Annotated in this window: 105 protein-coding genes and 2 tRNA genes (2 of these 107 running past the window's edge); 44 read left to right on the top strand and 63 right to left on the bottom strand. The window is 62.7% G+C overall.

Going from position 1 to position 115,343, the window contains the following annotated elements:
- The 9 genes from CLU93_RS10825 to CLU93_RS10860 all read right to left on the bottom strand — a co-directional run.
- On the bottom strand, positions 1–684 hold the start of the coding sequence (locus CLU93_RS10825; protein WP_099761068.1) for an IlvD/Edd family dehydratase. The gene continues 1,059 nt to the left of window position 1, outside the view; the window shows 684 of its 1,743 coding nt (coding positions 1–684); it begins with the start codon at positions 682–684; its stop codon lies beyond the left edge, outside the window.
- 246 nt (positions 685–930) lie between these two features.
- Positions 931–1,815: an IS3 family transposase gene (locus tag CLU93_RS10830; RefSeq protein ID WP_243420400.1), complete on the bottom strand. Its 885-nt coding sequence runs from the start codon at positions 1,813–1,815 to the stop codon at positions 931–933.
- A 17-nt stretch (positions 1,816–1,832) separates the two neighbouring features.
- Positions 1,833–2,183 carry a transposase gene (locus tag CLU93_RS10835; protein WP_099759988.1) on the bottom strand — a complete coding sequence of 117 codons (351 nt, stop codon included), beginning with the start codon at positions 2,181–2,183 and terminating at the stop codon, positions 1,833–1,835.
- 100 nt (positions 2,184–2,283) lie between these two features.
- Positions 2,284–3,354, bottom strand: coding sequence for an aldose epimerase family protein (locus tag CLU93_RS10840; RefSeq protein WP_099761069.1), 1,071 nt, complete (start codon positions 3,352–3,354; stop codon positions 2,284–2,286).
- 17 nt (positions 3,355–3,371) lie between these two features.
- A complete protein-coding gene (locus CLU93_RS10845) occupies positions 3,372–4,319 on the bottom strand; it encodes a glycoside hydrolase family 43 protein (RefSeq protein WP_099761070.1) in 948 nt (315 codons plus the stop codon).
- Positions 4,320–4,343: 24 nt separating this feature from the next.
- On the bottom strand, positions 4,344–5,696 hold the full coding sequence (locus tag CLU93_RS10850; protein ID WP_099761071.1) for an MFS transporter: 1,353 nt from the start codon (positions 5,694–5,696) through the stop codon (positions 4,344–4,346).
- Positions 5,697–5,809: 113 nt separating this feature from the next.
- Positions 5,810–8,467, bottom strand: coding sequence for a TonB-dependent receptor (locus CLU93_RS10855; RefSeq protein WP_099761072.1), 2,658 nt, complete (start codon positions 8,465–8,467; stop codon positions 5,810–5,812).
- A 62-nt stretch (positions 8,468–8,529) separates the two neighbouring features.
- A complete protein-coding gene (locus CLU93_RS27860; RefSeq protein ID WP_143451729.1) occupies positions 8,530–8,829 on the bottom strand; it encodes a hypothetical protein in 300 nt (99 codons plus the stop codon).
- A tRNA-Arg gene (locus tag CLU93_RS10860) sits at positions 8,802–8,877 on the bottom strand. The genes CLU93_RS27860 and CLU93_RS10860 overlap by 28 nt, the downstream gene beginning before the upstream one ends.
- 199 nt (positions 8,878–9,076) lie before the next feature.
- On the opposite strand from CLU93_RS10860, the gene CLU93_RS10865 reads away from it, so the two are divergent.
- Entirely contained in the window at positions 9,077–9,640 is a 564-nt protein-coding gene (locus tag CLU93_RS10865; protein ID WP_099761073.1) for a c-type cytochrome, read from the top strand.
- A 115-nt stretch (positions 9,641–9,755) separates the two neighbouring features.
- Here the strand turns inward: CLU93_RS10865 and CLU93_RS10870 are convergent, their stop codons facing one another.
- From CLU93_RS10870 to CLU93_RS10885, 4 genes are all read right to left on the bottom strand, one after another.
- On the bottom strand, positions 9,756–11,660 hold the full coding sequence (locus CLU93_RS10870; protein WP_099764337.1) for a methyl-accepting chemotaxis protein: 1,905 nt from the start codon (positions 11,658–11,660) through the stop codon (positions 9,756–9,758).
- A 228-nt stretch (positions 11,661–11,888) separates the two neighbouring features.
- Positions 11,889–13,964 (bottom strand): M13 family metallopeptidase, encoded by a 2,076-nt coding sequence (locus CLU93_RS10875; protein WP_099761074.1) that lies wholly within the window; start codon positions 13,962–13,964, stop codon positions 11,889–11,891.
- Between the two features lie 282 nt (positions 13,965–14,246).
- Positions 14,247–16,331, bottom strand: a complete 2,085-nt coding sequence (locus CLU93_RS10880) for a M13 family metallopeptidase (RefSeq protein ID WP_099761075.1) — start codon at positions 16,329–16,331, stop codon at positions 14,247–14,249.
- A 120-nt stretch (positions 16,332–16,451) separates the two neighbouring features.
- Positions 16,452–17,036: a hypothetical protein gene (locus CLU93_RS10885; protein WP_099761076.1), complete on the bottom strand. Its 585-nt coding sequence runs from the start codon at positions 17,034–17,036 to the stop codon at positions 16,452–16,454.
- Positions 17,037–17,360: 324 nt separating this feature from the next.
- On the opposite strand from CLU93_RS10885, the gene CLU93_RS10890 reads away from it, so the two are divergent.
- From CLU93_RS10890 to ybaL, 3 genes are all read left to right on the top strand, one after another.
- Entirely contained in the window at positions 17,361–18,803 is a 1,443-nt protein-coding gene (locus CLU93_RS10890; protein ID WP_099761077.1) for a S41 family peptidase, read from the top strand.
- Positions 18,804–18,980: 177 nt separating this feature from the next.
- A complete protein-coding gene (locus tag CLU93_RS10895; RefSeq protein ID WP_099761078.1) occupies positions 18,981–20,102 on the top strand; it encodes a beta-ketoacyl-ACP synthase III in 1,122 nt (373 codons plus the stop codon).
- 210 nt (positions 20,103–20,312) lie between these two features.
- Entirely contained in the window at positions 20,313–22,022 is a 1,710-nt protein-coding gene (ybaL, locus tag CLU93_RS10900) for a YbaL family putative K(+) efflux transporter (protein WP_099761079.1), read from the top strand.
- Positions 22,023–22,102: 80 nt separating this feature from the next.
- On the opposite strand, the gene CLU93_RS10905 is transcribed toward ybaL, so the two are convergent.
- Entirely contained in the window at positions 22,103–24,148 is a 2,046-nt protein-coding gene (locus CLU93_RS10905; protein WP_099761080.1) for an NADPH-dependent 2,4-dienoyl-CoA reductase, read from the bottom strand.
- A 159-nt stretch (positions 24,149–24,307) separates the two neighbouring features.
- Between CLU93_RS10905 and CLU93_RS10910 the strand changes: the two genes are divergently transcribed.
- Entirely contained in the window at positions 24,308–24,889 is a 582-nt protein-coding gene (locus CLU93_RS10910; protein WP_257224931.1) for an SRPBCC family protein, read from the top strand.
- 1 nt (position 24,890) lies between these two features.
- Here the strand turns inward: CLU93_RS10910 and CLU93_RS10915 are convergent, their stop codons facing one another.
- The 4 genes from CLU93_RS10915 to CLU93_RS10930 all read right to left on the bottom strand — a co-directional run bounded on the left by CLU93_RS10915 (position 24,891) and on the right by CLU93_RS10930 (position 27,462).
- Positions 24,891–25,346: a hypothetical protein gene (locus CLU93_RS10915; protein WP_096233096.1), complete on the bottom strand. Its 456-nt coding sequence runs from the start codon at positions 25,344–25,346 to the stop codon at positions 24,891–24,893.
- Between the two features lie 45 nt (positions 25,347–25,391).
- Positions 25,392–25,832, bottom strand: a complete 441-nt coding sequence (locus CLU93_RS10920; RefSeq protein ID WP_071079926.1) for a DUF2721 domain-containing protein — start codon at positions 25,830–25,832, stop codon at positions 25,392–25,394.
- 112 nt (positions 25,833–25,944) lie between these two features.
- Positions 25,945–26,901, bottom strand: coding sequence for a prolyl aminopeptidase (gene pip / locus CLU93_RS10925; protein ID WP_099761082.1), 957 nt, complete (start codon positions 26,899–26,901; stop codon positions 25,945–25,947).
- A gap of 78 nt (positions 26,902–26,979) precedes the next feature.
- The gene (locus CLU93_RS10930) at positions 26,980–27,462 is read right to left on the bottom strand and encodes an Lrp/AsnC family transcriptional regulator (protein ID WP_034752896.1); all 483 of its coding nucleotides are present in this window, start codon (positions 27,460–27,462) and stop codon (positions 26,980–26,982) included.
- A gap of 165 nt (positions 27,463–27,627) precedes the next feature.
- Here CLU93_RS10930 and CLU93_RS10935 point away from each other — a divergent pair, with 165 nt between their 5' ends.
- Positions 27,628–28,248 (top strand): LysE family translocator, encoded by a 621-nt coding sequence (locus CLU93_RS10935; RefSeq protein WP_243420088.1) that lies wholly within the window; start codon positions 27,628–27,630, stop codon positions 28,246–28,248.
- Here the strand turns inward: CLU93_RS10935 and CLU93_RS10940 are convergent.
- The 5 genes from CLU93_RS10940 to CLU93_RS10960 form a co-directional block, all read right to left on the bottom strand.
- Complete coding sequence (locus CLU93_RS10940; RefSeq protein ID WP_133250684.1) at positions 28,185–29,621, bottom strand: hypothetical protein; 1,437 nt, start codon at positions 29,619–29,621, stop codon at positions 28,185–28,187. The genes CLU93_RS10935 and CLU93_RS10940 overlap by 64 nt on opposite strands.
- 118 nt (positions 29,622–29,739) lie before the next feature.
- On the bottom strand, positions 29,740–30,480 hold the full coding sequence (gene phbB / locus CLU93_RS10945; RefSeq protein ID WP_096233088.1) for an acetoacetyl-CoA reductase: 741 nt from the start codon (positions 30,478–30,480) through the stop codon (positions 29,740–29,742).
- Positions 30,481–30,692: 212 nt separating this feature from the next.
- Positions 30,693–31,871 carry an acetyl-CoA C-acetyltransferase gene (locus tag CLU93_RS10950; RefSeq protein ID WP_099761085.1) on the bottom strand — a complete coding sequence of 393 codons (1,179 nt, stop codon included), beginning with the start codon at positions 31,869–31,871 and terminating at the stop codon, positions 30,693–30,695.
- A gap of 212 nt (positions 31,872–32,083) precedes the next feature.
- Positions 32,084–32,569, bottom strand: coding sequence for a phasin family protein (locus CLU93_RS10955; protein ID WP_099761086.1), 486 nt, complete (start codon positions 32,567–32,569; stop codon positions 32,084–32,086).
- A gap of 129 nt (positions 32,570–32,698) precedes the next feature.
- Positions 32,699–33,607: a LysR family transcriptional regulator gene (locus CLU93_RS10960; protein ID WP_099761087.1), complete on the bottom strand. Its 909-nt coding sequence runs from the start codon at positions 33,605–33,607 to the stop codon at positions 32,699–32,701.
- A 118-nt stretch (positions 33,608–33,725) separates the two neighbouring features.
- On the opposite strand from CLU93_RS10960, the gene metE reads away from it, so the two are divergent.
- The 4 genes from metE (at position 33,726) to minE (ending at position 38,119) form a co-directional block, all read left to right on the top strand.
- Positions 33,726–36,047, top strand: a complete 2,322-nt coding sequence (gene metE, locus CLU93_RS10965) for a 5-methyltetrahydropteroyltriglutamate--homocysteine S-methyltransferase (protein ID WP_099761088.1) — start codon at positions 33,726–33,728, stop codon at positions 36,045–36,047.
- A gap of 228 nt (positions 36,048–36,275) precedes the next feature.
- Positions 36,276–37,013: a septum site-determining protein MinC gene (gene minC, locus CLU93_RS10970; RefSeq protein ID WP_099761089.1), complete on the top strand. Its 738-nt coding sequence runs from the start codon at positions 36,276–36,278 to the stop codon at positions 37,011–37,013.
- Positions 37,014–37,050: 37 nt separating this feature from the next.
- Positions 37,051–37,866, top strand: coding sequence for a septum site-determining protein MinD (gene minD / locus CLU93_RS10975; protein WP_071079934.1), 816 nt, complete (start codon positions 37,051–37,053; stop codon positions 37,864–37,866).
- A gap of 1 nt (position 37,867) precedes the next feature.
- The gene (minE, locus tag CLU93_RS10980) at positions 37,868–38,119 is read left to right on the top strand and encodes a cell division topological specificity factor MinE (protein ID WP_071079935.1); all 252 of its coding nucleotides are present in this window, start codon (positions 37,868–37,870) and stop codon (positions 38,117–38,119) included.
- A 5-nt stretch (positions 38,120–38,124) separates the two neighbouring features.
- On the opposite strand, the gene CLU93_RS10985 is transcribed toward minE, so the two are convergent.
- Positions 38,125–38,628, bottom strand: a complete 504-nt coding sequence (locus tag CLU93_RS10985) for a hypothetical protein (protein WP_099761090.1) — start codon at positions 38,626–38,628, stop codon at positions 38,125–38,127.
- A gap of 167 nt (positions 38,629–38,795) precedes the next feature.
- Here CLU93_RS10985 and CLU93_RS10990 point away from each other — a divergent pair, with 167 nt between their 5' ends.
- From CLU93_RS10990 to CLU93_RS11020, 7 genes are all read left to right on the top strand, one after another.
- The gene (locus CLU93_RS10990) at positions 38,796–39,485 is read left to right on the top strand and encodes a response regulator transcription factor (protein WP_099761091.1); all 690 of its coding nucleotides are present in this window, start codon (positions 38,796–38,798) and stop codon (positions 39,483–39,485) included.
- Positions 39,486–39,577: 92 nt separating this feature from the next.
- Complete coding sequence (hemA, locus tag CLU93_RS10995; protein ID WP_099761092.1) at positions 39,578–40,852, top strand: glutamyl-tRNA reductase; 1,275 nt, start codon at positions 39,578–39,580, stop codon at positions 40,850–40,852.
- A gap of 96 nt (positions 40,853–40,948) precedes the next feature.
- Entirely contained in the window at positions 40,949–42,025 is a 1,077-nt protein-coding gene (gene prfA / locus CLU93_RS11000) for a peptide chain release factor 1 (RefSeq protein WP_099761093.1), read from the top strand.
- A gap of 184 nt (positions 42,026–42,209) precedes the next feature.
- Complete coding sequence (locus CLU93_RS11005) at positions 42,210–42,680, top strand: disulfide bond formation protein B (protein WP_099764338.1); 471 nt, start codon at positions 42,210–42,212, stop codon at positions 42,678–42,680.
- Between the two features lie 11 nt (positions 42,681–42,691).
- Positions 42,692–43,522, top strand: coding sequence for a peptide chain release factor N(5)-glutamine methyltransferase (gene prmC / locus CLU93_RS11010; RefSeq protein WP_099761094.1), 831 nt, complete (start codon positions 42,692–42,694; stop codon positions 43,520–43,522).
- 213 nt (positions 43,523–43,735) lie between these two features.
- Entirely contained in the window at positions 43,736–45,337 is a 1,602-nt protein-coding gene (gene gshA, locus CLU93_RS11015) for a glutamate--cysteine ligase (protein ID WP_099761095.1), read from the top strand.
- Positions 45,338–45,356: 19 nt separating this feature from the next.
- Complete coding sequence (locus tag CLU93_RS11020; RefSeq protein WP_099761096.1) at positions 45,357–46,400, top strand: histone deacetylase family protein; 1,044 nt, start codon at positions 45,357–45,359, stop codon at positions 46,398–46,400.
- An 81-nt stretch (positions 46,401–46,481) separates the two neighbouring features.
- On the opposite strand, the gene CLU93_RS11025 is transcribed toward CLU93_RS11020, so the two are convergent.
- Positions 46,482–47,270, bottom strand: a complete 789-nt coding sequence (locus CLU93_RS11025) for a LytR/AlgR family response regulator transcription factor (RefSeq protein WP_243420087.1) — start codon at positions 47,268–47,270, stop codon at positions 46,482–46,484.
- A complete protein-coding gene (locus CLU93_RS11030; RefSeq protein ID WP_099761097.1) occupies positions 47,263–48,522 on the bottom strand; it encodes a histidine kinase in 1,260 nt (419 codons plus the stop codon). The genes CLU93_RS11025 and CLU93_RS11030 overlap by 8 nt, the downstream gene beginning before the upstream one ends.
- A gap of 285 nt (positions 48,523–48,807) precedes the next feature.
- On the opposite strand from CLU93_RS11030, the gene CLU93_RS11035 reads away from it, so the two are divergent.
- From CLU93_RS11035 to CLU93_RS11045, 3 genes are all read left to right on the top strand, one after another.
- Positions 48,808–49,233, top strand: a complete 426-nt coding sequence (locus CLU93_RS11035) for an organic hydroperoxide resistance protein (RefSeq protein WP_035823589.1) — start codon at positions 48,808–48,810, stop codon at positions 49,231–49,233.
- 229 nt (positions 49,234–49,462) lie between these two features.
- A complete protein-coding gene (locus tag CLU93_RS11040) occupies positions 49,463–49,933 on the top strand; it encodes a GNAT family N-acetyltransferase (protein WP_099761098.1) in 471 nt (156 codons plus the stop codon).
- Positions 49,930–50,601, top strand: coding sequence for a diphthine--ammonia ligase (locus tag CLU93_RS11045; protein WP_099761099.1), 672 nt, complete (start codon positions 49,930–49,932; stop codon positions 50,599–50,601). Before CLU93_RS11040 ends, CLU93_RS11045 begins: the two co-directional genes overlap by 4 nt.
- Positions 50,602–50,674: 73 nt before the next feature.
- On the opposite strand, the gene CLU93_RS11050 is transcribed toward CLU93_RS11045, so the two are convergent.
- Positions 50,675–51,136 carry an FKBP-type peptidyl-prolyl cis-trans isomerase gene (locus CLU93_RS11050; protein ID WP_099761100.1) on the bottom strand — a complete coding sequence of 154 codons (462 nt, stop codon included), beginning with the start codon at positions 51,134–51,136 and terminating at the stop codon, positions 50,675–50,677.
- A 147-nt stretch (positions 51,137–51,283) separates the two neighbouring features.
- Positions 51,284–53,161, bottom strand: a complete 1,878-nt coding sequence (locus tag CLU93_RS11055; protein WP_099761101.1) for a potassium transporter Kup — start codon at positions 53,159–53,161, stop codon at positions 51,284–51,286.
- Positions 53,162–53,399: 238 nt separating this feature from the next.
- Here CLU93_RS11055 and rarD point away from each other — a divergent pair, with 238 nt between their 5' ends.
- Positions 53,400–54,284 (top strand): EamA family transporter RarD, encoded by an 885-nt coding sequence (rarD, locus tag CLU93_RS11060; RefSeq protein ID WP_099761102.1) that lies wholly within the window; start codon positions 53,400–53,402, stop codon positions 54,282–54,284.
- 87 nt (positions 54,285–54,371) lie between these two features.
- Entirely contained in the window at positions 54,372–56,042 is a 1,671-nt protein-coding gene (gene ettA / locus CLU93_RS11065; protein WP_099761103.1) for an energy-dependent translational throttle protein EttA, read from the top strand.
- 72 nt (positions 56,043–56,114) lie between these two features.
- Here ettA and CLU93_RS11070 read toward each other — a convergent pair whose 3' ends face one another.
- A complete protein-coding gene (locus tag CLU93_RS11070) occupies positions 56,115–56,696 on the bottom strand; it encodes a porin family protein (protein ID WP_099761104.1) in 582 nt (193 codons plus the stop codon).
- 225 nt (positions 56,697–56,921) lie between these two features.
- On the opposite strand from CLU93_RS11070, the gene CLU93_RS11075 reads away from it, so the two are divergent.
- Positions 56,922–57,503 carry a molybdopterin-dependent oxidoreductase gene (locus tag CLU93_RS11075; protein WP_099761105.1) on the top strand — a complete coding sequence of 194 codons (582 nt, stop codon included), beginning with the start codon at positions 56,922–56,924 and terminating at the stop codon, positions 57,501–57,503.
- Positions 57,504–57,646: 143 nt separating this feature from the next.
- Here CLU93_RS11075 and CLU93_RS11080 read toward each other — a convergent pair whose 3' ends face one another.
- Complete coding sequence (locus CLU93_RS11080) at positions 57,647–58,009, bottom strand: hypothetical protein (RefSeq protein WP_099761106.1); 363 nt, start codon at positions 58,007–58,009, stop codon at positions 57,647–57,649.
- 266 nt (positions 58,010–58,275) lie between these two features.
- On the opposite strand from CLU93_RS11080, the gene CLU93_RS11085 reads away from it, so the two are divergent.
- A complete protein-coding gene (locus CLU93_RS11085) occupies positions 58,276–59,730 on the top strand; it encodes a sensor domain-containing diguanylate cyclase (RefSeq protein ID WP_099761107.1) in 1,455 nt (484 codons plus the stop codon).
- Between the two features lies 1 nt (position 59,731).
- Here CLU93_RS11085 and CLU93_RS11090 read toward each other — a convergent pair whose 3' ends face one another.
- The 7 genes from CLU93_RS11090 to CLU93_RS11120 are packed head-to-tail and all read right to left on the bottom strand — an operon-like array spanning position 59,732 to position 65,397.
- The gene (locus tag CLU93_RS11090; RefSeq protein ID WP_099761108.1) at positions 59,732–60,559 is read right to left on the bottom strand and encodes a Rossmann-like and DUF2520 domain-containing protein; all 828 of its coding nucleotides are present in this window, start codon (positions 60,557–60,559) and stop codon (positions 59,732–59,734) included.
- Between the two features lie 9 nt (positions 60,560–60,568).
- Entirely contained in the window at positions 60,569–61,156 is a 588-nt protein-coding gene (locus tag CLU93_RS11095; RefSeq protein WP_099761109.1) for a DUF924 family protein, read from the bottom strand.
- A 5-nt stretch (positions 61,157–61,161) separates the two neighbouring features.
- Positions 61,162–61,902 carry an MgtC/SapB family protein gene (locus CLU93_RS11100; RefSeq protein ID WP_071079956.1) on the bottom strand — a complete coding sequence of 247 codons (741 nt, stop codon included), beginning with the start codon at positions 61,900–61,902 and terminating at the stop codon, positions 61,162–61,164.
- Positions 61,903–62,151 (bottom strand): hypothetical protein, encoded by a 249-nt coding sequence (locus CLU93_RS11105; protein WP_071079957.1) that lies wholly within the window; start codon positions 62,149–62,151, stop codon positions 61,903–61,905.
- A complete protein-coding gene (locus tag CLU93_RS11110; protein WP_099761110.1) occupies positions 62,151–63,962 on the bottom strand; it encodes an aminopeptidase P family protein in 1,812 nt (603 codons plus the stop codon). The genes CLU93_RS11105 and CLU93_RS11110 overlap by 1 nt, the downstream gene beginning before the upstream one ends.
- Positions 63,963–63,992: 30 nt before the next feature.
- Positions 63,993–64,712: a hypothetical protein gene (locus CLU93_RS11115; RefSeq protein ID WP_099761111.1), complete on the bottom strand. Its 720-nt coding sequence runs from the start codon at positions 64,710–64,712 to the stop codon at positions 63,993–63,995.
- Entirely contained in the window at positions 64,699–65,397 is a 699-nt protein-coding gene (locus tag CLU93_RS11120) for a Crp/Fnr family transcriptional regulator (protein WP_071079960.1), read from the bottom strand. Before CLU93_RS11120 ends, CLU93_RS11115 begins: the two co-directional genes overlap by 14 nt.
- 179 nt (positions 65,398–65,576) lie before the next feature.
- On the opposite strand from CLU93_RS11120, the gene CLU93_RS11125 reads away from it, so the two are divergent.
- The 9 genes from CLU93_RS11125 to CLU93_RS11165 all read left to right on the top strand — a co-directional run bounded on the left by CLU93_RS11125 (position 65,577) and on the right by CLU93_RS11165 (position 75,030).
- Positions 65,577–67,508: an AMP-binding protein gene (locus CLU93_RS11125; protein WP_099761112.1), complete on the top strand. Its 1,932-nt coding sequence runs from the start codon at positions 65,577–65,579 to the stop codon at positions 67,506–67,508.
- Positions 67,509–67,522: 14 nt separating this feature from the next.
- Complete coding sequence (locus CLU93_RS11130; protein ID WP_029496076.1) at positions 67,523–68,338, top strand: ABC transporter ATP-binding protein; 816 nt, start codon at positions 67,523–67,525, stop codon at positions 68,336–68,338.
- Positions 68,339–68,361: 23 nt separating this feature from the next.
- On the top strand, positions 68,362–69,258 hold the full coding sequence (locus CLU93_RS11135; RefSeq protein WP_180287991.1) for a branched-chain amino acid ABC transporter permease: 897 nt from the start codon (positions 68,362–68,364) through the stop codon (positions 69,256–69,258).
- 78 nt (positions 69,259–69,336) lie between these two features.
- Positions 69,337–70,395: a branched-chain amino acid ABC transporter permease gene (locus CLU93_RS11140; protein ID WP_070218970.1), complete on the top strand. Its 1,059-nt coding sequence runs from the start codon at positions 69,337–69,339 to the stop codon at positions 70,393–70,395.
- A gap of 65 nt (positions 70,396–70,460) precedes the next feature.
- The gene (locus CLU93_RS11145; RefSeq protein WP_099761113.1) at positions 70,461–71,780 is read left to right on the top strand and encodes an ABC transporter substrate-binding protein; all 1,320 of its coding nucleotides are present in this window, start codon (positions 70,461–70,463) and stop codon (positions 71,778–71,780) included.
- A gap of 126 nt (positions 71,781–71,906) precedes the next feature.
- Positions 71,907–72,743 carry an ABC transporter ATP-binding protein gene (locus tag CLU93_RS11150; protein ID WP_096233030.1) on the top strand — a complete coding sequence of 279 codons (837 nt, stop codon included), beginning with the start codon at positions 71,907–71,909 and terminating at the stop codon, positions 72,741–72,743.
- 16 nt (positions 72,744–72,759) lie between these two features.
- Positions 72,760–73,119, top strand: coding sequence for an MmcQ/YjbR family DNA-binding protein (locus CLU93_RS11155; protein ID WP_099761114.1), 360 nt, complete (start codon positions 72,760–72,762; stop codon positions 73,117–73,119).
- Complete coding sequence (locus tag CLU93_RS11160) at positions 73,116–74,372, top strand: phenylacetate--CoA ligase family protein (protein WP_099761115.1); 1,257 nt, start codon at positions 73,116–73,118, stop codon at positions 74,370–74,372. Before CLU93_RS11155 ends, CLU93_RS11160 begins: the two co-directional genes overlap by 4 nt.
- 76 nt (positions 74,373–74,448) lie before the next feature.
- The gene (locus tag CLU93_RS11165) at positions 74,449–75,030 is read left to right on the top strand and encodes a hypoxanthine-guanine phosphoribosyltransferase (protein ID WP_035823544.1); all 582 of its coding nucleotides are present in this window, start codon (positions 74,449–74,451) and stop codon (positions 75,028–75,030) included.
- Between the two features lie 105 nt (positions 75,031–75,135).
- On the opposite strand, the gene CLU93_RS11170 is transcribed toward CLU93_RS11165, so the two are convergent.
- The 3 genes from CLU93_RS11170 to CLU93_RS28760 all read right to left on the bottom strand — a co-directional run bounded on the left by CLU93_RS11170 (position 75,136) and on the right by CLU93_RS28760 (position 77,269).
- A complete protein-coding gene (locus CLU93_RS11170) occupies positions 75,136–76,089 on the bottom strand; it encodes an NAD(P)H-dependent flavin oxidoreductase (protein WP_099761116.1) in 954 nt (317 codons plus the stop codon).
- Between the two features lie 98 nt (positions 76,090–76,187).
- Positions 76,188–77,111, bottom strand: a complete 924-nt coding sequence (locus CLU93_RS11175; protein WP_099761117.1) for an MBL fold metallo-hydrolase — start codon at positions 77,109–77,111, stop codon at positions 76,188–76,190.
- An 8-nt stretch (positions 77,112–77,119) separates the two neighbouring features.
- On the bottom strand, positions 77,120–77,269 hold the full coding sequence (locus CLU93_RS28760; RefSeq protein ID WP_298403622.1) for a DUF1289 domain-containing protein: 150 nt from the start codon (positions 77,267–77,269) through the stop codon (positions 77,120–77,122).
- A gap of 370 nt (positions 77,270–77,639) precedes the next feature.
- Here CLU93_RS28760 and CLU93_RS11185 point away from each other — a divergent pair, with 370 nt between their 5' ends.
- Complete coding sequence (locus CLU93_RS11185) at positions 77,640–78,053, top strand: CopG family transcriptional regulator (RefSeq protein WP_034783786.1); 414 nt, start codon at positions 77,640–77,642, stop codon at positions 78,051–78,053.
- Positions 78,054–78,107: 54 nt separating this feature from the next.
- Positions 78,108–79,385, top strand: a complete 1,278-nt coding sequence (locus tag CLU93_RS11190) for an extracellular catalytic domain type 1 short-chain-length polyhydroxyalkanoate depolymerase (RefSeq protein WP_257224932.1) — start codon at positions 78,108–78,110, stop codon at positions 79,383–79,385.
- A 4-nt stretch (positions 79,386–79,389) separates the two neighbouring features.
- Here CLU93_RS11190 and CLU93_RS11195 read toward each other — a convergent pair whose 3' ends face one another.
- The 3 genes from CLU93_RS11195 to CLU93_RS11205 all read right to left on the bottom strand — a co-directional run bounded on the left by CLU93_RS11195 (position 79,390) and on the right by CLU93_RS11205 (position 83,904).
- Positions 79,390–80,541 (bottom strand): response regulator, encoded by a 1,152-nt coding sequence (locus tag CLU93_RS11195; protein WP_099761120.1) that lies wholly within the window; start codon positions 80,539–80,541, stop codon positions 79,390–79,392.
- A gap of 31 nt (positions 80,542–80,572) precedes the next feature.
- Positions 80,573–83,611, bottom strand: coding sequence for a response regulator (locus CLU93_RS11200; RefSeq protein WP_099761121.1), 3,039 nt, complete (start codon positions 83,609–83,611; stop codon positions 80,573–80,575).
- A 95-nt stretch (positions 83,612–83,706) separates the two neighbouring features.
- Complete coding sequence (locus CLU93_RS11205; protein ID WP_099761122.1) at positions 83,707–83,904, bottom strand: cysteine-rich CWC family protein; 198 nt, start codon at positions 83,902–83,904, stop codon at positions 83,707–83,709.
- A 231-nt stretch (positions 83,905–84,135) separates the two neighbouring features.
- Here CLU93_RS11205 and argB point away from each other — a divergent pair, with 231 nt between their 5' ends.
- Positions 84,136–85,029 carry an acetylglutamate kinase gene (gene argB, locus CLU93_RS11210; protein ID WP_010393729.1) on the top strand — a complete coding sequence of 298 codons (894 nt, stop codon included), beginning with the start codon at positions 84,136–84,138 and terminating at the stop codon, positions 85,027–85,029.
- A gap of 65 nt (positions 85,030–85,094) precedes the next feature.
- Positions 85,095–85,169 (top strand) — tRNA-Thr (locus tag CLU93_RS11215).
- A gap of 143 nt (positions 85,170–85,312) precedes the next feature.
- Here the strand turns inward: CLU93_RS11215 and CLU93_RS11220 are convergent.
- Complete coding sequence (locus tag CLU93_RS11220) at positions 85,313–86,182, bottom strand: TraB/GumN family protein (protein WP_306594721.1); 870 nt, start codon at positions 86,180–86,182, stop codon at positions 85,313–85,315.
- A gap of 95 nt (positions 86,183–86,277) precedes the next feature.
- Here CLU93_RS11220 and CLU93_RS11225 point away from each other — a divergent pair, with 95 nt between their 5' ends.
- The 3 genes from CLU93_RS11225 (at position 86,278) to pabB (ending at position 89,543) form a co-directional block, all read left to right on the top strand.
- Positions 86,278–87,012, top strand: coding sequence for a pyrimidine 5'-nucleotidase (locus CLU93_RS11225; protein ID WP_099761124.1), 735 nt, complete (start codon positions 86,278–86,280; stop codon positions 87,010–87,012).
- Between the two features lie 101 nt (positions 87,013–87,113).
- Positions 87,114–87,689: a nucleoid occlusion factor SlmA gene (slmA, locus tag CLU93_RS11230; RefSeq protein WP_071079975.1), complete on the top strand. Its 576-nt coding sequence runs from the start codon at positions 87,114–87,116 to the stop codon at positions 87,687–87,689.
- 21 nt (positions 87,690–87,710) lie between these two features.
- Positions 87,711–89,543, top strand: coding sequence for an aminodeoxychorismate synthase component I (gene pabB, locus CLU93_RS11235; RefSeq protein ID WP_099761125.1), 1,833 nt, complete (start codon positions 87,711–87,713; stop codon positions 89,541–89,543).
- On the opposite strand, the gene CLU93_RS11240 is transcribed toward pabB, so the two are convergent.
- Both CLU93_RS11240 and CLU93_RS11245 read right to left on the bottom strand, forming a co-directional pair.
- Positions 89,540–89,899, bottom strand: coding sequence for a DUF1428 domain-containing protein (locus tag CLU93_RS11240; RefSeq protein ID WP_099761126.1), 360 nt, complete (start codon positions 89,897–89,899; stop codon positions 89,540–89,542). The two genes, pabB and CLU93_RS11240, sit on opposite strands and share 4 nt — an antisense overlap.
- Positions 89,900–90,014: 115 nt before the next feature.
- On the bottom strand, positions 90,015–90,608 hold the full coding sequence (locus CLU93_RS11245) for a glutathione peroxidase (protein ID WP_099764340.1): 594 nt from the start codon (positions 90,606–90,608) through the stop codon (positions 90,015–90,017).
- Positions 90,609–90,783: 175 nt separating this feature from the next.
- Here CLU93_RS11245 and CLU93_RS11250 point away from each other — a divergent pair, with 175 nt between their 5' ends.
- Complete coding sequence (locus CLU93_RS11250; protein WP_099761127.1) at positions 90,784–91,923, top strand: extracellular catalytic domain type 2 short-chain-length polyhydroxyalkanoate depolymerase; 1,140 nt, start codon at positions 90,784–90,786, stop codon at positions 91,921–91,923.
- Between the two features lie 176 nt (positions 91,924–92,099).
- Here CLU93_RS11250 and gabD read toward each other — a convergent pair whose 3' ends face one another.
- The 15 genes from gabD to CLU93_RS11325 form a co-directional block, all read right to left on the bottom strand.
- Complete coding sequence (gene gabD / locus CLU93_RS11255; RefSeq protein ID WP_099761128.1) at positions 92,100–93,554, bottom strand: NADP-dependent succinate-semialdehyde dehydrogenase; 1,455 nt, start codon at positions 93,552–93,554, stop codon at positions 92,100–92,102.
- A 92-nt stretch (positions 93,555–93,646) separates the two neighbouring features.
- On the bottom strand, positions 93,647–94,489 hold the full coding sequence (locus tag CLU93_RS11260; protein WP_099761129.1) for a PPK2 family polyphosphate kinase: 843 nt from the start codon (positions 94,487–94,489) through the stop codon (positions 93,647–93,649).
- Positions 94,486–94,908, bottom strand: a complete 423-nt coding sequence (locus CLU93_RS11265) for a CoA-binding protein (RefSeq protein ID WP_099761130.1) — start codon at positions 94,906–94,908, stop codon at positions 94,486–94,488. Before CLU93_RS11265 ends, CLU93_RS11260 begins: the two co-directional genes overlap by 4 nt.
- A 66-nt stretch (positions 94,909–94,974) precedes the next feature.
- A complete protein-coding gene (locus CLU93_RS11270) occupies positions 94,975–95,628 on the bottom strand; it encodes a bifunctional 2-keto-4-hydroxyglutarate aldolase/2-keto-3-deoxy-6-phosphogluconate aldolase (protein ID WP_099761131.1) in 654 nt (217 codons plus the stop codon).
- A 13-nt stretch (positions 95,629–95,641) separates the two neighbouring features.
- A complete protein-coding gene (locus CLU93_RS11275; RefSeq protein ID WP_257224933.1) occupies positions 95,642–96,538 on the bottom strand; it encodes an SMP-30/gluconolactonase/LRE family protein in 897 nt (298 codons plus the stop codon).
- A 10-nt stretch (positions 96,539–96,548) separates the two neighbouring features.
- On the bottom strand, positions 96,549–98,279 hold the full coding sequence (gene araD / locus CLU93_RS11280) for an L-arabinonate dehydratase (protein WP_099761133.1): 1,731 nt from the start codon (positions 98,277–98,279) through the stop codon (positions 96,549–96,551).
- Positions 98,276–99,289: a 2-dehydro-3-deoxygalactonokinase gene (locus CLU93_RS11285; protein WP_099761134.1), complete on the bottom strand. Its 1,014-nt coding sequence runs from the start codon at positions 99,287–99,289 to the stop codon at positions 98,276–98,278. The genes araD and CLU93_RS11285 overlap by 4 nt, the downstream gene beginning before the upstream one ends.
- An 84-nt stretch (positions 99,290–99,373) precedes the next feature.
- Complete coding sequence (locus CLU93_RS11290; protein WP_099761135.1) at positions 99,374–100,150, bottom strand: aldose epimerase family protein; 777 nt, start codon at positions 100,148–100,150, stop codon at positions 99,374–99,376.
- Positions 100,147–101,328 carry a XylR family transcriptional regulator gene (locus CLU93_RS11295; protein WP_099761136.1) on the bottom strand — a complete coding sequence of 394 codons (1,182 nt, stop codon included), beginning with the start codon at positions 101,326–101,328 and terminating at the stop codon, positions 100,147–100,149. The genes CLU93_RS11290 and CLU93_RS11295 overlap by 4 nt, the downstream gene beginning before the upstream one ends.
- 32 nt (positions 101,329–101,360) lie before the next feature.
- On the bottom strand, positions 101,361–102,503 hold the full coding sequence (locus CLU93_RS11300) for a sugar ABC transporter permease (RefSeq protein WP_099761137.1): 1,143 nt from the start codon (positions 102,501–102,503) through the stop codon (positions 101,361–101,363).
- Positions 102,500–104,071: a D-xylose ABC transporter ATP-binding protein gene (xylG, locus tag CLU93_RS11305; RefSeq protein WP_099761138.1), complete on the bottom strand. Its 1,572-nt coding sequence runs from the start codon at positions 104,069–104,071 to the stop codon at positions 102,500–102,502. Before xylG ends, CLU93_RS11300 begins: the two co-directional genes overlap by 4 nt.
- 134 nt (positions 104,072–104,205) lie before the next feature.
- Positions 104,206–105,180 (bottom strand): D-xylose ABC transporter substrate-binding protein, encoded by a 975-nt coding sequence (gene xylF / locus CLU93_RS11310; protein ID WP_099764341.1) that lies wholly within the window; start codon positions 105,178–105,180, stop codon positions 104,206–104,208.
- Positions 105,181–105,321: 141 nt separating this feature from the next.
- Positions 105,322–107,109: an IlvD/Edd family dehydratase gene (locus CLU93_RS11315; RefSeq protein WP_099761139.1), complete on the bottom strand. Its 1,788-nt coding sequence runs from the start codon at positions 107,107–107,109 to the stop codon at positions 105,322–105,324.
- On the bottom strand, positions 107,106–107,873 hold the full coding sequence (locus CLU93_RS11320) for an SDR family NAD(P)-dependent oxidoreductase (RefSeq protein ID WP_099761140.1): 768 nt from the start codon (positions 107,871–107,873) through the stop codon (positions 107,106–107,108). The genes CLU93_RS11315 and CLU93_RS11320 overlap by 4 nt, the downstream gene beginning before the upstream one ends.
- A gap of 27 nt (positions 107,874–107,900) precedes the next feature.
- A complete protein-coding gene (locus CLU93_RS11325) occupies positions 107,901–109,061 on the bottom strand; it encodes a fumarylacetoacetate hydrolase family protein (RefSeq protein ID WP_099761141.1) in 1,161 nt (386 codons plus the stop codon).
- A 430-nt stretch (positions 109,062–109,491) separates the two neighbouring features.
- On the opposite strand from CLU93_RS11325, the gene chvE reads away from it, so the two are divergent.
- The 3 genes from chvE to mmsB all read left to right on the top strand — a co-directional run bounded on the left by chvE (position 109,492) and on the right by mmsB (position 113,376).
- Entirely contained in the window at positions 109,492–110,514 is a 1,023-nt protein-coding gene (gene chvE, locus CLU93_RS11330; protein ID WP_225243237.1) for a multiple monosaccharide ABC transporter substrate-binding protein, read from the top strand.
- A 113-nt stretch (positions 110,515–110,627) separates the two neighbouring features.
- A complete protein-coding gene (gene mmsA / locus CLU93_RS11335) occupies positions 110,628–112,169 on the top strand; it encodes a multiple monosaccharide ABC transporter ATP-binding protein (RefSeq protein ID WP_099761142.1) in 1,542 nt (513 codons plus the stop codon).
- Positions 112,159–113,376 (top strand): multiple monosaccharide ABC transporter permease, encoded by a 1,218-nt coding sequence (gene mmsB / locus CLU93_RS11340; protein ID WP_099761143.1) that lies wholly within the window; start codon positions 112,159–112,161, stop codon positions 113,374–113,376. Before mmsA ends, mmsB begins: the two co-directional genes overlap by 11 nt.
- Positions 113,377–113,429: 53 nt before the next feature.
- Here the strand turns inward: mmsB and CLU93_RS11345 are convergent, their stop codons facing one another.
- Positions 113,430–115,061 (bottom strand): NAD(P)/FAD-dependent oxidoreductase, encoded by a 1,632-nt coding sequence (locus tag CLU93_RS11345; protein ID WP_099761144.1) that lies wholly within the window; start codon positions 115,059–115,061, stop codon positions 113,430–113,432.
- On the bottom strand, positions 115,061–115,343 hold the final stretch of the coding sequence (locus tag CLU93_RS11350) for a polyamine aminopropyltransferase (RefSeq protein WP_099761145.1). Its footprint extends 1,229 nt past the window's final position; 283 of the gene's 1,512 nt are visible here — the last part of the coding sequence; the start codon falls outside the window, past its right edge; the stop codon is at positions 115,061–115,063. The genes CLU93_RS11345 and CLU93_RS11350 overlap by 1 nt, the downstream gene beginning before the upstream one ends.

The raw sequence follows: 115,343 nt of genomic DNA on the forward strand, positions 1-115,343 counted from the left end.
GACGGCAGGGATGGCCGCGTTGTGCGGCAGGGACGTGCCCAGCGCTTCAGCCATGCTGGCCATGGTCGAAGCCGTGCCCATGGTGTTGCAGGTGCCGGCCGAGCGCGACATGCCCGATTCGGCCGACATGAACTGGTGCAAGGTGATCGATCCGGCCTTCATCTGCTCGTGCAACTGCCACACGGCCGTGCCGGAACCGATGTCCTTGCCGTTGAGTTTGCCGTTCAGCATGGGGCCGCCGCTGACGACGATGGTGGGAATGTCGACGCTGGCCGCACCCATCAGCAGCGCTGGCGTGGTCTTGTCGCAGCCGACCAGCAGCACGACGGCGTCCATCGGGTTGCCGCGGATCGATTCTTCCACGTCCATCGACGCCAGGTTGCGCGTCAGCATGGCGGTCGGGCGCAGATTCGATTCGCCGTTCGAGAAGACGGGGAATTCCACGGGGAAACCGCCCGCTTCCAGGATACCGCGCTTGACGTGTTCGGCCAGCTGGCGGAAATGCGCATTGCAGGGGGTCAGTTCGGACCAGGTATTGCAGATGCCGATGATGGGCTTGCCATGAAATTCGTGGTCAGGTATGCCCTGGTTTTTCATCCAGCTGCGGTACATGAAGCCATTCTTGTCCTGCGAGCCGAACCACTCGGCCGAGCGCAGGGCCACCTTCTTTTTTGTCTCAGACATGCCATTCTCCTGGTTGTGCCATGCCGGATCTAAGGTCGTCGGCCCGGGCAGCGATGTTGGAATACTAAAGAATCCTGCCATGCCTTTCCAATCAATTTTTAATGCGTTCCGATATCGAAAACGGTATCAGCATGCGCCAATGAAAACGCCCTGCGGGCGCATGGCGGCAGGGCGTGGAAGGTTTTCAGTCCGCGTTACCCCAGCAAAGGCTGGGGTCGTACCCTGAGGGTATGAGGTGTCCCGGTTTTAATGGAGAGTCACTCCCTCGCGGTGCGGGGGATTTTTAATCGATGCGTAATGCACCTCAACCTCGATTGGGGTGCGGTATTTCAAGCTTTGATGCAAGCGCATCCGATTGTAATACACCTCGATGTAATCGACGATAGCAGCCTTGGCCTCTTCGCGTGTGGCATACGTCGTATTGTGCGTGATTTCGTTTTTCAGCTGCGAGAAGAAGCTCTCGGCCACGGCGTTATCGTGGCAGTTACCACGCCGGCTCATGCTGGGCCGCAACTGATGTTCCTGCAGCACGCTGCGATAGGCCGCCGATCCGTACACACTGCCCTGATCGGTATGACAGATCAGATTGGCAGGCGGCTTGCGCTGCGCAATGGCCATCCTCAAGGCCGCGATGGGTAGCATGGCAGGCTGCGACGTATCCATCGACCATCCCACCACCCGGCGTGCAAACAGGTCGAGCACGATGGCCAGATGCAGCCATCCTTCACGCGTACGTATCGACGTGATATCGCCCACCCAGGCCGTATTGGGCGCGGCAACATTGAACTTCCGTTGCAACAAATCAGGCGCTGGAGGCTCGGTGTGTTGATGTGTCTGCATGACACGAAAGCGCTGCCGGCGCATCGACGTAATGCCATCGAGCTTGCGCAGGCGTGCCACGCGGTGCTTGCCGCAGATGATTCCCTGCGCATGCAACAGCCGCCAGGTCTTGACCGCGCCCGGCGCACAGCGATGTTCTGCATGGAGGCGCTTGATGTCCTCGCGCAGCGCCAGATCGACAGTGTCATGCAAGCTGGGCAACCGTTTCGCGGCCGCATAATAACTGCTGGGACTGACCTGCAGTACCCGGCACATCGCGGCGAGCCGAAACTCGGCTTGGTGCGCGGTAATGAAAGCGTACTTGTGCTTTAACGCCGCGTTAAGTACGCATCGAGCTTTTTTAAGATGGCGTTCTCCTCCAGCGAAGCCTGCAGTGCACGCTTTAAACGGACATTCTCTTTGGCCAGATCCGTGGTCGAGACAGGCGTTACCACTTTCGGCGCCGGCAGTTCGCCAGCTTGCTTGAGCGCGGCAGCCCACTTGTACAGCTGATTGCGGCGGATGCCCAGTTCCAGCGCCAAGGCGGCCGGGCTGCAGCCAGGTTCCTGCATGCGCTCTACAGCAGTGAGTTTGAACTGCCTGGAGAAAACGGTGCGTTCCCGCCGCACTTGCGTAGCGGGAACAGCGTCTGATACGGCAAGCGATGGCTTCTTGGTCATGATGGATTCCTTTGGATGTCACTATTTTCTCAAATTAGTGACCCTCCATCAAATCCGGGCTAGCTCAGTACGACCCCAGATTTCGTTTGGGGTTAAACGATTATTCTGCGGAAAACCGATATACCGTTTCCGTCTGATACACCTGACCCGGACGCAAGATGGTGCTGGGGAAGTGGGACTGGTTCGGCGAATCCGGGAAATGCTGGGTTTCCAGGCACAGCGCGCCGCGATAACTGTGGGCGCGCAGCTTGCCGTGCTGGCTGCCGTCGAGGAAATTGCCCGAATAAAACTGCACACCGGGCTCCTGCGTGTACACCTGCATCACCCGCCCCGAAACGGGCTCGCGCACCATGGCGGCCAGCTTCAGCCTTTGCTCCGGCTGTTGATTGAGCACAAAGTTATGGTCGTAACCGCGCCCGATGCGCAGCTGTTCATGCGGCACATCGATGCTGTCGCCAATGACGGTACTCTGGCGCAAGTCGAACGGCGTGCCGGACACGTCCGCCAGTTCGCCCGTGGGTATCGATCCCGCATCGACGGGCAGGTAGCGGTCCGCGTTGATCGTCACCTCATGGCCAAGGATACTGCCCTGCCCCGCCAGGTTGAAATAGCTGTGGTTGGTCAGGTTGATCGGCGTGGCCTGGTCCGTCACGGCGTGGTAGCGCAGGCTCAGGGCGTTGTCGTCATCCAGTTCATAGGTCAGCGTCACGTCGAGCTTGCCCGGATAGCCATCTTCGCCGTGCGGGCTGCTGCGCGTGAACGTGATGCCCACGGCGTCATCGTTCGTGAACGGCGCGGCTTGCCACATCACCTGGTGAAAGCCCTGGTTGCCGCCATGCAAGTGATTCGGCGCATTGTTGACGGCCAGCTGGTAATCCTTGCCATCGAGACTGAAACGTCCCTGCGCGATGCGGTTGCCGTAGCGGCCGATGACGGCGCCCAGGAAAGCGCCGTTGTGCAGATACGGCTCGATGCGCTCGAATCCCAGCACCACGTCGGCAAAGTGGCCGTCGCGGTCAGGCACATGGATTGCGCTGATGATGGCGCCAAAGTCGAGCACTTTGACTTGCATGCCCTGGCGGTTCCTCAGGGTAAATACGCTGACGGGCTGGCCATCGGGCAGGATGCCGAACGGCGCTTGCGTCACTGAAACAGAATCAACTGGGGTCATGGCGTCGGATCCAGGTTTTACAGGGTCGATGAACGGCCAAACACGGGCATGCCTTGCGCATCCCAGCGCAGCGGTTTGACAAACGTGTGGCGGTCCGGGTTCCACAGGGGGTCGCCGACGATTTCCGTGTAGGTGCGGGCATGGTACACCAGCAACACGCCGTCGCCATCCTCGGCCGTGGTAAAACTGTTGTGGCCAGGGCCGTAGATGCCGTGCTCGTAGCAGGTGGCAAACACGGGCTCGGGCGACTTCGTCCACGCCGCCGGATCGAGCAGGTCGGCCGTGTCATCGGCCCAGAGCAAGCCCATGGCGTAGTTTTCATCGGTGGCGCTGGCCGAATAGCTGATGAAAATCTTGCCGTTGCGTTTCAGCACGGACGGCCCCTCGTTGACCCAGAAGCCGCGGATTTCCCAGTCGAATTCCGGTTTGCTCAGCATCACGGGCGGACCGGCCAGCTGCCACGGCGTGGCCATCGGCGCGATATACAGGTTCGAATTGCCCTCGATGGCCACATCTTTCTGCGCCCACAGGTAATACAGCACGCCGTCGTGCGTAAAAGTGGTGGCGTCCAGGCAGAAGGTGTCGATGCCCGTGTCGATCGATCCCATGAATTCCCACTCGCCTTCCAGTGGATTGGCGTTGGCATTGCGGATCGCATACATGCGGTGCTGGAACAATTTATCTTTGATTTCGCGGCTCGGTGCGGCGGCAAAATACACATACCAGGCGCCCTGGTTGAAATGCAGCTCGGGCGCCCACACCAGCTCGCTGTACGGGCCCGTGTCCGGCTTGTGCCACACGTCGACCGCTGGTGCGCCGGCCAGGCCGGCGATGCTGTCGGCGCGGCGCAGCTCGATGCGGTCGTACTGGGGCACGGAGGCCGTAAAGTAATAATAGCCATCGCTGTGGCGGTAGATATGCGGGTCGGCGCGTTGTTCGATCAGCGGTTTCAAGATGTCTGCCATGTTGCTTGCTCCATTCAGTTATTCTTACGCGGCGACAAAACCGCGCTTGTGCATTTCCACTTTTACGCCACGATAATAGTCATCGCTGATGCGGTACTTGAACATCAGCAAGCCCATCAGCAGGTGGAAGAAGCCGGGGATGATCGACAGCATCAGGGCGATGCCGTTCAGGGCGAATTGCGTTTGTTCATGGTTGGGCTGGTAGTCGAAATAGGACAGCAGCATGCCGACCAAAAAGCCCGCCACGGCCATGCCGGCTTTCTGGCACACCGAGATGCCGCCAAAGGCGAAACCGGAGACGCGCTTGCCCGTCTTGACTTGACCATAATCGATGGTTTCGGCGATGGCCGACCAGAACACGGGCGCGTGCAAATCCACCACAAAGGACAGCAGGAAATACAGGGCGAAGGCCAGCACGGTGTCGCTCGGCGTTACAAAAAAGTAGATCGCCAGGCTGATCAGCGCGACGCCGATTTGCGAGTAGCGGAACAGCTTGACCTTGCAATAAAACTTGGTGATCCAGGTCGAGGCGATCATCGCCAGGATGGCCGCCACCACGCCCGTGGTCAGGAAGGCGGCCACCGTTTCCGTGCTGCCACCCAGATAGTATTTCGCATAATAAATAGCGACGGAGCCGCGCACCACGTAGCCGACCGTGCCCGTGACGCACACGCCGCACAGCACCAGCCACTGGTCGTTCTGCAGCAGCACCTTCAATTGTTCCAGCAACGATTGTTTTTCCACCACGTGCACGACGCGCTCGGTGGTGGTGAAATAGCAGAACAGGAACAGGGCCACGCCCATCACCGCCATCACGGCCATGGCCGCCTGGTAGCCGACGGCCGGGTTGCCGCCGCCCCAGCGCTGCGACAGAATCGGCACGACGATGGTCACCATGAAGGCGCCGATCTTGGCGAAGAACAGGCGGTAGCCATTGGCCGACAGGCGCTCATGCGGGTCGCTGGTCAGGCCGCTGATCAGCGAGATATAGGGAATGCCCACGCCGGCCGTCATGATGGTCATCAGGATATACGTGGAATATGCCCAGATCAGCTTGGCGTCATAGCCCCATTCCGGCGTGGTGAACACAAAAAACACGCTGACGCCGAAGGGCACGGCCAGCCACAGCAGGTACGGGCGGTAGCGGCCCGAGGCAAAGCTGTAGCGGTCGGTAATCTGCCCCATGACGAGGTCGGCGATGGCGCCCACCACTTTGACGGCCACGAACAGCAGGGCCAGGTCCGTGGTTTTCAAGCCATAGATATCGGTATAGAAAAAGGTGATGATCAGCATCATCGACGAGATGACGACATTGAGCGCCATGTCGCCCGCGCCGAAGCCGACCTTTTCAACGGTGGATAATTTTTGCGTCTCCATGCTTTCCGTCCATTCTTTTGATGATGAGTCGTGTCTGACTGCCTAACTGCAACGCAAGGGGCGCTGCCGGCCGAAACCTTGGCAACGCCCTTGATGTTTACTGTGCGACTAACTTACATTTTCCAGCGCAGGGATAAGCCTACCGTCCGGTCATAACGGCGCGTATCGCGCGGATACACGCCTGCCTCGTTCCAGTAATCCTTGAATTTGGTATCGAGCAAGTTATTCCCGTCCAGGGTCACGGTGAACTGCTCGTTGATCTTGTATGACAGCGATCCGTCAAGCTGGGCCGTCGGCGCCACTTTCAAGTCCAGGCCGGGGCCGCCCTGGTTGTAGCTGTCGATGAATTTCGAGCGCCAGTTGTAGGCCAGGCGGCCCGACCACGCATCTTTTTCGTACAACAGCACCAGGTTGTAGGCATAGCGCGACACGCCCGTGATGGCATGGCTGCCCGTCTCGTCGTTGGTCTTGCCGCTCATATAGGTGCCGTTCGCTTGCAAGCCCAGGCCGCTCAACAGGCCCGGCAAGCCGTCATAAAATTGCTGGTAGCCAATTTCCAGGCCTTGCAGCTTGCCGGCGGCCGTGTTGTACGGGCGGTCCACATCATAGGTCTTGCCGGCGATGGTTTCGCTGGCAATGCGTTGCTGGATATAGCCGTCGAACTTGTGGTGGAACACGGTTGCCGTCACGGAACCGGCCGGCGCGAAATACCATTCCAGCGCCGCGTCGACATTGTCGCCCGTCACCGGTTTCAAGTTCGGATTGCCACCCGCGCCCGTCGCCTTCACCGTTTCCGTCGAGTTGACCAGGGCCACGCCCGGGTTCAGCTGTGCAAAGCCGGGGCGGCTGATGGTGCGGCCCGCGGCGAAGCGGCCCACCAGGTCGGCGCGCAGCTTGATTTTCAGGGCCACGCTGGGCAGCACGTCGGTGCTGGCCGTGTCGCTGATGACGGGCGTGTAGACGCCATCTTGCGAACTATTGCCTTGCAGGCTTTGCTCGGTGCGCACGACGCGCACGCCCAGAGTGCCGTCGACGGGGTAGGCGCCCAGCTTGAAGGCGATCTTCGCCTTGGTATAGATGGAATACGTCTTTTCCGTATCCTTGAAGAAGGAGCCAGGGTCCATGGCGCGCGCCGCGCTGCTGCCCGTGACGGCTTGGCGGATCGTGCCCGTGTTATTGAGCAGGAAGCTGGCGCACGGCGTGTACCACTGCTTCAAGCCATAGTCGGGGCCGCCGCTGGACATCGGTTCCGACAGGCAATTGAGGCCGGGAATCGAGGTCACGCTCTGGCGATTGAACGGAAACGCTGCGCCGGACACGTCCGGTGCTTCCGCATTGCCCTCGAAGCTCTTGATCGATTCGGCTTCGCGTTTGACGCCGCGCAAGCCGACGCTGATTTCCTTGAAGATGCCGCCGGCACTCGGCGTGTAGGCCAGGTCCGCGCGTACATCGTTCGAGCTACCCTGGTCCCGGCCGTAGCGGTCGAAAAAGCCCTTCAGATAGTAATTCGACGGATCTTGCACATCGATGCCCGTGTAGTCGACGTGCAAAGTGCCGTTCCGGTTGGTATTGATGCTGGCGTTCGGCACGACGGTAATGGCATCGAGAATCGGGTTGCGCCAGGCATAGCTGCTTTTGGTGCTGGCCACTTCCGACGTGAAACGCCATTCCGGGTTGATATCCCACAAACCGCCGACGGCAAACTGATGCGTCTTCGTCTGGTTCTTGTTCGCCTGCGTCGACATGATGGTGTTGACGTTGGTGGAAGTGAGCGTTTGCAGCTGGTTAGTGCCGGGAATCTTCGTGGCCGACACGGGCGTGCCCCACCATGGCAAGCCGACGAAGTAATCGGATTCGGCATCGAGCAGAAAACGCGTGGCCATGCCTTCGGCGTACAGTTCGACGTCGGCGTTCGGACGCCATTGCAGCACGGCATTGGCGGTCGTGCGGCGGCGGTCGCCCTTGATCGGCAACAAGCCCACCTGGTCCGGCCCCGTCAACCCCGGCGACAGGAAACTTTTGTCCACGGGCGCCGTACTGAACGCGCGTTCTTCATGGTAGAGGTGTTGCTGCTGCGACAAGCCCAGCAGCGCGCCCACTTCGCCGATGCCCGTCTTCCAGCGATTCGACAGCATGCCGCTGATATTCGGGTCGGTGGCTTTCGACTTGTCGCTATAGACGGCGCGTGTGTTGACGCTGGCGGTAAACTCCCTGAAGTCGAAGGGACGATTCGTGCGCACGTCGATGATGCCGGCCACGCCGCCTTCGACCTGGTCGGCGCCCTGCGATTTGTACACATCCACGCGCTGCAGCATGGTGGCGGGAATGTCGGCCAGGTTGACGTAGCGGCCCGTGGTGGTGAACAGTTCGCGGCCATTGAGCAAGGTCGTGACATCGCGCAAGCCACGGATCATGACGGCGCTCGCCTCGCCCGAATCGCGGCGGATCTGGATGCCGGAAATGCGCGCCAGGGTCTCGGCCACGTTGTTGTCAGGGAATTTGCCGATGTCGTCGGCCACGATGGAATCGATGACCTGGTCCGAGCGCATCTTGATCTGCTGGGAATTCTGCGCCGAGCGGCGCACGCCGCTGACGGTCACCACCGACACTTCCGCCGCAGGCTCGGCACTGGCATCGGCCACCACCGCCTCCTGCGCCCAGACCGAAGCCGTGCTCAGCAGGCCGATACCGGCCAATGCCGCAACGGCTGCCTTCAAAATGAATGGACGAGGGGAAGTGGCCGCGAGCGGGCCGGTGGCGTGGCGCATCATGAATCTCCAGATATTGTATTGATATTGTTGTACCGCTTGCATGTCGTGCGCATGCTCGGCGTTTATCTTAGGGGCTGGACGATAATCTCTCCAATCAATTTTTCCACTGTTTCGATATCAATTTTGATATCGGTGGCTGGAGGACTTTGGAGGTTGTAAACAGACAACGGCAGGGGCTTCAGGGGCATTTTCGGGTGTGCGACGCACATGGCATCCCCCTCAAGCTGGCAAGCAGCGATACAGACCTTGTCAGGCTTGCTGAAGGAATAGTGGGGATACAGCCTGCAGCCGCATGGCAATGCCGGCTGGATAAAACGAGGGGTCTTGATTTGTCTGGTGCGGCTGGCGGGGATCGAACCCACGACCCTTGGCTTCGGAGGCCAATACTCTATCCACTGAGCTACAGCCGCGTAGGGGGAATTTCTGAAGTGATGCGAAGGATACCGTTTTTCTTTACCTACGTCTACGGAAACTGTCGTATCGCTGGCAATTGCATGTCGCTGCTCAATTTTTGTGCCTATAATTGTGGGTTTCACAAAGGTTTACATCCAAGCATGTAAAAATGCTACCTTACACGGCCATCAGTTTCAAATCTGGACTAAGGACATCATGAGCGACGCACATAACGAACAACAATCAGCGATCAAAACGCCTAAACAATTGCTTGCCGCCGTAGCTGGCTTCTTCCTCGTCACCGTCATCGGCATCATCTTGCTGGTGCAGTTCGTCACGGCGCAAAAACTGACGGGCGCAGGGACGGACAGCCAGGCGCCGGAAGCCATTGCCGAGCGCCTGAGCCCCGTCGCCAACGCCGGCTTTACCTTCAAGGATGCCAGCGGTCCGAAAGTGCTGCAAAGCGGCGAAGCCGTCTACACGGCGACCTGCGTGGCTTGCCATGGCGCCGGCGTGGCCGGTGCACCGAAGTTTGGCGATGCGGGCGGCTGGTCGGCCCGTCTGGCCCAGGGCTACGATACGGTCCTGAAACACGCCATCGAAGGCTTGCGCGCGATGCCGGCCAAGGGCGGCAATCCTGACCTCGACGATGTAGAAGTGGCGCGCGCCGTCGTCTACATTGCCAACGCTTCGGGCGGCAAGTTCAAGGAACCGGAAGTGCCGGCACCGGCCGCAGCCGCTGACAGCGCTGGCGCACCAGCGCAAGAAGCCACGAAATAATCACGCTGCCGCGTCAAGCGGCACGTTGCAGCGGCTCCAGGGTTGCTTCGGATGTGAAAAAGCCGCCCGGTTCAACTTGAACCGGGCGGCTTTTTTAATGTCCGTGCGCGGCGCGCTACAGCTTGAATGCGCCGATGATCTGTTCGAGCTTGGCCGTCTGCTCCTGCATCGAATGGGCTGCCGCTGCCGCCTGCTCCACCAGCGCCGCATTTTGCTGGGTGGTGTCGTCGAGCTGAACGATGGCCTGGTTGACCTGGCCGATGCCCGTTTCCTGCTCCTGGCTGGCCAGCAGGATCTCGCCGATGATGTTGGCAACCTTGTCGGTGCCGGCGACGATCTCGTGCATGGTGGCGCCAGCCTGGTCGACCAGCTTGGTGCCGGCGTTGACGTTGTGCACCGATTCAACGATCAGCGCGCCGATCTCCTTGGCCGCCGTGGCCGAGCGGTGCGCCAGGTTGCGCACCTCGGACGCCACCACGGCAAAGCCGCGGCCCTGTTCGCCGGCCCGGGCCGCCTCGACGGCCGCGTTCAACGCCAGGATGTTGGTCTGGAACGCGATCCCGTCGATGACGCTGATAATATCGGCGATTTTCTTCGACGAGTGTTCGATCGCGCCCATCGTCTCGACCACCTGCGTCACCACCGCGCCGCCCCGCGCCGCCACCTTCGAGGCGTCCAGCGCCAGCCGGTTGGCCTCCTGGCCGCTGCTGACGTTCTGCCTGACGGTGCCGGTCAACTCCTCCATCGACGCGGCGGTCTGCTCGAGCGCGCTGGCCTGGCTTTCGGTACGGGCCGACAGATCCTGGTTGCCGCTGGCAATTTCACGCGAAGCGAGCGCGATCGACGCCGTGCTGGTGCCGATTTCGCGCATCATCTGCTGCAGCCGCTCGATGAAGGCGTTGAAGCTGCCGGCCACATCGTTGAACTCGCTGCCACCGCCGCCCGGCAGGCGCCGCGTCAGGTCGGCGTCGCCAGCCGACAGCGCGTCGATATTGCTCTTGAGTACGCCCAGGCGTCCCATGAACAGGCGGATGCTGCCGATGAACATGGCCAGCAGCAGCAGGGCGATGGGGATCTGCACCATGCCCAGCTTGCTCAAGATGCGGTCGCTTTGCTCGGTCAGCTGGCTGGTCGGCAAACCGGTCGCCAGCACCCACGGACTGCCCGGTATCGCCTTCAGAAACAGCGTGTGAGGCGTGCCGTCGCTGCGATACTCCGATTCGGCCACGCCCTGCGCATCGAGCTTGGGTAGCAGGCGGCCGATGGCCGCCACCATCGGCGAACTGGACGCCAGATCCTCGACTTTCTTGAGTACGATCTCGTCCTTGATATACGTACTGTTGCTGATGATCTTGCCGTCGCGTTCGACGATCAGGATCTGGCCGTGGATCGTTTTCTCCATGTCGGCCACCAGGCGGTTGAAAAAGCCCAGCGTGACATCGATGGTCGATACGCCGTACAACTCGTTGTCCTTGTAGATCGGCATGGCGCAGTTGGTGCGCGGCTGCGCACTGGCATCGTCCTTGTAAGCCTTGGCCCAGTCGCAATGGCCCTTGGCAGACTTGAGCCCGCCCAGATACCAGCTCTGCTCGAAGTACTTCAACGACTCCGGCGAGTTCCAGTGGGTGTTGACGACCAGTTTGTTGGAGGCGTCGCGGGCGAAAAAGGTGCTGAACTTGTCGCGCTCGGGATCGCGCTTTTTCGGCAGCGGCCAGATGCCGCCGCCAAACACATTCGGGTCGGAATACTGGTCGACCAGTCCCGGCAGCAGGACGTCGATCGCCGCGCTGTCCATCAGCGCCACCGTCTGGGTGATGCTGCGCTGCTGCGCCTCCACCTGTCGCAACTGCTCGGTAATCCTGGTGGAAATTTTGCTGACGTCAAAACCGACCACCATGCCCTCGGTGCGTTTCAAATCCGGCGTGACGAAGAAATGGATGACGGCCAGGGTCATGACCAGCAGCACCACAAAAACAAGACTGAACAGGGTGATAAAACGGGCTTGGCTGGTACGGAATATGTCTCTCACAATGTTTCCTTTTTGATGACACACGGGGCGTTATACAGGTTTATTCTTGTTTTCATCCAGATATAGGCGCTTCAAACTTCGTTGTCAACGAGCAAGGAAAATCACCGGCGACGCACGCAACACTTCGCTGTGTACGGCTGGCACGCAAGCAAAAAAAATGCCGCCCGGCGCGAACCGGGCGGCATTGCTACCGTATTTCTGTCCAGCCGAAAAAATGGCTTACCACATGATGACGCGGTCTTTCGGTGGCAGATACATCTTGTCGCCCGGTTTCACGTCGAAGGCCTGGTAGAAGCCGGGCTGGTTGCGCATGGTGCCGTTGGCGCGGAACTGGCCCGGCGAGTGCGGGTCCGTTTTCAGCAAGACCAGTTGCTGCGCTTCACGCATCTTCATGCGCCAGACCTGGGCAAAGCCCGCATAGAAACGCTGTTCGCCCGTGAAACCGTCGATGACGGGGGCTTGCTTGCCATTCAGCGACAATTTGTACGCCTTATAGGCAATCGCCACGCCGGAATTGTCGGCAATGTTCTCGCCCAGGGTCAGTTCGCCGTTGACGAAGTGGCCAGGGATGGGGCTGAAGCTGTTGTACTGCGCCACCAGCTGCTTGGTTTTCTTGGCGAAGTTTTTATGGTCGGCCTTGGTCCACCAGTCGCGCAGGTTGCCGTCGCCGTCGTACTGGGCGCCCTGGTCATCGAAACCGTGGCTGATTTCATGGCCGATCACGCCGCCGATGGCGCCATAGTTGACGGCGTCGTCCGCCTTGGCGTCGAAGAACGGCGCTTGCAGGATGGCGGCCGGGAAGACGATCTCGTTCAGTTCCGGGTTGTAATAGGCGTTCACGGTCTGCGGCGTCATGCCCCACTCGTCGCGGTCGATAGGCTGGCCCAGCTTGTTCAATTCGCGGTTGTAGTTGAGCAGGTGCGAACGCTGGATATTGCCGATCAAGTCGTCTGGTGCCACCGTCAGGCCCGAGTAATCGCGCCATTTGTTCGGGTAGCCGATCTTGGTGGTGAACTTGGCCAGTTTAATTTGTGCCTGTTTCTTGGTGACGGGGCTCATCCAGTCGAGCTTGTCGATGCTTTGCTGGTAAGCCGTCATCAGGTTTTTTACCAGCGCTTCCATGCGCACCTTGCGCTCGGCCGGGAAATATTGCTCCACGTACAACTGGCCTACGGCTTCGCCCAGCGCGCCTTCGACGGCGCCCACGCCACGCTTCCAGCGCGGACGCATTTCCGTCACGCCCGTCAGGGTGGTGCCATAGAAGGCAAAGTTTTCATCGACATACGCTTTCGGCAGGTAGCCGGCGTTGGCGTGCAGCAAGTGCCACTGGAAGTACGCTTTCCACGTCGCCAGCGGCGTCTTGTTGGCGATCTCGGCAAAGCCCTTCAGGTAGCTGGGCTGGCTGACGATCACGTAATTGACCTTGCCGGCGATGCCCGTGTCCTTCAGATAGCGGGCCCAGTCGTAGCCTGGCGCCATGGCGGCCAGTTTCGCCAGCTCCACCTTGTTGTAGGTCTTGACGGGGTCGCGGTTCTGCACATTGCTCCATTGCGCCTTGGCCAGATCCGTTTCCAGCGCGAGGATAGCCTTGGCGTTGGCGGCAGCATTCGCATCGCCGGACAAGCTGAGCATTTTTTCCACGTGGGCCAGGTATTTGGCGCGCGTATCGGCCTTGCCCGCTTCCAGGTAGTAATCGCGGTCAGGCAAGCCCAGGCCGCTTTGCACGATGTCGGCCACGTATTTGGTGGAATCCTTGGCGTCCTGGTGGATACCGAAATCGTACGGCGAGGTCACGCCCAGCTTGCTGAAGTGGGCGATGACGGCCGGCAACTCCGCCTTGTCCTGCAGCGCGGCGATCTTCGCCAGCTCCGCGTTCAACGGTGTCAGGCCCAGGCTTTCCAGCTTGGCTTCATCCATGAAGCTGTTATAAAAATCACCGATTTTCTGGGCATTCGAGCCGGCCGCGCGGGCCTTGTCGGCACTGGCGCCTTCGACGATGCCACGCAGCTGCGTTTGCGTATCGTCAGCCAGCTTGGCAAAGCTGCCCCAGCTCGACTTGTCGGCAGGAATGACGGTTTCCGCCAGCCATTTGCCATTCAGGTGCTGGAACAGGTCGTCCTGCGCGCGCACGGCTGGATCGACGTATTCGACGGCGATGCCGGACGTCAGCCCGGCGCCGGCGACGGCCGTGGCGGGAGCCGCAGCGGCTTTCTTGGCAGAATCAGCGGCGCCAGCCATGCCGGATACGCCGGCCAGCAAACTCAGGGTCAATGCACTTAACAAATAACGATTCACGGTTGTCCTCTATATTATATTGTGTGGAATATAAGGGTCAGAAGGCCCAGGGCTTCTGGCCCGGTTTTTGACTGTAGCATACCGACTGAAATGACAGAAAGAACTTTGGCCAGAATGTAAAAAAGACCACGCGAGGTGGTCTTTTTTGTTGTGACAAGATAACGTTTACATGACGTAGGTCGGCTTAGCCCGGAGGGCGTAAGCCGACAACATTGTTGGCACAGGCTGTATCGTCGGATTACGCGCTTGCGCGCTAATCCGACCTACCCGGCTAAATGACGTTTACCAGATGATGACGCGGTTTTCCGGCGCCACATACATCTTGTCGCCCGGTTTCACGCCAAACGCTTCATAAAAACCTGGCTGGTTGACCATGGTGCCATTCGCGCGGTACTGGCCCGGCGAATGCGGGTCGGTCTTGATTTGCACGATTTGCTGCGCTTCGCGCATCTTGCTGCGCCAGACCTGGCCAAAGCCCATGTAGAAGCGCTGGTCGCCCGTCAAGCCATCGAGCACGGGCGCCGGCTTGCCGCCCAGCGAAATCTTGTAGGCCTTGTACGCGATCGCCACGCCCGAGTTGTCGGCGATATTTTCGCCCAGGGTCAGCGCGCCGTTGACGTTGTAGCCCGGCAATGGGCTGTAGCCGTCATATTGCTTGGTCAGCGCATCGGCCTTGGCGGCGAAGTTCTTGCGGTCGGCCGGGGTCCACCAGTCGCGCAGGTTGCCGTCGCCATCGGACTGGCTGCCCTTGTCGTCGAAACCGTGGCTGATTTCATGGCCGATGACGGCGCCGATGGCGCCATAGTTGACGGCGTCGTCCGCGTTGGCGTCGAAGAACGGCGGCTGCAGGATGGACGCGGGGAAGACGATTTCATTCATCGTCGAGCTGTAATAGGCGTTCACCGTCTGCGGCGTCATGCCCCACTCTTCGCGGTCGATCGGTTTGCCCAGCTTGGCCACTTGGCGCGCCGAAGCGAAATTGGCCGCGCGCATGATGTTGCCCACCAGGTCGCCCTGGACGATTTGCAGCTTCGTGTAATCGCGCCATTTGTTCGGATACGCGATCTTCGGCGTGAACTTGGCCAGCTTGGCTTGCGCTTCTTTCTTGGTCTCCGGGCTCATCCAGTCCAGGGTATCGATGCTGTCCTTGTAGGCGGCCAGCACGTTTTTCACCAGTTCCTGCATGTGCGCCTTGCGCTCCGCCGGGAAATATTGCGCGACATACAGCTTGCCCACGGCTTCGCCCAGCACGCCTTCGACCGCGCCCACGCCACGCTTCCAGCGCGGCTGGTTTTCCTTCACGCCACTGAGTACCGTGCCATAGAAGGCAAAGCTTTCATCGACGAAGTTTTTCGACAGGTAGCTGGCATAGCTGCGCAGCAACTGCCATTCGAAATACGCTTTCACGGTGTCCAGGTCGCTTGATGCCAGCACCTTGTTGTAGCCGGCCAGGTAGCTTGGCTGGTTGACGATGACGTAATCGACCTTGTTGGCGATGCCCAGGGCGGCCAGGCCCGACTTCAGGTCGTAGCCCGGGGTCAGGTCGTTCAGTTTATTGATGTCGGTCTTGTTGTAGCGTTTGACGGGGTCGCGGTTCTCAACCTTGGTCCATTGCACTTCGGCCAGGGCCGTTTCCAGCGCAACGACCGCCTTGGCGCGCGCGGCGGCGTTCTTGTCGCCGGCCATGGCCAGCATTTTTTCCACGTGCGCCTGGTATTTTTCCTTGACGCCAGCCTGCTTGGCTTCCAGGTAGTAATCGCGGTCGGGCATGCCCAGGCCGCTTTGGCTTACATATGCCGCATATTTCGTCGAGGCACGCGCATCCTGGCCCACGTAGACGGCGTAGGGAGTCGACACGCCCGTCTGGCTCAGGTGGGCGATCAGGGCCGGCACGCCCTTCTTGTCGCGCAGCGAGCGGATGCGGTTCAGTTCGCCGGCCAGCGGCTTCGTGCCCAGCGCATCGAGCTTGGCTTCATCCATGTAGCTGGCGTACAGGTCGCCGATTTTCTGCGCTTCGGAACCGGCCTTCTTGTTTTTGTCCTGTTGCGTGGCTTCGATGATGCCGCGCAACTGTGGCGTCGTGTCATCGCGCAGCTTGGCGAATGAACCCCAGCTCGACTTGTCGGCAGGGATCTCGGCCGTCGCCAGCCACTTGCCGTTCAAATGGGTAAAGAAATCGTCCTGCACGCGCACGGCGGGGTCGATGTACTGCACGTCGATACCGGAAACGACGCCAGCGGCGGCAGGCGCGGAAGGTGCGACACTGGGCGCCACGGTCGGGGCGGCCACGGCGGATGCGGGTTCGGCGGCATGGGCAAACGCAGCCAACAGGGTCAGGGTCAGACTGCTCAAGAGATAGCGATTCACGGATTGTCCTTATGGGGCATATCAAAAAAGACCGGGCAGATAGCTGCGGGCGGATAGCCCGCCGCGCCAGGCGCTGCAGGAATGTAGCACGCGAGCATGCCATTTGGCCATCCTTGCCCCTCAGTTGCCGGGCAACGTCATGCCGGCGCCGCCGCTACCCATGCTCACGCCCGCGCCGCCCATGCCTCCCTTGCCGCCCTTGCGCGCGCTGCGTTCGCCAGCGGGCGCGCCGCGCGATTCACTGCGGGGCGCGGCGGCATCCATCACGCGCGCCATCTGGCCGGCGATGAACTGGGCCACCGCCTGGCGCTGCTGTTCGTCCAGGGCATCGTTGACGCTGAGCCACCATTCGCGCAGCTGCTTTTCTTCGGCCAGGCTCTGCGTGCTTTCCGTGTCCAGGCCCGCGAGCATGTCGCGCAACTCCAGCCGGGGCGTTTGCAAGCCCTGCGTCACAGCCGCTTGCAAGCGTTCACGGCGCACCTTGCGTTCGCGCAAGAGTTGACGGGTTTTTCCTTCCACCTGCTGCCACAAGGTGGTTTGATTCGCATTGAGTTTCAATTCCATCCTGAAATCGGGGGCCATCGGCAGCAAGTCTTCCAGGCGCATCTCGGCAATCGGCACGGCCGAAACGGTCAAGGCGGTGGTGCCCAGCAGGAAAGCCAGGCTGAGGCGGCGCACGGCGGGGAAAAAGGTCAGCGATGTCATGGGGGCTCCGGATAAAAAAAAGCCTGCGTCCGCAGACGCAGGCAAAACCACTTTGGGTCGAGAATGCGAGTCTACTATAGGGCCGCCGCACACGCTTTTTTTCGACTCTTACAAATGCTTACTCCCCTCAAGAGTAACTATACATCGCATACAAAACCGCAACATATGGCAAGCTGACAGCCCCGCTTTCGCGCGTAGCCTGGACCCAGGCACGCTTTTTCCACGGCCGGCCCACGCCGGCAGAGATTCAGGTCTATACTTTCAACAAAGCGCCGCTCCACGGGGACTGGCGCTTGTGCAAGACACGCTAGCTGCAAAGGTGCAATGATGGGCAAACTCAAAAATACCGGCTTGATTGGCCTGGGCGTGGTGGCCGGCGTCGCCGTGTCGCTGCAATTTTCAGCCATGGCGCAAAAGACCGTCGAGCCGCCCCTGCCGCTGGAAGAGTTGCGCCAATTGGCCGATGTGTTTGGCCTGATCAAGTCCGATTACGTCGAGCCGGTGGAAGACAAGAAACTGCTGGAAGACGCCATTTCCGGCATGGTCGCCTCGCTCGACCCCCATTCCGCCTACCTCGACAAGAAAGCCTACGCCGAGCTGCGCGAAGGCTCCGAAGGCAAGTTCGTCGGCCTGGGCATTGAAATTGGCCTGAGCGAAGACGGCTACATCAAGATCGTCTCGCCCATCGAGGATTCACCCGCCTACCGCGCCGGCATCAAGGCCGGAGACCTCATCACACGCCTGGATGGCCAGCCCGTGAAAGGCGTCAGCCTGGACGACAGCGTCAAGCGCATGCGCGGCGAACCGGGCACCAAGGTGACGCTGACCATTGCCCGCAAGGATGAACCGCAGCCACTGGCCTTCACCATCACGCGCGAGGAAATCCATCAAAAGAGCGTCAAGGCGAAGATGGTCGAGCCGGGCTACGCCTGGCTGCGCGTATCGCAATTCCAGGAACCGACCGTCGACGACATGGCCGCACAGATCACGGCACTATATCAACAAGATCCGAACATCAAGGGCATGGTGCTGGACCTGCGCAACGATCCGGGCGGCGTGCTGCAAGGTGCCATCGGCGTCTCGGCCGCCTTCCTGCCGAAGGACGCTGCCATTGTGTCGACCAACGGCCAGTTGCCGGACTCGAAACAGGTGTTCTATGGCCGCGCCGAATACTATACCTTCCGCGCGGAAGGCGATGCGCTGGCGAAATTGCCGGCCGCTATCAAGAAAGTGCCGCTGGTGGTGCTGGTCAACACGGGGTCGGCCTCGGCGTCGGAAATCGTCGCCGGTGCCCTGCAGGATTACCAGCGCGCCACCATCATCGGCACGCCAACCTTCGGCAAGGGTTCCGTGCAAACCATCCGCCAGTTGACGGCCGACACGGCCGTCAAACTGACGACGGCCCGCTACTACACGCCGAACGGCCGCTCGATCCAGGCCAAGGGCATCGTGCCCGACCTGCTGGTCGATGAAAATGCGGACGGCGACGGCCTGAACGGCTTGCGCATCCGCGAAGCTGACCTGACCAAGCACCTGAGCAACGACCGCGACCAGGAAAGTACCAAGGCGGCCCCCGTCAACGACGAGATGGAAGAGCAATTGCGCATCATCGCCCTGGAAAAGACCCGCAAGCCGCTGGAATTTGGCAGCAAGGACGATTTCCAATTGCACCAGGCGCTCAATCACCTGAAGGGTTTGCCGGTGCAACTGGCCAAGGCCGAACCGGTGGTGGTGCAAGCCGATGTCAAGAAAGAACAGAAGAAGTAAACAGCACAGCCAGGGGGGCGCCATGCCCCCCGATAACAGGTCCACGCGACAAAAATCAATCTTCCGCCACACTTCCCCGTCTCGCGCAACACGAAACTCTCTACAGTCGAGCCCGTTTGTGTAAAATTTGCTTCACTTATCGGCAACGCGCCGATTGCCAAATTTGAAAGTTTAACCATGAAACAAGTCGTCATCAGCGGTACCGGACTGTACACGCCGCCATTTTCGATCTCCAACGAAGAGCTGGTCACCTGCTTCAATGCTTACGCGGAAAAGTTCAATGCCGACAACGCCGACGCGATCGCCGCAGGCACGGTGACGGCGCTGGAGCTGTCGAGCGTGGCCTTCATCGAAAAGGCATCCGGCATCAAGTCGCGCTTCGTGATGGAAAAGGAAGGCATCCTCGATCCGGCGCGCATGGTCTCGCGCATCCCGGAACGGGGCGATGACGAACTGTCCTTGCAGGCGGAAATGGCGGTCGCCGCCGCGCGCGATGCGCTGGCGCGCGCCGGCCGCACACCGGCCGACATCGACATGGTGCTCGTGGCGTGCAGCAATATGCAGCGCGCCTATCCCGCCATGGCCGTGGAAGTGCAGGATGCGCTGGGCATCGACGGGTATGGTTTTGACATGAACGTGGCGTGTTCGTCCGCCACCTTCGGCATCCAGCAAGCCGTGGCCGCCGTGCAAAGCGGCCAGGCGCGCGCCGTGCTGGTGTTGAATCCCGAAATCACCAGCGGCCACCTGAACTGGCGCGACCGCGACAGCCATTTCATTTTCGGCGACGCCTGCACCGCCATCATCGTCGAAGCCAAGGACACGGCCGTCTCTACGCACCAGTTCGAGATCATCGGCACGGAACTCAAAACGCGCTTCTCTAACGCCATCCGCAACAATTTCGGCTTCCTCAACCGTTTTGACGAGTCCGGCGTGGGCAAGGTCGACAAATTGTTCCGCCAGCAAGGCCGCAAAGTCTTCAAGGAAGTGTGCCCGATGGCGGCCGAGATGATCAAGGCGACCCTGGCCAAGGCCGGCGTGGAAGTGGCGCAAGTCTCCCGCTACTGGCTGCACCAGGCCAACCTGAACATGAACCTGCTGATCGCGCGCCTGATCCTGGGCCGCGACGCCGAGGCCAACGAAGCGCCCGTGATCCTCGACACCTACGCCAACACCTCGTCGGCCGGTTCCATCATCGCCTTCCATACCTATCAGGATGACATGGCGGCGGGCGCCATGGGCGTCATCTGCTCGTTCGGCGCCGGCTATTCCATCGGCTGCGTGGTCGTGCGCAAGGTGTAAGCATTGGGAGCGATCTGCGCCTGATTGCCACAATTAGGCGCAGATCGCAGTCGATGGCATGCGTTCAGTGCCAGCTGGTCGAAGATATAGCGCAAATTTTTTGTAAAAAAAGCGGCAGGAACATTCCAGCCGCAGCTTTGTTGCGTTTATACTCGATCGCTGAACACCCTCTTTTTCCATCCGCACGTCCCCATAAGGAACCCACCACGCATGCCCCATGACATCAGTCTGATCACCACCATCGCCGCCGCCCTCGGGTTCGGCCTCATCTTCGGCTTCATCGCCGCGCGCCTGAAACTGCCGGCATTGGTCGGCTATCTGGCCGCCGGCATCATCATCGGACCGGCCACACCCGGTTTTGTGGCGAATGCGGAAATTGCGGGGCAATTGGCGGAGATCGGGGTGATGCTGATGATGTTTGGTGTCGGCCTGCACTTTTCCATCGACGATTTGTGGGACGTGCGCAAGATTGCGCTACCCGGCGCCGTCCTGCAGATCGGCGTCGCCACGGCGATGGGCATGGGCCTGGCCCACTGGTGGGGCTGGACCCTCGGTGGCGGACTGGTCTTTGGCTTGGCCCTGTCCGTGGCCAGTACCGTGGTGCTGCTGCGCGCACTGGAAGAGCGGGGCATCCTCGACTCGCTCAATGGCCGCATCGCCGTCGGCTGGCTGGTGGTGGAAGACCTCGTCACGGTATTGGTGCTGGTGCTGCTGCCGGCGTTCGCCGGTGTGCTCGGCGGCAAGGTCGCGCCGGATGCCGAGGCCACCAGCCTGTGGCAAACCCTGGCCGTGACCTTGGGGCAAGTAGCCGGTTTCATCGTCTTCATGCTGGTGGTGGGCCGCAAGCTGTTCCCATGGATTTTGTGGCAAGTGGCGCGCACCGGTTCGCGCGAACTGTTTACCCTGTGCGTGATCGCCGCCGCCGTCGGCATCGCCTACGCTTCCACCAAGCTGTTCGGCGTGTCGTTCGCGCTGGGCGCCTTCTTCGCTGGCATGGTGCTGCGCGAGTCCGAACTCAGTCATCGCGCCGCGGAAGAGTCCTTGCCCCTGCGCGACGCGTTTGCCGTGCTGTTCTTCGTTTCCGTCGGCATGCTGTTCGAGCCGAATATCCTCATCGACAAGCCGCTGCAAGTGCTGGCCGTGTGCGCCATCATTATCTTCGGCAAGTCCATCGCCGCCTTCTTGCTGGTGATGGCCCTGCGCTATCCGCCGAAAACCGCCATCATCGTCTCGGCCAGCCTGGCGCAGATCGGTGAATTCTCGTTCATCCTGGCGGCCCTGGGCCTGTCCCTGGGCCTGATGCCGCAGGAAGGGCAAAGCCTGATCCTGGCCGGCGCCATCCTGTCGATCGCCCTCAACCCGCTGGTGTTCAGCATGGCCAAGCCGCTGCTGCGCGTGATCGGCAACAGCGATTTCGCGCGCAAGTTCGAACGCACGACGGACCCGCTGGCCGAGCTGCCGATGACGGTGCCGCAGGAAAAGCTGTCGGGCCAGATCGTGCTGGTCGGCTACGGCCGCGTGGGCCGGCGCATCGCCGCCGCCCTGATGGAACGGGGCATTCATTTTGTCGTCGCCGAAGAAAACCGCGAAATCGTCGACCAGCTGCGCAAGCAGGGCATTCCGGCCGTGGCCGGCAATGCGGGTGAACCGGCCGTATTGATCCAGGCGCACATCACGCACGCCACCATGCTCGTCATCGCCACGCCCGATACCTTCCACGTGCGCGCCATGATCGAGACGGCGCGCGCGCTGAACCCCGCCATCCTGACGGTGGTGCGCACGCACAGCGAGGAAGAGGCGGAATTGCTGCGCGCGGAAAACGCGGGCAAGGTGTTTATCGGCGAGCACGAACTGGCCAATGGCATGGCCGAGCACGTGCTGCAGAGTTTTGAGACGGCGAAGAAGGGGCATGGCCATTAAGGTTCTTTGAGGCCGAACCTCCAGCCCATGCAAATGCCGGGGTCGGTCCCTGAGGGTCCGACCCCAGTTTTTTTCAGGGTTTACAAACGCGCCGCCAGCTCCGCGCCTTCCCGTATGGCCCGCTTGGCGTCGAGTTCCGCCGCCAGCGCGGCGCCACCGATTTTATGGAAGCGCGGGCCGCCCGCCTGTAAGGGCTTGCCATCCTTGTCGACCGGCGGCATGAGTTCCGTCAAGCTGTCCTGGCCCGCGCAGATGACCACGTTGTCCACCGCCAGCAGGCGCTGCTCGCCGCCCACGGTGATGTGCAAACCCTGCGCGTCGATCTTGTCGTAGCTCACGCCGGCCAGCATGGCCACGCCGTTTCTCGCCAGGGCCGCGCGGTGCACCCAGCCCGAGGTCTTGCCCAGGCCCGCGCCCACTTTCGACGTCTTGCGCTGCAACAGGAAAATCTGCCGCACGGGTGCAGGCGCCACCGGCGGCACCAGACCGCCGCCGCTCGCTGCATTCAAGTCCACGCCCCACTCGCCCGCCCACGTCGCCACGGATTGCGGCAGCGGGTGCGCCGGGTCGTGCAGCAAATACTCGCCCACATCGAAGCCGATGCCGCCCGCGCCGATGATGGCCACGCGCGCGCCCACGGGCTTCTTGGCTTGCAGCACATCCAGATACGACAGCACTTTCGGATGCTCGATACCGGGAATGGCCGGCAGGCGCACCTTGATGCCGGTAGCGACGATGACGTCGTCATAGCCGCCGGCCAGCAATTGCTCGCGCGTCACGCGCTGGCCCAGGCGCACCTTGACTTCCAGCAGCGCCAGCCGACGGGCAAAGTAGCGGATGGTTTCCGTAAATTCTTCCTTGCCCGGTATCTGCATGGCCACCTTGAACTGGCCGCCCACGCTGTCGCTGCTGTCGAACAGGGTCACCTCGTGCCCGCATTCGGCGGCCACGCAGGCGGCCGACAGGCCGGCCGGCCCGGCGCCGACGACGGCCACCCGGCGCGGCACGGCCTTTTTCGCGTAAACAAGTTCCGTTTCATGGCAGGCGCGCGGGTTGACCAGACAGCTGGCGCGCTTGTTGGCAAAGGTGTGGTCGAGACACGCCTGGTTGCAGCCGATGCAGGTGTTGATTTCGTCGGCGCGGCCTGCAGCGGCCTTGGCGACAAAGTCAGGGTCGGCCAGGAACGGTCGCGCCATCGACACCAGGTCGCAGTCGCCGCGTTCCAGGATGGCGTTGGCTTCATGCGGCATATTGATGCGGTTCGAGGCCACCACGGGAATGCTCACTTCGCGGCGCAAGCGGCCCGCCACACTGGCGAAGGCGGCGCGCGGCACCGAGGTGACGATGGTGGGCACCCTTGCCTCATGCCAGCCGAAGCCCGTATTGAGAATGGTCACGCCGGCCTGCTCCAGCGCCTTGGCGACCGTCACCACATCGTCCCAGGTATTGCCGCCCTCGACCAGGTCGAGCAGGGAATGGCGGTACATGATGATGAAGTTGGGGCCGACGGCGGCGCGGATGCGGCGCACGATCTCCACGGGCAGGCGCATGCGGTTCTCGATCGTGCCGCCCCAGCGGTCCTGGCGAAGATTCGTGCGCGCGCACAGAAACTGGTTCAGCAGATAACCCTCGCTGCCCATCACTTCGATGCCATCGTAGCCGGCCTTTTGCGCCAGGCGCGCGCAGCGCACGTAGTCGCAGATGGTGCGCTCGATGCCCCGCTCGCTCAAGGGACGCGGGCGGAACGGCGAGATCGGCGATTTTTTCGCCGATGCCGAGACGACGAACGGCTGATAGCCATAGCGGCCCGCATGCAGGATCTGCATGACGATCTTGCCGCCCTCCTCGTGCACGGCGCGCGTCACCTTGCGGTGATTCGGCACGTCGCCGAGGAAATTGAGGGTACCGCCGAACGGCAGCAGCCAGCCCTGGCGGTTCGGCGAGATGCCGCCCGTGACGATCAGCCCGACGCCACCGCGTGCCCGTTCGCGGTAAAAGGCGGCCAGCTTGCCATAATGATAGAACCGGTCTTCCAGGCCCGTATGCATGGATCCCATGATGACGCGGTTGCGCAAAGAGGTAAAACCCAGGTCGAGCGGGGCCAGCAGATGGGGATAGGCAGTCATGGTCGGTCCGATAGATGGTGGTATGCAGGCCGTACGGTAACAAGCATTGCTGGCTACCGCAGTGTATTTCTCTAGACCGGGAGTTCTAAATCGCCGGACGCGCCCGCCGGCGATGGGTACAGCTTGTGCCGGGCGCTAGTTTCCCGTAGGCTAGGTGGCATGAAGCGACTCTTCCTCTGCCTGCTGATGCTGTGCGCCGTCCCCGCGACCGCGCTGGCACAGGCGATACGCCTGGACAAGCTGAAGGTCGAGGTCAAGCGCATCGAGGTCGACGGGCAGCGCATGTATGAAGTCGATGCCAGCGGCAGCGTGCAGGCGCCGCCGACGTCCGTGTGGAAGACCCTGACCACCTACGAGCGCATGCATGAATTCGTGCCCGACCTCAGTTCCTGCCGCGTGCTGTCGCGCAATGGCAATGAAGTCATCATCGAGCAGCAGGGCATGGCGCGCTTCCTGTTCATGAACCACGCCATCCGCCTGGTGGTGCGGGCCACGGAAACGCCGTTCACGGCCATCGACATCGCCCTGATCTCCGGCGACATGCGGCATTACGAATCGCGCTGGAATCTGTATCCCATCCCCGAGACGGGCGGCACCCGCATCGTCTTTTCCAGCCGGCTGATGCCGGGCTTCTATGTGCCCGGCATGCTGGGCACGACCATGATACGCGGCGATATCGAGCGCATGATGGCGGCCGTGCTGGCGCGTATCGACAGCCAGCACGCGGAAAAGGCAGGCTAAATCAAGCCAGATACGTATCGCGGTCGCGGATTTCCGCGAAATTTTCCAGGCTGCCCAGTTTGACCGTGACGGGGTTCAGGCTGGCCTGCGGCTGCATCGAGCGCCAGGCGAACAGCCATTCCTGCTCGGGCGCTTCGGCGCGCGTCTTGGTGAAGGTCGCGCCCAGGGCCGCGCGCTGGCCGTATTCGACGACGCCGTCGATGCCGGCCCAGCTGGGCAAGGTGCGCTGCACGGCGCGGTGCAGGCGTTCGCCGAATTCTTCCGTGTTATGGATGATCAAACAGGCGTCGGCCGGAGCGAACAGGTCGAACAGGTGCTTGTCCCACACTTGCGAAAAGCTGAGGGTCAGGCAATTGCCCGCTGGTATCAGACGGAACTGGCCCAGGCTCAGCGCCAGCTCGAGTTCGCTGCGCTGGCCGTAGCGGTGCAGGGTGGGGGGACGTTTGTAATCGTGCATGCTTGACTCGTTCTTAATATGGAAGGTAAAAGCGGCGCTGCCCGCCTAGCGGGGCGGGCGAATATGGCGCCGGATGCGCTGGGCAGTGGCGGCCAGGTAAATCTCGCGCAGCAAATAGGTGAAGCAACCGATCAGGCAAATCACGGCCAGCACGAAGAACACGGCGATGTATTTATCCAGCGTCAGGTTCATGATATCGCCCAGAAACAGCATGGCGATGATGATGCAGACGAAGAAACCGCAGGCCGTGCTCAGCGAGATCGAATAATTGATCAGATGGGTACGCGTATACAGCGTATCTAACTCATCCATATAGAAATCGTTGTAACCGATGTCGAGCCGGTCTTCCAGCACGCGGGTGCGGTCGATGATGCGGCCCAGGCGGTTGGTCAGCACGACCAGCATGGTGCCGATGCCGGTCAGCAGGAAAACCGGCGCAATCGCCAGCTGGATGATATGGCCGATGTCGCCGATCTGTATGTTCATGGATAAAAAGTCGTGGGTTCACACCGACGCCCGATCCTGGCGCCAGCACAGGCCGTAGTGTAGCAGGTGGTGCACACCGGCTGGCCGCTTTGCCAACCGGCGTGTTGAAATGTCATGCGAAGCCGCGCCCCGGGACGAAGCGCTCGGTGGCGCGCACCAGCGCCGAAGCGATACCGTGCTCGAGCGCGCCATGGCCCGCGTCCGGTATCATCTCGAGCTGCGCGCCGGGCCAGGCCTGCTGCAGGCGGTAGGCCGACAGCGGCGGGCAGATGGCGTCGTAGCGTCCCTGCACGATGACGGCCGGCAAGTGCGCGATGCGCCCCATGTTGCGGATCAGCTGGTCTTCCTCGAAGAAACCGAGATTGGCCATGTAATGCGATTCGAGCCTGCCCACGCCCAGGTCCAGCGCATCGTTCGGCGCATCTTCCGGCTGTGGCATCAGGTACACGCGGCGGCCCTCGAAGCGGCTCCAGGCGCGCGCGGCAGGCCAGTACACGGCAGGATCGCTGCTGAGGATGCGTTGCACGTAGGCGGCCAGCAAGTCACCCCGCTCCTCTGCCGGAATGGGCGCGGCAAATTCTGCGTACAGTTCCGGATAGAACCAGCGTACGCCTTCGATGAACCAGTCGATTTCCGCCTGCGTGCACAAAAAGATGCCGCGCAGCACGAAACCGAGGCAAGCCGCCGGATGCGCCTGGCCATACGCCAGCGCCAGGGTCGAACCCCAGGAGCCGCCAAACACCAGCCATTGATCGATGCCGAACTGGGCGCGCAGCACTTCGATATCGTCGATCAGCAGCTGCGTCGTATTGTTGCGCCATTCACCCAGCGGCGTGGACTTGCCGGCGCCGCGCTGGTCGAACAGGATCACGCGGTAGCGCTGCGGGTCAAAAAAACGGCGGTGCTGCGGCGACAGGCCCGCGCCCGGGCCGCCATGCAGGAACAGCACGGGAATACCGTCGGGATTGCCGCACTCTTCCCAGTAAATGGTGTGGATGTCATCGACCGCCAGCATGCCGTGCCGGTTCGGCGTCAGGGCGGGAAACAGGGGGGACAAAGAATCGGGCATGGCGGTCCTCAGAATGGCAGTCGGGGCGCCAGGCACGAATCCTGGCAATTGTTCCAATTATAGTGTGCCCCCGGCGCCTCAGGCCAGCAGCAAGGGCAGGCGGTTCGACGACTTGATTTCGCGCATCGACAGGCTGGACTGGATTTCCGCCACGCCGGGCAAGCGGCGCAACACCGTCGAGACGAATTCGCCATACGCTTCCAGGTCGCGCGCCACCACTTGCAGGAAATAATCGGCTTCGCCCGCCACATTGTGGCACGACAATATCTCGGGTATCGTCGCGATCGCCTGCTCGAACTGCGACGGCTGCTCGCCGCCATGGTTGGCAAACACGACCCGTACAAATGCCACCAGGCCGATGCCCAGTTTCTTGCGGTTGAGCAAAGCCTGGTAGCCGGTAATAAAGCCTTCCTCTTCCAGGCGGCGCAGGCGGCGCCAGACGGGGGTTTCACTGAGCTTCAAGCGCTCGGCCAGGCGCGCGTTGGACAGCCTTCCTTCATCCTGCAACAGCCTGAGTATCTGCAAATCGGTCGCGTCGAGGCTAACTTCTGAAATTTTCATCTATTTTTTGTTTTTATAGGAGTGGAATCTACCCGAATACTAGGGCATGCAGGGCAGGAAAAGCAAGCACATTTCATCGCGACAAGAACATAATGGGCCCCGGCGAGCATGCGGCAAACTGCCGTTGCTCCCGCCCTTACTTTTTGCCTGTGACCGAGCTGCACCATGTCCGATTCTACCTTCCTGATGTACCTGCTGGCACTGACCGGCGCCTTTTTATTACCGGGCCCCGACATGGCGCTGGTGCTGGCGACGGGCGCCGCGCGCGGCGTGGCCACGGCGCTGGTGACGGCGCTGGGCATCGCCGGCGCGCGCGCCGTGCACGTGGCACTGTCGGGCGCGGGCCTGGCGGCATTGATGGTCACGCATCCGCAAGCCTTGCAGTGGGTCAAATGGGCGGGCGCCGCGTATCTGCTGTATCTGGCGCTGCGCCTGCTGCAGTCGGCCCTGTCGAAAAAGACGGCACAGGAAGAAACCGCCCCCGCCACGGCGCACGGCGCCCGCGCCAGCCTGGTGCGCGGCTTCCTGACGAATCTGCTCAATCCGAAGGCACTGCTATTTTGCAGCATGTTCCTGCCGCAATTCGTCGTCGGCAGCGAGCACGTTGGCATGCAATACCTGCGTCTGGGCGCGGTCCTGGTGCTGGTGGGCTTGCTGTTCGATGCCCTGTACGCCGTGCTGGCCGCGCGCCTGGCGCGCCGCCTGCGCGGCAAACCTTCGCCTTACGGCAAGTTCGTGCTGCCCACCGTCTTCGTCTTGCTGGCCGGGCGGCTGGTGCTGGGTTGAACGTCAGGCGCAAGCGCCGCCCCGCCGGCAAAAAAGGCGGGATAGTCGTGCAACAGGCTGCGCTCCAAATCGTTGACCTTGCGAAATTGCCGCAGCGACGGCGCCATGGCCCGGCCCGCATCCCAGCTGCGCCAGGCGTTCGGCGCATCGAATTGCGCGTATAGCGCGTCGCCCAGGTCCTGGTACGCGGCCGCCATGTGCGGCTTGGCCTGCAGTACTTGCAGATACAAGGCCATCGCTGCCTGCCGTTGCCCCAGTTTGGCGCGCAGATTTCCCTCGAACAAAGCCAGTACCGGCTGCTCCAGGCCGTGCTGCTGGCGCAAGCCCTGCACGGTGGCCAGCGCGGCCTGAATGCCTTCCTTGTCCTTGGCCAGCAGTGCCCGCGTCAAGTCATGGATGGGCTGGCACGCCTGCATGGCCAGTTGCTGCTGCGGCGACAGTTTGTCGACCAGCGCCCCCGTGGAAAAATGATCTTCCAACATGCTCAAAAAAGCCTCGAAGGGTTTTTCTGCCGCAAACAGGCGCTCCGCTTCGACGCGCAGCGCCGGATGCTCCTCGGGTCCCAGCGGCGGCAACCGCGCCGCCTGCGCCAGCACGCGTTCGAGCACCGGTGCATCGGCGGCCAGCGGGCGGGGCCGGTAGGCGGCCAGGGAATACGTGGCGGGCGCGCCCGCCGTCATGGCGCTGATACGGAAATGGCGCGCGACTTTGCCAGCCATCTGCTGGTGATGCAAGGTGAATGCGGCGGGAATGCGCTTGCCGTCGGCCAGCATTTTCAGCACCAGCGGATGACACCCCCAGGTGTAGCGCAAATACTGGGCAAACGCCGTCGCATCGTCGCCGCTGACGGGGCTTCCAGCAATATCCAGGCGCAGCAGGGGCTGCTCATCGAGCGACCACAGTACGGCGCCGTCGAGCACTTGTGGCAGCAAGGGTCCTCGCCGCTTGTTGTCCAGCACCGACAACGCTTGTTCCTCATACACAGGCGGCGTTGCGTGCTGTTCAAGGCCGCTCAGCTTCAACATGCCGGCGATCCCCTGCCGGTGGTGCAGCTCGGCGGCGCGAGAACCCGCCACGTCGAACAGCGAATACGTGTCGTAGGTGGACGCCGCCGTATCGATCATGTAGCGGCGGCGCGTGGCAAAATCGAGCACGGACAAGGTGTGGCCGTCGCGCACGCTGATGAAATGTTCGCCCAGCACGACGTCGCTGTCCTGCGTCTCGCGCGCGGGCAGGCTGGTGTTCACGCCGGGCTTGTTGACGCGCTCGGTAGTCACCGTGACGTGGAACGCGACGCTGGCCTGGGCCGCGCTGGCGCCCAGGAAAAGGATGGCGGCCACACTGGCGCGACGCAAGGCAGGAACAAGGGGCATGGAGAGTGATGCGGTGAAGAAATGCTGATTCTAAGGCAAATCCCGCACTCCCCTTGTTTTGTTTGCAAGCATAAAAAAAGACAGCCGCAGCTGTCTCTCTGTTTTACCTCAACAACGATTACGACATGTGCTGGCCGCCGTTGATCGAAATATTCGCGCCCGTGACGAACGCGGCTTCATCAGAAGCCAGGTAGGCCACCAGACCGGCCACTTCTTCCGGCTTGCCCAGGCGCGCCATCGGAATTTGCGGGATGATTTTGCTGTCGAGCACTTCCTGTGGAATTGCCATGACCATCTTGGTGCCGATGTAGCCGGGCGAAATGGTGTTGACGGTGACGTTCTTGCGCGCCACTTCCAGCGCCAGCGACTTGGTGAAACCGTGCATGCCGGCTTTCGCGGCCGAATAGTTGGTCTGGCCGAAGGCACCCTTCTGGCCGTTCACGGACGAGATATTGATGATGCGGCCCCAGCCGCGTTCCACCATGCCGTCGCAGACAGGCTTGGTCATGTTGAAAACGGAGTCGAGGTTGGTGCCCATCACGGCATCCCAGTTCGGCTTGTCCATCTTCTTGAACGTCATGTCGCGCGTGATGCCGGCGTTATTCACCAGCACGTCGACAGGACCGATGTCCTTTTCCACGGCAGCCACGCAGGCAGCGGCCGAATCGTAGTCGGCCACGTCGCACGGATACGCCTTGAAGTCATAGCCCATGTCCTTGGTCGTCGCCAGCCAGTCCGCGACCTTCTGATTGCCTGGAGAATAGGTCGTGACCACGCGATAACCGAGCGCCGCCAGCTTGAAACACACCGCTTCGCCCAGACCACCCATGCCACCAGTTACCAATGCAACTCTTGCCATTTTTCATCCCCTCAGTGTCGTTCTATTGCTAAAAAGTTAATTATTTAGGTAAGGCAGTCCACAACCATTGAATCACGGCGGCAAACCGCGCCGCATCCAAGCGTAGCGAGCGGCGATGATTTGCGGCTAAGAAGCGCAACCGTGTTCCAACACGGTGAGCATCGCAGGCCGCAAAGCGCGCCGCGCAGTAGCTTGGGTGCGGTGCCAGCTACTTAGTCGCGCTCGATCGCCAGAGCCACACCCATGCCGCCGCCGATGCACAATGCGGCCAGGCCTTTCTTGGCGTCGCGGCGGATCATTTCGTGGATCAGCGTGACCAGGATGCGCGCGCCGGAGGCGCCGATCGGGTGGCCGATGGCAATCGCGCCGCCGTTCACGTTGATCTTGCTGGTATCCCAGCCCATTTCCTTGTTGACGGCAATCGCTTGCGCGGCAAACGCTTCATTGATTTCCATCAAGTCCAGCTCTTCATGCGTCCAGCCGGCTTTTTTCAGGCACAGACGCGAAGCCGAGACAGGGCCCATGCCCATGACGGCCGGGTCCAGGCCCGACGAGGCGTAAGCCTTGATGCGTGCCAGCGGCTTCAAGCCCAGTTCTTTCGCTTGCGAGGCCGACATCATGATGACGGCGGCGGCGCCATCGTTCAGGCCGGAAGCATTGCCGGCGGTGACGGTACCGTCCTTGGCGAACGCAGGGCGCAGGCCGGTCAGCGATTCCAGGGTCGAGCCGGGCTTGATGTATTCGTCGCTGTCGAAGACCACGGTGCCTTTTTTGTTGGCGATTTCCAGCGGCAGGATTTCATCCTTGAACTTGCCCGCTTTTTGCGCTGCTTCCGCCTTCAGTTGCGACTGCAGCGCGAATTCATCCTGCTCGGCGCGCGTCACTTCGTATTTCTTGGCGACATTTTCCGCCGTGATGCCCATGTGGTACTGGTTGTACACGTCCCACAGGCCGTCGACGATCATGGTGTCGACCATCTTGAAGTCGCCCATGCGGAAACCGTCGCGCGAACCGTTCATCGCGTGCGGCGAGGCGCTCATGTTTTCCTGGCCGCCGGCGATGATGATGTTGGCGTCGCCGCATTTGATCGCTTGCGCCGCCAGGTGCGTGGCCTTCAGGCCGCTGCCGCATACCTTGTTGATGGTGAATGCCGGGATGGAGCTGGGCAAGCCAGCCTTGATGACAGCCTGGCGTGCGGCGTTCTGGCCGACGGCAGCCGTCAGCACCTGGCCCAGGATCGCTTCGCCGATCAGGTTCGGGTCGATGCCGGTTTGTGCCAGCAAGCCCTTGATTACATGCGCGCCCAGTTCGGACGCAGGAATCTTGGCCAGACTGCCACCGAATTTGCCGACTGCGGTACGGCCGGCGGCCACGATTACGACATCATCCATTTATTTCTCCGATATGCAGGCCACGAGGGCCAAGGTGAAGGTGTTAATACAATCCAATGAATCCGGGAAGACACAGCAAGCTGTGTTTCATTCTAGCGTGGCATACGCCACAGTTCCAGCGCCACACCGCAGGCGGCAGCGATGGCGGCCTGCCCTGCGGTGGCGGCGGGCGGCCTGGCGCGGCGGATAGCCGCTGCCGGGCCACGACGCGCCTACGCTTGACGAGCGGGACGCGTGTTTTTATTTTTATCATACCCTTCATCGGCGCCGCTGAAAGTGGTTTTTAGAAAATTATTGAAGGGAATAATCAGGGGCACGGGCGTTTGCTTTACCACCTGCATCAGCTCGCCGAATTTTTGACGCGATGCAGCAAACTCACCCTTTGTCACAGTGTCGAATTTCTCCTGGGTTTCTTGGGCAACATCCTTTGCCTGGCGGCCATATGCACCGATGCGTTCGATGGCCAGTTGCGACTGCGTGCGCGACAGTTCCAGCAGCGCTTGCGTATCCTTCACGGACAGCAGCTGATTGCCCGCCACCGTAGCGGCCGCCAGCGCCGCGCGGGCTGCGTCGAGCTGCAAATCCAGCACGCTGGCGCCGCTCTCGACGGCGGCCTGGGCATACGCTTGCGCGCTGATCAATTGTGCTTCCACCACAGCCTTGCCGGCGAGTGCCCATTGCTCGGAAAATGAAAACATCGTGTTCCTCCCCAAAGAGTAGGCAGCGCCATGTTGCGCCGCACAGTGCTCAACTGTAAGCGGTGGTTCATTGCTAAACCTTGATATTTATCAAGCTTTGCTGTTGGTTTGTTTCCAACTCAACGTTGATCAGGACAACAACTTGATACCGTCAAGCGAGGCCGCGCACTGCTCGCGTATCACGCTGACGAAATCGCGCACATACGCCTTGTCCTGCAACTGCGGTGGCACGGAGACATACAAGTCGCTCCACAGGCCATGCTCGCCCACCGGACGCGCCACCACATAATCGTAATCGACGTAATTCTTGATGGCCCAGTTCGGCAAGGCGGCGATGCCGCGCCGGCTCGCCACCAGTTGCAGCACGGCCACCGTCAGTTCCGCCGTGCGGCGTTCAAACTCGATGCCGGCAGGCCGCAGCACTTCGCGGATCAGATCGATGCGCTCTTCCGGCACGGGATAGGTGATCAGGGTCTCGCCCGTAAAGTCGGCCGCCACGAGCCGGCGCTGCGCCTGCAGCCGGTGCTTCTGCGCCATCACCACCAGCATTTCAAAGCGGAACAGGGGAAACACGGTGAAGTCGGGGCCGTAAGGCGAACCGATCACGAGATCGGCCTCGCCCGAGCGCAGCAAGTCCGCCGGTTCGCTGTGAAAGCCCGACACCAGGTCGATCTCCACTTCCGGCCAGCGCTGGCGGAACGCATCCATCACCGGCATCAGCCAGTCGAAGCAGGTATGGCATTCGAGCGCCACGCGCAGCTGCCCCTTGTCGCCCTGCGACAGGCGCGCCACGTCGCGCTCGGCCAGCTCGATCTCGGGCAGCAGCTTGTCGGCCAGCTCCAGCAGCCGGCTGCCCGTGGCCGTAAACGCGATCGGCATCGACTTGCGTTCGAACAGGGGCGCCTTGTAGCGCTCTTCGAGCAAGCGGATCTGGTGCGACAGCGCCGACTGGGTCAAATTGAGCAGCTGCGCGGCGCGTACCAGGCTGCCGGACGAACGCAAGGCACTCAAGGTGCGCAGGTGGCGGATTTCTAGCATCGGGGAAATGGATTCTGTACGTGAATTATTTTCATGTTATTCGGCAAAATGTTTCGTTTTGATTATAGATCAAGTTGCCGCACACTCTAGCGCACTCACATTAAATCTCGATGACATCATGACCATTCGTACCCACATCCTTGGCTTTCCCCGTATCGGTGCCGCGCGTGAACTGAAACTGGCACTGGAAAGCCACTGGCGTGGCGAGGCGTCCGAGGCCGCCCTGGAAGCGACGGGCCAGCAACTGCGCGCGCGCCACTGGGCCTTGCAACGCGATGCCGGGCTCGATTACGTCACCGTCGGCGACTTCGCCTTCTACGATCAGGTGGCCAACCATATCCAGCTGCTGGGCTGCGAACCGGCGCGTTTCCACTTTACGCCGGAGCAATCACCGCTGGCGCGCTATTTCACCATGGCGCGCGGTGACGCAACGCAGGCGCAACACGCGGACTGCGGCCACGCGCACCATAGCAACGCCGCAGGAACTGCCGCGCTGGAAATGACCAAGTGGTTTGACACCAATTACCACTATCTGGTGCCCGAATTGTCACCGCAGACGCAGTTTTCGCTGGCTGGCGAGCGCCTGCTGGCGGAAGTGGCCGAGGCGCAGGCGCTGGGCCACCAGGTCAAGGCGGCCCTGATCGGCCCCCTCACCTTCCTCTGGCTGGGCAAGGAAAAGACGCCGGGCTTCGAGCGTCTGGCCCTGCTGGAACAATTGCTGCCCGTGTACGGCGCCCTGCTCGACCGCCTGAAACAGCAAGGCGTGGCGTGGGTGCAGCTCGATGAACCGATTTTGGGCCTGGACTTGCCCAACGCCTGGCGCAGCGCTTTTGAGAGCACTTACTGGCAGCTGAACCAGGTGGGCGTGAATATCTTACTGGCCACGTATTTCTCGCCGCTGGAAGAAAACCTCAGCCTGACCTGCCGCCTGCCCGTGGCCGGCCTGCACGTGGACGGCATCCGCGCGCCGCATGAATTGATCAGCGTGACGGACTGGTTGCCCGCGCATAAAGTCTTGTCGATCGGCATCGTCGACGGGCGCAATATCTGGCGCACCGACCTCGACGCTGCCCTGGCGGTGCTGCAGCCGCTGGCAGCGAGGCGCAACGGCCAGCTATGGCTTGCGCCGTCGTGCTCGCTGCTGCACGTGCCGTTCAGCCTGGAAGCGGAAACGGCGCTCGACGGGGAAATCAAGAGCTGGCTGGCGTTTGCCACGGAGAAACTGACGGAAATCGCCGTCCTCAAGGGCGCGCTCGAAGGCCACCCAGATGACGCCGCGCTGGCCGCATTGGCCATTTCTCGCCTGGTCCTCGCCGGGCGGCGCGCCAGCCCCCGCGTGCAGCGTGCCTCGGTCACGCAGCGTCTGCAAGCGCTCACGCCCACCGTCGACCGCCGCGATTCCAGCTTCCCGCTGCGCCAGGCCGTGCAGCGCGCGCGTTTCCAGCTGCCCGACTTCCCGACGACGACCATCGGCTCCTTCCCGCAGACGGCGGCCATCCGCGCCGCCCGCGCCAGCCATCAACGGGGCGAACTGGCCAGCGCCGACTACGAACAGCAGATGCGCGCCGAAATCGCCCACGCCGTGGGGCGCCAGGAAGCGCTGGGCCTGGACGTGCTGGTGCATGGCGAAGCGGAACGCAAGGACATGGTCGAATACTTCGGCGAGCAACTCGACGGATTCGCCTTCACGCGCCTGGGCTGGGTGCAATCGTACGGCTCGCGCTGTGTGAAACCGCCCGTCATCTACGGCGATGTGCAGCGCCCGGCCGCCATGACGGTGGCCTGGACGGTGCACGCGCAAAGCCTGACGCATAAACCCATGAAGGGCATGCTGACGGGCCCCGTCACGCTCTTGCAATGGTCGTTCGTGCGCGACGACCAGCCGCGCGCCACGACGGCGCTGCAGCTGGCCCTGGCCCTCCGCGACGAGGTGCAAGACCTGGAAACGGCCGGCATCGGCATCATCCAGATCGACGAGCCGGCCATCCGCGAAGGCTTGCCGCTGCGCCGCGGTCAGTGGGACGCCTACCTGGACTGGGCCACGCGCGCCTTCCGCATCGCCGCGTCCGTCGTCAGCGACGCGACGCAGATCCACACGCACATGTGCTATGCCGAGTTCAACGACATCCTGCCGCAGATCGCCGCCATGGATGCCGACGTCATCACGTTGGAGACGAGCCGCTCGGACATGGAGTTGCTGACGGGCTTGGGCCAGTTCCAGTATCAGAACGAAATCGGCCCCGGCGTGTACGACATCCACTCGCCGCGCGTCCCCTCGACCGTCGATATGGTGAAATTGCTGCAAAAAGCCAGTGCCGTGATTGCGCCAGCCCATTTATGGGTCAACCCGGACTGCGGCTTGAAGACGCGGGGGTGGGCGGAAACGGAAGCGGCGTTGCGCAATATGGTCGCGGCGGCGCGCCAGATGCGCGCGGCTTGATCCAGAAGTGCGCCGTCAGGGCGCATTCTCAGCAGCTCTTGGGGCGGCGCAGCGGTTTTCCGGGGCGCCGCTCTTGTTTTTTGACAAGAAGTCACTGTTGCCCTGCGGAATAGCACGCGCCAGGCCCCTGATGCTGATTTTTTTGCAGTAGAATGCAAGAAATTTACTGCTCCCATTGTTGCCGTACGGAACATCTGGCCTGCCGCAGTTTCACTTTGATAAATGTTTATGTCCAAAAGCCCGTCGCAGAAGCCTATCGAAATCAAGATTTCCACCGTCGTCGCCGTTTCCGCCATTGTGCATAGCGCCGATACGCAGGCACTCGATGCCGCCTTGCGCGACATGACGGGAGGCGTGGCGGACTTTTTCGAAGATGACCTGGCCGTGCTGGACGTGGCCGACTTGCCGCCTGGCGGCATGCCCGTCGATTGGGCTTCGCTGGTGGCCCTGCTGAAAAAGTACCGCTTGAATGCCGTGGCCGTGCGCAATGCGCCAGCCGAGATGCAGGACGCCATCCTGGCACAAGGCTTGAGCCTCGATAGCGGCAAGACGCGCGACGATGCGCCGCCCAAGGATACGCCCACGGCGGCCGCCCAGGCGGGCGCCGAAGCGCAAGTGATGGTGATCGACACGCCCGTGCGGGCGGGCCAGCGCATTTATGCGCGCGGCTGCGACCTGATCATCACCGCCGTGGTGAACAATGGCGCCGAAATCATCGCCGACGGCAGCATCCATGTGTATTCCTCGCTGTATGGCCGCGCGCTGGCCGGCGCCTCGGGCAATGCCCAGGCGCGCATCTTTGCGCTGGCCATGGAACCGGAACTGGTGTCGATCGCCGGCGTGTACCGCACGTTCGAGGATGGTTTCCCGGCGGAAATGGCACGCGGACCGGCGCAAATTCGTTTGGCTGGAGACAGAATCGATATACACTCTGTCAATCCGGTCACTCCCGTGAACCGCTCTTAAGCTGCACAATTCAAGAGATATCTGAAAAGGATTATTTGTGGCAAGAATTATTGTTGTGACGTCCGGCAAGGGCGGTGTCGGCAAGACGACCTCTAGCGCCAGTTTTTCCACTGGCCTGGCCCTGCGCGGCCACAAGACAGCCGTGCTCGATTTTGACGTGGGTCTGCGCAACCTCGACCTGATCATGGGTTGCGAGCGCCGCGTCGTCTACGACCTGATCAATGTGATCAACAAGGAAGCCACGCTGAACCAGGCCCTGATCAAGGACAAGCACTGCGACAACCTGTTCATCCTGCCCGCGTCGCAAACGCGCGACAAGGATGCCTTGTCGGAAGAAGGCGTGGAACGCGTGTTGAACGACCTGATCAACATGGGTTTCGAGTTCATCATCTGCGATTCGCCGGCCGGCATCGAGCATGGCGCGCTGATGGCGCTGACATTTGCCGACGAAGCCATCATCGTCACCAACCCGGAAGTGTCGTCGGTGCGCGATTCGGACCGCATCCTCGGTATCCTGCAAGCGAAGTCGCGCCGCGCGCAGACGGGCGGCGAACCGGTCAAGGAACATTTGCTGATCACCCGTTACTCGCCAAAACGCGTGGAATCGGATGAAATGCTGTCCTACCAGGACGTGCAGGAAATCCTGCGCATCCCGCTGGTGGGCATCATTCCGGAATCGGAACAAGTGCTGGCCGCCTCGAACCAGGGCAATCCGGCCATCCATTTCAAGGGCACGGACGTGGCGCAAGCCTATGAAGACGTGGTCTCGCGTTTCCTCGGCGAAGAGGTCGAGTTGCGCTTTACCAACTATGAAAAGCCTGGATTACTCCAGCGCATTTTTGGGGCGAAGTGATATGGCCTTGCTTTCTTTCCTGTTCCCCCCCAAGCCGAAGACGGCGACCGCCGCCAAGGAACGCCTGCAGATCATCATCGCCCGCGAACGCAGCGGCCGCGGTGGTCCGGACTTCCTGCCCGCCCTGCACAAGGAATTGATCGCCGTCATTTCCAAGTACACCAAGGTCAATGCCGACGACATCAAGATCTCGCTGGACCGCCAGGGCAACCTGGAGGTACTCGACGTCAACGTGGTGCTGCCGGACGCTTAAGGTCTTTACTCCGGCCTGACCGTGAGCAATTCCTGCGCCACCGCGGCGCAGGCATTCACGTGCTGGTTGCCGATCTGGCGGAACACGGCGTAGCCGATGACTGCCGCCACCGCCTGCCCGGCGAACGGCACGAAGCGCGCCACCTGCTTGGTGGCAATCTTGACGCCACTGCGCTTGAGCAGCAGGAGGATCAGTTCGCGCGACACCAGTTTTCCCACCAGCATGCCGCCCATGCCCACCGCCGCGCGGTAGGCCATCATCTTGAACTGCGGGTTGAGGCGCTCGATCTGCTCGGGCGTCAGACCGAATTCGTGGTTGATATCGTTGATCAGCATGGAAAACAGGCCGACATCGGACATCAGGTCGATACCGGGAATGGGAATGGCCGAGGCGCCCGCCGACATCACGGCACGCCGCTGCACCAGGCGCCGGCAACGCTCGCGCACTTGCTCGATTTCGGCATGACTGGCCGGTATCAGAGTCCAATCGGTACTGCTCTTGTCTGTCATTGCCATTTCTCCGCGGTGAGGGTAGATGAACAAGTGTAACGTAAAGAATGTGGCCACCGATTTCACTGGACACAGTTGCAATCTCTGTTATATTTCACTTGAGCATTCCTTAACATTACGATAAGCAGAGCGGACCGTCTGTTTGTTGCTACACACTCCAGCCCATTATGCGAATTGCCGTACTCGATAGCGACCATAGTCAGGCAGAACTGATCTGCCAGGTGCTCACCGCCGCCGGCCACGCTTGCCACGAGTTTCAGAGTGGTAAGGAAATGCTGGGGCAACTGCGCAAGGACAGTTGCGACATGCTCATCCTTGACTGGCATGTGAGCGATCTGGATGGCGCGGAAGTACTGCGCCGTGCCCGGGAAAAACTGGCGCCGAAGGCGCCCGTGTTGTTTATGACCAACAGCTCGGGCGAAGACGATGTGGTGGCCGGCATGACGGCCGGTGCCGACGACTACATGATCAAGCCCCTGCGGCGCAGCGAACTGACTTTACGCACCCAGGCGCTGCTGCGCGTGGCCTACCCGTCGCAGAATGGCGCCGAGTATTTGCAATTTGGTCATTACACGTTTGAAACCCGCCCCGGCCGCCTGCTGAAGGATGGCGAAGTGCTGGACGTGACGCACAAGGAATTCGCCCTGGCGCTGCTGTTTTTCCGCAACATGGGCCGTCCCCTGTCGCGCGCCTACATCCACGAAGCCGTGTGGCAGCGCGACACGGCCCTGCCCTCGCGCACCATGGATACCCACGTCTCGCGCGTGCGCAACAAACTGCAGCTGAAACCGGAACACGGCTACCGCCTCGTGCCCGTCTACAGTTATGGCTATCGCCTGGAAAAACTGGGCGGGTGACGCCCACGCATCCGGACGAAAACAGGCGAACTGCTCAAAGAGCGGGCACAAGGCGTTATAATGTCGGCATAAGAATTCCCAACAGCCCTGAAATGCAACTGCTCGCCGTCGGCCTCAACCATACCACTGCTCCAGTGTCGCTCCGCGAACAGCTGGCGTTTGCGCCTGAGCATCTGGGTTCGGCGGTGATGGCGGCGCGCACCTGGTTCCAGCGCATCGACCTGCGCGACAACGACGAAGCGGCCATACTCTCGACCTGCAACCGCACCGAGCTGTATGCGGCCAGCCATGTGCCGAACCCGCTCGACGCGGGCGCGCATTTCCTGGCCGATTATCACAAGCTCAATTACAGCGAGCTGCGCCCCCACTTGTATATGCTGCCGCAGCACGATGCCGTGCGCCACACCTTCCGCGTCGCCTCCGGGCTCGACTCGATGGTGCTGGGCGAAACGCAGATCCTGGGGCAGATCAAGGACGCCATCCGCACGGCCGACGAGGCGGGCGGCCTGGGCACGTATCTGCACCAGTTGTTCCAGCGCAGTTTTTCTGTCGCCAAGGAAGTGCGCAGCAGCACGGAAATCGGCGCCCACAGCGTGTCCATGGCGGCCGCCGCCGTGCGCCTGTCGCAGCGCATCTTCGACAAGATCGCCGAGCAGAACGTGCTGTTCATCGGCGCCGGCGAAATGATCGAATTGTGCGCCACACACTTTGCCGCGCAAAACCCGAAAAGCATCACGATTGCCAACCGCACCATGGAACGGGGCGAGGAACTGGCGCACCGCTTCAACGGCAAGGCGATCCGCCTGGCGGACTTGCCAGAAATGCTGCACCAGTTCGACATCGTCATCTCGTGCACGGCATCATCGTTACCACTGCTGGGCCTGGGCCTGGTCGAGCGCGCCATCAAGGCGCGCCGCCACAAACCCATGTTCATGGTCGACCTGGCCGTGCCGCGCGACATCGAATCGGAAGTGGGCCGCCTGAACGACGTCTTCCTGTACACGGTCGACGACCTGGGCAAGGTCGTGCAGACGGGCCTGGAAAGCCGCCAGGCGGCCGTGGCGCAAGCCGAGACCATCATCGAGACGCGCGTGCAATCGTTCATGAGCTGGGTCGACGACCGCGCCATGGTGCCCGTCATCCAGCATTTGCATGAAAACAGCGAAGCGCTGCGCCTGATGGAAGTGGAACGGGCGCGCAAGATGCTGGCCAAGGGCGCCGACATCGACGCCGTGCTCGAAGCGCTGTCGAAAGGCTTGACGGCCAAGTTCCTGCACGGCCCGCAGCAGGCGCTGCACCAGGCGCAAGGCGACGAGCGCAAACAGCTGGTCACCCTGCTGCCGAAACTGTTCCGCCCCCGCCGTTAGCGCAGCCCCGCTGGCCGCCCGCGCGCGGCTACCCCTGCCCGCCTGCCGGGCGTGCCGGACCCGCACCATCCCTACACTCTTTTACCGCGAATCGCTATGAAACCATCCATGCTGGGCAAACTCGATCAACTGGCGAACCGCCTGGTCGAACTCGACGAACTGCTGATGCACCCGGACGCCACGTCGAACATGGACAGCTACCGCAAGATGACGCGCGAGCACGCCGAACTGGGCCCGCTGGTGGCGCTGTACCATTCCTACCAGGAAGCGGGCAACGATATCTCCACGGCGCAAGAGATGCTGGGCGACCCGGACATGAAGGAATTCGCGCAGGAAGAGATCGAGGCGGCGAAAGCCACCATGGCGCGCCTGGAACGCGAATTGCAAACCATGCTGCTGCCGAAGGATGTCAACGACGAGCGCAATATCTTCCTGGAAATTCGTGCCGGCACGGGCGGCGATGAATCGGCGCTGTTCGCCGGCGATTTATTGCGCATGTATTCGCGCTTTGCCGAACGCAACCGCTGGCAGGTGGAACTCGTGTCGTCGTCCGACTCCGACCTGGGCGGCTACCGCGAAGTGATCGTGCGCGTGGTCGGCAATGGTGCGTATTCGAAGCTGAAATTCGAGTCGGGCGGCCACCGCGTGCAGCGCGTGCCGGCCACGGAAACGCAGGGCCGCATCCACACGTCCGCCTGCACGGTGGCGGTGATGCCCGAGGCCGATGAAGTGGAAGACGTCAACATCAACCCGGCCGACCTGCGCATCGACACCTACCGCGCCTCGGGCGCGGGCGGACAGCACATCAACAAGACCGATTCGGCCGTGCGCATCACCCACTTGCCGACCGGTATCGTGGTGGAATGCCAGGATGACCGCAGCCAGCACAAGAACAAGGCGCAAGCGATGAAAGTGCTGGCCGCGCGCATCAAGGACGTGCAGCTGCGCGAGCAGCAGTCGAAGGAAGCGGCCACGCGCAAGAGCCTGATCGGCTCGGGCGACCGCAGCGAGCGCATCCGCACCTATAACTTCCCGCAGGGCCGCCTGACAGACCACCGCATCAATCTGACCTTGTACAAGCTGGACTTCATCATGGATGGGGATTTGACGGACTTGACGAATGCGCTGGCGGCAGAGCATCAGGCGGAGCTTTTAGCAGCGCTGGGCGATTAAATGCTGGCGCCGTTGTGTCGGCTTACGCTGCGCTAAGCCGACCTACGCCAACCTACGCCGCAATTTGTAGGTCGGCTTAGCGCGCAGCGCGTAAGCCGACAGCTTTAAGTAGCGGCTAAGCAATAAAAATCCGGCCTTGTGCGAAAATGACCAGCTCGATTCCATCCACTTCACCGTGTCGCCCATGAAAAATTCACGCACCGTCCTCCTGTTGATCGCCGCCCTGTGTTTCCTGATGCTGGGCGTGGCCATGTATTTGCAGCATGCCATGCACATGGCGCCGTGCCCGCTGTGCGTGATCCAGCGCTACCTGTTCCTCGCCATCGGCATCGCCTGCCTGGCTGGCGCGGCGGCAAACAAACCGAAAATCGGCGCCGGCATCGGTGTCTTGGCGGCCCTGGGTGGCCTGGGCGTGGGCGCCAAGCATTTGTACGTACTGGCCAACCCCGGCTTCTCGTGCGGCATCGACCCGGTGGAAACGGCGCTGAACAAGATCTTCACGGCTGAACTCATGCCGTTCATGTTTGAATCATATGGCGCCTGCGAAAACGCCGGCGAGCCGTTTTTCGGCCTGTCGATCCCGCAATGGGCGTTCATCTGGTTCGCCATCTTCGCCATCGGCCTGCTGTGGACCTTGCTGCGCCGTCAGAAATAATTGAAAGCACCATGCCAGAAACACTGATCCCCGCCGGCAGCACTGTCGGCGCGCTGCAAATCCGTCCGCTGCTCGATCCGCTCGACAACCGCATCCTGCTGGGCCACGCGCTGGGCTTGTCGCGCGTCTCGCTGATCACGCAATCGGAGCGCGTGCTCACTTCCGATGAAACCGAACGCCTGTCCGGCTTGCTGGCGCGCCGCCTGCAAGGCGAACCGATCGCCTACATCGTTGGCCAACGCGAATTCTTCGGCCTGCCATTTGAAGTCAACGACGCTGTGCTGATTCCCCGCCCCGACACGGAAGTGCTGGTGGAACTGGCGCTCGAGCGCCTGCCGCCCGGCGGACGGGTGCTCGACATGGGCACGGGCAGCGGCGCCATCGCCGTCGCGCTGGCGTACACGCGGCCCGACGCCGTCGTCACGGCCCTGGACGTCAGCAGCACGGCCCTGGCCGTGGCGCGCCGCAACGCCAGCGCCAACGGCGTCAACATCACCTTCATGGCCAGCGACTGGTTCGAAGCGCTGGGCACGGAAAAATTCGACCTGATCGTCTCCAATCCCCCCTACATCGCCAGCGGCGACCGCCACCTGGCCGAAGGCGATTTGCGCTTCGAGCCGGCCGGTGCGCTGACCGACCACGCGGACGGCCTGTCGGCCCTGCGCACCATCGTCTCCGGCGCCGGGCGCCACCTGGCATCGGGCGCCTGGCTGCTGATGGAGCACGGCTACGACCAGGCCGTATCCGTGCGCGGCTTGCTGGCCGACGCCGGCTACAGCAAAGTGCAAAGCTGGCGCGACCTGGCCGGCATCGAGCGCGTCAGCGGCGCCCGCCTGGGCTGACCGCCATCTGCGCAAAGCTTGACCCGGCGGCGCGCCAGATCCCCCCGCAGTTTGTTAAAATATCAAGCGCATTCCTGACCGAAGCGCCGCCCTTCTTGCCCGGGGCGGATGCTGGCGACGCGGCGTTTTTTGGGCCGGCGCCGACGCATTTGCCAAAATTCGGTTAATCTCAGCACAAATTATTTATATGCTGCACAAGAAAGGAAGCTCAAATTGCCCAACCTGTTGACTCGCCGCCTGGCATTGCTGACCGAAGATGCCAACCGCGCGCTGCTGGGCGGCTTGCGCGGCATCGAGCGTGAAACCCTGCGCGTCGACCCTGCCGGCCATCTGGCTTCCACGCCCCACCCCGCCGCCCTGGGCTCGGCACTGACGCACCCTGAAATCACCACCGACTACGCCGAAGCGCTGCTCGAATTCATCACCCCGGCCGAAAGCGACATCGCCGTCACGCTCGACAAGCTCGATACCGTGCACCGCCACGCCTACAGCCGCCTCGGTGACGAGTTGCTGTGGAGCCAGTCGATGCCCTGCCAGTTGCCGCCCGAAGCACAAATTGAAATCGCCAACTACGGCAGCTCGAACATGGGCATGCTCAAGCACGTCTACCGGCGCGGCTTGGCCTTGCGCTACGGCAAGGCCATGCAATGCATCGCCGGCATCCATTACAACTATTCGCTCGACGAACAGCTGTGGCAAGTGCTCGCCAGCAACCCGGACACCAGCGCCAGCCCGACGCAGGCAGCTGCCTCGCCGAAAGACGTGCAGTCGGAAAGCTATCTGGCGACGATCCGCAATTTCCGCCGCTACAGCTGGCTGCTGATGTACCTGTTCGGCGCTTCGCCGGCGCTGTCGGCCGGTTTCCTGCGCGGCCGCGCGCACAAGCTCGACACCTTGTCCGACGACACCCTGTTCCTGCCGTATGCCACCAGCCTGCGCATGAGCGACCTCGGCTACCAGAACGATGCCCAGTCGGGTCTGCGCCCGCACGAAAACAGCCTGGAAGACTACGTCAGCGCCCTCACGCATGCCGTCAACGATCCGTATCCGCCGTATGCGGCGCTGGGCACGAAGAAGGATGGCGAGTGGATTCAATTGTCCACCAATGTGCTGCAGATCGAAAATGAATACTATTCGACCATCCGCCCGAAGCGCGTGATCCGCACGGGCGAGCGCCCCATCCAGGCCCTGTGCCTGCGCGGCGTGCAATACATCGAAGTGCGCTGCATGGATGTCGACCCGTTCGAACCGGTCGGCATCAGCCTGGAAACGGGCCGCTTCCTCGACGCGTTTTTGCTGTTCTGCGCGCTCGACGACAGTGCGCCGATTTCTGCCGAGCAAAGCGCCTGCTACACGCACAATTTTGCGCGTACCGTCAAGGAAGGCCGCACGCCGGGCCTGACCCTGCACCGCGATGGCGAGGAAATCAGCTTGCAGGCGTGGGGCGAGCAATTGCTGGCGCGCATCGCGCCCGTGGCAGCGCTGCTCGACGCGCGCCACGGTGGCACGCAGCACGCGGACAGCCTGGCGGCGCAAGCCGTCAAACTGGCCGACCCGGACACGACGCCATCGGCCAAGGTCTTGGCCGAGCTGCGCGCCAACGGCGGTTCGTTTGCCGCCTTCGGCCTGCGCCAGAGCGAACGCCACGCCGCCTACTTCCGCGCGCAGCCAGCAAGCAAGGAACAAAGCGCGTATTTCGACGCGATGGCCGCCAGCTCGCTGGCCGAGCAGCGCGCCATGGAAGCGGCGCCCGCCGGCAGCTTCGACGATTTCGTCGCCGCCTACCGCGCCAGCACCCTGTGCTCGCACACCTGACCTTGCACAAAACGCCCCGATGCTGACCTTCTACAATGAATTGCACAGCCAGCACCGGGGCCGCTTCGAGCTATTTCGCGGCACCATGGTACCCTGCTTCGAAACGCCCGAACGGGCCGACATGGTGGTGGCCGAACTGGGACGGCGCAACCTGGGCCGCATCGTCACGCCGCACGGTGTACCACTGACGTCGCTGGAGCGCATCCACACGCCCCGTTACCTGCACTTCCTGCGCCACGCCTGGCACGACTGGCTGGCGCTCGACCCGGACAATACCAACAAGGATGCCTTGCCATCCGTGTGGCCCGTGCGCACCTTGCGCAGCGATATCGAACCGGACGACTTCACGGCCAAGCTGGGCCTGTATTCGATGGACAATGGCACGCCGCTGACGGCCGGCACATGGACGGCGGCCAAGACGGGCGCCGACTGCGCCGTCAACGCGGCGCATGCGCTGCGCCTGGGAGAACGCGCCACGTTCGCCCTGACGCGCCCGCCGGGCCACCATGCGGGCAGCGATTTCTTTGGCGGCTACTGTTTTCTGAACAACGCGGCCCTGGCCGCGCAGCACCTGCTCGACGACGGCGCCAGCAAGGTCGCCATCCTCGACATCGACTATCACCACGGCAACGGCACGCAGAGCATTTTCTATGCGCGCAGCGACGTGCTGTTCGCCTCGATCCACGCCGACCCGCGCAGCGAATACCCGTTTTACCTGGGCCACGCCGATGAAACGGGCAGCGGCGCGGGGCTCGGCTACAACGTCAACCTGCCGCTGCCGGCCGGCAGCACCACGGCCAGCTGGTTCGCCGCGCTGGAAACGGCTTGCCTGCGCATCAATATGTACGCGCCCGACGCGCTGGTGGTGTCGCTCGGGGTCGACACCTTCGCCGGCGACCCGCTGTCGCACTTCGCCCTGCAAAGCGGCGACTACCTGCGCGTGGGCGAACGCCTGGCGCATCTGAACCTGCCCACCGCCTTCATCCTCGAAGGCGGCTATGCGGTGAAGGAACTGGGTATCAATGTCGTCAATGTGCTTGAAGGTTTTGAGACCGCGGAGTAATTCTGGGGTCAGCCCCCCGTCCACGTTGACGGTGAGCCTGGCGTTAGCGGTGTTGAGGGTCTGACCCCGGCTTTAGCAGCTCTACATATTCCGGAACAAGGCCATGAACGGCTGGCTCACGGCCAGGGTTTCCGGCCGCGTTTTCAGGCGCAACACACCGCGTCCCACTTCGTCGCGCGTGACCGACGCCACCATCTTCATGTTGACGATGGTGGAACGGTGAATCTGCTTGAAAATGGCCGGATCGAGCACGTCGAGCAGTTCGCGGATCGGCTTGCGCAGCAGCGCCTCGCCGTCCGCCGTCATGACGGCCGTGTACTTGGTATCGGACTGAAAGTAGGCGATGTCTTCCACCATGATCAGGCGCGTATCCTTGCCGCTGCTGGCCGTCAGCCACACCAGCGGCGGCGACTTGGCCGCCGCCGGCAAGGCGCGGCTCAATTGCTGCAGCAAGCCAGCCAGCGCGCCGTCGCCCACCGTTCCCTTGCCGGCCCGCGCCTGCAGGCGCTGCAAGGTCGCTTGCAGGCGCTCGCGGGCGATGGGTTTCAACAAGTAATCGACGGCGCCCTTGTCGAAGGCATCGATCGCGTACTGGTCGTAGGCGGTGACGAACACCACCTGGGTGGCGGGGCTGGCGTCGAGCGCGCCAGCGGCCACTTCCAGCCCCGTCAAACCCGGCATGCGGATATCCAGGAAGGCAACGTCGGGTCGCAGGGTGGCGATGGCGTCGAGCGCCGTGCCGCCGTCGTCGCAGGCGGCGACGATGCGCAGTGACGGCCACTCTTCGGTCAGCAGGGCCACCAGCGCATCGCGCAGCAGGCTTTCATCTTCGGCGATGACGCAGGTCATGCCGCTCAAGGTTTCATCCATACGACACTCCTTGCGCCGTGCTGTCAGGCACCGTGATGGTGGCCGTCACACCATCGGGGAAATTGGCGACTATGGCAAACGCGGCGGCATTGCCGTAGGTCAGGCGCAGGCGTTCGCGCACATTGCGTAAACCAATGCCCGTACCGGCGCCGTCGTCGCTGAAACCCTTGCCGTCGTCGGCCACCGTGACGATCACCGTGCCATCGCCGCTGCGCGCCATGATCCAGATGGTGCCGCCGCCGCTCTTCGGCTCCAGGCCATGCTTGATGGCGTTTTCCACCAGGGTTTGCAGCATCATCGGCGGCAGCTCTGCCTGGCGCAGGTATTGTGGTACCTCAATCTGCAGGTTCAGGCGTGCGCCCATGCGGATTTTCAAAATATCGAGGTAGGCGCGCGCCCGTTCCAGCTCCGTGCCCAGGGTCGACATGGCTTGCTCCGTGCGCGGCAGCGAATGGCGCAGGTACAAAATCAGATTGCCCAGCATCTCGTCGGCGCGCACGGGGTCGCTGCGCGTGAGCAGCTGCGCGCTGGCCAGGGTGTTGTACAGGAAGTGCGGCTCGACCTGCGCATGCAGCAGGCTCAGCTTGGCCACCGTGAGTTCCTTTTCCGTCACCGTCTGACGTGCCTCGGCCTGCTCGCCGCGGCGGCGCTGCGCCACGCGGCGCGTCATCGCCCGGGTCACCGCTTCCGCGTTTTCCAGGTTGCTGCCATGGTCGACGAGGAACCAGTCGGTCCAGGCATTGCGCGCCGGCTCGCAGATCAGGGTCACGCTGCCCGCCTCGCCATTTGGCGTAACGGTGGCGAGGATCTGGTTCGGCCGCGGCTCCAGAAAACCCAGCAGACGCATGCGGGGCAAGCCCGTGTGCGTGTACGGCGCCGCGCGGCGCACTCTAGCCTGCACCTGCAGGCTGTCGCGCGCGCTTTCGACCACTTCGCTGCCCGGCAGTTCGCGGATGGCCGCGTCGATCATGTCGAATACCTCGCCCGCCTCGAACGGGATCTCGATCTGGCGCCGCTGGCGGCTCGACAGCGTGCCGGCATTGACGGTGCCGGCGATCAGGCGCACGCGCCGCACATGCGAAAACGCATTCGTGATGACGGCGCTGGCCAGCAGCGCGCCGACGATGACAAAAAAGCCTTCCGTATGCCCGAAGATATAGCGCAGAAAATTCTCGACCAGAATCGCCATGGCGATGATGTAAGTGAGCATCGTGGCCAAGGTGATGCGCAGGATAAAGAAGAGGCTAGTCATGATTTTTTCCTTGGGGTGTGAAGTGGGCCCAGCATAACCATCGCCCCCGGCGACGGTGGCCATTATGCGACGGAAGGGCAATACTGGCGACAAAGGCAAGAAAATAAAGCACAAATATGCGTCGCCCGAAAATAAAATCGCTTGCAATTAAATAGTGCACGATATATATTGAGCACATGGACGCCGGCAATCGCTTCTGCAGACGGGCATCCTGGGGCACTAGCCCATGAAACAAGTAGCACACTATTTAGTCGTTAACTATTTAATTTACTCAAGGAAACCACCATGTCGATCAAACAAGTCCTGTACCGCGCACAAGCCACCGCCACCGGAGGCCGCGAAGGCCGTGCCGTGTCGTCCGACAATGTGCTGGACGTCAAGCTGACCACGCCGAAAGAACTGGGCGGCAATGGCGCCGTAGGCACCAATCCGGAACAACTGTTCGCCGCCGGCTACTCGGCCTGCTTCATCGGCGCCATGAAATTCGTCGGTGGCCGCGACAAGATCGCCTTGCCGGCAGACCTGTCCATCGAAGGCAACGTCGGCATCGGCGCCATCGACACGGGCTTCGGCATCGAAGTGGAACTGAAAATTTCGCTGCCGGGCATGGAGCGCGCCGCCGCCGAAGCGCTGGTCGCCGCCGCCCACATCGTGTGCCCGTACTCGAACGCCACGCGCGGCAACATCGACGTTACCCTGACCATCGTATGATGGCACCTGACATAAGCTACTGCGCGTCGCGCTTTGCGGCCGGCGATGCTCACCGTGCTCCAGCACGGTTGCGCTTCTCGGCCACAAATCACTGCCGCTCGCTACGCTTCTGTCAGGCGCGGTAAGCCAGAGGTTTACACATCAAAAGCCACGCTGCCCGAAAGGCAGCGCGGTTTTTTTTCATCTGCCGCTTTAAAATGACGCTTTTCCCTGACAACCTGGAACAGCGATGATCACCTGGCAATGGCAAACCTTCGACGAACTCGGCCCCCACGCTTTGTACCAGGTGCTGGCCTTGCGCCAGCGCGTGTTCGTCATCGAACAGCAGTGCATTTACCCGGACCTCGATGGCCATGACCAGCAAGCCATGCACTTGCTGGGCTGGCAAACGGTCGATGGCCAGCGCCGGCTGGCCGCCTACCTGCGCGTGCTGGCGCCCGGCGCCAAGTACGTGGAAATGTCGCTGGGCCGCGTGCTGACGGCGCCCGAGGCGCGCAGCACGGGCGCCGGCAAGCAACTGCTGCTTGAGGGCATCGCGCGTGCCGAACGCCAGCATCCTGGCCACGCCATTCGCATCGGTGCGCAGCACTACCTGGAGCGCTTCTACCAGTCGTTCGGCTTTGTCACCGTCAGCGCGCCCTACGACGAAGACGGCATACAGCACGTCGACATGCTGCGCGCGGCGCAGGCGGCAGCATGACGACGGCCCTCATTTCCTGGAGCGGCGGCAAGGATTCCTGCCTGGCCCTGTGGCGCGCGCGCAACGCCGGCATGCGCGTGCCGCTGCTGATCACGGCCATGGATGAAGATGGCCGCAAATCGCGCTCGCACGGCGTGCCGCCGGAATTGCTCGAAGCGCAGGCAGCCAGCCTGGGGGCGCGCCTGCAGCGCTATCACGCCAGTTGGGCCAGCTACGAGGAACAATTCATCGCCATGCTGCGCACAGCGAAAGACGATGGCATAGCGCACGCCCTGTTTGGCGACATCGACCTGCAGCCGCACCGCGACTGGGAAGAAAAAGTCTGCGCCGCGGCCGGCCTGACGGCACATCTGCCCCTGTGGGGCGAAGCGCGGCGCGCGCTGGTCGACGAATTTCTCGCCGCCGGCTTCAAGGCCATCGTCGTGTGCATCAATGGCCAGCACCTGCCACGCGAATTTTGCGGGCGCGAGTTCGACGCTTCCTTCCTCGCCGACCTGCCGCCCGGCGTCGACGCCTGCGGCGAAAACGGCGAATTCCACACCTTCGTCTACGATGGCCCCGCCTTCAGCGCCCCCGTGGCGCTGCGCCGCACGCAGGTGCTGCAATATGACGCGCCAGCCGATCTGGGCGGCGCCTCGTATTACTTCCAGGAACTGGCGCCAGCGTGACGCAGACATGGCCCGCAAAGCAAAAAGGGCGATTCCGTGGAATCGCCCCTGGTATCAGCTGCCTTGCGTGTGCTTACTTTTTCGTCACGCCGATCAGCTTGACTTCAAACAGCAAGCCCGCGTAGCCAGGAATCGCCGTTGGCTTGCCCACCTTGCCATAACCGAGGTCATACGGAATGGACAGGATGCGGGTGCCGCCCACCTTCATGCCGACCAGGCCGCGGTCCCATCCCAGGATCACGAGACCCTTGCCCAGCTGGAAAGGCAAAGCCGGGCCAGACATGTTTGTCTCGAACTGCTTGCCCTTGTTGTCCGGCTTGCTCGCGTCATACAGCCAGCCCGTGTAGAGCACATCCAGGGTATCGCCCGCTGCCGCCTCCGTGCCGGTGCCGACCACCGGATTGGTAATGAGCAGTTCTTTCACTTGCGTATTCGGGTCGAGCACGACCGGCTTTTCCGTGTTTGCGGCGGCGCCGCAGGCGGTCAGGGCCACGGCACATGCGAGCGTGGCGATCAATTGAAATACCGATTTCATGGTTTCCCTTTAAATATTAGTGTGTGACTGGGGCCCGTACGGTGCGGACCGGTACGGGCTGGAGTTTAACAGGTGTCGCCGGGCCCATTTGTAAGCAGACGTAAGCTCGGCGTTAAATGCTGCGTCGACACAACATTGTCACAATATCTAGATTTCCACCTGCGTACCCAGTTCGATCACCCGGTTGCTCGGGATCTGATAGTAATCGGCCGCCGTGCGCGCATTGCGCGACATGGTGACGAACAGGTGCTCGCGCCACGGCATCATGCCATGTCCCGGCGTGGAGATGATGGTCTGGCGCGCGATGAAGAACGACGTTTCCATCATCTCGAAATCGAGTCCCTGCTCGGCGCATTGCGCCAGCGCCGCCGGAATATCCGGTTCATCCTTGAAGCCGTAATGCACATTCACCTGGTAGCACTGGTGGCCCAGTTCCACCACGCGCACGCGCTCGGATGGCAACACCCACGGCTCTTCATGCATGAATACGGTGAGGAAAATGACGCGCTCATGCAGCACCTTGTTGTGCAGCAAGTTATGCAGCAGCGCATGCGGCACGCCATCCGTTTCGCCGCGCAGGAAGATGGCCGTGCCGGGCACGCGCAGCGGCGGCGCGATGAACAGCGACGAGAGGAATTCGTTGAGCGGGATCGCGTGCTTTTCCAGGTTCTGGAACACCAGCTGGCGGCCCCGTTTCCAGGTCAGCATGATGATGAACAGGACGGCGCCCAGCAACAGCGGGAACCAGCCGCCGTGGAACAGTTTCAGGGAACTGGCCGCGAACAGGTTCACATCGATGAACAGGAAGAAGCCCGTGGCGGCCCAGCACAGCAGCAAATTCATCTTCCAGCGGTAGCGGATGACGAAGAAGGTCAGGATCGTGGTGGACAGCATGGTGGCGGTGACAGCGATGCCGTAGGCGGCGGCCAGCTTTTCCGACGAGCCAAAACCGACGACGGCCAGCAGCACGACGGCCAGCTGCAGCCAGTTGACGGCAGGAATGTAAATCTGGCCGATTTCGCTTTCCGACGTGTGGCGCACGCGCATGCGCGGCAAAAAGCCCAGCGCGATGGCTTGCTTGGTCATCGAGAAGGTGCCGGAAATAGTCGCCTGCGATGCGATCACGGTGGCCATGGTCGACAAAATCACCAGCGGATACACGCTCCAGGCGCCCAGCTGCTGGTAGAACGGATTGGAAATGGCTTCCGGGTGCGCCAGCAGCAAGCCGCCCTGGCCCAGGTAGTTCAGCGCCAGCGCGGGAAAGGCGATCAGGAACCAGGCCATGCGGATCGGCTTCTTGCCGAAGTGGCCCATGTCCGCGTACAGCGCCTCGGCGCCCGTCAGTGCCAGCACCACGGCGCCCAGCGACAGGAAGGCGATGCGGCCATTGTCCAACAGGAATGCCACCGCGTGCAGCGGATTGACGGCGGCCAGGATGCCTGGCGACTTGATGATGTTGATCACGCCCATACAGGCGAGCGCGACAAACCATATCACCATGATGGGAGCAAAGAAACGGCCGATGCCGGCCGTACCGTGCGACTGCACCGAATACAGCGCCACCAGCACGGCGATCGTCAGCCACACCACGTACGGGCTGAAGGCAGGCGTGGCCACTTCCAGGCCTTCGATCGCCGACAGCACCGAAATGGCCGGCGTGATCACGCTGTCGCCATAGAACAGGGTGGCGCCAAACACGCCGATCACCATCAACGGCACATGCCAGCGTGAAGACTTGCTGACGGACGACAGCACCAGCGCCATCAGGGCCATGATGCCGCCCTCGCCGCGGTTGTCGGCACGCAGCACCAGGGTCACGTATTTCAGCGACACGATCAGGGTCAGGCCCCAGAAGATCAGCGAAACGATACCCAGCAGGTTGTTATGCGTCACTGCCAGCCCGTGGGCCGGGTCAAAGACCGTCTTCAGGGTGTACAGCGGACTGGTGCCGATATCGCCGTAGACGATGCCGACCGCAGCCAGTGTCAAGCCGACCAGGCTGCTTTTTTTATGTTCCGACGTCAAGATTGCACCCGTTTTTGTTTTGTTGCATCGCACAATATGATAGGTATTAGCAAATAGCAAGAGTATTTTTGCATGGTTCCGCAGCTGCCCCAAAGTCGTGGTTTTGTACCGCTCCGCCTTGCTGCGCGGGCTTGCGGCCATTGATTTGTTGCCATTCTACGCCTCGCCAGCGGCGCCGGGCAGCCCCCGATGTTTTCAGCCATAATGACAGACTGTCTACTCTCCAGCGAACCCCATCATGAATCCAGGCATGTTGTACGCCTCCCTCGCCTTCCTGTGCTGGGGCCTGTTTCCCCTGTATTTCCATGCCATCGGCGAGATCGCACCACAGGAAATCCTGGCGCACCGCATGGTCTGGTCTCTGTTGTTTCTAGGCATCGTGCTGACCGTGCGCCGCCAGTGGGGCTGGCTGGGCAGCCTGAAAGCGCAGCCCAGGGTCGTGGCCGGCTTCGTCGCCAGTGCGTTTTTGCTGTCCGCCAACTGGTTCATCTATATCTGGGCTGTCAACAACGGCCACGTGGTCGACGCCAGCCTCGGCTACTTCATTACGCCCCTGATCAATGTCATGCTGGGCTTTATGCTGCTGCACGAGCGCTTGCGCCGCCTGCAGTGGCTGGCCATCGGCCTGGCCGCCTGCGGCGTGGCCTGGCTCACCTGGCAGGCGGGGCAAGTGCCGTGGATCGCGCTGCTGCTGGCGGCCACCTTCGGCGGCTATGGCTTGCTGCGCAAGACGGCCGCGCTCGGTGCGCTGGAAGGCCTGTCATTCGAAACCTTGATTTTGTTTCCGCTGGCGCTGGCCTACATGCTGTGGCTGGCCTGGCACGGCCAGAGCGGCTTCGTCAATACTGACTCGTCCGCCACGCGCGCGCTGCTGCTGGCGTCCGGCCCCATCACGGCCATCCCCCTGCTGCTGTTTGCCGCCGGCGCGCGCCGCCTGCCGCTGGCCGTGCTGGGCTTATTACAATACATCGCCCCCACGGGCCAGCTGCTGATCGGCGTGTGGGTCTTCCACGAATCGTTCACGCCCGAACGCATGCTGGGCTTCCTGGTCATCTGGACGGCGCTGGGCCTGTACGCGGCCGAAGGGCTGTGGAACAGCCGCCGCGCGCGCCTGGCCGCCTGACCGACCCGCTCCGGCAGCGTACAGCGCTGGCCGGAAGCGGGCGTTTACCGTATCCTGTCCGTCTTTGTATATCACCCGAGATTTCTAATGGCAAATTACGTCTACACCATGAATCGCGTGGGCAAAATCGTCCCGCCCAAGCGCCAGATTCTGAAAGATATTTCCCTCTCCTTCTTCCCAGGCGCGAAGATCGGCGTGCTGGGCCTGAACGGCTCCGGCAAATCGACCCTGCTGAAAATCATGGCCGGCATCGACACCGACATCCAGGGCGAAGCCGTGCCGATGCCGGGCCTGAACATCGGCTACCTGCCGCAGGAACCGCAGCTGGACCCGGAAAAAACCGTGCGCCAGGAAGTCGAATCGGGCCTGGGCGAAGTATTCGAAGCGCAAGCCAAACTGGAAGCCGTGTACGCCGCGTATGCCGAGGAAGACGCCGATTTCGACGCCCTGGCCACGGAACAGGCACGCCTGGAAGCGATCATCTCGACTTCCGACGGCGGCAACTTGAATTTGCAGCTGGAAATGGCCGCCGACGCGCTGCGCCTGCCGCCCTGGGATGCCAGCATCGGCGTGCTGTCCGGCGGTGAAAAGCGCCGCGTGGCGCTGTGCAAGCTGTTGCTGTCCAAGCCCGACATGCTGCTGCTCGACGAGCCGACCAACCATCTGGATGCGGAATCGGTCGACTGGCTGGAACAATTCCTGCTGCGCTTCCCCGGCACCGTGGTGGCCATCACCCATGACCGCTACTTCCTCGACAACGCGGCCGAGTGGATCCTGGAGCTGGACCGCGGCAGCGGCATTCCATGGAAAGGTAACTACTCGACCTGGCTGGAGCAGAAGCAAGCCCGCCTGAAACAGGAAGAATCGACGGAATCGGCGCGCCAGAAGGCGCTGCAGAAGGAATTGGAATGGTCGCGCCAGAACCCGAAAGCGCGCCAGGCCAAGTCGAAAGCCCGCCTGGCCCGCTTCAACGAGCTGTCCGAGCACGAATACCAGAAGCGCAACGAAACGCAGGAAATCTTCATTCCCGTGGCCGAACGCCTGGGCAATGACGTCATCGAGTTCAAGAACGTGTCGAAAGCGTTCGGCGACCGTTTGCTGATCGATAACCTGAGTTTTACCGTACCACCAGGCGCCATCGTCGGCATCATCGGCCCCAACGGCGCCGGTAAGTCGACCCTGTTCAAGATGATTACCGGCAAGGAACAGCCGGACAGCGGCGAAGTGGCCATCGGCCAGACGGCGCGCGTGTCCATCGTCGACCAGAATCGCGGCGACTCGCTGTCGGACAGCAAGACCGTCTTCCAGGACGTGTGCGGCGGCGCCGACATGTTGACGGTCGGCCGCTTCGAAATGCCGTCGCGCGCCTACCTGGGCCGCTTCAACTTCAAGGGCGGCGACCAGCAAAAAATCGTCGGCAATCTGTCCGGCGGTGAACGTGGCCGTCTGCACCTGGCAAAAACCCTCTTGATGGGCGGCAACGTCCTGTTGCTCGATGAACCGTCGAACGATCTGGACGTGGAAACCTTGCGCGCGCTGGAAGACGCCTTGCTGGAATTTGCCGGCAGCGTGATGGTCATTTCGCATGATCGCTGGTTCCTCGACCGTATCGCCACGCACATCCTGGCATTCGAAGGCGATTCGCAGGTCACCTTCTTTGACGGCAACTATCAGGAATACGAAGCTGACAAGAAGAAACGCCTCGGTGACGAAGGCGCGAAGCCAAAACGTATCCGCTACAAGCCGCTCAGCGTATAAATCGGGTGCAGCAATGCAAAAAGGCAGTTACCTCGCGGTAACTGCCTTTTTTTTCAGCACATTTCTAAGCGATTAGAAATTGTAGCGTGCGCCTAAAGCGAGGCCCGTGGCCTTGCGGCCCTGGTCGGCGCTCTTGCCGAAGTGTTCCACTTCCGCCGTCAGCGAGACTTTCTCGTTGATCGCGTACTGGGCGCCGACGGAAGCGTACACGCCCGTCTTGTCGTTGCCGCTGATGCCGGTCGACAGACCCGTGCCGCTCAGGCTATTCTTGACCTTGGCCACACCGAGCTTGCCGAACACGCCGACTTTCTCGCTCACCGGCATGCTGGCCTTGCCGGCCAGGTAGTAGCCGTGCGAGTCGCTTTTCACGGAACCGTTGCCGGCACCGGTGACATAGCTGTAATCCTTGCTGCCGAAATCGGCATAGCCGCCCTCGACCGCCCAGGTTTTATCGAAATCGTAACCGGCGAAGATCTTGGCGCCGGCCTTGTAGCCGCTGTGATTATCGGCGCTGGTGGCGCCAGGAATATCAAAATTGTAGCGATTGCCCGTGACGCCGGCACCCACATAGGCGCCTTCGGCGTGCGCGGCGCTCATGCCGGTCAGTGCAGTAGTCGTAGCGATCATTGCAAACAGGATTTTCTTCTTCATCATGTTCTCTCTTTCAATTAGTGAATGGTGCCTGGATTCGCAGTTCAGCGAAGTGCGATGACCACACAATAACAGTCGAAAAAAGCTACGTCTTTCTCCATTCCGTAAGAACTGTGACAAGATGTAAGCAGAGATTCAAAACTGACAATAAGCGCAAAATGCGCCCCGTTGAGCGAACTTAAGATAGACTTAAGAACAATTTGAATTTCAGACGAACAGGAGAGGTGCATGCACAAACGCCAGTTTCTCGCCGCCGCCATGGCGGCCACCGCCTTGCCTGCCATCGCCCGGGCGGCGCCCGCCGGCCTGCGCGGTCCGGCCTTGCTGACCATCACGGGCAGCATCGCCAAACCCAACCGGGGTCCGTTCGACGCCGTGCGCGACCAGATGATGCACAAGCAGAAAATCAGTTTTGAGCGGGCGCGGGCATTCGACTTTGCGGCGCTGACGAACTTGCCGGCGCGCACCATCCACCCCACCCTGGAATACGATGGCAAGGCGCATGCCCTGCGCGGGCCGCTGCTGGTCGATGTCTTGAAGGCGGCGGGCGCCCCGGAGGAAGATGATGTGCGCCTGCTGCTGCGCGCCGTCGATGGCTATGCGGCGGCGCTGACGGTGGCACAGGCGCGCGCGCAGCGTTTTATGGTCGCCACCCACCTCGACGGGCAGGCGATGGCGCTGGGCGGACTGGGGCCGCTATGGGCTATCCATGATGCCGACCGCATCGCGGCCGTGGCGGCACTGCCCCTGGCCGAGCGTTTCGCCAGTTGCCCGTGGGCGCTATATCACATTGGCGTGGAGGCGGGTTGACGCTACTTAAAACGCCAAACAAAACCGTAGCGAGCGGAAGGGAGAGGTGGCTGAGAAGCGGAGCTGTGCGAATGCACGGGGCCGCCGAGGCAGTGAGGATCGCAGGCCGCCTATACCGACGCGCAGTAGGTTTTGATAGGCGTTTAAGCGTAGGCTTCCGCCATCGACATGACGCGCGGCGCGATGGTGATGCCGTGCTCCTCGAACAGGACCGTGATGGCCGCCAGGTTGAGTGTGCACTCCTCGGTTTTCCAGCCCTTGAAGATATCCGTGCCATCCTTCTGGAAATGCAAATCCAGCACCTTGCCCCCATCCTTGTGCAGGTAGGGGGAACTATAGGTGTTCTCGTAGCCGAGCACCTTCAATTGTCCCAGCAAGGCATGCGGTGGATGATCGGGATCGGTGGCGAGGAAAATGCCAAAGGTCTTGCCCGGTGGTTTGGCGGCGATGTCGACCTCATAAATGCCGGAGGCCTTGCTGACAGACGTACTCTTTAAAAATAACATACTACACTCCCTGCGCGTGGTGTCCTGCGCCTGAAACGGACGGCAAGACAGGGGCGGTGCGCATTGATTCCCATCGTCAAATCTTATTGCTAATTTGCATCTTTGTCGACAAATCGGTACTTTTATTTGGTAAGTCGTGGTTATCTTGTCGCGGATACCGGCGCAAATTATCAATAAAGCCAGTTATCATTGCGCCAATACCCGGCCTGCTGCATACTTTTGGCTTGCGTAAAGATTGCCTTCCCGCCTGCCACTTTCACGTCTCCATGCGCCTTCTGTCGATCAAGTACCGCCTGCTCATCCTCCTGACCCTGATCCTGGGGGCGGGCTTCATGGCCACCAGCCTGGCCAGCTACCTGGCCTCGCGCCAGGCCATCGAGCATGGCATCGCCGACCAGACCTTGCCGCTGACGGGCGACAACATTTACTCGGAAATCCAGAAGGACATGCTGCGCCCCGTCTTCATCTCGTCGCTGATGGCGCACGACACCTTCGTGCGCGACTGGATACTCGCCGGCGAAAGCAACCCGGCGCAGATCGTGCGCTACCTGGCCGAGGTCAAGAAGAAATACGGCGCCATCACCAGCTTTCTCGTCTCGGACAAGAGCAGCAAATATTATTATGCTGAAGGCACGCTGAAATCCGTCAGCCCGGAAGCGACGCGCGACCTCTGGTACTACCGCGTGCGCGCCATGGACAGCACCGATTATGAAACCAATGTCGACGTGGACATGGCCAACCGTGACAGCATGACCATCTTCATCAACCACCGCGTTTATGATTACGATGGCCAGTTCATCGGCGCCACGGGCATCGGCCTGACCCTGGACACCATGAGCCACATCATCGACCGCTACCAGGCGCGCTTCCACCGCAACATCTACTTTGTCGACGGCGCCGGTGCCCTGGTACTGGCGGGCAAGACCATGCGCGAGGGTCGCGGCAACATCCGCAATTTGCCTGGCGTGAGCAGCATTGCCGAGCAGATCATCAACCACCAGAGCGCACCGACGCATCTGTCGTACCAGCTGGGCCGTGCACAAATCCTCGTCAACTCGCGTTTCATTCCCGAGCTGGGCTGGTATCTGGTGGTCGAGCAGAATGTCAGCGACGAAGTCAAGTCGCTGCAGGGCGTGTTCATCCTGAATCTGGCCATCAGCTTTGGCGTCACCCTGCTGGTATTGCTGCTGACCCTGTTGACGGTGAACCGCTACCAGCGCCGCATCGAACGCATCGCCTCGACGGATGCGCTGACGGGCTTGCTGAACCGCCAATCGCTGGAATTGCTGTTCCAGCGCGCCATGCTCTTGTCCAAACGCAACGAGCAGCCGATGTCGGCCATCCTGTTCGACATCGATTTCTTCAAGCGCGTCAACGATACCCACGGCCACCTGTGGGGCGACAAGGTCATCCGTGGCGTGGCGGACGTGGCGCGCGCCAGCGTGCGCGAAAGCGACGTCATCACGCGCTGGGGCGGCGAGGAATACCTGGTGCTGCTGAATAACTGCAGCCTGGCGCAGGCGCTGGACGTGGCGGAAAACCTGCGCGCCGCCGTCGAACGGCACGATTTCGGCCTGCCCGCGCCGCAGCTACCGGTGACGATCAGCCTGGGCGTGGCCGAATACCGGCGCGACGAAAGCGAGTCAACCTTCTTTTCGCGCGCCGACAGCGCCCTGTACCAGGCCAAGCATCACGGCCGTAACGGCGTGCACGCCGCCTGAGTCATCCCCCGCGCTTGCGCCTGGCCAGGTCTTGCGTGGGCGCCACCAGCGCCCGGTACAACTCGCCCGTGGCGGCATCCCAGCTTTGCACCGCCAGTTGCTGGCGTTGCACGGTGGCCGAGTCGCCCCGTGCGATGGGGCCGGACAGGGCGGGCGCGGCGCCCAGGCGGAACACATTGGCCACCGCTTCCATCACCAAAGGCTGGGCCAGCTCGCGCGCCACCGGCTCGGCAATGCCGGCTGCCTGATAGGCGCGCAGGGCGGCGTCGAGCACCGTCACCAGGTAATTGCTGGCAAACACGGCAGCGGCGTGATACAGGGTCTTGGCGGCCGGGTCGATGGGCACGGGGCGCGCGCCGATGGCATGCAAGGCCGGCGTGAGGAAGGCCAGCGCCAGCGGATCGCCTTCGACGCCGCAAAACGTGCCGTCAAAGGTGGCGGCCACCTGCTGCGGGTCGGCAAAGCTGCGGATCGGGTGCGCGCTGGCCACCGACGCGCCGGCCTGCGTGGCCGCCAGCAGCACGTTCGACGCCAGCGCGCCGCTGCAGTGAAACACGATGGCGCCCGCCTGGCGTCCCTCGGCCACCAGCGCCGCGCAGGCCGGGCCGATCTGGTCGTCGGAGACGGCCAGCATGGTGACGTCGGCGTGGCGCAGGGCCGCATAGCTGGCGACGGGCGTGCCGGCGCCGATGAAAGCGACGGCCGCTTGCGCCGAGGCCATCGAGCGTGTCAGCACGTCCTGCACGGCGACACCTTCCATGCCGGCGAACAGACGGCCCAGCACGCGGCCCACGTGGCCGGCGCCGATGATATTCAAAGTGACATTCATGATGATTTTCTAAAAACTCGATCCCGGCTGGCGCAGGAATTCCACCTCTTGCGGCGTGGAAGCGCGCCCCAGGATGGCGTTGCGGTGCGGGAAACGGCCAAAGCGGGCGATCACTTCCTGGTGCCGCTCGGCATAATCGAGCATGCCCTCAAAGCCGGGCTGCGCCTGCGACAGCAGCTGGAACAATTCGACGGCGCGCGCCTGCATGGCCAGGTCTTCCGCATGTTCGAACGGCAGGTAGGCAAAAGCGCGCAGCATCGGTGGCAGCAGCTGGTCCTGCGCCGCCTGCGTCAGGGCGACGGCCAGCGCCAGCGCCTGGGCATCGCCGGCAAAGGCGCGCGGCGTGCCCCGATAGACATTGCGCGTCAACTGATCGAGCACGATGAGGCGCGCCAGTGCGCCGTGCGGCGTCGCATCCCACGCGCGCAAGCCGCCCTCGATGGCGACATCGATCAGGGCGCCGAAACGCGCGCGTATCTGCGCGTCGAAGCCGTCATCCTTGCGGAACCATTCCACGCGCGCCTGGCCATAGTCTGGGTTATCCGGCGGCAGGAACCAGAAATCGAGTACGTCTTGGGCCTGTGCATCCATGTCCATCCTTTTCAGTTGCGTGCGTGCGACAGCTGGAAGCCGGCGATACCTTCGAAGGCGGCCAGTTCGGCCGACATGGCCGACAGGCTGGCGCCCGTGTTCTTGCCATGCGCGATGGCGACAAAGCGCCATTCCTGCATGCCGTCGGTGCTGCCGATGGTCAGCGAGCCGCCGGCGATGTCGTAGCCGCGCTTGGCAGCCATGCGCCGCAGCGCATCTTCGCGCGGGACAAAGCCTTGCTTGAAGCGCATGGTGATGGCCACTGCGTGGCGCGACGGCAGCCAGTTCTCCAATTTTGACAGAAAAATCATCGCCATCGCGCACATGAAGGCCAGGCCCATGGCCGACAGATAAAAGCCGATGCCGACCATGATGCCGATCACGGACGAGGCCCAGATCGAGGCGGCCGTCGTCAAGCCGCTGATATTGAAGCCTTCACGCATGATGACGCCGGCGCCGAGGAAACCCACGCCCGTGACGATACCCTGGATGATACGCGTCGGGTCGCTGCCGACGATGGTGCCATGGCCGCCATACCAGAACTCCGGATAGCCACCCAGCACCGTCAGCGCGGCCGAAGCCATGCAAACCAGGCCATACGTGCGCATGCCGGCGGCGCGCCCGTGATACGAGCGCTCATAGCCCACCAGCAAGCCCAGCAGCAACGCGCCCAACAGGTTCAGCAGAATCACGCCATTCGTTGCCAGCTCGGCCGGCGACCAATACGCGCGCAGGAAGTCGATGGTCGGCATCTAGGGCTTTTTCGTCAGCTGCTTTTCAAACGCCACATCGAGCTTGCTGACGCGGCGCGCCTTTTGCGGTCCCAGTCCATTCACGAAGGCGACAAAGGCATCGAGTTCCAGCGGCGGGCACAGGGGCGGCAAGCCGGGGCCTTCGGTCAGGAAAAACAGTTCATCGCCCGTGCGCGCCATCGTGTAGAGGCGGTGGCCGGTGCGTTCCTTGAGCCGCTCGATGGCGGACGTGGCGCGGGTCGAACGCATCAGATGGCTCCCGTGCGCTGTTCCAGCCACGCCAGCGCGTCGCCGGTCAGGTGCGGCGCCAGACGTGCGCGCACGGTGGCGTGGTAATCGTTGAGCCAGGCCGCCTCGTCGTCGCGCAACAGCGAGCGCTCGACGCAGCGCGTATCGATCGGGCACAAGGTCAATGTTTCGAAGCGCAGGAATTCCCCGAACTGCGTCGTCCCTGCGGGAACGTTCAATACCAGATTCTCGATACGGATACCCCACTGGCCAGGGCGATAAATGCCCGGTTCGATGGAAGTGATCATGCCGATCTCCATGGCCGTCTGCGGCTCCGGCATGGCGGACTGGGAAATCGATTGCGGGCCTTCATGGACGTTCAGGAAAAACCCCACGCCGTGGCCCGTGCCGTGGCCAAAGTCGATGCCCTCGGCCCACAGCGGTGCGCGGGCAATCGCATCGAGCATGGGCGACTTCACGCCGCGCGGGAACTGCGCGCGCGACAGGGCGATCATGCTGCGCAAGACCAGCGTGAAATCGCGCTTGTGCTCGGCGGTGATCGTGCCGACGGGGACCACGCGCGTGATATCCGTGGTGCCGCCCAGGTACTGGCCGCCCGAATCGATCAGCAGCAAGCCGTCGCCTTCGATGGTGGCGGCCGAATCCGCATGGGCGTGGTAATGCATGATGGCGCCATGCGCATTGAAGCCGGCGATGGTGCCGAAACTGGGGCTGACAAAGTGCGCGCGGCGCGCGCGGCATGCCGTCAGGTGTTCGTCGACGCCGATTTCCGTCAACGGTGCGCGTTGCGGGTCGGCCAGGGTGCTGTCTAACCAGCTGAAAAATTCGCACAGCGCGGCGCCATCCTGCTGCATGGCGGCGCGCACGTGCGCCGCTTCGCTCTGCGTCTTGCGCGACTTGGCCAGGGTGGTGGGATTGATGGCTTCGACCACCCGCACGCCCTCGGCCACGGCCTGGCGCGTGCCGAACGTGATGCGGCGCGGGTCCAGCAGCAAGGTGGCGCCAGCCGGCAGCGCGGCCAGCACGGCCGCAGTACGGTCATACGCGGCCACGTCCACGCCTTCGCTTTCCAGGGTAGCGCGCAGGGCGGCGGGCAGCTTGCCGTCGGCGACGAACAGGGTGGCGCGCTCCGGCCCCACCAGCGCATGCGCGAGGAAGACAGGGTTGTAACTGACGTCGGCGCCGCGCAGGTTGAACAGCCAAGCGATATCGTCGAGGGTGGAAATGACGTGGTGGCTGGCGCCGTGCGCCGCCATGCTGGCGCGCAGGGCCGCCAGTTTTTCAATACGCGACAGCGATGGATACGCCGCCGCGTGTTCAACCACGGGCGCGGCGGGCATGGCCGGGCGCTCTGGCCAGACGGCTTGCAGCAGATCGATATCCGTGCGCAGGGTCACTTGCTCGCCCAGCGCCTGCTGCAGCAGGCGCGCATTGGCCAGGCCCAGCACGGCGCCATCGACGGCTACCGTCTGCCCCGGCTGCATGGTCTCGCCCAGCCAGTCGATATACAGCACGCTGGCGCCGGACGGGATTTTCTTCAGGACGATGCCGCTGCCGGCCAGTTCCGTTTCCGCCTGCTCCCAGTAGCGGCCATCGGTCCACACGCCGGCAACATCCTGCGTCACGACCAGGGTGCCGACCGACCCCGTAAAGCCCGACAGCCACTCGCGGCCCTGCCAGCGCGCCGGCAGGTACTCGGACAGGTGCGGGTCGGCCGAGGGCACGATACAGGCGTCGATGTGCTGCGCGCGCATGGCGCTGCGCAGTTGCGACAAACGGGAGGCGGGAGTGGATTGGTCAGGTGTCTGCATGGGGCCGAAAAGAGCGGTGCTGGGAAGTGCCTATGATACCGCGATTAGCCCGGCCAAGGCACTGCGCGCCCGTAACGCCTTTTCCGCCGGTTTCAGGTTGCGTTCGAGTTTCTTACGGATGCCCGCGTGGCGCACCTGGTCCAGCGCCACGCGCAGGGCTTCCAGGCTTGCCTGCGTGGGGATGGTTTCCACCCCATGACCGAGGGCCATGGCCAGCGACTGCGACGGCGCGCTTTTGGCCGTGCCGGGCGCCACACACGCTTGCGGCAGCAAGGTGGCGATGACGGGCGCGAACCAGCCGTCATCGCGATAGGACGCCACCCGCGCAGCACGCGCCAGGATGCCGGTATCGGCCGTGGCGAAGGCCGCATCGGCCACATACGGCAGCTGTCCGGCATGGATGGCTTCGAGGTGGCGCGCCGCCTCTTCCAGGATACGGCGTGAAAAATCGGCATACGCCGCGTCGCCGGCCAGCACCTGCGCGGGGTCCGTGTCGCCGATGTCGTCGCGGCTCCAGTGAGCGCTGTGCGGCGAGCTGGCCAGCGCCAGCAGCGAGGCATCGCGCAGCTGCGGCAGCAGGGCCAGTTCGCGCAGGGTCACCGGCATGGGCAGCAGGGCATGGCGTGCCAGCATGGCCGCATCGAGCCGCGCCAGCGCCTTGGCGCCGGCCAGGCGCGCCTGCAGGAACGATTGATAATGCTGCTCCGTCAGGTGCCGCACGTCGTCCATCGAAGCATCATTCGCCATCATCGGCCTCGTAGCGGCGCAAGCCTTCCAGGTCCAGCACGCGGATGCCGCCGTAATCAAGGCGCAATAAACCCTTTTTTTCCAGCACCTGCAAGGCCTGGTTGGCGCGCTGGCGCGAAGAGCCGGACAACAGGCCGATCTCTTCCTGCGACAGCTGCACCAGCGTATCGACGCCAGGATACAGGTGCGAGTTGAACATCGAGGCCAGGCAGCGCGCCACGCGCGTGTTCAGGTCGAGCAGGCGCTCATTTTCCACCATGCCGATGAACTGGCCCAGGCGCTCATTGAGCTGCATCAGCAAGAACCGCGTAAATGGCAGGCTCGTTTCCAGCAGCCAGTGAAAGGTGGCGCCGGGCAGGCGCGCCACGCGCGTGTCGCGCAGCGCCATGGTGTCGTATTTGCGGATTTCCCTTTTCAGCAGCGAGCCTTCGCCAAACCAGCTGCCGGGCGGCACGCCGATGAAGGTCATGGCCTTGCCGGAAGCGGAAAAATTATTCATCTTGACCATGCCGCTGATGACGCCGATCCAGTTGTCCACCGGCTCGCCCTTGCGGCAGACAAAACCGCCTTTCGGCACGAAGGTTTCAAACACGTCCGCTTCGACGCGGGCCATTTGCACGGGATCGAGCAGCTGCGCCCAGTTGGCCGCGCGCACGGCATCCTTCAAACTGATATCAGGGTAGGTCATTGTGCGATGCACCATCGAAAAGTGGGTAAATGTCCCCGAAAAGACAACTCGGCAAACTAACGCAGGCTACTATCATTGCACAAACGCCTTATACATAAAAACACAGAGCGCCATCCAACGAGGTGGAGCCTGAGACAAGCAACAGGGAGACACTGGTGCAAACGACTACCACAGCAACGATGCCGACTTTTCCGCGGCGCTTATTGCAACACGGGACAGTACGATCCGACAAGCCCGCCTTTCGCGAAAAACACCTGGGCATCTGGCAAACCTGGACCTGGTCCCAGGTCAACGAGGAGGTGCGCGCGCTGGCCTGCGGCCTGGCTGCCATCGGCTTCCAGCGCGGCATGAACCTGGCCATCATCGGCGACAACCGTCCCCGCCTGTACTGGGCCATGCTGGCAGCACAAAGCCTGGGCGGCGTGCCCGTGCCACTGTATCAGGATGCGCCGGCCGCCGACATGGCCTATGTGCTGCAGGATGCGGAAATCCGCTACGCCATCGTCGAAGACCAGGAGCAGGTCGACAAGCTGCTCGAACTCAAGGCCCTGTATCCGCACATCGCCCACATCGCCTACGACGATGAACGGGGCATGCGCCATTACCGCCAGCCGGAGCTGATATCCTTTGCCGCCCTGCAGGTGCTGGGCCGGGCCTACGACCGCGAGCATCCGGGCTTCTTCGACGCCGCCGTGGCAGCGGGCCAAGGCAGCGACTCGGCCGTGATCCTGTACACCTCGGGCACCACGGGTAAACCGAAGGGCGTGTGCCAGAGCCACACGGCGCTGCTGGCCGCTGGCGTTGGCGGCGTGGCCTTCGACAAGCTCACCGACGACGAAGACATCCTGTCCTATCTGCCCATGGCGTGGGTGGGCGACTGCCTGTTTTCGCTGGCGCAGGCGATGGTGGCCGGCTTCACCGTCAATTGCCCCGAATCGGGCGACACGGTGATGATCGACATGCGCGAAATCGGCCCCACCTGCTACTTTGCACCGCCGCGCGTGTTCGAAAACATGCTCACCAGCGTGATGATACGCATGGAAGATGCCAGCAGCATCAAGCGCCACATGTTCAGCCATTTCATGGACGTGGCCAAGCGCTGCGGCGCGCAGATCCTGGATGGCAAGCCCGTGTCGCTGGCGGATCGCCTCAGCTACAAGCTGGGCGAGCTGCTGGTCTACGGTCCCCTGAAAAACGTGCTGGGACTGTCGCGCGTGCGCGTCGCCTACACGGCCGGCGCCGCCATCGGCCCCGACCTGTTCCGCTTCTACCGTTCCATCGGCGTCAATCTGAAGCAATTGTACGGTTCCACCGAAACCTGCGCCTATGTGTGTCTGCAGCCGGACGGCAATATCAAGTTCGACAGCGTGGGCCTGCCCGCACCGGGCGTGGAAGTCAAACTGGCGGCCAATGGCGAAGTGCTGGTGAAGTCGCCGGCCACCATGAGCGGCTACTTCAAGCGTCCCGAAGCCACCGCCGAAGTGATCGATGCCGACGGCTACTTTCATACGGGCGACGCGGGCGTGTTCGACAGCGAAGGCCACCTGAAAATCATCGACCGCGCAGCCGATGTGGGCAAGCTGACGTGCGGTGCCATCTTCGCGCCCAACTACATCGAAAACAAGCTCAAGTTTTTCCCCTTCATCAAGGAAGTGGTGGCCTTCGGCCATGCGCGCGACCAGGTATGCGCCTTCATCAACATCGATATCGAAGCGGTGGGCAACTGGTCGGAGCGGCGCGGCATCGCGTATGCCGGCTACACCGACCTGGCGGCGCGCACCGAAACCTACGGCTTGATCCGCGACTGCATCGAGCAGGTCAACGCGGAACTGGCGACCGATCCGCTGATGGACCGCACGCAGATCCACCGCTTCCTGGTGCTGCACAAGGAACTCGACCCGGACGACGACGAACTGACGCGCACGCGCAAGGTGCGCCGCAAATTCATCGCCGAAAAATACGCGGTGCTCATTTCCGCCCTGTATGAGGGCAAGGCAACGCAGTACATCGAGACCCAGGTGAAATTCGAGGATGGCCGCCTTGGCTCGACCAGCGCCGACCTGCAGATCTGGGACAGCAAAACGTATCGGCCCCAGGGCCTGGCCGCATGATGGAGCACAGCACGATGCAAATGAACGAACCCGACGCCCATTTCGGCACGGCCCGCAAGACCGGCCCCGTGATCCTCGACCTGAAGAACATCTCGCTGTCGTTCGGCGGCGTGAAGGCGCTGACCGACATCTCGTTCGACGTCAAACAGCATGAAATCCGCGCCATCATCGGCCCGAACGGCGCCGGCAAGAGCTCGATGCTGAACGTGATCAATGGCGTGTACCGCCCGCAGCAGGGCGAGATCATCTACCGGGGCGAACATCGGCGCGGCATGGACTGCTACGCGGCCGCCAAGTCCGGCATCGCGCGCACCTTCCAGAACATCGCCCTGTTCAAAGGCATGACGGTGCTGGACAACATCATGACGGGGCGCAACCTCAAAATGAAGTCGAATTTCCTGCTGCAAGCCCTGTACTGGGGCCCGGCGCGGCGCGAGGAAATCGAGCACCGCAAGAAGGCCGAAGAGATCATCGACTTCCTGGAAATCCAGGCCATCCGCAAGACACCCGTGGGGCGCCTGCCCTACGGCTTGCAAAAGCGGGTGGAACTGGGCCGCGCGCTGGTGGCCGAACCGGAAATTTTGCTGCTCGATGAACCGATGGCCGGCATGAACGTGGAAGAAAAGCAGGACATGTGCCGCTTCATCCTCGACGTCAACGACCAGCTGGGCACGACCATCGTGCTGATCGAGCACGACATGGGCGTGGTGATGGATATCTCCGACCGCGTGGTGGTACTCGACTACGGCAAGAAGATCGGCGACGGCACGCCCGACGAGGTGCGCAGCAACCAGGATGTCATCAACGCCTATCTCGGCGTGGCCCACTAAGACGTATTGGACACCGTATGAATATCAATTTTTTCTTTGAAGTGCTGATCGGCGGTCTGCTGTCGGGCGTCATGTACGCGCTGGTGGCGATCGGTTTCGTGCTGATCTACAAGGCCTCGGGCGTGTTCAATTTTGCGCAGGGAGCGATGGTGTTTTTCGCCGCCCTCACCTGCGTCGGCATCATGGACAAGTTCGGCCTGTCGCTATGGCTGGCCATTCCATTGACGATGGTGACGATGATCGTGCTCGGCATGGCGATCGAAAGAGTGGTCTTGCGCCCGCTCGTCAACCAGCCGGAAATCACGCTCTTCATGGCCACCATCGGCCTGACCTTTTTCATCGAAGGCCTGGCACAGCTGATGTGGGGCTCGCAAGTGCACAAGCTGGACCTGCCCATCGAAGACGTACCGATGCCCTTCCTGATGGAGCATTTCAATATCATCATTTCGCAGTTCGACGTGGTGGCGGCCGGCATCTGCGCGCTGCTGGTGATTTGCCTGGCCCTGCTGTTTTCGAAAACCAAGGTGGGCCGCGCCCTGCGCGCCGTCGCCGATGACCACCAGGCGGCGCTGGCGGTCGGCATCCCGCTGCAGCGCATCTGGGCCGTGGTGTGGGGCGTGGCGGGCCTGGTGGCCATGGTGGCCGGCTTGCTGTGGGGCGCGCGCAACGGGGTGCAGTTCGCCCTCACCTTCATCGCCCTGAAAGCCTTGCCGGTGCTGATACTCGGCGGCTTCACTTCCGTGCCGGGCGCCATCGTCGGTGGCCTGATCATCGGCGCCTCGGAAAAGCTGGCCGAAGTCTACCTCGGCCCCATGGTGGGCGGCGGCATCGAAGGCTGGTTCCCGTATGTGCTGGCCCTGCTGTTCCTGCTGGTGCGCCCGGAAGGCCTGTTCGGCGAGAAGATCATCCGGCGAATATAAGGCCCCAAGAGCATCGTAGGTCGGATTAGCCGAAGGCGTAATCCGACAAACACCCCAACAGCCAGTAAAGGACACGCCATGATTTACCGTGAAGCAGGACAATTCAAGACCAGCTACCAGGCTGACAACCAGATTTTCCCGATCAGGCAAGACCGCCTGGCGCTGACGGCCACGCTCCTTGTCGCCGTCTTCCTGCTGCCGTATTTTGCCTCGCCCTACATGCTGTCGGCGATCCTGATTCCCTTCCTGATCTTCGCGCTGGCAGCGCTGGGTCTGAACATATTGACCGGTTACGCGGGCCAGCTGTCGCTGGGTACGGCCGCCTTCATGGCCGTGGGCGCCTTTGCCTCGTATAACTTCATGGCGCGCCTGCCGGGACTGCCGCTGCTGGTGTCGTTCATCCTCGGTGGCCTGTGTGCGGCCATGGTGGGCATCGCCTTCGGCCTGCCCTCCCTGCGCATCCGCGGCTTTTACCTGGCCGCCTCCACCCTGGCGACGCAGTTCTTCGTCGTCTGGTGCCTGACCAAGATCCCGTACCTGACCAACTACAGCTCCTCGGGCGTCATCACGGTACAGAAAATGAGCATCCTCGGCTACCAGTTCGATACGCCGCAAAGCAAATACCTGCTGGTACTGGCGATTGTCGCCGGCATGGCGCTGCTGGCCAAGAACATGATCCGCTCCAACGTGGGCCGCTCGTGGATGGCCGTGCGCGACATGGACATGGCCGCCGAGGTGATCGGTTTCAGATTGATGCGCACCAAGCTGCTGGCGTTTGCCGTCAGCTCGTTCTACTGCGGCGTGGCCGGTGCCCTGTATGCGTATGCCTACCTGGGCACAGTGGAGCCGGAAGCGTACAACCTGGACCTGTCCTTCCGCATCCTGTTCATGATCATCATCGGCGGCGTCGGTTCGATCCTCGGTTCTTTCCTCGGCGCGGCCTTCATCGTGCTGCTGCCCGTCTTCCTGAACACCATCGCGCACGGCCTGGCATTGCCGACCAGCGTGGCCTCGAATCTGGAACTGATGGTGTTCGGCGCGCTGATCATCTTCTTCCTGATCGTCGAACCACACGGCCTGGCCAGGCTGTGGCAAATCGCGAAAGAGAAACTGCGCCTGTGGCCTTTCCCGCACTAGAAATTTGTACCTTGCAGTCTGATGTCGGTTGACTTGAAATCAAATAAAACAAGAGGAGACACACAATGAAACACATCAAATCGCTCATGCTGGCCGCCGCCATCGCCAGTGCCGCACTCACCATGGCCGGCAGCGCCCAAGCCCAGGACAAGGAACAGTACATCGCCCTGCCGTCCTACCGCGTGGGTCCCTACGCGGCCGGCGGCTCCGGTTTCTACGGCGGCGCCATCGACTACTTCAACCTGGTCAACCAGGCCGGCGGCGTCAATGGCGTGAAAATCAGCTGGGAAGAATGCGAAACCGAATACAACCCGTCGCGCGGCGTCGAATGCTATGAGCGCCTGAAAACCAAGCAGGGCGGCGCCACCCTGGTCGAAACCCTCTCCACCGGCGTCGCCTACGGCATTCTGGACCGCGTGGCGCAGGACAAGATCCCCATGACGATGATCGGCTACGGCCGCTCGGACGCCGCCAACGGCAAGGTCTTCCCGTATGTGTATCCGCTGATCTCCAGCTACTGGAGCCAGGCCGCCGCCATGATCAAGTACCTGGGCGACAAGGATGGCGGCATGGACAAGCTGAAAGGCAAAAAAATCGTCCACCTGTACCACGATTCGGCCTTCGGCAAGGAGCCACTGCCCGTGCTCGAAGCGCTGTCGAAACAGTACGGCTTTGAACTGGTGAAAATTCCCGTCGCGCCGCCAGGCAGCGAACAGCAATCGCAATGGCTGCAAATCCGCCAGGCCAAGCCGGACCACGTGATCCTGTGGGGCTGGGGCGTGATGAACTCCGTTGCCATCAAGACGGCGCAGCGCAACGGCTTCCCGCGCGACAAAATGCTGGGCGTCTGGTGGGCCGGCTCCGAAGAAGACACGATTCCATCGGGCGACGCGGCCAAGGGCTACACGGCGATGACGTTCAATACGCCGGGCAACTACCCCGTGCTGGACGACATCCGCAAGAAACTCTACGCGTCCGGCAAGGGCAACCTCTCCGACCAGTCGCGCGTCGGCTCCGTCTACCACATGCGCGGCGTGACGGCCGGCATCCTGTGGGTGGAAGCGATCCGCGTGGCGCAGGAAAAATTCGGCAAGGGCAAGCCTGTCACGGGCGAGCAGATGCGCTGGGGCCTGGAAAACCTGAACGTCGACGACGCGCGCCAGAAGGCTGTCGGCGCACTGGGCATGTTCCCCACCGTGAAGACCAGCTGCGACGACCATGAAGGTTCGGGCGCCGTGAAGGTGCAGCAGTGGGATGGCAAGAAGTGGATCGCCATCACGCCGAAATGGATCGTCGGCGACAAGGCCCTGGTGCGTAAGCTCGTCGAGGAATCGTCGGGCAAGTACGCCGAAGAGAAGAAGATCACGCCGGCGTGCATGAAGTAAGCGGCTCTCAAAGTGGTGTCGGATTACGCGCGTTGCGCTAATCCGACCTACCTCGATACGACGTAGGTCGGATTAGCCAAAGGCGTAATCCGACAAGCACCAACATCACATGAAAACGAAGCAGCCATGACACCCACTGCCACGCAAACACCAGACACCCCGCCGCCCTACCTGTCGGTGAACAATATCGAAGTCATCTATGACCACGTGATCCTGGTCCTGAAGGGCGTGTCGCTGCAAGTGCCGCAAGGCAAGATCGTGGCACTGCTGGGCGCCAACGGCGCCGGCAAGTCGACCACCCTGAAAACCATCTCGACCCTGCTGCGCGGCGAACGCGGCGACGTCACCAAGGGCGAAGTCCAGTTCAAGGGCGAGCGCGTGGATCAATTGACGCCGAATGAGCTGGTCAAGCGGGGCCTGTCGCAAGTGATGGAAGGGCGCCACTGTTTCGGCCACCTCACCATCGAGGAAAACCTGCTGACAGGCGCCTACACGCGCAGCCTGTCGCGCGGCGAGCTGAAAGACGCGCTGGAAAAGGTCTACCACTACTTTCCGCGCCTGAAAACACGGCGCAGCAGCCAGGCCGGCTACACCTCGGGCGGCGAACAGCAGATGTGCGCCATCGGCCGCGCGCTGATGGCCAAGCCGTCGATGATCTTACTGGACGAACCCTCGATGGGCATCGCGCCGCAGATCGTCGAAGAGATCTTCGGCATCGTCAAGGACCTGAACCACAAGGAAAACGTGTCGTTCCTGCTGGCCGAACAGAACACCAACGTGGCGCTGCGCTACGCCGACTTCGGCTACATCCTGGAAAACGGCAGAGTCGTGATGGAAGGACTTGCTAGGGACCTGGCCAGCAACGAAGACGTCAAAGAGTTTTATCTGGGCGTCTCCAGCGCCGGGCGCAAGAGTTTTCGCGACATGAAGTTCTATCGCCGCCGCAAGCGCTGGCTGGCCTGACACGGGAGCAGCCGTCATGGACCTGGAACGGGCGAAGCAAGTGTGCCGCGGCTTTCCCGGCGCGACAGAAGACATCAAGTGGAGCAACGTGCTGGCGTTTTGCGTCGGTGGCAAGCTGTTCGCCCTGTGCGGCGCGGAAGACCACAGCACGCGCGGCATCAGCTTCAAGGTCGATGCAGAGCGCTTCCTGGAATTGACGGACCGTCCCGGTTTTCGCCCGGCGCCCTACCTGGCGCGGGCCAAATGGGTGCTGGTCGCCAGCCCCGACGCGCTGGACGATGACGAAATGGCCGCCCTGCTGCGGCGCTCATACAGCCTGATTGTTGCGGGGCTGACGAAAAAAATGCAACGTGACATTGGAGAATCAGCAACATGACCGATACGCTCGATAGTCTGGAAGCACGCGCCCCCGAAGCGCGCGAACGCGAATTGATGGCCGGCCTGCCGCAGCTGATCGCGCGCGCGCAACAGGCGCCGGGCTGGGCCCGCATTCTCGATGGCGTCAACGCGGCCGACATCACCAGCCGCGCCGCGCTGGCGCAGCTGCCCGTGACGCGCAAGTCCGACCTGAAACAATTGCAGCACGGCGCACTGCCGTTCGGCGGCTTGAACACGACGCCGAAAAACGCCCTGTCGCGCGTCTTCGTCTCGCCCGGCCCCATCTTCGATCCGGAAGGCCGCGGCCCCGACTGGTGGCGCTTCGCGCGGCCCATGTATGCGGCCGGCGTGCGCGCCGGTGGCTTGCTGCAGAACTGCTTTTCGTATCACTTCACGCCGGCCGCCTTCATGGTCGAAGGGGGCGCCGCACGCATCGGCTGCACCGTCATCCCGGCCGGCATCGGCCAGACGGAAATGCAGGTGCAGGCGATGGTCGACCTGAAGCCCGACACGTATATCGGCACGCCGTCATTTTTAAAACTGATCATCGAGAAGGCGCGCGAAATGGGCGCCGACATCAGCAGCGTCACCAAGGCCGTGATGGGCGCGGAAGCCTTGCCCGAATCCCTGCGCAGCTGGTTTGCCGAGAACGGCGTGCCGCACGTGTTCCAGACCTATGCCTCGGCCGATATCGGCAGCATCGCCTATGAAACGGCCAGCAATGGCAAGCTCAATCCGGGCATGGTCGTCGATGAAAACGTCCTGCTCGAAATCGTCCACCCGGGCAGCGGCATTCCCGTCGCACCGGGCGAAGTGGGCGAAGTCGTCGTCACCGTCTTCAATGCCGACTACCCGCTGATCCGCTTCGCCACGGGAGATCTGTCGGCCGTACTGGTCAATGCGCCGGACTCGCCGTGCGGCCGCACGAATACGCGCATCAAAGGCTGGATGGGACGCGCGGACCAGACCACCAAGGTGCGCGCCATGTTCGTGCATCCGTCGCAGGTGCATGACATCGCGCGCCGCCATCCGCAAATCAGGAAGGCGCGGCTGGTGGTGTCCGGGCGCATGGCCAACGACGAGATGGCTTTGCATTGCGAAGTCGACGATCCGGCGGACGCCAGCGGCGTGGAAGCCATCATCGGCTCGATCCGCGAACTGACCAAGCTGCGCGGCGACGTGGTGCTGGTGGCCGTGGGCAGCCTGGCGCAGGATGGCAAGGTCATCGATGACATGCGCGATTACAGCTAGGCGTAGCGCACGGATGGCGTTTGCGGGATAATACCCGCATTCATCACCAGCCCCATTCATCGCCATGCAAGAGTCCATGCAAGAATTTCATCACAACCGTGCCCGTGACCTGATCAAGAACGCGGAACTGCTGTTCGACCAAGATACCGTGCAGGCGTCGATCACGCGCATGGCCGATGTACTCAACACGCGCTTCAACGCCGAGGATTCCAAGGAATTCCCGCTGGTGCTGGGCGTGATGGGCGGCGCCGTCGTGTTTACGGGCAACCTGCTGCCGCAACTGAGCTTTCCGCTCGAATTCGACTACATCCATGTGAGCCGCTACGGCGACGACGACAAGGGTGGCGAAGTGGTGTGGAAAGTCATCCCCCGTTCGAACGTGGCGGGCCGCACCGTCATCGTGCTCGACGATATTCTCGACGAAGGCGAAACCCTGGCACACGTCAAGCAGCGTTTGCTGGACATGGGCGCCTCGGAAGTCATCCTGGCCGTGTTTGCCGACAAAGCCATCGGCAAGAAAAAGCCCGTGCAGGCAGACATCGTCGGCCTGGTGATCCCGAACCGCTTCGTCGTCGGCTTCGGCATGGATGCGTACGGCTACTGGCGCAACTTGCCGGGGCTGTGGGCTATCAAGCCTGAGGATTTGAAGCAGGAGTGATTGTGGTGTTGTCGGATTACGCGCTGCGCGCTAATCCGACCTACCGAATCCATGGTCGTAGGTCGGATTAGGCCAAAGGCCGTAATCCGACAACTACCACCAGCGTTACAACTTCAACCGCGCGCGCGCCGCATCGTATTCGGCCTTCAGGCGCGCCACCATCTCTTCCACGCTTGGCACGTCGTCCATCAAGCCCACGCCCTGGCCCGCGCCCCAGATGTCGCGCCAGGCCTTGGCGCTGCCGGAGCCAAAATTCATCGAACTCTTGTCCGCTTCGGGCAAGGCTTCCGGATCGAGTCCGGCAGCAACGATCGATTTTTTCAGATAATTGCCGTGCACGCCCGTAAACAAGTTCGTGTAGACGATGTCCGAGGCGGCAGACTCGACGATGGCGTCGCGGTAGCCATCGCTGACGTTCGATTCCTTGGTCGCCAGCCAGCGCGAGCCGATGTAGGCAAAGTCGGCGCCCATGGCCTGTGCGGCCAGCACGGCGTCGCCCGTGGCGATGGAGCCGGACAGCGCCAGCGGGCCGTCAAAGAATTTGCGCACTTCGCCCACCAGCGCGAACGGCGACAGGGTGCCCGCATGGCCGCCGGCGCCGCTGGCCACCAGGATCAGGCCATCGACGCCCGCCTCCAGCGCCTTTTTCGCGTGGCGGATCGAGATCACATCGTGCAGCACGATGCCGCCATAGCTGTGGATGGCGTCGAGCATTTCCTTGGGCGGCGCGCGCAGCGAGGAAATGATGATGGGAATGCGGTGTTTCACGCACACTTCCACATCGTGCGCCAGGCGGTCGTTCGACTGGTGCACGATCTGGTTGACGGCGATCGGTCCCACTTTTTTATCGGGATTGGCGGCCTGGAAGGCGGCCAGTTCGGCCTGCAGCTCCGTGAGCCAGGTATCAAGCAATTCAGCGGGACGCGCGTTCAGGGCCGGGAAGGAACCGACGATACCGGCCTTGCACTGCGCCGCGACGAGGGCCGGGCCGCTGGCGATGAACATCGGCGAGGCGATAACGGGTAAGGAGAGGTTTTGCAACGCAACAGGCAATGCCATGGCGGACTCGCTGGAAAGTTGATCGGGATAAGGAACACACTGAGCTTGATTATAGTGCAGAAAAAGTACGATCGTGCTGAATTTATCGCCTGACCGCTTCAGCCTTCGTTAAGCAAGTACTCACCCTCGACCCGTGCCGCCGCAGCCCTCACCAGTTGCGACACGGCCCACTCGGCCAGCGCGGCGACTTCCTGGCGCAGGAAGCGACGGTTGGCCTCTTCGAAGATGGGCATGCCGCGCAGTAGGGCCGGTATGGCGGCGAGCGCGATGCGCTGACGCTCCAGCAGCAAAAATTTCAGCAGCACTTTCACCGCATTCTGCGCATTGCGCACGGGGTCCGACGACAGGTAATCGAGACGTGAATACGCGCGCTGCAGGGCGCCGGCAGCGTCCTGGAACGGCCGCCCGTGGCCGGGAATGACGACGCGCACGTCCAGGCTGGCGATCAGGTCCAGGGTGGCGCGCGCTTCCAGAAAGCCGGAGCCGCCGTCGAGTTCGGGGAAGATCACGCCAAAGCCGTTTTCCCACAGGGCGTCGGCGGAGATCAGGATGCCCTCGTCGGCGCAGTAAAAAATCAGCGAGTGCGGGTCGTGACCCGGTGCGCCCAGCGCCTGCCAGGCCATGTCGGCCAACGTCAACGTGTCGCCGGGCGAGACGGTGGCGTCAAAGCCGAAGCGCGGGCATTGCTGGCCCGTGGCCTGGAAGCTGAGGGCATCGACATCCCATACTCGCACCTTGTCCGCTTCCGAGACGGGAATGGCCGTCTGGCAGCCATACTCGGCTTGCAACAGCGCGTTGCCGCCGCAATGGTCGGAGTGCAGATGGGTGTTGAACAAGCGGTGCAGCGGTCGCCCTTGCAAGCCATGGCGCAACAAGGCCAGGGTTTGCGGCGCATGCGTGACATAGCCGCTGTCGATCAGGGCCGTGTCGTCCCGGCCCTGGAACAGGATGTTATTCGACGACAGCCAGCCGCGTTCGAACACCTGCATGGCATCGGGGAACAGCGCTGGCGATCGCGGCATGGATTTCCTCAGTAGTCGGACTCGAAATCGAGCAGGGATTCGCGTCCTGGCAATGCGGCCCACACGGCGCGCTTGAAATCGTCGTCAGCCTTGCTCCAGGCGATGATCTCGTCGAGCGTGCGCAAGCAGCCTTCGCACAAGCCGCTGTTGCGGTTCATCTTGCACAGGCTGACGCAGGGCGATGGCACCGGCGACGGCAAGGAAAGTGGAACGGCTGGCGGAGGTGGCGGAGGTGGCGGAGCGACCATCATGGAGCGGCATCGGTAAACGTGAAGGCTTGCATTATGCCGCGAAACCGTGTCGGTGAGGCGATGGCCTCGCCATGCAATGTTTCTGTGAATATATTTTTAAGAGAAAGCATGAGCAAAAAAGCATCTTCTAGAAATTTATTTTGCAGCCATTCTCACTCTGCGGGTGCCCGTCCTACAACATTATCAGAGTAGATCCTGCTTGACTTGAGATATTTCAGAACTATACTACCATCCATGCAGATGGCAATTGGATGCCACGTGGAGTTTTTGGAGAGATATGGCCAAGCAAGACAGCAAGCCCAAAATTGGGGAATCCGAGAAAATCACGATCAACCTCGGTTTGATCGACCTGGGGCAGATCGATTTGCTGGTCCAGGAGGGATTTTATTCCAACCGTACGGATCTGATCCGTACGGCCATACGCAACCAGCTGGGTATCCACGCCGACGTGGTGAAACAAACCGTCGCCCGTAAAAGCCTGGTATTGGGCATGCAGCATTATTCGCGCGCCGACCTGGAAGCGATCCAGGCAGCCGGCCAGCGCCTGCAGATCCAGGTGCTGGGACTGGCCAGCATCGCCAGCGACGTCTCCGTGGAACTGGCACTGGCCACCATCGAGTCGATTTTCGTATTAGGTGCCCTGCACGCCAGCACCGTCGTCAAGACGGCGCTCGCAGGGCGAATTCACTAGCGTATTGGTTTGCGGCGATGACCCGGCCGATGCGCGGCACCGTTAAGGATGGTCATGAAACTACCTCTCAACATGTTGGCGCAGATGCGCGCAGCGACCCGTAATCTGATGGGCAGCGGTCCCGCCGCCGCCACCGAAGCGATCCAGCAGGCGCTGTCTGCCGCTGGCCTGACGCCGCAGGCAGCAACCACGCAAGCGCCGCCACCGCAGCCGATGCGCGACATCAATCCACCACCGGCGCCATCACCAGCGCAGGCCCGGGCCGAGGCGCCGCCAACTGATGCCGCGCCGGAAGCGGCATCGGTGCCGCCCACGCCCGCGCAGGCGGCGCAGGAATTCGCGCAGGATTTCATGGCGCGCCTGGGCGTGCCCGCCGGCCTGGGACAGCACAGCTTCGACATGCCCAGCTTCGAGCTGCCGAATTTTCATCCGCCCGGTTTCAACGCGCCGGCCGCCACGCCGGCGCAGATGCCCGCTGGGGCACAGTTCATCGACGGCGTATACCGCAACCATGCGGGCACGCGCTCCTATAAGCTGTATATCCCCAGCAGCTACCACGGCCAGGCCATGCCGCTGATCGTGATGCTGCACGGCTGCACGCAAAATCCCGACGATTTCGCGGCCGGCACGCAGATGAATGCGCTGGCCGAAGAAAAGGAATGTTTTGTCGTCTATCCGGCGCAGACGCAGGGTGCCAACAGTTCGCGCTGCTGGAACTGGTTCAATGCCATCGACCAGCAGCGCGACCAGGGCGAACCGTCGCTGATCGCCGGCATCGCGCGGCAAGTCATCGACGACTACCCGGTAAATGAACGCGAAGTGTTCGTCGCCGGCCTGTCGGCGGGTGGCGCCATGGCCGTCATCGTCGGCACCTTGTACCCCGACCTGTTTGCCGCCGTCGGCGTGCATTCGGGCCTGCCCTTCGCCTCGGCGCAGGACTTGCCGTCGGCGCTGGCCGCCATGAAGGGCGGTGCCATGCCCAATGCCCAGCGCAAGGCGCCGGCGGGCGGCGTGCCCATCATCGTTTTTCACGGCGACCGCGACACCACCGTCAACCCGCGCAATGGCGATGAACTGATCGCCCAGGGCGTGCGCAGCCAGGCGGGCGGCAAGGCGGCCAAGGCCGACTCCATCGACGGCAGCGTGCCGAATGGCCACCGCTACACGCGCACCACGCACAGCCAGGCCGATGGCTCACCGCTGGGCGAACACTGGGTCATCCACGGCGCAGGCCATGCCTGGTCCGGCGGCAGCAATAATGGCAGTTACACGGACGGAAAAGGGCCGGACGCCAGCCGCGAGATGCTGCGCTTCTTCAAGACCGTCAGCTAATCCTTCAGCTGATATTTTCGGTGTATGGCGCGATCTGCCGCTGCTTGTCGGCGATCTCGCACACGCCATCGGCATAGCGGTGGGAGATGGCGATGAACTGGTCCTGGATCTGCAGGAAGGCGTCGACGATCTCGGCGTCAAAGTGCGAGCCGCGCCCCTCGACGATGATCTGCACGGCCTGTGCATGCTCCATGCCCTGCTTGTAGATGCGTCGGCTGATCAGGGCGTCATACACGTCGGCCAGCGCCATCAGGCGCGCCGAAATCGGGATGTCTTCGCCTGCCAACCCTAGCGGGTAACCGCTGCCATCCCATTTTTCATGGTGGCTGTAGGCGATCTCTTTCGCGTACTTGAGGAAATCGACCTCGATGCCCAGCTCGTGTTCGGCCGCCAGGATGGCGTCGCGCCCCAGGGTGGTGTGCGTCTTCATGATGGCCATTTCATGCGGCTCGAAACGCCCCGGTTTGAGCAAAATATGGTCGGGGATACCCACCTTGCCGATATCGTGCAGCGGCGCCGTCTTGAACAGCAGTTCGATATTCTTGTCCGTCAAAAAATCGCGGAAACGCGGCAGGCCGCGCACTTTCTCGGCCAATGCTTTCAGGTAGTGCGAGGTGCGGCGGATATGGTTGCCCGTCTCGCTGTCGCGCGTCTCGGCCAGCGACGCCATGGCGTGTATCGTGACGTCCTGCAGCGCCGCCACTTCCTGCACCCGGCGCTCCACTTCCGTTTCCAGGTAATGATTCTGGTCGCGCAAAAAATCCTGCATCTGCTTCATCGCCAGCTGGGTCTTGATACGGGCCAGCACGATGGGCGCCGAAATCGGCTTGGTGATGTAGTCGACGGCGCCCAGGGCCAGGCCCAGCTGCTCGTCGGCCACTTCGCTCATGGCGGTCACAAAAATCACGGGTATGCCGGCCGTGGCGGGATCGGCCTTCAGCGCGCGGCACACATCGTAGCCACTCATGCCCGGCATCATGATGTCGAGCAGGATCAGATCGGGCTGGTCGCCGCCGGCGGCGATTTTCAGGGCACGCTCGCCATTGACGGCGATCTTGGTCCGGTAATCGTCTTCCAGCACTGCGCGCAACAGGTCGATATTGTCTGGCGTGTCGTCGACTACCAGGATGGTTGGCTTGCTTGCTGACGCTCTCATGCCCGTCCTTCGCTCTGCATAGTTATCCTTGTCACAGTCTCAGCTCCAGCGCATCGGCCACCTCGCCCAGCTGCGCCAGCGCACCTTCGAAATCGTATTGTCCCAGCATGCGCTTCAACTGGCGCGCATGTTCCGCCTGCCCGGCTGCGACCAGCACGGGACCGATGCCATCGAGATGCTTGACGGCCTGCGCATCGTCCTGCTGCAGCAGTTGCGACAGTTCGCGCAAGCCCGCCTCCAGGTGTACCCGGTCCACCGCTGCCACCACGGTGCTGCCTGGCTCGGGCACATTGCTGCGCGACTGCATGGCCAGCACGATCTTCGGTACCAGTTCGTCGAGCGCCAGAGTGCAGGCCGCCAGCGCCTGCGGCAAGCCGTCATGCGATCCCAGGCTGAGCAAATGCTCGACCCGCGCCGCGCTGTCGGCCAGGCCACCGGCGCCGATATTGCCGGCCAGGCCCTTCAGGGTATGCGCTTCCCGGATTGCCGTCTCGAGCTGATTGTTCTCGATGGCGGCGACGATGCGCTGCATGGCATCGAATTGGGTTTCCACAAAACGATCCAGCAATTTTCGCATCAAAGTGGCATTGCCGCCCACGCGCCGCATGGCCTCCGCCATTTTCAGGCCAGCGATCACGGGCAGCTCCGCTTCCGGCTGCGCCACCACCACCGTCATTTCCTGCGGCGCAGCCGGCGCGATCCAGCGCGCCAGGGTACCGAACAGCTGCGCCACGTCGATCGGCTTGGCGATGAAATCGTTCATGCCGGCGTCCAGGCATTTTTCCTTGTCGCCGACCATGGCATTGGCCGTCATGGCGATCACGGGCAAATCCGAATAGCGGGGATCCTGGCGCAGCTTGCGCGTGGCCTGGTAGCCATCCATCACCGGCATCTGGCAATCCATCAGCACGCCGTCATAGGCGTTTTCCTCGATCTTCGCCAGCGCGATGGCGCCATTGCTCGCAATGTCGACACGAATGCCGGCGTCGTTGAGAATATGCTGCGCCACTTCCTGGTTCACCTCATTGTCCTCCACCAGCAGCAGCCAGGCGCCGCGCAGGGCGCGTTCGTCGTCGCGGTAGCTGCTCTGGCGCTGCGTCTTGCGGCTCTGTCCTGTCACGCCGCCAAACACGAACGATATCTGGTCGAGCAGGGTCGAGGCGCTGACCGGCTTGTTCAATACGCCATCGAGCGGCAATTCCCGCTGGCGCGCCGCCTCCAGCAGTGCTTCGCGATGGAAGGCCGTGACCATGATACAGGCCGGCGCCGCATCGATGCCGGCGGCATCGGCACGGATGCCGGCCAGCGTATCGAGGCCGTTCATGCCCGGCATTTTCCAGTCCATCAGCACCAGCCCGTACGGGCGCCCCTCGGTGCGCGCCTGCGCCACGGCGCCGATGGCCAGCACGCCGCCAAACACGGCACGCGCATCGAAACCGAGCGCCGTCAGCATGCTGACGAAAATTTCACGCGCGCTGGGGTTATCATCGACCACCAGCACGCGCAGGCCCTGGAACTGCGGCGGCACTGGCAGGCTGTCGCGCGGCACGGCGGCCAGGCCGAAGCGGGCCGTGAAGAAAAAGGTACTGCCCACGCCCGCTTCGCTGACCAGGTCAATTTCGCCTTCCATCATTTCCACCAGGCGCTTGCTGATGGTCAGCCCCAGGCCGGTGCCGCCATGGTGGCGCGTGGTGGAGGTGTCGGCCTGGGTAAATGCCTGGAACAATTTGCTGCGCTGGGGCGGCGTCAGGCCGATACCCGTGTCGCGCACATCCACGCGCAGCACCGCCGCATGTTCTTCCAGCTGCTGCAAGCGGATGCTGACGACGATCTCGCCCTTGTCCGTAAATTTGATGGCATTGTTGGTCAGGTTGATCAGCACCTGGCCCAGGCGCAGCGGATCGCCCTGCAAGGCGTTCGGCACGTCGGGGGCGATGTCGAACAACAGTTCGAGCCCCTTGTCCTGGGCACGCATCACGGACAGGTCGGCGATCTGCGCCAGTACGTCCTCGAGGAAAAAATCGACTTTTTCAAAGGCCATCTTGCCCGCCTCGATCTTCGAGAAATCGAGGATGTCGTCGATGATGGCCAGCAGGTTCTTCGACGCCGACTCGACCTTTTCCAGGTAATTGCGCTGGGTCGAGGTGAGCTCCGTCTGCAGCGCCAGGTGGGTCATGCCGATGATGCCGTTCATCGGCGTGCGGATCTCGTGCGACATATTGGCCAGGAAGTCCGACTTCATCTTGGTCGCATCCTCGGCCACTTCGACGGCATGCCGCAGATCCTGCTCGACGGCCAGGTTGGTACTCATGTTTTTCAGCGCCTGCAGCAATTCGCCCGTCTCATCGCGCGACGTCACTTCGATGACAGAACTGAAGTCGCCTTTGGCCACGCGCGTGGCGATCGCCACCGCCTCGCCCAGCGGACGCGTGATCGAGCGCGCCGACCAGGCAAAGGCCAGGCCGATCAACAGGGCTGCCAGCCCGATACCGCCCATCAGAATCAGCGACGTATCGATATCGTTGCGTATCCTGGCCGCGCTGTCGCGTATCAGTTGCTGCTGCAAATCATCGAGCTGGCCCACATACAGCAGCACTTTTTCCAGCACCGGCAAGGTCTGCGTCTGCATGGCCAGCTCCGCGGCAGCATCCTCGCCGCGCTCGACCAGTTCGAAGATCGTCTTGAGCGAAACATAGTAGTCGCTGCGTGCCAGGTGCATCTGTTCCAGCAGGCGCCGTTCTTGCGGCCGCGCATCGAGACCATCGAGGATGCGCACCTGTTCATCGATGCCTTGCTTGATCGCTTCCAGGCGCGCCTGGTTCGCCTGGCGCCGTGCCAATTCACGCTGGTTCGGCAAGTTGCTGATGCGCGTGGCCGCCTCGCGCGCCAGCCCATGGATCTTGCTGGTGGCCTTGGCGGCGACCCAGTCGCGCTGCAGGATATCGTCGGTCTCGGCGCGGATGGCATAGATGCGGCTACCGGCCAGGACGATGACGACCAGCATCAGCACGATCAAAATGGCATAACCGGCATTGATGCGCACGCCGATGCGGATATCCCTGAAGCGCATAACTTTCCTATAAGAAATTCTTAAAAATCGAAGTCTGACCGTATTCCCCTACAATAGGCAAGGTCTTTTGCAAAGGAAAAGGCGCGCCGATGCGTTTATCTGGCCGGCGTTGCCGCCGGGGGCGTCACGGCGGCGATGCGCTGTTGCAGGCAGGCGGGGCACCAGCAGCCCACGGCGGCGCTACCGGGCACGGGCACGGCGGGCGGCAGGGCCACGCACCAGCATGGTCCGCTGGCCTGCGGGTCAGTCTGGCCACACTGGAAGGTGGCGCCACAGAGAGTGCATACGCTCATGGCTGTGTTTGAATTGGCAAGTGTGTGTCATGCTGCACCGGAGTGCGACGCAGATGTAACTGGCAGTAAAAAGGCTGGCTGGGGGACATATCGGGCCAGACTATAGGATCATCAGGGAAAATACAACAAGATCGCCCTATAATGCCTCCAGGATTTTCTTCTTCCCTGTAAAATCGCACAAATCTATTTTCCGGACTCGCCATGAATCAACTAGCTAACTTGAACCTGGACATGAATGACGACTTGACGGCGGTGTCGCCACAAATCAAGGCGCAGATTCTGGCCGAGGCCCTTCCCTACATTCGCAATTTCCATGGCAAGACCATCGTCATCAAATACGGTGGCAATGCCATGACGGACGAACGCCTGAAGCACGGCTTCGCGCGCGACGTCATCCTGCTCAAGCTGGTCGGCATGAACCCGGTGGTGGTGCACGGCGGCGGACCGCAGATCGACAACGCGCTGAAAAAAATCGGCAAGCAAGGCACCTTCGTGCAAGGCATGCGTATCACCGATGAAGAAACCATGGAAGTGGTGGAGTGGGTGCTGGGCGGCGAAGTGCAGCAGGATATCGTCATGCTGATCAACCATTACGGCGGCCAGGCTGTCGGCCTGACGGGCAAGGATGGCGGCTTGATCCGCGCGCGCAAGATGCAGATGCCGGACCGCGAACATCCGGGCGAATTCCTCGACATCGGCTTTGTCGGCGAGATCGATGCGATCAACCCGGCCGTCGTCAAGGCGCTGCAGGACGATGCCTTCATTCCCATCATTTCGCCTATCGGTTTCGGCCAGGATGGCCAGGCTTACAACATCAACGCCGACGTGGTAGCCGGCAAGATCGCGGAAATCCTGAAAGCGGAAAAGCTGATCATGATGACCAACATCGCCGGCGTCCAGGACAAGCAGGGCAACCTGGTGACCGACCTGTCGGCGCGTGAAATCGACGAGATGTTCGCCGATGGCACGATCTCGGGCGGCATGCTGCCGAAGATCTCGTCCGCGCTCGACGCCGCCAAGTCCGGCGTGAACACGGTGCACATCATCGATGGCCGCATCGAACACTCATTATTGCTGGAAGTGTTGACCGAGCAGGCTTTTGGTACTATGATCCGTTCGCACTAAAAAAATCGCAATGCATCACAGCGAGTAGTTTGGCGGCGCAGATCACCTGGCGCCGCTTTTAATTTGCCCTTGTAGCTCAGTGGTAGAGCACTCCCTTGGTAAGGGAGAGGCCACGTGTTCGATCCACGTCAAGGGCACCAGTATCCTTTCCCCGCAGCTGAAAAACTGTCCATGGCGGCGTTGTCCTTCCTCGCCGTACATGCGTACTGTCTTCGTCAGTCCGCCTTGCCCTGAACATTTTTCCATCTGCTCTGCTATCTGTAGCCCGCATTTACTCCGCCTTTCAATACACCCGCTCCACCTTCAAACCTTTCTTGCGCAGCAGATCCGGCACGCTTTTCGTTCCGACCAGGTGCAGCACGCCGATGGCGGCCAGGCTGTGCTTTTCGCGCGCCAGCAGCTTGGCGATGCCGTCGGCCAGGGCCGGGTTGCGGCCATCTAACAACACCTTTTGCACGAACTGCGCGGAAAACGAGGGGTCTGTCGCCGCTTTGGCGGCCAGCTTGTCGAAGGCGGCCGCGTCGGCCGTGCGCCAGGCGTTGGCGATCTCGCGCGCTTCCTGGTTTTGTTCCTGGTCTTCGATCGAGGCCACGCCGTCTTCCAGGAAGCGGCACTGGTCAAGCGGCGTCATGGCGCCAAACAGCGCCAGCTGGCCTTCCATCGATTCGAGTTCCACCACAGGGATCTTGCGTGCCTTGGCTTGCTGCGACAGATAATTGTCGACGGCCAGGTCGGAGCGGTAGCCGAGCGTGGAAAACTCGCCGATGGCCAGCATGCTGGCCAGCATCCACGGTTTCATCGGCGCCACCGCTTCGGGCGCTATACCGTATTTTTGCAACAACGGCGCCAGACGCGGCGCCAGGGTCTGGCGGCAGTCGGCCGGCACTTGGCTGCCCGGCGCCTCCATGCCGTATTTCAGCACGGCGCCCAGGGCGGCGCGCGGGTCGGCGCCGGGATCGATCTCCAGCGCCAGTGCCCCGGCGCCTTCCAATGCCTGCATCACCGTCGGCTCGAGCGGATAAAAGTCGGGGGCGCCGACGTGAATGGTGCCGAACAAATACAGGGTGTGGCCCGCGTCCTGCACCCTGAACAGGGCGCCCCGGTTTTGCGCCACGGGCGCCGCTTCCGCCAAGGCCGCCGGCAACGGCAGCAAGAATAATCCGCAAAACATCACTATAATCTGGCTTCGCATGGTTTTCCTGATTGTTGAACTTTTCATCTTGCTTATCATCTTGCCTAAAGACGCCTGTGCCTGTGTCCCATCTTAACCGCTCGTCGCCGGTCTGGCTGTTTGACCTCGACAACACGCTGCACAATGCCTCGCACGCCATCTTCCCCACCATCACGGCCAATATGAACACGTATATTGCCCGCGTACTGGGCGATGGCGTGACGCCGGCCGACGACGCCATCGTCAATGCGGCGCGCGCGGCCTACTGGCGCCGCTATGGCGCCACCTTGCTGGGCATGGTCAAGCACCATCAGGTGCAGGCAGCGCACTTCCTCCACGAGACGCACGCGTTCGACGATTTGCGCGCCATGATACGCGCCGAGCGGGGGCTGGGGGCTTTACTCAAACGCCTGCCTGGCCGTAAAATTTTACTCACCAACGCGCCGCTGCGCTACTCGAGCGACGTGATGCGCCATCTGGGCCTGCGCCAGCACTTTTCACACCACATCGCCATCGAGGCGATGCATGTGCACCGCCAGCTGCGGCCCAAGCCATCGACCCTGATGCTGCGCAAACTGATGCGCAAGCACCAGATCCGCCCTGGCCGCTGCATCCTGGTGGAAGACACCCTGGCCAACCTGAAGGGCGCAAAAAGACTGGGCTTGCGCACGGCCTGGGTCACGCAATACCTGAAAATGGCCGATCCGATCGGCGTGGCAAAGCTGCCCAGAGCGTTAAATCGCCCCGCTTACGTCGATGTCAAAGTAAAATCTGTCCGGCATTTGGCACGCCGCCTTCACCGTCTGCGCTGAAGGGGACTCCTGGGCTTCCGGTTGACGCCGGAAGCCGCACCGCTAGCGGCGGTGACGGAACGCCCCATCAAGACAGCTTTTTTTTAACGACAAGAGAAAATATGGCAAGCACACCGCCGGGCCAACGCAGGCTACAAATTCTTCAGGCCCTCGCCGCAATGCTGGAGCAGCCGAAAGGCGAAAAGATCACCACTGCCGCACTGGCGGCCAGACTGGCCGTGTCGGAAGCGGCCCTGTACCGCCATTTCGCCAGCAAGGCGCAAATGTTCGAAGGACTGATCGAATTCATCGAGTCGAGCGTTTTCGGCCTGATCAACCAGATCGCGGAAAAGCACAGCGACGGCATGACGCAGACGCGCGACATCGTCGGCATGCTGCTCAATTTCGCCATCAGCAATCCGGGCATGACGCGCGTGCTGATCGGCGATGCGCTGGTGAATGAGGACGAGCGCCTGCAAGTGCGCATGAACCAGTTCTACGACCGCGTGGAACTGGCGCTCAAGCAGGCCTTGCGCGTGGCCGCCGCCGAAGGCCATGGCAAGGAAAGCGAAGTGGCGGCGCGCGCCACCCTGATCGTCAGCTTCGTCATCGGACGCTGGCACCGCTACGCCAAGAGCGGCTTCAAGATCAATCCATCCCAGGACGCGGCGCTGCAAATCGCCATGCTGCTGGGGTAAGTCACCACCGCGGCTGTCCCCATGCATACCGACTGTTTCGCCCTGCTCGACGACGCCAGCACACCTGGCGCCGGTTCGCGCCTGTACACGGGCCTGGCGGCGGTCTTGCAGTGCACCGAGGGTAACGGGTGGCCAGCCCTGCTCGAAGGGCTGCAAGCGGCTTTAAAACGCGGCCAGTACGCCGTCAGCGTGTGCAGCTACGAGTTGGGCGCGCACTTGCTGGCCATGCCGCCGCGCGCGGCCGGCCCCGGCGCGCCGCCACTGGCGCAAGTGCTCGTCTTTGAGCATTGCACCCAGCTGTCGCAAGACGAGGTGCAGCAGTGGCTGGACGCACGCGTGGATAGCGCGCCGGCCGGCGTGGCCGCTATCCACGCAAATGTGGATCAAGCCGAATTCACGCGCGCGCTGCAGCGCATCCACGACTACATCGTGGCTGGCGACACCTACCAGGTCAACTACACCTATCGTTTGCGCTTCGACGCCTTCGGTTCGCCCCTGGCCCTGTATGCGCGGCTGCGCGCGCGCCAGCCCGTGCCGTACGGCGCGCTGCTGATGCTACCCGATGGCGGCGCCCTGCTGTCGCTGTCGCCGGAGCTGTTCGTGCGCCATGCGCAAGGCGAATTGATGGCGCGTCCCATGAAAGGCACGGCGCCAGCCGCTCCTGCCGAACAGGCGGAAGAAAATGCGCACCGCGCCAGGGCCCTGGCCAATGATCCGAAGAATCGCGCGGAAAACCTGATGATCGTCGACCTGCTGCGCAACGACATCGGCCGCATCGCCGCCACGGGCTCGGTCAAGGTACCGGCCCTGTTCCAGGTGACGCGCTACAGCAGCGTGCTGCAAATGACCTCCACCGTGCAGGCGCGCTTGCGCGAAGATGCCAGCCTGGCCGACATCTTCCAGGCCTTGTATCCCTGCGGCTCGATCACGGGCGCGCCGAAACGCCGCACCATGGAAATCATCGCCGAACTGGAACCCGCACCACGCGGCATCTATACGGGCGCCATCGGCTGGTTCGATCCGCCAGCCGCCGGTGCCGCGCACGCGGTGGGCGACTTCTGCATGTCCGTACCGATCCGCACCTTGGCCCTGCAAGCGGCTGGCCCTGGCGGCATGCGGCGCGGCGAAATGGGCGTGGGCGCCGGAATCGTGCTCGACAGCGACCCGCACGATGAATTTGCGGAATGCCAGCTCAAGGCCCGCTTCCTCACGGGCCTCACGAACGACTTCGAACTGTTCGAAACCCTGCACGCCAGCCGCAACGATGGCTGCCGCCAGCAGGAACGCCACCTGGCGCGCCTGGCCGCTTCCTGCGCCTACTTCGGTTTTATCTGGGATGCGCAGGCCGCCCGCGCCGCGCTGCAGGCGGCTTGCGCGGCGCACCCCGACGATGCGCCCTTCCGCCTGCGCCTGGCGCTGCGCCAGGATGGCCAGTTCACCGTGCAAAGCGGTGCGCTCAGCACCTTGCCGGAGACCGTGAACATTTTGCTGGCACCCGACGCCACCACAGCGGACGACCTGTTCCTGCGCCACAAGAGCAGCGTGCGCGCGCGCTACGATGCAGCCTGGCGCGCGGCCGAGGCGCAAGGCGGCTTCGACATGCTGTTCTTTAACGAACGGGGCGAGCTGACGGAGGGCGGGCGCAGCAATGTCTTCGTGAAGCTGGACGGCCACTGGCACACGCCGCCCCTGTCCTGCGGCTTGCTGCCCGGCGTGCAGCGCGCGGCCATGCTGGCCGATCCCGCCTGGGATGCGCAGGAAACCATCATCACGCGTCCCATGCTGGCGCGGGCCGAGGCGATCGTCGTGTGCAATGCGCTGCGCGGCGCGTTGCCGGCCAAGCTTATCCTTTAAGCATCTATCCGCATTTCATAGCCACCGTATATCATCCGCTTGCCATCGAACGGCAACTTGGCCGGGTCCATCATCTCGGCCAGGCGCGGGTCTTGCATGACCTTGTCGTTGATTTCATCGCGTTTGGCGCGCGACTCATACACAATCCATGAAAACACCACCACTTCGCCATCCTGCAAGTCCACCGCCTGCGGGAACGAGGTCAGCTTGCCTGGCTTGACATCGTCGCCCACGCATTCGCGAAATTCCAGCGCGCCGTGTTCGCGCCAGACAGCGCCGCAGGCCCGCGACATGGCCAGGTAGGCATCGAGCTTGGCTTTCGGTACGGGCACCACAAATCCATCGACATACGCCATGATTTTCTCCTTTGTTGTGACAAACGCGAACAACCAGCTTAGGACAATGATGCCAAGACGACAAGCGCGGCATTAAAAAAAAGCAGGCGCGCAGGCCTGCTTGTGTGTCGGCAACTTACAGCGCCAGTGCTTTTTCCACTGCGCCAACGAGTTTCTTGTCGTCCGGCGTCACCTTGCTGGGGAAGCTTTCCACCACTTTACCGTGGCGGTCGATCAGGTATTTATGGAAATTCCAGGCCGGCGTCTTGCCCGTCTGCTTGATCAGGTCCACGTACAGCGGATTCGGCGCGGGACCGGAAACCGCCGATTTGGCGAACATGGGGAACTTCACGCCATAGGTGTTATAGCAGAAATCGGCGATTTCCTTGCTGTTGCCAGGTTCCTGCTTGCCGAAATCGTTCGACGGAAAGCCCAGTACCACCAGGCCCTTGCTGCCGTACTTGGCGTACAGCGCTTCGAGCCCTTCGTATTGATTGGTAAAACCACAATAACTGGCCGTATTCACCACCAGCACGACCTTCCCCGCGTACTGGCACAGGTTTTGCGGCGTTTCATCCTGCAGGCGGTTGAAGGTCTGCTTGAGGATGGCGGGACAGGCCGCTGGCGCGGTGGCAGCTGGTGCGGTGTTGGCGGCATGCGCCGGCATGGCCAGGCTGGCGCCGGCGGCAAGGGTGGTCAGTGCAAACAGCTGGGCAAGGGTCTTGGACATGAGGGGCACCATGGTTGAACGAAAAAAAACCATTCTATGTCAAACACCGCGCACGCGCAGGCGGGCCACAACAACAGCAATAGCTTGAGCGACATCAACGACAGTGCAGTACTTGCCCAACGCACAGTTTTTTTACCTATGCTCGGCCTTCCTGCCCTTGCCTTGTGGAGTCACCATGTCCTTCCCGCACCTGACCGCGCACCTGACCGCACTACCCACCACCCTGCTGGCCGCCAGCCTGCTCGTCCTGGCGCCAGCAAGCGCGCACGCCGCCACGGCCGCCAAAGCCGTCAAGCCCGCCGCGAGCAAGGATGCCGCCGCCCTGCCCGCCTACCAGGCCGACCTGAGCCAGACCACCGTATCGGGCCTGTCCTCGGGCGGCTTCATGGCGGCGCAATTTGCCGTCGCCTACTCGGCCACGGTGGCCGGCGCCGGCATCATCGCCGGTGGCCCGTATTTCTGCTCTGGCCAGCCGGGCCGCTTTCCCTACATTCCCTACCTGACGAATGCCCTGACCACCTGCATGAATCCGGGCAGCGCACAGGTGGCGCCGCCTGTCGCCAGTGAATTGCTGCGCGCGGCGAACGATTTTGCACGCGCCCGTCTCATCGACGACACGGACAACCTGAAACGCCAGCGCGTGTATTTGTTCAGCGGAACGCAAGACCAGACCGTGACGCGGCCGGTGGTGGAACAGGTGGGAAAATTCTATCAACTGGCAGGCACGCCGGCGGCGCAGATCCGCTTCGTCGATACGGTCGGCGCGGGCCATGCCATCATCACAGACAACACTCAGGACAAGCCCTGCGCCGTGACGGACTCGCCCTTCATCAACGACTGCGACTTCGTGCAGGCGCGCGACATCCTGCAGCACCTGTACCCCGACCTGCAGCCGTCGTCGACCACCCTGACGGGCAAGCTGATCGCCTTCAACCAGCGCAGCTTCATCCAGAACGCGTACTCCAGCATGAACAATACGGGCTACGCCTACATCCCGAAAGCCTGCGACAGCGAGAGCTGCCGCGTGCACGTGGTGTTCCACGGCTGCCTGCAAACGACGCAGGCGATCGGCGACCGCTTCTATACGAGCACCGGCTACAACCAGGTGGCGGACGCCAACAAGATCATCGTGCTGTATCCGCAGGCCGAACCGAGCCCCGTTTACCCGTACAACCCGAAAGGCTGCTGGGATTTCTGGGGCTACACCAGCATCAATCCGATCGACCCGGATTTCTACCGCAAGAGCGGCACGCAGATGGAAGCGGTCAAGGGCATGCTGGACAGGTTAGGATCGGCTCGCAACAGCCGTCGATAACAGACGTCACGGATGCTTGAGAAAATCGTAGCGAGCGGCAACGAGGCTCGGCGCCCCCATCTGGCTAAGAAGCGCAGCTGTACTCTAGTACAGCGAGCATCGCAGGCCGGAAAGCGCGCCGCGCAGTAGATTTAATCAAGCATCCTAGATCGCGCCGCGGCTCGCGTTAAGCGGCTTTAGATACCGCCCATGCAGATATATTTAATGACTAAATAATCTTCGATACCATAGGTCGACCCTTCACGGCCCAGGCCCGATTGCTTGACACCGCCGAAGGGCGCGATCTCGTTCGAGATCAGGCCCGTGTTGACGCCGACCATGCCCGTTTCCAGGCCTTCGGCCACGCGCCAGATGCGGCCGATGTCGCGCGAATAGAAATAGGCGGCCAGGCCGAATTCCGTGTTGTTGGCCAGGGCGATCACTTCATCGTCAGTCTTGAAGCGGAACAGCGGCGCCAGCGGGCCGAAGGTTTCCTCGGTGGCCACGCGCATGTCGTTCGTCACGTCGGCGATGATGGTCGGCTCGAAGAAGCCGTTACCCAGCGCATGGCGCTTGCCGCCGGCCAGCAGGCGACCGCCCTTGGCCAAGGCATCGGCCACGTGCTCTTCCACCTTGGCGACAGCCTTGGCGTCGATCAGCGGGCCTTGCGTGACGCCCGCCTCAATGCCATTGCCCACCTTCAGCTTGGCCACGGCGGCCACCAGTTTCTCGGCGAACGCGTCATACACGCTGTCCTGCACGTACAGGCGGTTGGCGCACACGCAAGTCTGGCCCGCGTTGCGGTATTTCGAGGCGATGGCGCCTTCCACGGCCGCATCCAGGTCGGCGTCGTCGAAGACGATGAACGGCGCATTGCCGCCCAGTTCCAGCGAGAGTTTCTTGATCGTCGGCGCGCATTGCTCGGCCAGCAGGCGGCCAACCTGGGTCGAGCCCGTAAACGTCAGCTTGCGCACGATGGGGTTCGACGTCATTTCGCCGCCGATGTCTTTCGGCGCACCGGTGACGATGCTGAACACGCCCGCAGGCACGCCCGCGCGCTCGGCCAGCACGGCCAGCGCCAGCGCAGAAAATGGCGTGGCTTCGGCTGGTTTCAAGACCATCGGGCAGCCGGCGGCCAGGGCCGGGCCGACTTTGCGCGTGATCATGGCAGCGGGGAAATTCCACGGCGTGATGGCGGCGCACACGCCGATCGGCTCCTTGGTGATGACCAGGCGGCGGTCTGGCCACGGCGATTGCAGGGTGTCGCCAGCGACGCGCTTGCCTTCTTCGGCAAACCACTCGATGAACGAGGCGCCGAACTGCACTTCGCCCTTCGCTTCCGGCAAGGGCTTGCCCTGCTCGGTGGTCATGATCAGCGCCAGATCGTCGGCGTTTTCCAGGATCAGGTCATGCCAGCGGCGCAGCACGGCCGCGCGTTCCTTGGCCGTCTTCTTGCGCCAGGCGGGCCAGGCGGCATTAGCCGCCTCGATGGCGCGGCGCGTCTCGGCTGCACCCATCAGGGGCACCGTGCCGATATGCTCGCCGGTGGCGGGATTGCTCACATTAATCGTCTGGCCACCATCGGCATCCGCCCAGGCTCCATTCACGTAAGCCTGGTGACGCAACAAGGTAGGATCTTTCAACTGCAGCATATGGATCTCCGGTCTGGTTTGAATTATCGACGAGGGATACTATGCCACAGCGCGGCCGATTCCGCAGGCACAGCGCTGAACTGTCCTGACCTCTACTCGACCTTGAAAGACGACAGTTTCGGGTCCGGCGCCGGGTATTCCAGCTTCATGCCCTGCAGCGTTTCCAGCAGCAGCGAGGCGACCACCAGGTTGCGCTGCGTCTTGGAGTTCGATGGCACCACGTACCACGGCGCGTGGTCGGCATCGGTCTCGCGGATCGCCGTTTCATAGGCGCGCTGGTAGCCATCCCACTTCTTGCGCTGGGCGATATCGTTGGGATCGAACTTCCACTGGCGGTCGGGATCGTCAAGCCGCTCCTGCAGCCGTCCCCGTTGCTCGTCCTTCGAGATATGCAGGAAGACTTTCAGGATGACGGTGCCCGTTTCGCTCAGCATGCGCTCGAAATCGCGGATCTGCGCGTAGCGGCGCTGGCATTCGGCTTTGTCGATCATGTCCTGCACCCGCGTGATCAGCACATCTTCGTAGTGGCTGCGGTTGAAGATGGCGATCTCGCCCCTGACGGGCACGTGCTGGTGCACGCGCCACAGGTAATCGTGCGCCAGTTCGATATCGGTGGGGCCCTTGAACGCCACGGCGCGGATGCCCATCGGGTTGATGTTGCTGAAGATGGCCTTGACCGTACCATCCTTGCCCGAGGTATCCATGCCCTGCAGGACCAGCAGCACCTTCTTTTTGTGCTGCGCATACAGCATGCTCTGGCACTCGGCGATCTGCGCCGTCAGGGCCACGGTTTCCTCGCGGTCCAGGGCCTTGCACTGGGCAGGCGTGAGCTTCTTGTTGGCCGCCTTGGTGGCGGCGCCCAGCAGGCGCTTGCCGGCGAATTCCTCGTTCAGCTCGAAGCCCTGGCCGGCGCGAAATTGCGTGCGCGCCTTCATGCCGCCACCGCCAGCTTGCGGTGCTCAATTTTTGTGCAGTGGTCCATCACCACATCCAGGCCAGCCGCCCGCGCCAGCTGCGCCGCCTGCTCGTTGATGATATCGAGCTGCAGCCACAAACAGCCTGCCTTGACGGCGATGGCTTCCTCGGCGATGGGCAGGATATCCTCGGACTTGCGGAAGCAGTCGACGATGTCGATGTGCGCCGGCGCCACGGCCGCTGCGGCCTGCGTCAGGGTGGCATAGGCGCGCTGGCCCAGCACTTCCTTGCCGGCGAGGGCCGGATTGACGGGCAACACGCGGTAGCCATGCTGCAGCAGGTAATCTGCCACTTCATGGCTGGCGCGTTCAGGCTTGTCGGACATGCCGACGATGGCGATGATGCGGCTGTCTTGCAGGATACGGGCGATGTTGGGCATATTCGGGTCGTAGTTAGGCGTGCGACATTGCCCGCCTAGCGTAGCAGATTCCCGTCCCGCCGGGAGCTAGCCAGAAGACTTAGCCGTGCGTATGAGCGCCATCTGCGACACGAAAGCTTGCGCGCGCGCCGTCACGGCCGCATAGTCGCCGGTGGCGCCCGGGCCACTCAGGCTGCCGCCGATACCCACGGCCACGGCGCCGCTGGCAAACCATGCATGCAGGTTCTCCACCGTCACGCCGCCCGTCGGCATCAACGGTGCTTGCGGCAGGGGCGCGCGCAGGGCCTTGATGTAGGCGGGGCCAAACATCTCGGCGGGGAAGACCTTGACGATGTCGGCGCCCGCCTGCAGGGCCGTGACGATTTCCGTCGGCGTCATCGCGCCCGGCATGGCCAGCACCTGGTAGCGCTGGCACAGCGCGATGGTTTCCACGTTGACACTGGGCGAAATGATGAACTGCGCGCCGGCCAGAATGGCGGCGCGCGCCGTCTCCGTATCGAGCACCGTGCCCGCGCCCAGCAGCACGTCGTCTCCATGGCGTTCGCGCAGGGTGCGCAGCAGGCCCAGGGTATCGGGCGTGGTGAAGGCCACTTCCAGCGCCGTGATGCCGCCAGCGATGCACGCCTCGGCAATCTGCAGCGCCGCATCGGGCGAGCCGGCGCGCACGATGCCGACCATGCCCCGCTCGATAATGCCTTCGAAAATCGTATGTTTTTGCATATGCTCTCTCCTGTCAGGCCGGCAGGGCGCCAAAGCGCACTTCCGGCAAACCGCGCACGTCCACCTGGCGCGCATGAAACAATCCCCCGGCCAGCGGTTCGCCCGCCAGCTGGGCCGGCGTCAAACTTTCCTGCGCGGTGGTGACGAACAATTCGTCGTAGTGCGCGCCGCCCAGGCTCACGCAGCTGGGCTGCGAGACGGGCAAGGTGATCGCGCGCTCGACGCTGCCATCCGGTGCGAAGCGCAATACGCGTCCCGCGCCCCATTGCGCGCTCCACAAGTGATCGTGCGCATCGATGGTGGCGCCGTCGGCCGCGCCGGGGCCGGGATCGAGCACGGCAAACACGCGCACCCGGCTGGCGTCGCCCCCCAGGTAATCGTCCCAGCGGTAGATCGCCTTCTTCATCGAGTCGCAAAAATACATGGCCGTGCCATCGACGCTGAAGCAGATACTGTTCGAGATGGCGATCGGTGGCAGCGGCAGGCGCTCCAGGCTCAAGTCCAGGTTGAGGCGGTAAAAGCTGGCGATGGCATCGCGGCACGGGCGTTCATCGAGCGTGCCGAAGACAAAGCGTCCCTGGCGGTCGCAGCGGCCATCGTTCAGGCGCGTCATGGGCAAGTCGCCCTCTACCGTGTGCAAGGGCGTGACGGCCCCGCTGCGCGCGTCAAACCACGCCAGGCGCGAAGCGAGGCCCAGCAGCAGCACCTCATCGTTGTCCGTCAGCGCGAAGCACGCCAGACGCTCGGGCATGGCCCAGCTCTGGCGTTCGCCCGTCGCCAGCACCAGCGCATGCAGCTGGCAGCCTTCGATATTCGTCCAGAAAACGCGGCCGCTGCGTTCGCACCAGCGCACGCCCTCGCCGAGAAAATTCTGCGCATCGACCAGCAATTGGGCCCGTGTCCCCATCATTTTTCCTCTTTTAGTGTGATTCGCGTGGCACGGCCGAACCCCGGCAGCCGACGAGGAAGTCCAGGTCCGCGCCTTCATCGGCCTGCGTCACGTGCTTGATGTACATGGACTGGTAGCCGCCCTTCATGGCCGGCTCGGGTGCGCGCCACTGCGCGCGCCGGCGCGCCAGCTCGGCCTCGTCGACGTCCAGGTGCAAGCGGCGTCCCGCCACGTCCAGTTCAATCATGTCGCCATCGCGCACCAGCGCCAGCGGCCCGCCCACGGCCGCTTCCGGCGCCACGTGCAGCACCACCGTGCCGTAGGCCGTGCCGCTCATGCGCGCATCCGAGATGCGTACCATGTCGCGCACGCCCTGCTCCAGCAGTTTTTTCGGCAGCCCCATATTGCCCACCTCGGCCATGCCCGGATAGCCCTGCGGGCCGCAATTTTGCAGCACCATCACGCAGCTGGCGTCGATGTCGAGCGCGGGATCGTCGATTCTTTTTTTATAGTGCTCGATGCTGTTGAAGACGACGGCGCGGCCACGGTGCTGCATCAGCTCCGGCGAGGCGGCCGAAGGCTTGATGACGGCGCCGCGCGGGGCCAGGTTGCCCTGCAGGACGGCGATGCCACCCTCGTTCTTGAATGGCTGCGCCAGCGGCGTGATCACCTCGGGATTGAAATTTTCCGCTTCGGCCACGTTGACGGCCATGCTGGCGCCCGTGACGGTGAGCGCTTCGCCATGCAATGTGCCCAGCAGGTCGCGGATGATCACGGGCAGGCCGCCCGCATAGTAAAAATCCTCCATCAGGTACTGGCCCGACGGCATCAGGTTCAGCAGGCAGGGAATGTCGCGGCCCAGGCGGTCCCAGTCGGCCAGGCGCATGTCCACGCCGATGCGCCCCGCAATGGCCAGCAGGTGGATCACGGCATTGGTCGAGCCGCCGATGGCGCCGTTGACCATGATGGCGTTTTCAAACGCGTCGCGCGTGAGGATCTGCGACAGTTTCAGGTCTTCATGCACCATGTCGACGATACGCCGGCCCGTCAGCTGCGCCTGCAGCTTGCGGCGCGCATCGACGGCGGGAATGGCGGCGTTGCCGGGCAAGGTCACGCCCAGCGCCTCGACCATGCTGGCCATGGTGGACGCCGTGCCCATGGTCATGCAATGGCCGGCGGAGCGCGACATGCACGATTCGGCCTGCTTGAATTCGTTTGAGGTCATGCGCCCGGCGCGCACGTCTTCGGAAAACTTCCACACATCCGTGCCCGAGCCGATCGGTTTGCCGCGGTAATTCCCGTTCAGCATGGGACCGCCCGACAGCACGATGGTGGGCAAGTCCACGCTGGCCGCGCCCATCAGCAGGGCCGGGGTGGTCTTGTCGCAGCCCGTCAGCAGCACCACGCCGTCGATCGGGTTGGCGCGGATCGATTCCTCGACATCCATGCTGGCCAGGTTACGGAACAGCATGGCCGTCGGGCGCAGATTCGTCTCGCCCAGCGACATGACGGGAAATTCGACGGGAAAGCCGCCCGCTTCGAGCACGCCGCGCTTGACCATTTCGGCCAGGTCGCGGAAATGGCCATTGCAAGGCGTCAGCTCGGACCAGGTATTGCAGATGCCGATGACGGGGCGGCCATCGAAGGCGTCGCCGGGATAACCCTGGTTCTTCATCCAGCTGCGATGAATAAAACTGTCCTTGTCGTCGCCGCCAAACCACGCTTGCGAACGCAAGGGACGCTTGTTCTTGTTGCTGCTCATACTGTCTCCTGCGGGGAAATCAAGCCGCGCGCGGCGGCAATCAGCAGCGCACCGTGACCGGCCAGATTGGCCTGCTGCTGGTCGTCGACGATGATGCGCTTGCCATAAAAAAATCCGTGTTCTTCGATCAGCAGCCCGAGCGCCTGGCGCAACATGGGTTTACCGGTAATGACGAGCGGGCTATCGGGCCGCATCTGGATGGCCGTGCTGTTGCGCAGCGCCAGCAAGTCGCCGCTGAGGACGGCGCCCATCAGGAAATTGGCCCGCTCATTGCATTCGACGGCGCTGAACTGGCCCAGCGTGCGCACGCTGAAGCAGGCGCGCGCCAATCCCGTTTTTTGCGCCGCGGCCGCGCCGGCCAGCAGCATTTTCGGCACCAGGGTTTGCGCAAAACCGCCATCGACCGATTGCTTGATCAGGGTGTGCTGCGTGATCGCCTGCAGCAGCTCGCCCGCGATGGTGGTGCTGCAGCCGAGGATGCGGCGCTGCTCGTCCACGCTGATCAATTTGGTATGCGAACCGGGCATGATCAGGGTCGCCGCGCCGCGCAACTGCAAGCGCTCGAGCAGCGCGACGACTTCCGTCTCTTCGCCGCGCATCATGTCCATCGCCTCGACGTTATGCAGGCCGACGGCGCCATGCTGGTTGCGCACGCCGGGGATCAGCCACAGGGGCTGCGCCAGCACATCGGGCAAGTCCACCGCCTGCATGCCTTGCGCCAGTTGGGCCAGGCCGGCGGGCGCCGGCAAATGCGCCACTTCCCGCACGCCCATGGGCGAGCTGATCATGCCCGACGCCAGCGCCAGGTCCACGGCGCACGGCGCGATGCCGGCGCTGGCCAGCACGCTGGCGATGGTGTCGCGCAGCGCCTGTTTCAGCGCGCCGTTATGGCCATCGATGGCGGTATTGCGCACGCCCGTTTCCAGCTGCGCCTGGGCGACGACGGCGCCTGCGCGCCACAGCAAGGTACGCGTATTGGTGGTGCCGGCATCGATGGTGAGTATGTTCATGGGCAGATTCGCAGCGTCGGTCAGGACAAAAATAAATGAGGGAAAAACTACCCCATGGTAGAACTGCCCCGCATATCTGACCAATCACTTATTTGACATCATTGATACCGGTTCGGATATGTCAAACGCGTCGATATCCTGCACGCCCAAACGGTAGGCGAGCGTGAAGCGCATCACCTGTCCCGGCTGCAATTGCACGCCCCGCGCCAGCAGGGAAAAACAGCATGCATCGGAAGACAGATGGCAACTGTCCTGGCTACTGGAAAAACGCAAGACCCTGCCAGAGGCGGGATCGGCAACCCGCGCCACCTCGCGCAGCTGGCCGCTGCCCGTCCAGTAAAAGTCATGCCCAAATCCCGGCAAGTTCACCAGCGCGGGCCAGGCCAGGCGCGAGGCGAGCGGCGCCGGCTGGCGAAAGTCAAACGCGCTGCCCGCCACATCGCGCGGAGAGCCGTCCGCGCAGCCGCCAGGCCAAGGCCAATAATGGTCGGCGGCCAGGCGCAGCACATGGTCGCCCACGCTGGCATGATGACCCTGCAGATTGAAGCGCGGCGCAGCAAGCGCAAAACGGGAAATGGTATCGGCCGTGGCGGCGCAGTCGAGGTGCAGGCTGCCATCGTCATCAAGCCGGTAGGCCAGGCGCACCGACAGGCCGTCGTGCGCCAGGTGCAGCAGCAAGTGGCCGTCCTCCGGCGGCGCGCACTGCCAGCCCGTGGACGACCGCGCCGCAGGGGGCGCCGCGCCCAGTACATCGGCCTGGCGGCCATAGCGGTCGGGTGCCCACCAGGCCCGCACGCTGGCATCGTGCGCATCGATGGCCACGCGCATGCCGCGCGCATTGTGCAAGGTAAAAATCGTCATGGCGGTGGCCCGCTGCGCTGCTGGAATTCGCGCGGCGTGCAACCGAGTTCGCGCTTGAAGACGGCGTGCATGTACTGCACCGTGGTAAAGCCGCAACGCACGGCCACCTCGGCCACCTGTCCCGGCCCGCGCGCCAGCAGGGTCTTGGCCGCATCGAGCTTGAAATGCAGGATTTCATCGTGCACGCTGCGCCCCAGTTCCTGGCGGAAGTGCGCTTCGAGCGAGGAGCGCGACACGCCCACGTAATCGGCCACCTGCTCCGTCTTGATGCCCTGGCACGCGTACTGGCGAATGAAGTGGCGCGCCTGCATCACCTGCGGATGCTGGAAGGGCTGGTGACAGGTGGAGGCAAGCACGTTCAGGCCGGCCGGCGGCACCAGGATGCGCGTGCCGGACAGGCGCGCGCCATTCAACATCTGGTGCAGCAAATGCGCCGCCGTGCGGCCCATTTCCTCGGTGCCCTGGATCACGGAACTCAATGGAATGCGTGTGAGCATGCGCGCCAGCGGGTCGTTGTCGATGCCGATCAGGGCCACTTGCTCCGGCACGGCGATGCCCGCGTGCATGCACGCTTGCAGCAGCTGGCGCGCGCGCGCGTCGCTGACGGCGATGATGCCGACGGGTTTTTCCAGGCTGTTGAGCCAGGCGATCTGCTGCTCCACCGCTTCGTCCCACGCGGGCGCGCTGGTGGCGACGCCGCGGTACACATCGGCGCGCATGTGGTCGCGCTGCATCAAGGCGCAAAACGCCGTTTCGCGCTCCTGCGCCCAGCGGTTGACATCGGCCTCGGGCAGGCTGAAACAGGCAAAGCGGCTCAGGCCCGCTTCCACCAGATGTTCATAGGCCAGCTTGACGATCTTGAAATTATCAGTTGCCACGTAGGGGATGCCGGCCGGGTAATCCTCGGCGCGCGCATACGAGCCGCCCACGGCCACCACGGGCAACCGGCTGTGCGCCAGCGCCGCGCAGACGGCGGGATCGTCGAAATCGGCGATGATGCCGTCGCCCTGCCAGCGCTCGATGCCGGGCAGGCGGCAGCGAAAATCCTCTTCCAGGAACAGGTCCCACGATACGCGCGTGGTGTTCAGGTAGGCGGCAATGCCCGCGATGATGTCGCGGTCGTAGATTTTATTGCCGTTAAACAGCAGCGCGATCCGGTGCGCGGTCGGCATCTTCATGGTGTCTCCTCGCGTGCCAGATCGTTTCACGGCTATTTACGCCCCGCTCGCGTGCTGACATCGACCCACACGGCCAAAGTGAGGATACTGCCTTTCACGATCATCTGCCAGTAAGTGTCCACGTCCAGCATGGACATGCCGTTATCGAGGCTGGCCATGACCAGCGCACCGATCAGGGCGCCGTACACGGTGCCCGAGCCGCCGCGCATCGAGGTGCCGCCGATGAAGCAGGCGGCAATCGCATCGAGTTCGCTGAAGGTGCCGGCCGATGGGGAACCTGCCGCCAGGCGGCCCGTGTTGATCAGGCCAGCCAATGCGCACATCAGGCCCATGATGCCGAAGATCCACAGCTTGACGGCTTTCACGTTGATGCCGGACAAACGCGTCGCTTCCATATTGCTGCCGACGGCGTAGATGCGGCGGCCGAACACGGTCTGGCTGGTGATGTAACTGAACAGTCCCAGCAAGGCCAGCAGCAACAGCACGGGCAGCGGGATGCCTTCATAGCCGTTCAGGGTTTGCACGAAGGCGTACAGCACGGCGCCGATGACGGCCAGGCGCAAGCCGTCGGCCCAGGGTGCCGTCTGCGGCAAGCCATGCTGCGCGCGGCTGGCGCGCGCGCGCCACGTCAGGAAGGCGGCCAGCAGGAACAGGCCGACGCCCAGCACGATGCCGGGCACCGCGGGCAGGTAGCCCTGCCCCAGGTAGACCATCGGCTCGGAGACGGGCGCGATGGTGATACCGCCCGTGATGCCCAGCAGGATGCCGCGATACGCGAGCATGCCGCCCAGGCCGACGATGAAGGAGGGAATGCCCCGGTACGCCGTCAGGTAGCCATTCAAGAGGCCGATCACCAGGCCGCAGCCGAGTACGGCCGCCAGGTTCAGCGCCAGCGGCCAGTGCTGCGTCACGTCCAGCACGGCGGCGATGCCGCCCAATAGCCCCAGCAGGGAACCGATCGACAGGTCGATCTCGCCGGCGATAATCACCAGCACCATGCCGCAGGCGAGGATGCCGGTGACGGACATCTGGCGCAGCAGGTTCGACAGGTTGCGCGGCGTAAGGAAACTGCCCTGCGTCTTCCACGAAAAGAAGGCCCAGATCAGCGCTACGGCGATCAAGAGGGCCAGCATCTTGTATTGGGTGAACAGCTGTTTGATACTGTGCGGTTTCATGCTGCGGTTTCCTTGTTTGCGGTGTTGGCGGCGGGCGCCGGACGCTGGTCCAGCGCCGCCGCCAGCACGGTTTCCTGGCTCAGGCCATCGTTGATAAAGTCGCCGCGCAACCGGCCCTCGCCCATCACCAGCACGCGGTCGGACACACCCAGCACTTCGGCCAGTTCCGACGAGACCATGATGATGGCCACGCCCCGGTCGGCCAGCGCCAGCATCAATTTGTAGATTTCATATTTGGCGCCCACATCGACGCCGCGCGTGGGCTCGTCGAGGATCAGCACGCGCGGGCGCGTCAGCAGCATCTTGGCCAGCACGGCCTTTTGCTGGTTGCCGCCCGACAGGCTCGTAATGGGCAGCGACGGGCTGGCCGCCTTCAGTTCCAGCTGGGCGATCTCGCCGCGCACGGCCGCCAGCTCCGCCTCGCCATCGATGCGCGTGGCGCGCGCGAATTGCTCCAGCACGGCCAGCGTAATGTTCTGCCCCACGTCGAGGTCGGGCACGATGCCGTGGTGCTTGCGGTCTTCCGGCACCATGGCCAGGCCCATGGCGATGGCCTTTTGCGGAGACGAGGTGTCGATGCGGCGGCCATCGAGCCACACCTCGGCCTGGCACGGCCCTTGGTAGGCGCCGAACAGGGCCGAGACGAGCTCCGTGCGCCCCGCCCCCACCAGGCCGGCGATGCCGAGGATCTCGCCTTTGCGCAGGGTGAATGACACATCGTCGACCCGCTTGCGCTGCGGGTTGTCGGCATCGATGCACGTCACGTGGCGCGCCTCGAACAGCACTTCGCCGATAGGTGCCGGCTGCGCGCGTTGCGGGTACAGCTGGCTCATTTCGCGGCCCACCATCTGCGCGATGATGCGCTCGACGTTCATCTGCGCCATCGGCGTGGTGGCGATATGCTTGCCGTCGCGGATGACGACGATGGTGTCGCAGATGGCCGCCACTTCATCGAGCTTGTGCGAAATGTAGATGCAGGTGACGCCCTTGGCTTTCAGGGCGCGCAGGATATCGAGCAGCACGGCGATTTCCGACGCCGTCAGCGACGATGACGGCTCGTCGAGGATCAGCAGGCGCGCATTCTTGTTGAGCGCCTTGGCGATTTCCACCAGCTGCTGGTGGCCGCCGCCGTAATTCATCACGGGCTGCGCCACGTTCAGTTCGGGAATTTTCAGTTCGCGCAGCAGCTCGTCGGCGCGCTTGTACATGGCCGCGTAATGCATGCGCCCGCCGGGCAGGGTGAGCTCGCGGCCCATGAAGATATTCTCGGCCACGGACAGCTGCGGCACCAGCATCAGTTCCTGGTGGATGATGATGATGCCCGCGTCTTCCGTGTCGCGGATCGATTGCGCGCGCAGGGGCTGGCCCTCCCACAGGATCTCGCCCTCCCAGGTGCCGTGCGGATAGACGCCGGACAGCACCTTCATCAGGGTCGACTTGCCGGCGCCATTCTCGCCGCACAAGCCGATGCACTCGCCGGCCCGCACCTGCAGGTCGATGCCGTCAAGCGCGCGAACACCGCCAAACTGTTTGACGATGCCTTTCATTTCAAGCAGATAGTCGGACATGCTCACTCTCGTTGCTGATGACAGAAACTACACCAGTTGTAGCTGGTATTCCCACCCCAACGTCGAAAGGCCGGGGTCGGACCCTGAGGGTCCGACCCCAGATTCCGCCGTTGGGGTAAAAATGAAGTGGGCGATTAATTGCCCAGCTGCGCCTTGGTATAGAAACCGTCATCGACGAGAATGTTCACATTCGCCTTGGTCAGGGGCGTTGGTTTCAGCAGCACCGTGCTGACTTTTTTCAGGCCGTTGTCATAGCTGGAGTTGTAGGCCGGCTTTTCATTGCGCGCCAGCTGGATGGCCAGCTTGGCCGCTTCCGATGCGATGGTTTTCAACGGCTTGTAGACGGTCATCGACTGCGTGCCGGCGATCACGCGTTTCACCGCCGCCAGGTCGGCATCCTGGCCCGAAACGGGCACCTTGCCAGCGAGTTTTTGCGCAGCCAGGGCCTGGATGGCGCCGCCGGCCGTGCCGTCGTTCGAGGCGACGATGGCGTCGATCTTGTTGCCGTTGGCCGTCAACGCGTTTTCCACGATGGACAATGCTTCGGTGGCGCTCCAGTCCTTCACCCACTGCTGGCCGACGATCTTGATGTCGCCCTTGTCGATGAACGGTTTGAGTACTTTCATCTGGCCTTCGCGCAGCATCTTGGCGTTATTGTCGGTGGGAGAGCCGCCCAGCAGGTAGTAATTGCCCTTCGGCTGCAGCTTGGTCACGCCTTCGGCCTGCATCTCGCCCACTTTCTCGTTGTCGAACGAGATATACGCGTCGATATCGGCATTCAGGATCAATCGGTCATACGACAGCACCTTGATGCCGGCCTTTTTCGCCTCCTTGACGGTGTTGTTCAACACTGTCGCATTGAACGGCACGATCACCAGCACGTCCACGCCGCGCGAGATCAGGTTTTCGATTTGCGAAATCTGCCGCTGTTCGCTGGCATCGGCCGACTGCACGAAGACCTTGGCGCCCTGCTTCTCGGCGGCGGCGATGAAGAAATCGCGGTCACGCGTCCAGCGTTCCACGCGCAAGTCGTCGATGGAAAAGCCGATCTTCGGGTTTTTCGCATCGGCCAGGGCGGCGCTGCTGCTCAATGCCAGCATGGCGGTCATGATGGCTGCACTGATGATCTTGTTCATTGTGTGTCTCCTTGTGGATTTTATTAACAACGTTTTTTTCACTACGGGTGCTGCTGAAAAATTTTATGTCTGTGGTGGTGTCGGGTTACGCGCGGAGCGCTAACCCGACCTACATCAATGGTTATGGCGTGGCAGGGTCTGGCCCACGGCGCGGTATTTCAGCGCCAGCTCCATGCAGGCGCCCGTTTCCAGCTGGCCCACGCTGGCGCGGTAGATTTCCTGCCATGGCGTGGCGCTGTCGTTGACGGGCGGCGGCAGTTCTTTGGCCCGGTGTGCCAGTTCGTCAGCATCGACCAGCATGTCGCAGCTGCCCCCGTTCAAGTCCACGCGGATGATGTCGCCCGTGCGCAGCAGCGCCAGGCCGCCGCCCACGGCGCTTTCCGGAGAGGCGTTCAGGATCGAAGGGCTGTCCGAGGTGCCCGACTGGCGCCCGTCGCCCAGTGTTGGCAAATTCAGGATGCCGGCCTTGAGGAGCGCGTCGGGCGGCTGCATGTTGACCACCTCGGCCGAACCGGGCCAGCCCACGGGGCCGGCGCCGCGCATAACCAGCATGCAACTGTCGTCAATCGCCAAAGCCGGATCGTTGATGCGTGCGTGGTAGTCGTTTGACCCGTCAAAGACGATGGCGCGCGCCTCGAACACGCCTTCGCTGCCGGGACGCGACAGGTAGCGCTCGCGGAAAGCGGGCGAGATCACGCTGGTCTTCATGATGGCGAAGTCGAACAGATTGCCCTGCAAGGCCATGAAACCGGCCTTCTCCTTCAGCGGCGCGGCAAACGGGCGGATCATCTCGCGGTCCGCGCTTTCACGGCCCGCCAGGTTCGCCGCCATCGTCTGGCCCGTGACCGTCAAGCGCTCGGCGTGCAGCAGGCCCGCCTGTTGTAACTCCCACATCACGGCAGGCACGCCGCCGGCGCGGTGAAAGCGCTCGCCCAGGTATTTGCCGGCCGGCTGCATGTTCAACAGCAGCGGCACGTCGTAGCCATGTTCCATCCAGTCGCTCGAATGCAGTTCCACGCCCGCATGGCGCGCCATGGCCATCAGGTGCGGCTGCGCGTTGGTGGAACCGCCGATGGCCGCGTTGACGATGATGGCGTCCAAAAACGCCTCGCGCGTGAGGATGCTCGACGGGCGCACGTCCTCATGCGCCATGGCAACGATGCGGCGCCCCGTGGCATAGGCGATCTGGCCCCGCTCGCGGTATGGCGCGGGAATCGCCGAGCAGCCCGTCAGCGACATGCCCAAGGCTTCCGCCAGCGCATTCATGGTCGATGCCGTGCCCATGGTGTTGCAGTGGCCGGCCGACGGCGCCGAGGCGGCGGCGATCTGCAGGAACTTGTCGTTGTCGATCAAGCCGGCGGACAGCTGGCGGCGGCCCTTCCAGATGGCGGCGCCGGAACCGACCAGTTCGCCGTCCATCCAGCCATCGAGCATGGGACCGCCCGACAGCACGATGGAAGGAATGTCCACCGTGGCGGCGGCCATCAGCTGCGCCGGCGTGGTCTTGTCGCAGCCCGTCGTCAGCACCACGGCGTCGATCGGGTAGCCGTGCAGGATTTCCACCAGGCCCAGATACGCCAGATTGCGGTCCAGCGCGGCCGTAGGACGGCGGCAGTTCTCGAAGATCGGGTGCAGCGGGAATTCCATCGGGATGCCGCCCGCGTCGCGGATGCCGTCGCGCACGCGCTGCGCCAGTTCCAGGTGGATGCGGTTGCAGGGACTGATGTCGCTGCCGCTTTGCGCAATGCCGATGATGGGCCGGCCCGAACGCAGCTCCTCGGCCGTGATGCCGTAGTTCATGAAGCGCTCCAGGTACAGCGCCGTCATGTCGATGTGCTCGGGATTGTCGAACCAGTCCTGCGAGCGGAAGCGCCGCGACGGGCCTTGGGCTGGAATGTTCATGCGCCGTACCAGCCGGCGTCGACATAGTATTCGCGGCCGGCGCACTTGGCCGCGTTGTCGGACGCGAGGAACAGCGCCAGCGCCGCCACGTCTTCCGGCTCCACGCGCGTCTGCAGGCACTGTCCCTGCAGGATCAACGCTTCCGCCTCCGGCGTATGCCACAGCCGCTCCTGGCGCGGCGTGCGCACGGCGCCGGGAATGATGCAGTTGACGCGGATGCCGTCGACGCCCAGGTCGCGCGCCAGGCCGCGCGTGAGACCCTCGATGCCGGCTTTCGCCGTCATGTAGATCGACAGGTTCGCTTGCGCCAGGTGCCAGGAAATCGAGCCCAGGTTGAGGATCACGCCGCGGCCCTTGGCGCGCATGGCCGGCGCCACTGCCTGGGCGCAGAAATACTGGTGGCGCAGGTTGACGGCCATGCGCTCGTCCCAGTAGGCGGGCGTGACGTCCTGCAACTGGTGGCGGTCGTCATTGGCGGCGTTGTTGACAAGGATATCGGTACCACCGCTGGCATTTTCGATCTCGGCGAAGGTGGCGGCCAGGGCGCCCAGGTCCGTCAGGTCGCAATAGCGGAAAACGGGCGGCTGCGGCAGGTGCGCCAGCGTTTCCTGCAGCGCGCGCGAAGGTTCGTTGGCGATATCGAGGAAAGTGACGTGGGCGCCCTGGCGCGCGAACGCCTCGACGATGGCCACGCCGATGCCGGTGCCGCCGCCCGTGATGATGACGCGCTTGCCGGCCAGGCTGGGGTAAGTTGCATGCTGCATGGTGTCTCTCTATTTAAAATAATCGGATCAAAGCAAACCGCGTTTGGCCAGGTTCTGATACAGCGCGCGCACGCCAAACGTCCAGGGAGGAATCGCATCGCAGCGCTGCACCTCGTTGACCAGCGCGCCCAGCGCGGCGCTGGCAATCGTCACGCGGTCGCCCAGGTGATGCGTGAAGCCGCCGCCCTGTGCGCCGCGGTCCTTCACGGGCGAGAACATGGTGCCCAGGAACAGCATGAAGCCGTCCGGATACTGGTGGTACTGGCCCGCCGTCTGGCGCACCAGGTCGAGCGGGTCGCGGCTGATCTCGCGCATGAAACTGGCGCCTTCGAGCACAAAGCCGTCGTCCGCGCCTTCGATCAGCAGCGACACTTCGGCCTGGCGCACGGTCTCGAGCGTGAAGTGTTCGTCGAACAGGCGGATGAAGGGGCCGATGGCGCAGGAGCCGTTGTTGTCCTTGGCCTTGCCCAGCAACAGGGCGCTGCGCCCTTCGATATCGCGCAGGTTGACGTCGTTGCCCAGGGTCGCCCCCAGCACCTCGCCGCGGCTGTTGACGGCCAGGACGATCTCCGGCTCGGGGTTGTTCCAGGCGGACGATGGCAGCAAGCCCACCTGCGCGCCGCAGCCGACCGACGACATCGGCTGCGCCTTGGTAAACACTTCCGCATCGGGGCCGATGCCCACTTCCATGTATTGCGACCAGGCGCCGCGCTGCTGCAGCTGCTGTTTCAGGCGCTGCGCCGCCTCCGAGCCCGGTTTCAGGGCCGACAAGTCGCCGCCCAGGGTCATTTGCAGCGCAGTGCGCAAGCTCGCGGCGCGTGCCGCATCGCCGCCCGCCTGTTCCTCGATCACCCGTTCCAGCAGGCTGACGGCGAAGGTCACGCCACAGGCCTTGACGGCCTGCAGGTCGCACGGCGCCAGCAGCAGCGGCTCGCCTGCCGGTGCGGCCAGCGCCTGCGCCAGCAGCGCCTGCACGGGGCCGAGCGCGATACCGGGCGCATGGCGGGCGATATCGAGTGCATCGCTGCGCTCGAACAGCTCGGCCACCGTCGCCACCGTCTGCGTGAGGTCGACCACCTCGCCGCCGCGCACGGCGACGACGCAAGGTCCGTCACGCCAGATGCGGCCGATGAGGAGGGCCTGCGCCAGGTCGGCGGGCAACAGGGAGGCGGGGGAAATCGGCTGCATGGCAAGCTTTCAAAAGGTCGTGACGGGATGGCCGGTCTTCAAGTCCGGACCGATTCTGCGCGCCGCCCTGTATCGCCGCAATTACGAAAATCACCAAATTGAATGATGATTATTGGTATTGCAGCGCACCAAAAAAAGCTGCTGCCCGGCCCCCGTTTCCGCCCTGTGCGCAGGCGGAAAGGGGCGGCATGGCGCATTGCATCAATTGACCGATCGATACCGTTTTGGATATCAGCTATGCGAAAAAAGTGATTGGTGAGGGATGGATGGACAAACTAGTATCAGCCGTGGCCTGCAATCGGCCATCCGCACGGAGCCCGCCCACTGGGACGACGGCCCTGGCACATTCAACTATCGAAGACGGTGGAGACCTGAAATGAAAACAACAATGAAAATGCTGACCGCGAGCCTGGCGCTGGCCATCTCCGGCATGGCGGTAATGCCCGTGGCAAGCGCCGCCGACAAGGGCGCGATCGGCATCTCGATGCCGACCAAGTCGTCCATGCGCTGGATCGCCGATGGCGACAACATGGTCAAGGTATTCAAGGAGCGCGGCTACAAGACGGACTTGCAGTTTGCCGACGACGATATCCCGAACCAGTTGGCGCAGGTGGAAAACATGATCACCAAGGGCGCCAAGGTGCTGGTGATTGCCGCCATCGACGGCACCACCTTGTCGAACGTGCTGCAAAAGGCAGCCGACAAGGGCATCAAGGTCATCTCGTATGACCGTCTGATCCGCGGCACGAAAAACATCGATTACTACGCCACCTTCGACAACTTCCAGGTCGGCGTGCTGCAAGCGGGCTATATCGAATCGGCGCTGAAACTCAAGGAAGGCAAGGGCCCGTTCAATATCGAACTGTTTGGCGGTTCGGCCGACGACAACAACGCGCACTTCTTCTACAACGGCGCGCTGTCGGTCCTGAAACCCTACATCGACAGCGGCAAGCTGGTGGTGCGCTCGAAGCAGATGGGCATGGAAAAAGTGGCCACCCTGCGCTGGGATGGCGCCGTGGCACAAGCCCGCATGGACAACCTGCTCAGCGCCTACTACGGCAATGCCCGCGTCGACGCCGTGCTGTCGCCGTATGACGGCTTGAGCATCGGCATCCTGTCCTCGCTCAAGGGCGTCGGCTACGGCACGCCGAAACAACCATTCCCCGTCGTGACGGGCCAGGATGCAGAAATCCCGTCGGTGAAATCGATCATCCGCGGCGAACAGGCATCGACCGTGTTCAAGGACACGCGCGAACTGGCCAAGGTCACGGCCAACATGGTCGACGCGATGATGAGCGGCAAGACGCCGGCCGTCAACGATACCAAGACCTACAACAACGGCGTCAAGGTCGTGCCGTCCTACCTGTTGAAACCGGTCACCGTCGACAAGGCGAACTGGAAGCAGGTGCTCGTCACCGGCAGCGGCTACTACACGGAAGCGCAAGTGAAATAAGCATCGACGGTACTGAAGGCCCGGCGCTGCCGGGCCTTTCACATCATGCACGATCAAGAACAAGACTGCCGCACGACCGATACCGACCAGCGCGGCCGTGCCAGAGAGGTTATATGACGAACACTATCCTGGAAATGCGCGGGATACGCAAAACATTCCCGGGCGTCGTGGCGCTCGACAATGTCAACCTGCGGGTACGCAGCGGCGAGATCCACGCCATCGTCGGCGAAAACGGCGCCGGCAAATCGACCCTGATGAAAGTGCTGAGCGGCGTCTACGGCCATGGCAGCTATACGGGCGACATCGATTACCTGGGCCAGACGCGGCACTTTCGCGGCATCAAGGACAGCGAAGAAATCGGCATCATCATCATCCACCAGGAACTGGCGCTGGTGCCCCAGTTGTCGATCGCCGAGAATATCTTCCTCGGCAACGAACCGTCCCGCATGGGCGTCATCGACTGGGAATACGCGCAAACGAAGACGCGCGAACTGCTGCACAAAGTCGGCCTGAAAGAGTCCCCGGACACGCTGATCACCAACCTGGGCGTGGGCAAGCAGCAGCTGATCGAAATCGCCAAGGCGCTGTGCAAGGATGTCAAGCTGCTGATCCTCGACGAGCCGACGGCCAGCCTGAACGAAAGCGACAGCGCAGCCCTGCTCGACCTGCTGCTGGACCTGAAAGCGCAGGGCATCGCGTCGATCCTGATCTCGCACAAGCTCAATGAAATTTCAAGAGTCGCCGATGCCATCACGGTGCTGCGCGACGGGAACACGGTCGACAGTTTCGACTGCCGCGTGGACCCCGTCAGCGAAGACCGCATCATCGAAAAAATGGTCGGGCGCGAGATGGCCGACCGCTATCCGCCGCGCACGCCGACGATAGGCGAGACCATTTTCGAAGTGCGCGACTGGCGCGTCTTCCATCCCGAGCATGCCGACCGCCCCGTCATCAAGGGCATCAATATGCACGCCAAAAAAGGCGAAATCATCGGCATTGCCGGTTTGATGGGCTCCGGGCGCACGGAACTGGCGATGAGCATTTTCGGACGCGCCTACGGCCAGCGCATCAGCGGCACGGTGCTCAAGAATGGCCAGGAAATCGACGTCAGCACCATCGGCAAGGCGATCGCCCACGGCCTCGCGTATGTCACGGAAGACCGCAAGGGCCTGGGCCTGATCCTCGAGGAAGACATCCAGAAGAACACCAGCCTGGCCAACCTGGATGCGATTTCCAGGCACATGGTGATCGACGAGCAGCGTGAATTCGGCGTGGCCGAGGAGTTCCGCCGCAAGCTCAAGACCCGTTGCTCGAGCGTGGCGCAGAAGGTGGTCAACCTGTCCGGCGGCAACCAGCAGAAAGTGGTGCTGGCGAAGTGGCTGTTTTCGCGCCCCGATATCCTGATCCTCGATGAACCGAGCCGCGGCATCGACGTGGGCGCCAAGTACGAGATCTACAGCATCATCAGCGAGCTGGCCGCCGAAGGCAAATGCATCATCATGATTTCCTCGGAAATGCCGGAATTGCTGGGCATGTGCGACCGGATCTATGTCATGAACGAAGGCCGCTTCGCGGCAGAACTGAGCGCGGCAGAAGCATCGCAGGAGCGCATCATGCGCGCGATCGTTACACACGGAGAAAACAATGGACAATAAACTGACAGCAGGCGCGCCGGCAGCAGCAGCGCCAGCGGCCGCGCCGCAAGCGAAAAGCTATGCCGGCTTTTTGAAGAACAATATGCGCGACTACGGCATGCTGCTCTCACTGATCGTCATCATGGGCTTTTTCCAGTACATGACCGATGGCACCCTGATGCAGCCGCTGAACCTGACGAACCTGGTGCTGCAAAACAGCTACATCGTCATCATGGCGCTGGGCATGCTGATGGTCATCGTGGCCGGCCATATCGACTTGTCCGTCGGCTCCGTGGTCGGCTTCGTCGGCGCGCTGGCGGCCGTCCTGATCGTCAACTACGAGATGAACTTTGTCGCCGCCAGCATCATCTGCCTGATCGCCGGCGCCGTCATCGGCGGGGCGCAGGGCTATTTCGTCGCCTTCTTCAAGATCCCGTCGTTTATCGTCACCCTGGCCGGCATGCTGGTGTTCAAGGGCCTGACCCTGGCGCTGCTCGCTGGCCAGTCGGTCGGCCCCTTCCCGGAAGGCTTCCAGATGCTCAGCTCGGGCTTTTTACCCGATCCGTTCGGCGGTGAAAACCTGCGCGGCCTGTCGCTGCTGCTGGGCGTGATCGCCGCCGCGGCGCTGATCTTCACCTCGCTGCGCAGCCGCGCCAAGCAACTGAAACACGGCATGGAAAACGAGCCACGCGCCTTCTTCCTGCTGAAAAACGCGATCTTCGCCGCCGTGATGGTGTATTTCAGCTACCTGCTGTCGTCGTACCGCGGTTTCCCGAACGTGCTGGCCGTGATGTCGGTGCTGATCGTCGCCTACACCTTCATTACCAACCGCACCGTGCTGGGCCGCCGCGTGTATGCCGTGGGCGGCAACGAGAAGGCGGCGCGCCTGTCCGGCATCAAGACGGAACGGGTAAGCTTCTACACCTTCGTCAACATGGGTATGCTGGCCGCGCTGGCCGGCCTGATCTTCGCGGCGCGCCTGAACACGGCCACGCCGAAGGCCGGCACAGGATTCGAGCTCGACGTGATCGCCGCCTGCTTCATCGGCGGCGCCTCGGCCTCGGGCGGCGTGGGCAAGGTGATGGGGGCCGTGATCGGTGCCTTCATCATGGGCGTGATGAACAACGGCATGTCCATCATGGGCATCGGCATCGATTACCAGCAGGTGATCAAAGGCCTGGTGCTGCTGGCGGCCGTCTTCATCGACGTCATCAACAAAAACAAGTAGACCGGTTCGAGCCTTAGGGGGCTCTGGCCGGCGCTTGCGCCGGCCTTTTTCATTTATGTGATCGCCAGCCGCGCAGCGCGATCCCCCCACCACGCCGCTTCCTCAAACACGGAAAAGCCCGACAAATCGGCATGCGCGAACAGGATGGCGCCGTCGTGCTCGCGCAGCGCCTTCAAGCCCGCATTACTGCGAAATCCCGGTAACGGTGCGGCCATGGCGTGGCCGCGCACGGTGATGTCGACGCGCTCGACGCAGCTGGCAAAATCGCGTCCATACGCCGTCTTTAAATCGACGCTGGCCAGCGCCAGCAATTGCTCGGGGCTGGCCGTATCGAGCCATTTGCGCGCTTGCTGCGGCGTGCGATCGGACAGGGCCACGTAGGCGCTGAAGACGGTTTTCTCGGGCGGACGCACGCGGATATCCTGGTGGGTCGAGACGACATAGCCGAGGCCCGGTTCCTGGTACACCACGTTATCCCAGCATAGCGGTGCATGTGGCAGTTCGTCGGGAAAGCGTTTCAGTAAAAAATTCGCCACCATCCATGGCGCATAGGCGGGCGTGTGCAGCTTCGCGTCAAAGCCGTAGCTGGCAATGTCCCGCACCACACGCGCCGCCACATACAAAGGCATGGCGCAGATGGCCTTGCGTGCGCGGACCAAATAGGTGCGCGGCTGGCCGTCGACCAGTTCCAGGCACAGCGCTTCCACGCCCTGGTCCGTCGTCTGCACGGAAACCACCGTGCCCGCATGACGTTGGACACCCGAGGCCTGCTCCATGGCCGTGGCGACCGGCTGCATGCCGCCGGGCCAGGTCAGCCAGGCGCCGTTGCCCGCGTTGGCCGCCTGGCCCCAGCGGCTGCAGTAGTAATGCAGGCCGGCCCAGGCCGAGACTTGGTCGTAACGCGTGCCATAGTCGTCGCGGCAGCAGTAATTCAGATACCAGTGCAGGGTGGGCGAGGTATAGCCTTCGTGCTCCATCCACTGCTTCAAGGTGATGGCGTCGAGTGCCTGCCAGACCGGGTCTTGCGACGATTCCACGGTGGGAAAGACAAACACGCGCTTGCCGTCGTTGCCGCGCGCCTGACGCAGCTGCGCCACCTGCGCAAAGAAGCGTTCGTGCTGCGCCAGTTCCGCAGGCGGCACGCCTTCGGTGGGAATGAAGCCATCCTGCCAGTGACCGTTGAACAGCAATCGTTCTTCCGGCGCGTGCAGGATATAGCGCTCGTCGTAAGTCGGCTTTTCCGCCTGCGGGTCGCGCTGGATAATCCCCAGATCGAACAGGATCTCGCGCACATGGGTCGATTCGGGTGAAGGCAGCGGCAAATAATGGCCACCGGTCGGATAGGCCAGCTCGCCGAAGTGGCCGCCGGCCGCGTTGCCGTAGGGCTGGGGACCGTCGATCATCAGGAAATCCTGGTGCCCCAGCTTGTTCAAGCGCCACGCCGCCGTCAGGCCGGCGATGCCGGAACCTAAAATTGCCACGTCGGTGCTCAAGATGCGTGAAGGCGGCGGCAGCGCCGTGCGCTCGCGCAGCAGCGTGCGCAAATAGTGTCCCTCGCTGCGGCCCGGATACAGTACCTTCGGTGTGATTTCCTGCCAGCGCAGGTAGGCGGCGATGCTGCCGATGCCGGCGGCGGCCGCCGCCGTGCCACCGGCAGCCCACAGCATGAAGGAACGGCGCTGCATCAGCGGATCACCCGGTTCCAGTCCTGCTCGAATTCATGCACGAGCGACTGGGTGTTGAGGCGGTTCGGCGCCATCGGCAGCGGCTGCATGTCGGGCGGGAAGATGAACATTTCGCGCGTGGTGTCCGCATTCAGGTAGCGCATCGGCAGGCGGTATGTCGTCGGCGGTGTGTAGTCGAGCTGGGGCGAGGCGAGGATGAAACCCCATTCGCCGAACGAAGGCACATAGGCGTGGTACGGCCAGGTGCGCATGCCCACTTCGCGCAGGGTCGCATTGATGGTC

Origin of the sequence: Janthinobacterium sp. 35 (assembly GCF_002754575.1) — a bacterium.
GTDB lineage: Bacteria > Pseudomonadota > Gammaproteobacteria > Burkholderiales > Burkholderiaceae_D > Janthinobacterium > Janthinobacterium tructae.

Bases quoted from the DNA above. Each gene is read 5' to 3' on its own strand.
- CLU93_RS10835 (WP_099759988.1), bottom strand. From the start codon at position 2,183: ATGACCAAGAAGCCATCGCTTGCCGTATCAGACGCTGTTCCCGCTACG.
- CLU93_RS10840 (WP_099761069.1), bottom strand. From the start codon at position 3,354: ATGACCCCAGTTGATTCTGTTTCAGTGACGCAAGCGCCGTTCGGCATC.
- CLU93_RS10845 (WP_099761070.1), bottom strand. From the start codon at position 4,319: ATGGCAGACATCTTGAAACCGCTGATCGAACAACGCGCCGACCCGCAT.
- CLU93_RS10850 (WP_099761071.1), bottom strand. From the start codon at position 5,696: ATGGAGACGCAAAAATTATCCACCGTTGAAAAGGTCGGCTTCGGCGCG.
- CLU93_RS10855 (WP_099761072.1), bottom strand. From the start codon at position 8,467: ATGATGCGCCACGCCACCGGCCCGCTCGCGGCCACTTCCCCTCGTCCA.
- CLU93_RS10865 (WP_099761073.1), top strand. From the start codon at position 9,077: ATGAGCGACGCACATAACGAACAACAATCAGCGATCAAAACGCCTAAA.
- CLU93_RS10885 (WP_099761076.1), bottom strand. From the start codon at position 17,036: ATGACATCGCTGACCTTTTTCCCCGCCGTGCGCCGCCTCAGCCTGGCT.
- CLU93_RS10890 (WP_099761077.1), top strand. From the start codon at position 17,361: ATGATGGGCAAACTCAAAAATACCGGCTTGATTGGCCTGGGCGTGGTG.
- CLU93_RS10895 (WP_099761078.1), top strand. From the start codon at position 18,981: ATGAAACAAGTCGTCATCAGCGGTACCGGACTGTACACGCCGCCATTT.
- ybaL (WP_099761079.1), top strand. From the start codon at position 20,313: ATGCCCCATGACATCAGTCTGATCACCACCATCGCCGCCGCCCTCGGG.
- CLU93_RS10905 (WP_099761080.1), bottom strand. From the start codon at position 24,148: ATGACTGCCTATCCCCATCTGCTGGCCCCGCTCGACCTGGGTTTTACC.
- CLU93_RS10910 (WP_257224931.1), top strand. From the start codon at position 24,308: ATGAAGCGACTCTTCCTCTGCCTGCTGATGCTGTGCGCCGTCCCCGCG.
- CLU93_RS10915 (WP_096233096.1), bottom strand. From the start codon at position 25,346: ATGCACGATTACAAACGTCCCCCCACCCTGCACCGCTACGGCCAGCGC.
- CLU93_RS10920 (WP_071079926.1), bottom strand. From the start codon at position 25,832: ATGAACATACAGATCGGCGACATCGGCCATATCATCCAGCTGGCGATT.
- pip (WP_099761082.1), bottom strand. From the start codon at position 26,901: ATGCCCGATTCTTTGTCCCCCCTGTTTCCCGCCCTGACGCCGAACCGG.
- CLU93_RS10930 (WP_034752896.1), bottom strand. From the start codon at position 27,462: ATGAAAATTTCAGAAGTTAGCCTCGACGCGACCGATTTGCAGATACTC.
- CLU93_RS10935 (WP_243420088.1), top strand. From the start codon at position 27,628: ATGTCCGATTCTACCTTCCTGATGTACCTGCTGGCACTGACCGGCGCC.
- CLU93_RS10940 (WP_133250684.1), bottom strand. From the start codon at position 29,621: ATGCCCCTTGTTCCTGCCTTGCGTCGCGCCAGTGTGGCCGCCATCCTT.
- phbB (WP_096233088.1), bottom strand. From the start codon at position 30,480: ATGGCAAGAGTTGCATTGGTAACTGGTGGCATGGGTGGTCTGGGCGAA.
- CLU93_RS10950 (WP_099761085.1), bottom strand. From the start codon at position 31,871: ATGGATGATGTCGTAATCGTGGCCGCCGGCCGTACCGCAGTCGGCAAA.
- CLU93_RS10955 (WP_099761086.1), bottom strand. From the start codon at position 32,569: ATGTTTTCATTTTCCGAGCAATGGGCACTCGCCGGCAAGGCTGTGGTG.
- CLU93_RS10960 (WP_099761087.1), bottom strand. From the start codon at position 33,607: ATGCTAGAAATCCGCCACCTGCGCACCTTGAGTGCCTTGCGTTCGTCC.
- metE (WP_099761088.1), top strand. From the start codon at position 33,726: ATGACCATTCGTACCCACATCCTTGGCTTTCCCCGTATCGGTGCCGCG.
- minC (WP_099761089.1), top strand. From the start codon at position 36,276: ATGTCCAAAAGCCCGTCGCAGAAGCCTATCGAAATCAAGATTTCCACC.
- minE (WP_071079935.1), top strand. From the start codon at position 37,868: ATGGCCTTGCTTTCTTTCCTGTTCCCCCCCAAGCCGAAGACGGCGACC.
- CLU93_RS10985 (WP_099761090.1), bottom strand. From the start codon at position 38,628: ATGACAGACAAGAGCAGTACCGATTGGACTCTGATACCGGCCAGTCAT.
- CLU93_RS10990 (WP_099761091.1), top strand. From the start codon at position 38,796: ATGCGAATTGCCGTACTCGATAGCGACCATAGTCAGGCAGAACTGATC.
- hemA (WP_099761092.1), top strand. From the start codon at position 39,578: ATGCAACTGCTCGCCGTCGGCCTCAACCATACCACTGCTCCAGTGTCG.
- prfA (WP_099761093.1), top strand. From the start codon at position 40,949: ATGAAACCATCCATGCTGGGCAAACTCGATCAACTGGCGAACCGCCTG.
- CLU93_RS11005 (WP_099764338.1), top strand. From the start codon at position 42,210: ATGAAAAATTCACGCACCGTCCTCCTGTTGATCGCCGCCCTGTGTTTC.
- prmC (WP_099761094.1), top strand. From the start codon at position 42,692: ATGCCAGAAACACTGATCCCCGCCGGCAGCACTGTCGGCGCGCTGCAA.
- CLU93_RS11020 (WP_099761096.1), top strand. From the start codon at position 45,357: ATGCTGACCTTCTACAATGAATTGCACAGCCAGCACCGGGGCCGCTTC.
- CLU93_RS11025 (WP_243420087.1), bottom strand. From the start codon at position 47,270: ATGGATGAAACCTTGAGCGGCATGACCTGCGTCATCGCCGAAGATGAA.
- CLU93_RS11030 (WP_099761097.1), bottom strand. From the start codon at position 48,522: ATGACTAGCCTCTTCTTTATCCTGCGCATCACCTTGGCCACGATGCTC.
- CLU93_RS11035 (WP_035823589.1), top strand. From the start codon at position 48,808: ATGTCGATCAAACAAGTCCTGTACCGCGCACAAGCCACCGCCACCGGA.
- CLU93_RS11040 (WP_099761098.1), top strand. From the start codon at position 49,463: ATGATCACCTGGCAATGGCAAACCTTCGACGAACTCGGCCCCCACGCT.
- CLU93_RS11045 (WP_099761099.1), top strand. From the start codon at position 49,930: ATGACGACGGCCCTCATTTCCTGGAGCGGCGGCAAGGATTCCTGCCTG.
- CLU93_RS11050 (WP_099761100.1), bottom strand. From the start codon at position 51,136: ATGAAATCGGTATTTCAATTGATCGCCACGCTCGCATGTGCCGTGGCC.
- rarD (WP_099761102.1), top strand. From the start codon at position 53,400: ATGAATCCAGGCATGTTGTACGCCTCCCTCGCCTTCCTGTGCTGGGGC.
- ettA (WP_099761103.1), top strand. From the start codon at position 54,372: ATGGCAAATTACGTCTACACCATGAATCGCGTGGGCAAAATCGTCCCG.
- CLU93_RS11070 (WP_099761104.1), bottom strand. From the start codon at position 56,696: ATGATGAAGAAGAAAATCCTGTTTGCAATGATCGCTACGACTACTGCA.
- CLU93_RS11075 (WP_099761105.1), top strand. From the start codon at position 56,922: ATGCACAAACGCCAGTTTCTCGCCGCCGCCATGGCGGCCACCGCCTTG.
- CLU93_RS11080 (WP_099761106.1), bottom strand. From the start codon at position 58,009: ATGTTATTTTTAAAGAGTACGTCTGTCAGCAAGGCCTCCGGCATTTAT.
- CLU93_RS11085 (WP_099761107.1), top strand. From the start codon at position 58,276: ATGCGCCTTCTGTCGATCAAGTACCGCCTGCTCATCCTCCTGACCCTG.
- CLU93_RS11090 (WP_099761108.1), bottom strand. From the start codon at position 60,559: ATGAATGTCACTTTGAATATCATCGGCGCCGGCCACGTGGGCCGCGTG.
- CLU93_RS11095 (WP_099761109.1), bottom strand. From the start codon at position 61,156: ATGGACATGGATGCACAGGCCCAAGACGTACTCGATTTCTGGTTCCTG.
- CLU93_RS11100 (WP_071079956.1), bottom strand. From the start codon at position 61,902: ATGCCGACCATCGACTTCCTGCGCGCGTATTGGTCGCCGGCCGAGCTG.
- CLU93_RS11105 (WP_071079957.1), bottom strand. From the start codon at position 62,151: ATGCGTTCGACCCGCGCCACGTCCGCCATCGAGCGGCTCAAGGAACGC.
- CLU93_RS11110 (WP_099761110.1), bottom strand. From the start codon at position 63,962: ATGCAGACACCTGACCAATCCACTCCCGCCTCCCGTTTGTCGCAACTG.
- CLU93_RS11115 (WP_099761111.1), bottom strand. From the start codon at position 64,712: ATGATGGCGAATGATGCTTCGATGGACGACGTGCGGCACCTGACGGAG.
- CLU93_RS11120 (WP_071079960.1), bottom strand. From the start codon at position 65,397: ATGACCTACCCTGATATCAGTTTGAAGGATGCCGTGCGCGCGGCCAAC.
- CLU93_RS11125 (WP_099761112.1), top strand. From the start codon at position 65,577: ATGCCGACTTTTCCGCGGCGCTTATTGCAACACGGGACAGTACGATCC.
- CLU93_RS11130 (WP_029496076.1), top strand. From the start codon at position 67,523: ATGCAAATGAACGAACCCGACGCCCATTTCGGCACGGCCCGCAAGACC.
- CLU93_RS11140 (WP_070218970.1), top strand. From the start codon at position 69,337: ATGATTTACCGTGAAGCAGGACAATTCAAGACCAGCTACCAGGCTGAC.
- CLU93_RS11145 (WP_099761113.1), top strand. From the start codon at position 70,461: ATGAAACACATCAAATCGCTCATGCTGGCCGCCGCCATCGCCAGTGCC.
- CLU93_RS11150 (WP_096233030.1), top strand. From the start codon at position 71,907: ATGACACCCACTGCCACGCAAACACCAGACACCCCGCCGCCCTACCTG.
- CLU93_RS11155 (WP_099761114.1), top strand. From the start codon at position 72,760: ATGGACCTGGAACGGGCGAAGCAAGTGTGCCGCGGCTTTCCCGGCGCG.
- CLU93_RS11160 (WP_099761115.1), top strand. From the start codon at position 73,116: ATGACCGATACGCTCGATAGTCTGGAAGCACGCGCCCCCGAAGCGCGC.
- CLU93_RS11165 (WP_035823544.1), top strand. From the start codon at position 74,449: ATGCAAGAATTTCATCACAACCGTGCCCGTGACCTGATCAAGAACGCG.
- CLU93_RS11170 (WP_099761116.1), bottom strand. From the start codon at position 76,089: ATGGCATTGCCTGTTGCGTTGCAAAACCTCTCCTTACCCGTTATCGCC.
- CLU93_RS11175 (WP_099761117.1), bottom strand. From the start codon at position 77,111: ATGCCGCGATCGCCAGCGCTGTTCCCCGATGCCATGCAGGTGTTCGAA.
- CLU93_RS28760 (WP_298403622.1), bottom strand. From the start codon at position 77,269: ATGAACCGCAACAGCGGCTTGTGCGAAGGCTGCTTGCGCACGCTCGAC.
- CLU93_RS11185 (WP_034783786.1), top strand. From the start codon at position 77,640: ATGGCCAAGCAAGACAGCAAGCCCAAAATTGGGGAATCCGAGAAAATC.
- CLU93_RS11190 (WP_257224932.1), top strand. From the start codon at position 78,108: ATGAAACTACCTCTCAACATGTTGGCGCAGATGCGCGCAGCGACCCGT.
- CLU93_RS11195 (WP_099761120.1), bottom strand. From the start codon at position 80,541: ATGAGAGCGTCAGCAAGCAAGCCAACCATCCTGGTAGTCGACGACACG.
- CLU93_RS11200 (WP_099761121.1), bottom strand. From the start codon at position 83,611: ATGCGCTTCAGGGATATCCGCATCGGCGTGCGCATCAATGCCGGTTAT.
- CLU93_RS11205 (WP_099761122.1), bottom strand. From the start codon at position 83,904: ATGAGCGTATGCACTCTCTGTGGCGCCACCTTCCAGTGTGGCCAGACT.
- argB (WP_010393729.1), top strand. From the start codon at position 84,136: ATGAATGACGACTTGACGGCGGTGTCGCCACAAATCAAGGCGCAGATT.
- slmA (WP_071079975.1), top strand. From the start codon at position 87,114: ATGGCAAGCACACCGCCGGGCCAACGCAGGCTACAAATTCTTCAGGCC.
- pabB (WP_099761125.1), top strand. From the start codon at position 87,711: ATGCATACCGACTGTTTCGCCCTGCTCGACGACGCCAGCACACCTGGC.
- CLU93_RS11240 (WP_099761126.1), bottom strand. From the start codon at position 89,899: ATGGCGTATGTCGATGGATTTGTGGTGCCCGTACCGAAAGCCAAGCTC.
- CLU93_RS11245 (WP_099764340.1), bottom strand. From the start codon at position 90,608: ATGTCCAAGACCCTTGCCCAGCTGTTTGCACTGACCACCCTTGCCGCC.
- CLU93_RS11250 (WP_099761127.1), top strand. From the start codon at position 90,784: ATGTCCTTCCCGCACCTGACCGCGCACCTGACCGCACTACCCACCACC.
- gabD (WP_099761128.1), bottom strand. From the start codon at position 93,554: ATGCTGCAGTTGAAAGATCCTACCTTGTTGCGTCACCAGGCTTACGTG.
- CLU93_RS11260 (WP_099761129.1), bottom strand. From the start codon at position 94,489: ATGAAGGCGCGCACGCAATTTCGCGCCGGCCAGGGCTTCGAGCTGAAC.
- CLU93_RS11265 (WP_099761130.1), bottom strand. From the start codon at position 94,908: ATGCCCAACATCGCCCGTATCCTGCAAGACAGCCGCATCATCGCCATC.
- CLU93_RS11270 (WP_099761131.1), bottom strand. From the start codon at position 95,628: ATGCAAAAACATACGATTTTCGAAGGCATTATCGAGCGGGGCATGGTC.
- CLU93_RS11275 (WP_257224933.1), bottom strand. From the start codon at position 96,538: ATGATGGGGACACGGGCCCAATTGCTGGTCGATGCGCAGAATTTTCTC.
- araD (WP_099761133.1), bottom strand. From the start codon at position 98,279: ATGAGCAGCAACAAGAACAAGCGTCCCTTGCGTTCGCAAGCGTGGTTT.
- CLU93_RS11285 (WP_099761134.1), bottom strand. From the start codon at position 99,289: ATGAACATACTCACCATCGATGCCGGCACCACCAATACGCGTACCTTG.
- CLU93_RS11290 (WP_099761135.1), bottom strand. From the start codon at position 100,150: ATGACGATTTTTACCTTGCACAATGCGCGCGGCATGCGCGTGGCCATC.
- CLU93_RS11295 (WP_099761136.1), bottom strand. From the start codon at position 101,328: ATGAAGATGCCGACCGCGCACCGGATCGCGCTGCTGTTTAACGGCAAT.
- CLU93_RS11300 (WP_099761137.1), bottom strand. From the start codon at position 102,503: ATGAAACCGCACAGTATCAAACAGCTGTTCACCCAATACAAGATGCTG.
- xylG (WP_099761138.1), bottom strand. From the start codon at position 104,071: ATGTCCGACTATCTGCTTGAAATGAAAGGCATCGTCAAACAGTTTGGC.
- xylF (WP_099764341.1), bottom strand. From the start codon at position 105,180: ATGACCGCCATGCTGGCATTGAGCAGCAGCGCCGCCCTGGCCGATGCG.
- CLU93_RS11315 (WP_099761139.1), bottom strand. From the start codon at position 107,109: ATGAACATTCCAGCCCAAGGCCCGTCGCGGCGCTTCCGCTCGCAGGAC.
- CLU93_RS11320 (WP_099761140.1), bottom strand. From the start codon at position 107,873: ATGCAGCATGCAACTTACCCCAGCCTGGCCGGCAAGCGCGTCATCATC.
- CLU93_RS11325 (WP_099761141.1), bottom strand. From the start codon at position 109,061: ATGCAGCCGATTTCCCCCGCCTCCCTGTTGCCCGCCGACCTGGCGCAG.
- chvE (WP_225243237.1), top strand. From the start codon at position 109,492: ATGGCGGTAATGCCCGTGGCAAGCGCCGCCGACAAGGGCGCGATCGGC.
- mmsA (WP_099761142.1), top strand. From the start codon at position 110,628: ATGACGAACACTATCCTGGAAATGCGCGGGATACGCAAAACATTCCCG.
- mmsB (WP_099761143.1), top strand. From the start codon at position 112,159: ATGGACAATAAACTGACAGCAGGCGCGCCGGCAGCAGCAGCGCCAGCG.
- CLU93_RS11345 (WP_099761144.1), bottom strand. From the start codon at position 115,061: ATGCAGCGCCGTTCCTTCATGCTGTGGGCTGCCGGTGGCACGGCGGCG.